We start from the raw sequence: 112,426 nt of genomic DNA on the forward strand, positions 1-112,426 counted from the left end.
GCGCAGATAACGCGGTTGTGCTGTGGATGACACCTTGGGAACCCAGACATTAACGGTTGGCAAAAGGATTGTAGCCCAAGGCGGCGCGCAAGCCCCTGATCCAGCGCAGACAAAACCGGCCGCGGGCATTGCCGCCGCCGCTGGTCTGCGCCAAGATGGAAGCCCGTCGCCCGTTTGCGAGGCCTGACATGACGCTTGAGCAATGGTTGCAAGAGTATGATCTCAGTCACCGCCATCCCGTCAATATCCGCATTCATAAAATCTGCGTGCCCGCCATCGTGTTCGCGCTCTTGGGCCTGCTCTCCAGCGTGCCCTCGCCGCTGAACCTCGCCTGGCTGGCGGCGGCGGCCGGCCTGGCCTTCTATTGGCGGCTGGGCCGCGCGCCCGCGCTGGCGATGGCGGCGATGTGCCTGCCCATGCTCTTGCTTCTGGAGGCGGCGTCCCGCGCCGGCCTGCCGCTGGCGCTGCTCTCTCTGGGGCTGTTCGTCGTCGCCTGGATCGGCCAGTTCGTCGGCCACGCGATCGAGGGCAAAAAGCCCTCCTTTCTGCGCGACCTGCAATTCCTGCTGATCGGCCCGCTGTGGACGCTGCGCCGCTGGCTGTAGCGCGCTATCATCGGTTTTTTGCCCGGAAGCTCCGTATGTCCGTCGCCCTGCCTCCCGCCGCCGCGCTGTCCAGCCGCGCGCCCGGCGTCGATATCCTCGTCATCTCCGCGGCGGATTTTCACGCGGAAATCTCCTTGCTGGGCGGCCAGTTGCTCAGCTTCCGCGCCGCCGGCCAGCAACCCTTGCTGTATTTGTCGCCGCAGGCGCGCTACCAGCCGGGCAAGGCCATACGCGGCGGCGTGCCGCTGTGCTGGCCCTGGTTCGGCCCGCACCCCGACGACGCGAGCCTGCCGGCCCACGGCGTGGCGCGCACGCAAGCCTGGCGCCTGGACGAGGTCCGCGAGGACGCCGGCGCGTTCCACGTGAAACTCTCCGGCCCGGAATGCGACGGCCTGACGGCGGAAATGGAATACCGGCTGGGCGCGGCGGTGGAAGCGGCGCTGACCACCCGCAACCGCGGCGACCGCCCGCAACGCCTCGGCGCCGCGCTGCACAGTTATCTGGCGGTGGGCGACGCGCGCCAAGCCGCCTTGTCCGGCCTGGACGGCGAGCGCTGTCACGACAAGGTGGCCGGCCGCGAAAGCCGCTGGCCGGACGGCGAATTCCGCTTCCGGGCCGAGGTGGACAGCATTGTTTACAGCGAGCGCCCCGCCTTGCTGCGCGACCCGGTCTGGCGGCGTTGCATTCGCGTCACAGCGGAAGGCGCCGGCAGCGTGGTGGTGTGGAATCCGGCGGCGGAGAAAACCGCCTTGCTGGGCGACTTGCCGGACGCCGCCTGGCTTGATTTCGTCTGCGTGGAAACCGCCAACGCCGGCGACGATGTCCGACTGCTCGCCCCCGGCGCCAGCCACCGCCTGGCCTGCCGCTTGACGCTGGAACCCTTCCACGGCGAGGCCGGGGTATAATGAGGGCCGATGCCGCCGCGGCGCACAGCCCGGCGGACCGCGTTTTTCAGTTCCGGAACCCCTAGCGATGGCCAGACCCGACAAGATTTCCCGTTTCCTGCCGATTTCCTTTGCCAACGGCAACAGCGTGCGCCGCTTCGGCAAACACTGCCCCAGCTGCCGCGCGATGGTGGGCTCGGAGCATATGGAAGGCATCGCCAGCAAACAGCAGGACAAGATCTTCCTCGCGGCCCAGGCGCGCTGCCCGTCCTGCGGCGCCGGTTTCCCGGTGCGTTGCGTGATCACGGACGACAAGCGCGTGCACCGCGTGCTGCTGCCGCATTGGGCCTTCCGCATGTGGCTGCACATGGCCACCCGCAACGATCCGCAGCCGCCCGGCGACGAAAACTGGACGCTGGAGGCAAGCCCGTCGGAAACGCCGCAGCAAGGTTTCGTGCTGCCCGACAACGCCTTCGTCACCCGCTCGGAAGAAGTGCTGGGCCGTTTTCAGGGCGAGCCCATCAACGCCTGGATCGAATATCAGGGCCAGCGCTTCGTGTTCGAACGCGCCGCGCCGCCCAGCGGCGACGCCCGGCTGGATTCAAGCGAGCTGCTGTTTGAAGGCCGGCTGATCTACCGCCAGGCCTGAAGTCTATAGCGCCGCTTCGGCTTCTGAGCGAGGACAAAGAAAACGGCAGCCCTTGGGCTGCCGTTGTCATGCGCGGCCTCAGAACGTGTTTACGATCTCGCGAGCTAAGGCGAGCGTCTGAGAAAGCGGAATGTGCACGTGGTACATGAGCATGTTGAGCTTGTACTCACCGTGTAACACTCCGCGACGCGCAGCAGATTATGAACAGCTTCTCAGTGCGCCGCGGCCGGGTAGCGCTCTCTAACCCAAGTCTCGAAACGGCGGCACATTTCCGCCTCCCCGGCCTCGTTGTCGGCGATCAGCTCGGCGCCGTGCACCAGCCGTATCGTCGCGTCCAGCCGCTCCGGGTAATCCCGCGCGTAGTTCCGCTCCGCGGCGGCGGCGATCTGCCGCTCCGCCTCTTGCCAGGCCTCGGCCGCGCTGCGCTTGCAGGCCTCGGCCAGATAAAGGGCGTTGAAATGCTCGCCGGTCAGGCTCAGCAAGGTGGCGTCGTGGCTGAGGCTGTTGCCCGGCGCCCAGTAATGCTCGGCCAGCAGCGGGCCGATCGCCGGGTTGTCGGTCAGATAGCCGTATTCGCGCAAGAAGTGAGCGCGAGTCTGATACACCGCCATATGCGCCAGCAGATAGCCGTGATAGGACGCCGCCGATTCCTGATTCAGCAAATGCGGAATCGCCAGCAGCGGCCGCGGACCGCATTCCACGCCCAGAATCTCGCGCTCGCAACGACGCGCCAGCGCCAGCACCGTCTCCGGCTTCAGTTCCGCCTCCGGCAAGCGGTACAACTCGCGCTCGAAGTAGGCGACCACGGCGATGGAGCGCTCGGAGAAGGCGAAGAAGGGCTGGACCGCTTCGATGCGCGCGCGGATCAAGGCGTCCGGCATCGCCTCCCCCGCGGCGTTGCGCGCGTAGCGCTTCAGCCAGTCGGCGTCGTTCAGCAGGCTGTCGCAGAACATGCTCTGGGTTTCGGCGTAAGCCATCGAAGTGGGCGCGAACTCCTGGGAGAAGCACGGCGCGTTCTGGATCACATTGGCGAAGTGCGCGGCGTGGCCGCCTTCGTGGAACAGGGTGTTGATCGCGCGCGCGCCGCTGCCCACCTGATCCGGCGTGGCGTCGGCGGTGAAATTGATCCGGCCCGGCACCCAGCGGTCGCCGTCGTAAAAGCTGGGCACCGGCCCGTGGCAGAAACCGTTCTGATACTTGCCCTTGCGCTCCACCAGGTCCAGCTGCATCGTGGCTTGCCGGTATTGCACGCCCAGCCGGCGGAAACTCAGCACCCAGCGCTCCACCGCCTTGGAGAACGGCAGATAGGGGTCCATCTGCCGGGTGACGTCGCCGCTCATGTGAAAACGCAGATTGTGCGGCAGCAGCGCGTCCTCGCCCTTGTCGTCGGCCAGACGCCGCAGCGCTTGCTGATTGGCCTCGCGGGTGCGCGCCTCGAAATCGTCGAGAACGGCGAACAGCGCCTCCGGCGTCATCTGCTCGTTCTTGCGCACCTTGTGCTCGAAATAATCGGCGCTGCCCAGGCTGCGCGCCAGCGCGTTGCGCTGTTTGACGATGTCGAGAAAGCCGTTGTCCAACACCCAGCGCTCGAGATCGAGCAAGGCGTCGTGCGAGCTCTTGCGCGCGGCGGCGTCCGGGTTGGTGGTCATATTGATGCTCAACATGGTCAGCGTCGCCTCTTCGCGCTCGCCGCGCTCGTTGACGTGGCTGAGCGCGAGATCGCGGCGCTTGGCGAACAACGCGGCCTCCATCTCGATCAGCCGGCGCATCTGCTCCTGCGCCGCCTCGCTGTCGACGATATTGCTCTCGAACAAGGCCAACCATCCCCGATAACCGTGCAGCAGGGCGTCGCGCTCCGCGCCGGCCGGCTGCGCCTGCAAGCCCTCCAGCGCCGCGCGCACCGCCGTCAACCGCTCCGGGCTGGAGATGAAGGCCTTGTAGGCCGCTTCCGCGCGGGCGAAACCGTCGTGGTCGTCGGAAACCGCCATATAGGTGTCCCAGAACAGGTCTTCCTTGGTCTTATGCACCGCCAGGTAATCGCGGTTGAGCTGGTCGAAGCCCGCGCGCAGTTCGGCAATCGCTGTCATCTTGCTCACTCTCCTTTGCGCTGTCCGTCGGCCGCTTGTGGCGGGCCGGAACAGTCTGTTTATGAAGTTTGCATTAAGTGTGCGCGAGCGTCCTCCGCCGGTCAAGCGCGGGCCGCGCCCAAGCTAGCCGCGCGCTTCCGCCGCCCATTGCAGGACTTCCCGCCGCGGGCCGGCGAAGGGCGGCGGCACCGCGGACAAGAGCAGGCTCAGCCTCGGCTCAGCGCCCAGCGGCTGCACCACGAAACCCAAACGCCGCGCCAATTGCAGCATGGCGATGTTGCCGGGCGCGCAATCGGCCCAGATCCGGTGCCAGCCCAATTGGCGGTAGCCGAAGTCCAGCATCATCCGCGCCGCCTCCAGCGCGTAGCCCTGGCCCCAGGCCGATTCCGCCAGTTCGATGCCGAAGCCGGCTTCACCGCCGCGTCCCAGGCCGCGCAGGCCGACCGAGCCGAGCAGCGCCTTGTCTTCGACGCGCACGATGGCCAGCTGCCAGCCGCGGCGAGGGGCGTCGCGCTGCTGCTCCAGAAAGCGCAGCAATAACTGCCCGCTGCGCGCAGGCGTGAGTTCTTCCGGCGGGTAATGACGGGCGAACTCGCGGCCGCTGCGCGCCATCGCGTAGGCGGCGTGGTCGTCCGGGCGGAAATCGCGCAGCATCAGACGCCGGCTGTAGAGCAAGGGGCTCAGCATAAGCCGCCCTTCTCCAGCCGCAGCCGGTGAATGCGCTGTTCCAGCTCCTGGCGACGGTGTCGCTCTTGTTGATCCTGGTGTTGAGTCTGGCTTCTCAGCCATGCTTTATCGGTCAACGCCGCGTGGTCGTCGCCGAGAATGTCGCGCAGCAAGTGCCGCGACAGGGGAATAAAGAACAATGCCATGATGGCGTAACCTGTAAAGAACGATAAAGATCATGGACGGCTGGCCCGCGGGGAGCGGGAAGGCGTCCGGCATGCGTCGTCCGGCTTGTGGGGCCGAGCGACGCTGCGCAGTCTGCTACCGGGATGGCATGGCGTCAAGCATAATCTGAGCGAAACATACCTATGGCATGGAGGGAGGGAAGCCGTAGCCGCTAAATCCGTTTACGCTACTCGCGAGCGGGAACGAGACAGGCGAACGCCGCCGAGAAAAGCGTAGGAGCGGTACGAAGGGGCGCGCCGCGCCCGGCGGGCATGGCGCAGACGCTCAGCGCCACCAGCCGAGATAACGGGCCAGGCTGGTGGAAATGGCCGCGTCGGTCAGGCCCAATTGCAGGCCCACCATCGCCGCGTAGAGCTGCATGCCGTGTTCGTCCGGCATATAGGGCAGCGCCCAATCGCTCAACATCGGATACAGCAAGCACGCCAGCAACAGGCCTGCCGCCAGCGCCGCGCCCACCCAGGCGCGGGAACGCGCGCGCAGGGCCAAGCGGATCAGAAGATCCGAACCGAAGAAAACCACGCTAACCAGATAGAGCGCCATGACGCGCCTCCTTGCAAAATATTGACCATGTCACTCCGCCGCCGGCGGCACGAGGGCGGCTCGGAGCGAATGCTTGTTTTTGGGGCAATCAGGGGCGGCAATGCATTGCAATGATGCATGGGCGGCGCGGTGCGACCGCGCTCGGTGCTTTTGAACGGCTGGCGCGGGCCGGATTCGGCTCGGCAATGGGCCGACGCCGGAAACACTCGGCGACGGCCCATTGAGTGGTTTATAGCAGACTCTCCTAATGAAAACAGCCCGCGTTTCTTGCGAAACGCGGGCTGCTCCAAACGCGGAAAAACTCAGGTCGCGGCGGCGCGTCGCCCCTGCCACATCTGCAGCAGACCGGCGGCGGAGTACAGCAGCAGCGCCGCCCAGATCAGACCGAAACCCAGCGCGCGGCCGCTGTCGAACGCCTCTCCGAACAAGAGCACGCCCAGCGCCAGCTGGATGCTGGGGCCGATGTACTGGATCACTCCCACCGTCGCCAGCTTGAGCCGGCGCGCGCCGGCGGCGAACAGCAGCAAGGGCACCGCGGTCACCACGCCGGCGCCTATCAGCAAACCGGTCTGCGCGGCGGAGCCATGGCCGAAAGCGCCCTGCCCCTGCCATTCGAACCAGACCAGGGCCAGCGCCGCCAGCGGCGTCATCAGGAAGGTTTCCAAAGCCAGGCCCTCCAGCGAGGCCAAGGGCGCCTTCTTGCGCAGCAGGCCGTACAAGCCGAAGGTGGCCGCCAGCGACAGCGCGATCCACGGCAAGGCGCCGGCGCTGTAAGTGATCCAGGCCACGCCGGCCGCCGCCAGCAGCAAGGCGGCGTTCTGCAGCCCGCTCAAGCGCTCGGACAGAAAGATCCGGCCCAACAACACATTGAACAGCGGATTGATGAAATAGCCCAGGCTGCCCTCCACCACGTGGCCGGCGTTCACCGCCCAGATATAGATCAGCCAGTTCAGCGACAGCAGCAGGGAAGACAGGCCGAAGATGCCCAGTTTGCGCGGCTCGCGCACCGCGGCCGGCAGCCAGCCCCAATGATTGCGCGCGGTCAGCACCGCCGCGACGAACACCGCAGACCAGACAATGCGGTGGCACAGAATTTGCAAAGCCGGGACATCGTGCAGCGGCTTCCAGTACAAAGGAAACAGACCCCAACAGATGAAGGCGGCAACGGTGAAAACGACGCCGCGGCCGCTTTCGGAGGTAGAAGAAACTGAACTCATGGGATTTCACACAGCAAGGGAGGGGGTCAGGATGACAGCTTAACCAAATTGCCTCAGCGGAAAAACCGCTATTCAATCAACAGATTGTTCAATATTTAAAACAATGACTTTCCGGATGGCAAACATGCTGCGCTGGCACAATCGCCGCAGTCGCCGTCCAATTCAGTCAATCTCTTTGACGTTGACGTAAACGTAACTTATAGTCCGATCAAATAGAGAAAAGACTCTAGAAACCAGCCCCGGACCAGGGACCGCGCCGGCATGCAAAACATGCCGGCGATCAAAAAAACACCGGCTGGAAGATGGAGCTCAACCGCTGACAGCAAAGGAGAAGCCGTCGGCGCCGCACAGACCGCACACATGCGGCGGGCGCAGACACACCGGGCCGCCGCCCTTGCATAGAACCTGTTCAATGTCTGCCGCGCTCAACGCGCGAAACTTGAAACAGGCTCTCATAAGGGCGGTGACACCGGGCCAGCGGGTCTAAAACTTAAGGAGAAGGCCGGCCGAACGCGCCCACAAGGCGCAGGCCGGCCCCATCGCCACAAGCGATGGGACGTCCGCCGCGCGGCGGACGCGCCCGAGAATGACAGGAGGAGAAACCATGTCGATCCGCCACGCAGACCTGGAAGAAAAATACACGGCCCCCACCGGCCAGGTGCTGATGACCGGGATTCAGGCGCTGGTGCGCCTGCCCATGCTGCAACAACAACTGGACCGCGCCGCCGGGCTCAATACCGCCGGCTACGTCACCGGCTACCGCGGCTCCCCGCTGGGCAATGTCGACCAGACCATGCAGAAGGCCGGCAAATACCTGAAGGAACACAATGTGGTGTTCCACCCCGGCCTCAACGAGGACCTGGCCGCCACCGCGGTCTGGGGCACCCAGCAGGTGAATATGTTCGACGGCCCCAAATACGACGGCGTCTACGCGCTGTGGTACGGCAAGGGTCCGGGCGTGGACCGCTCCGGCGACGTGCTCAAGCACGGCAACGCCGCCGGCACCAGCCGCCACGGCGGCGTGCTGCTGGTGGCCGGCGACGACCACGCGGCCAAGTCGTCCACCTTCCCGCATCAATCCGACCACATCCTCGCCGCCAGCATGATTCCGGTGCTCAGCCCGTCCGGGGTGCAGGAAATCCTGGACTACGGCCTGCACGGCTGGGCGATGAGCCGCTATTCCGGCTGTTGGGTGTCGATCAAGGCGATCTCCGACACCATCGAAAGCTCCGCCATCGTCGACATCTCCCCGGAACGGCTGCAGTTCAAGATTCCGGAAGACTTCCCCTTGCCCGAGGACGGCCTCAACATCCGCTGGCCGGACGCGCCGCTGGCGCAGGAAAAACGCGTGCTGCACCACCGCCTGTACGCGGCGCTGGCCTATGCCCGCGCAAACAAGCTGAACCACATCACGCTGGACTCCCCCAAGCCGCGGCTGGGCATCATCACCTGTGGCAAAAGCTATCTGGACGTGATGCAGGCGCTGGACGATCTGGGCATAGACGAGGCGCTGGCCGCCGACATCGGCCTGCGCATCTTCAAGGTGGGCATGGTCTGGCCGCTGGAGCCGGAAGGCGTGCGCCAGTTTGCAGAAGGCCTGGAAGAGATCCTGGTGGTGGAGGAAAAACGCCAGATCATCGAATACCAGTTGAAAGAGCAGCTGTACAACTGGCGCGACGACGTGCGCCCGCGCGTGGTGGGCAAGTTCGCCGAAAAAGGCGAATGGGCGCTGCCGCACGGCGACTGGCTGCTGCCGGCCGCCGGCGAGCTGACCCCGGCGATGATCGCCCGCGCCATCGCCGGCCGGCTGGCGCTGATCTTCGACAGCCCCATCATCCACGATAGGCTGAAGTTCTACGACGACAAGGAAGCCCAGCTGGTCAAACCGCGCGAGTCCATCGCCCGCGTGCCCCACTACTGCTCCGGCTGTCCGCACAACACCAGCACCAAGGTGCCGGAAGGCAGCCGTGCCGTCGCCGGCATCGGCTGCCACTATATGGCGCACTGGATTCAGGCCGACAGCACCAAGACCTTCACCCAGATGGGCGGCGAAGGCATCACCTGGGTGGGCCAGGCGCCGTTCACCCACACCAAGCACATCTTCACCAATCTGGGCGACGGCACCTACTTCCACTCCGGCCTGCTGGCCATCCGCGCCGCCGTGGCCGCCAAGGTCAACATCACCTACAAGATCCTGTACAACGACGCGGTGGCGATGACCGGCGGCCAGCACGTGGACGGCTATCTGGACGTGCCCATGATCACCCGCCAGCTGGCGGCCGAGGGCATCAAGCGCATCGTGATCACCAGCGACGATCCGGACAAATACCAGAACGTCCAGGGCCTGGCGGCCGGCGTGGAAGTCTTCCACCGCCGCGAACTGGACCGGCTGCAAAAAGAACTGCGCGAAGTCGAAGGCACCACCATTCTGATCCACGATCAGACCTGCGCCGCAGAGAAGCGCCGCCGCCGCAAACGCGGCGACTACCCCGACCCGGCCAAGCGCGCCTTCATCAACCAGCAGGTCTGCGAAGGCTGCGGCGATTGCGGCCAGAAATCCGGCTGTCTGTCGGTGTTGCCGGTGGAAACCCCGCTGGGCCGCAAACGCAAGATCGACCAGTCCAGCTGCAATAAGGATTACTCCTGCGTAGAGGGCTTCTGCCCCAGCTTCGTCACCGTGGAAGGCGGCCAGCTGAAGAAATCCGCCGGCAGCAGCGCCAGCCTGGGTGCGATGCCGGCGCTGCCGGAGCCGACGATTCCGCAGCTCCACGAACCGTTCAGCATCATGGTCACCGGCGTCGGCGGCACCGGCGTGGTCACCATAGGCCAGGTGCTGGGCATGGCCGCCTATCTGGACCGCAAGGGCGTCACCGTGCTGGACATGGCCGGCCTGGCGCAGAAAGGCGGTTCGGTGTGGTCGCATGTGCGCATCGCCGACAGCCAGGACAAGCTGCACGCGGTGCGCATCGCCGCCGGCGACGCCAACCTGGTGCTGGGCTGCGATCTGGTGGTCACCGCCGCCGAGGAGGCGCTGGCCAAGATGCGCGACGGCTTCAGCCACGCCATCGTCAACAACTACGAATCGCCGACCAGCGCCTTCCTGAAAAACCCGGACGTGCGCTTCCCCAGCAAGGCGATGAAGGACGCCGTCGTCGAATCGGTGGGCGCCGGCCGCTACAGCGAGGTCAACGCCACCCGGCTGGCCACCTCGCTGCTGGGCGACGCCATCGCCAGCAATATGTTCATGCTGGGCTACGCCTGGCAAAAGGGTTTGGTGCCGGTGACGCTGGAAGCCATCATGGAGGCGGTGCGCCTGAACGGCGCCGCGGTCAAGTTCAATCAGGACGCCTTCAGTTGGGGCCGCCACGCCGCCCATGATCCGGCGCGCATCGAAGCGCTGGTCAGCCCGTCGGCGGTGGTGGCCTTCGTTCCACGTGAAACGCCGGACGCGGTGCTGCACCATCGCGCCAGCGCGCTGACCGCCTACCAGAACGCGGCGCTGGCCGAACGCTACAAGGCGCTGGTCGGCCGCGTGCGCCAGGCCGAGGAAGCGCTGAACCCGGCCAGCAGCGCGCTGACGCTGGCGGTGGCCAAGAACTACTACCATGTGCTGGCCTACAAGGACGAATTCGAAGTGGCCCGGCTCTACACCGACGGCGGCTTCCAGCGCGAGCTGGCGCAGCAGTTCGACGGCGATTACCAGCTGCGCTTCCACATCGGCGCCGGCTGGATCACCGGCGGCCAGCCGCGCAAAGTGGCTTTCGGCCCCTGGCTGCTGACCGGCATGAAGTGGCTGGCCAAGCTGCGCTTCCTGCGCGGCACCCTGCTGGACCCGTTCGCTTGGCAGGCCGACCGCAAGCTGGAGCGCCGGCTGATCGGCGAGTTCGAACAACAGGTGGACGCCTTGCTGGGCGGTCTGACGCTGGACGCGCTGCCGCGCGCGGTAGAGCTGGTGAAAACCTGGGAAGGCGTGCGCGGCTTCGGCCACATCAAGGAGCGCAACTACCAGCAGGCTAAGAGCAAGCAAACGCAGCTGCTGAGCGAGCTGAAGCCGGGGGGCAAAAACCGCCAGGTGGCCTAAGTTGAACAGATTGAAGTTGCTGTAAACGTAGTACCCGAGTGTTCCTACAGCTTGCGGGCGTCGACCAAGGTCGACGCCCTTTTTTTACCCATTCTTTCTGCCGGTCGCGCCCTGCTCGCATTGAAAATGCCAAAAGCATTTCCTAGCCTCAAGACTGGCGCACTCTCGCGCCGTCCCATCCCAAGCTTGTCCGCATAGGAGACCCCATATGTCCCTGAACTGTCGCCACTGGCTGCTCGCCTCCGCCTGCGCGCTGCTATTGGGCTGCGCGTCCACGCCCGGCAGCGACCGCTGCGCCGGCCTGACCCAGCCAGCCCTGCCCGGCATGGCCGCGGTGGACAATCCCGATCTGCTGAACAGCGCATTGGGCCAGCCCGGCAAAGGCGGCCTGTGCGCCGGCCAGGTACGGCGCCAGGAGCCGGCGGATCAAACCGTGACGGTCTACCGCGTGTACGACAGCGCCAAGGCCAATTCGCGGCTGGGCCGCTGGTGGTCGTTCAGCCAGCCGCAAGGGCCGGTGGCCGCCTACCGCGCCGCCAACGCCATCTGCCCAAGCTGGAGCCAGCTCAACCGCATGGTGCGCTGCCAATTGAAAGTGGGCGCCCAGGTGGCGGTGGGCCCGGGCCAGAGCGCCGATTGCGCGCCGGACGCCAACTATCCGCCCTCGCCGGTCAACCAGGTCTACATCCCCAACGCCAGCCCAGACAGCCTGCTGGTGGAGCGCTGCGAGGACCTGGGAGATTTCCCGCCGGCCTCTTGAGCGAGACCCCACTCAATTGACGCCAACCTTCTAAGCCATCAGCATGGTCGTTTATTCCAACAAGAGAAACGACCATGCGCCTTAAGCCCCTTCTCGCCGCCGGCCTGTGCGCCGCGCTGTTCCACGCCGGCCCGGCGTTCGCCGCCGAAGACAGCGTCGCCGCCGCCAAAGCCCTGCTGCGGGCGATGCGTTACGACGAGATCATCGCGCAAACGATGCAACAGATGGAAGCCTCCATGCAGCAGCAAATGGAGCAGCAGCTGTGGCAAAACCTGCCAAACTGCGCGGAAACGCCGGACTGCAAAAGCAAGGTCGGCGCTTTTCTGCAGCAGGTGATGAAAACCCAGCAAGCCTATTTCCAATCCCCCGAAACCCGCAAATTGATGAACGAAGTGCAGGTCCAGGCGCTGAGCAAGAATTTCAGCGTCGCCGAGATCCGCGAGATGAGCGCTTTCTATCAGACCCCCACCGGCAGCAAGATGCTGCGGCTGATGCCCAAGATCACGGCGGAAATCGGTCCGGTGCTGATGAAGGACATCGGCCAGCGCTTGATGCCCGAGCTCAAGCAGCAGATGGACGAGTTCGCGCGGCGGAACGACGTCCGCTAAACCGGCCAACACGCAGCAAAACGGGGCCAGCGGCCCCGTTATTGTTGTCCAGCGCCCGCGGCGCTCAGCTCTGACGCACCACCATCGCCTGCTCCGGCGCCGGGAAGCCGCCGGCGGCCAGGGTCTCGCGAATCACGCGGTTGCTGTCGAAATACACCTGCCAGTAATCCTGCGGCTTGCAATAAGGCCGCACCGCCAACACCGGTCCCAAGGGCGTGAACTCCAGCAGGCCGATGTCCGGCGCCGGGCTGGCCAGCACATTGGGCACCTTGGCCACCGTCTCCCGCAGCAAGCTCATCGCCGCGGCGTGATCGGCGCTGGCGGCCAACTGGGCTTTCAAATCCACCCGCCGCTGTTCGTTGACGCTGAAGTTCTGGATGGTGTCGGAGAAGATCTTGTTATTGCCGATCAGGGTCAGCACCCCGTCCGGCGTGTCCACCGCGGTGGCGAACAAGCCGATGTGCTTGACCGTGCCGATCACGCCGGCCACGCCCACCAGATCGCCCACTTTGAACGGCCGCAATACCACCAGGAAGATGCCGGCGGCGAAATTGGCCAGCAGTCCGCTCCAGGCCATGCCCACCGCCACGCCGGCGGCGGCGATCACCGCGGCGAAGGTGGTGGTCTGCACCCCGAAGAAACCGAGGATGCCGATCACCAGCACAATGGTCAGCGTCACGTCCAGGAAGGACTTCACGTACTGGCGGATGGTGTGGTCCAGCGACTTGCTGGCCAGCTTGGCGTCCAGCAGCCGGGTGGCGAAATTGATCAGCCAGCGGCCCACCAGCCACAGCAAGATGGCCGACAAGATATTGAGGCCTATCTTCACCGCCAGATCGGTCCAGTGAGTCCAGTTAATGGCATCCATTTGTAAATTCCCCTTTTGAACGGTTTTGCAACATGTTTAAAGATAGGAGTTTGCCACAGAAATACCAAATGAATTTTAAATGCGAAATCGCCTCGTCGTTTTTTAGCGCCGGTTCAAAGTCCCGCGAGCCGACGCGCGGCGGGCCCTGCGCCGCCTCTCAAGCGTCGGACAAGGCGCGGCAGGTCTCCCCGATGCCGCCCAGAATGCGCAGCTCGAAAGCGTGGTCCATGCGCGTGGGCGTGTAATTGATCAAGGCGGTGGCCACGCCGGCCTGCGCCGCCTCCAGCGGGATCAGATTGACCGGCGACACCTCCAACGACGAGCCCATCACCAGCAGCAGGTCCGCCTGCAAAGCGGCGTCGAAGGCCAGCTCAATCAAGGGCACCGCCTCCCCGTACAGCACCACGTCGGGCTTGAGCACGTCGTGACACAGCCGGCAGACCGGCAGCGGGTGATGCAGCACGTAGTCCAGCGCGTGAGTGGTGTCGCAGCTGGGGCAGCTGGCGGTCAGCAAGCTGCCGTGCAATTCCAACACCTGGCCGCTGCCGGCGCGCGCGTGCAGGCCGTCTATGTTCTGGGTCAGCACTGTCACCCGCTTGCCCTGCTGCTCCAATTCCGCCAGAAACTGGTGGCCGGCGTTGGGCCGGTAATCGCCAATCAACTTGATGCGGAAGATCTCGCGAAACGCCTGCCAGAACGCCTCCGGATCGCGACGGAAATAATCGATGGACACCACTTCGGCCAGGCTCATGCTGCGCGACCACAGGCCGTTGGCGGAGCGGAAATCCGGGATGCCGGATTCGGTGCTCATGCCGGCGCCGGTCAGCGCCACAATGGTTTCCGCCTGCTCCAGCATCTGGCGCAGGCGGTGGATTTGCTCGGACATCTATGCATTCCAGCTATTGATTGAATCCACTATAGAAGCTGGCCGCGTCATGCACTCGCGTACCGTGGCCTCAGCTTAGCCGTTTTCATGCCATACGCTCAGCCGGCCGTTGGCACAGGGTATTTGACGGCGTTCTTGGCCATTTTGTCGCGTACCGCCGCGTCCAGGTCCACTCCCGTCACCATCGCCAGCCGCGTCAGGTAGAGCAGCACATCGGCGATTTCCTCCTGCAGATGGGTGAAGCGCGCCGGATCGTCGCGCAGCGCGGCGGCTTCCTCGTCGCTCAGCCATTGGAAGATTTCCGCCAGTTCGCCCACCTCGCCCACCAGCGCCAGCATCAGGCCGCGCGGCGTGTGGTAGCGGTTCCAATCGCGTTCATCGGCAAAACGCTGCAATGCGGCGGTGAGTTTTTCAGTAGCAATCAGGGCTTCGGTCATCGTTCAATCCGGGTTTCACGTGGAACATCAGGCGCTTGCCGCCCCAGAGCCTGTTCAAAAGCTCGCGAGCGAGACAGGGCGTTGCGGCTGAGAAAGCAGAGTGTACATACGGTACATGAGTATTTCGAAGTTGTACTCAACCGTGCCACGTCTCAGCAGACTTTGAACAGGTTCTTAAACCTTTCTCTTATTCCGCCAATTCCAGGCTCACCGAACCGTCGCCATGCTCCGCCGCCAGGCGGAACTGCGGCTGGCGCGCCAGATAGCGCAACGCGCCGGCGCCGGTGTCGAAGCGCATGGCGACGCCGGCCACCGGCAGGATGCGCCAGGCCGGCTTGGCCGCCGGGTCCACCACCTTGCGCTCGGCCAGATAGGCGGCCACCGCCGCGCGGTTTTCGTCCGGAGAATCCACCACCACGCGGCTGGAGTCTATGCCGGGGAAGTGGCCGCCGCCGGAGGCGCGGTAGTTGTTGGTGGCCACCAGGAAACCGGCGTTCTCGTCTATCGGCTTGCCCTGATAGCTCAGCTTGACGATGCGATGGCTGTCCGGCGCAACCAGCTTGCCGTCGGCGTCGTAGCGCGCCGGCCGGCTGACGTCGATCTCATAGCTGACGCCGGCGATGCTGTCGAAGTTGTAAGAGCGGAATTCCGGGTTCAGCAGCGGCTGGGTCTTGGGGCCCTTGGGATCGATGCGCAGGAACTGCCCGGCCGACATCTCCAGCCACTCGCGCACTTCGCGGCCGCTGACCTTCACCGCCTTCAGCGTATTGGGATAGATGTAGAGATCGGCCAGATTGCGGATCGCCAGCGGACCGGCCGGGATGTCGGTGTAGTAATTCCAGCCCTGGCGGCCGCCGGCCTTGAACGGCGCGGCGGCGGACAATACCGGCAAGCCTTCGTACTCGGTGCCCTTGATCGCGTTCTTCACATACCAGGCCTGGGCCTCGGCCACGATCTGCACCGAGGGATCGTCCGCCGCCTGGGCGAAGTAGCTGTAAATCGGCGCGCGGGTTTCCGCCACCTTGCCGCGCACATAGTCCAGCGTCCGGCGGTGTTCGGCGGCGATCAGCTCGGCCACCTTGGGCTCGGCGGCCGCCAGCGATCGCTTGGCCTGCTTGTCGTAGACGGCGCGCAGACCGGCCTGTTTGCCGCTGACTTTCCAGCCGCCGTCGCCCCGCTCCAGCACCAGGTCCACCACGCCGATATGGTCGCCCCAACGTCCCGGCATCACCGCCGGCACGCCGTTGATGGTGCCGGCGGCCAGGTCCACCTTGGGATAGCCGGCGAAGGCGGAAGACGGGAATTCCGCGTGGGCGTGGCCAAACAAGATGGCGTCGATGCCGGCCACCTCGGCCAGACCGGCCACCGAGTTCTCGGCGAAGCGTGCGCTCTCGCCTTTTTCGAAACCGGAATGCGGCACCGCAATCACGATGTCGGCGCCCTTCTGCTTGAGTTCGGGCAGATAGCGGCGCGCGGTGTCGACGATGTCCCTCACCTCCACCTTGCCCTGCAGATTGGCCTTGTCCCACTGCATGATCTGCGGCGGCACAAAGCCGATCACGCCGATGTTCAGCGTCTGCGGCCGTCCGTCCTCGTCCTTGAACTCCCGCTTGAGCAACACATAGGGCTGGAAATACGGCCGGCCGGTCTTGGCGTCCACCACATTGGCGTTGACGTAGGGAAAGGCCGCCGTCTTCAGCGCCTGACCCAGAAAGGGCAAGCCGTAATTGAACTCGTGGTTGCCGATATTGCCGGCGTCGTAACCCAGCCAGTTGAGCACTTTGTAGGCGGGATGAACCTCGCCGGCGCGCAGCGGCTGAACCTTGGCCACCAGATCGCCCAGCGGATTGCCTTGCAACAGATCGCCGTTGTCTATCAGCAGGCTGTTGCGCACCTCTTGCCGCGCCGCGCGGATCAGCGTCGCCGCGCGCGCCAGGCCGAAGTCCTGCGTCGGCTTGTCCTGGTAGTAATCGTAATCCAGCAGGTTCATGTGCACGTCGGAGGTTTCCAGCACCCGCAGCTTCAGCGGGGCGGCCCAGCCGTTTGCGGCCAGCGCGGCCAACAGGGAGGTGAGGAGGAGAGGCGCAAGTTTCACGGGACAGCCTTTTTCTGGTTTTATCGCGCCCGCATTATACGCCCGCCGTCGGCCGCTCCAGATAGAAAGCGCCCCAGGCGCACATCGCGTCTATCACCGGCCGCAGCGTGTCGCCCAGCTCGGTCAGCCGGTAATCCACCCGCGGCGGCACTTCAGCGTAAACCGTGCGCGCGATCAGGCCGTCGCGCTCCAGTTCGCGCAGTTGCTCGGTCAACACTTTCTGCGACACCCCGCCCAGCAAGCGGCGCAGTTCGCCGGTGCGCCGGCTGTCCTCGGACAAATGGCAGAGGATCGCGCATTTCCATTTGCCGCCCACCAGCCGCATGGTGGCGTCGATGGGAAAATTCAGTTCGCTCATGCGGGCACAGTTACCTTTTGGTGCTTATGAAACAAAAAAGTGCATACTTATCAATAGCTTGATCCATTGCTAGCATGGCGGTTCCCATTTTACAGGAAGCGCCATGAAAACCCTGATCATCGTTGCCCACCCCGATCTGGAACAATCCCGAATCAACCGCCGCTGGATGGCCGCGTTATGCCGGCACCCGGAGCGCTACACCGTGCACTCGCTATACCAGGCTTATCCGGACGGCAATATCGACGTGGCGCGCGAACAGGCGCTGCTGAACCGCCACCAACGCATCGTGCTGCAATTCCCGCTGTACTGGTTCAGTTCGCCGCCTCTGTTGAAAACCTGGCAGGACCAGGTGCTGGACGAGGGCTTCGCCATCGGCGCATGGCCGGAAGACTGGCGCATGCGGGACAAGCGCATCAGCGTGGCGGTGTCCACCGGCATACGCGAGCGGGACTTCGCGCCCGACGGCCGCTATCTGTACCGGATGGAGGAAGTGCTGCGGCCGTTCGAGCTGACCTGCCGCTACCTCCGCGCCGAATGGCTGCCCGGCTTCACGCTGCACGGCGCCGAGCATGATCTGAGCGACGCCGAGATCGAGGCCAGCGCGGACGCGTATCTGCGGCACCTGCAGGCCGAGGCGGTATAAATCCACTCGCCATGAAAAATGCCCGGCTAAAGCCGGGCATGATCTTGTCTGGAACAGCGAACTTACTCCTGTTCCACTTGGAATTATTCCAGCAAGCCTTCCGCCTTCAAGGCCTGCTGCACGAAGGGCAGCGCCGCCACGCGTTTCTGGAAATCGATCAGCGCCGGGAAATCGCCCAGCGAGCGCTGGACGAACTGCGCCCAGTTCAGGCAGGTGAACAGATAGGCGTCGGCCACGCTGAAGCGTTCGCCCAGCAGATAGGGCGTTTTCGCCAGCTGCTGTTCCACCAGTCCCAGGCGGCGGGTCAGCTTGTCCCAGGCCTGCTGCTTGAGCTCGTCGCTATTGGGATAGAACAGCGGCGAGAAGCCCTTGTGCACCTCGGTGGAGATATAGTTCAGCCACTCTTGCAGCCGGTAGCGCTCCAGCGTGCCGTTGGCCGGCGCCAACTGCTTGGCCGGCACCTGATCCGCCAGGTATTGCACGATGGCCACGCCCTCGGCCAGCAGTTCGCCGTTGTCCAGCTGCAAGGCCGGCACATAGCCGCGCGGATTGATGGTGGAGAAGTCCACCCCGCCCTCGGTCAGATGCGGCTGAACCTTGAGATTGACCTTCTCGGTGTCGAAGGGCAGACCGCTGGCGAACAACACGATATGCGGGGACAGCGAGCAGGCGCCGGGGGAAAAATACAGTTTCATCGCTTTTCTCCAGTTCAGAATGTCTCGGGACAAAACGCAGGATTGCGGAAAACCCGGACAGCCTGAGCCAAATCGATGACAGTTGCAACCCTGCCGCCGATAGGGCCGCAGCCTCGGCGGCTCAGCCCAGCAAGGAAACGATCCAGCCTGGATGGATGTTCCAGCCGGCAAAGCCCGCCAGCCAGAAAAACACGCCCAGCGCGCCAAAAGCCCAGGCGCACAAGAGCGGGATGAAATTGGCGGCCAGCGCCGCCACCGCGGCGCAGGCCACGGCGATGGACAGGCCGGCGTCGCTGACGTCGAACAGCTCATGGCGAGCGTTCAACTCCTCGAAGCCCCGCTCCTTGGCCTTGGCTTTCTGCTGCAAAGCCTGCGCCTCCGCCGCGTAGCGGGCGATATCGCCTTGAATCGCCGCTTGCTCCGGCCGCAAGGCCGCCGTCGCCGCCGGATTGGCCAGCGCCAGCAAACGCGCCTGGCGCAGGCTGCTTTCCGCCAGATGCTGTTTGATCTTCTTGGATTGGTATTCGGACCAGCCGTCCACGGCGTCCGCCTTCAAGAGCTGGCGCGCCTGCACGATATTGTCGTCCTTCAGCTTGCCCAGTCCCATGAACACCGACAGCAGCACCACGGTCAGCGCCACCAGGCTGTTCAAGTACTTCTTCTCCGCTTCCACACTGATTTCCAGTTCCATCTCACGCTCCCGGCTGACGATAGGGGGTTCCCATCGCCATAACGCAATACAGCGTCAAACCGTGGACAGGGACAATGGATCGTCAGGACGATTTTTTGGAAAACAGCCGCGGACGGGAGTCCGTTCCGGAACCGGCGGCCGCCTGCGGCCGGGTCTTCAGCGCCACGAACAAGTCTTCCACCTGCTGGCGCGCCCACGGGGTGCGGCGCAAGAAGGCCAGGCTGGATTTGACACTGGGATCGTGATTGAAGCAGCGGATCTGGATGCGCCGGCCCAGCTCCGGCCAGCCGTAGTGGCCGACCAGCTGGTTCAGCATCTGTTCCAGCGTGACGCCGTGGGTGGGGTTCTTGGCTTGCGATGCGTTCATGATCGTGTTTTCTGGCTTGGGCGGGCGCAGTGTACCTTGCGCCCGCCGCGCCGCAAAGCCATCCTCACGCGGCCGGCTTGGGCTTGCGTTGCCGCGGCGCGCGCTGGGGCGCGGGCTTGACGGGCGCCGGGGCCGGGGCGGGAGCGGCGTGCCGCTGCGCCAAGCCCATCGCCAGCGCCAGCCGGCCCAGTCGCTGTTGTTTTTCGCCGCTGATAGGCCCGGCCGCCTGCAACAACAGGATGGCCAATTCCAGCGAGAACTGGCGCTGCTCCTCGGTGGGCAGCAAATGCTCCAGCGTCGCCAGCGCGCGTTTTTCGTCGTTGCGCACCAGCCAGGTTTGCCGCCGCACCGCCTGCTTGAACTGCTCCAGCGTCAAATCCTCGCCCAGGGCGGTTTCCTGCATCACCCGGCGGATGGCGTTGAACGGCCTCACGTCCACCACGCCGTTGCCGATGGCGACATAGATCAGCAGCCGCAAAAAGCCGTCCACCGGCCCGCCCTCGGCGTAATGGGCTTCCAGCTCCTGGCGCTTGAGCCGCAGCATCTCGCTGCGCTCCCAGCTGCCGTCCGCCTTGCGCACTCCGTATTCGCGCTGCGGCTTCAAGCCGGTCAGCGCCGCGCTCCACGGCGATTCGAACAGGCTACGGAAACTCAGTTCCTGCCAGGCGTCGCGGCCGTCGCGCCAGCCGTCCAGCGCCGTCTCCATCAAGCGCGCGTAGCTTTGCTGCCATTGCCAGAAGGGATTGTCCTCCGCCGCCGGCCGCCGCTCGTCGCGCACTTGCTCCGCCCATTGCCTCAGCCCGGCCAGCCAGGGGTTGCGGCTGGAGAACCAGCGCCGCTCCAGGCGCGACGGGTGCATTTCGCGCCACCAGCGCGCGGTGTGCTCATTGCCGTACAAACGCAGCCAGGGCGAGACGAAGGTGTCGTACAACTGCTGGTTGACCTCGCCCACCCGACGCACCACTTCGAAAGCGGCCTCGCCCTGGCGGCCGTCGCCCAAGGCCAGGATGTCGTCGATGTCGCGCGGCTCGAAGCGGATCACATAGCGCCCTTGCAGATATTCCAGCCCGGCCATTTCCGGGTGGGTATCGGTGATGATGGCCTCGTACAGGCCGGGCGGCAGCACGTCGATCAGGTCCAGCGCGCTGGCCAGTTCGCTGTGCTCCTTGTTGGCCACGCCGGCGGACACGAAAATGCCCAGATGGCCCACCTGTTCGTGCAGGCAATAGACGATGGTCTGCTCATTGACGCGGATGTCCTCCACGCTGTGGTACAGATCCGCGATCCAGAACAAGGCCTGCTGCGGCGGCGTGATGTTGTCGCCCCAGGAGGCGAACACCACGATGGGCGAACGGATATTGCGCAAATCCACCGCCTGCCGCCCCTGCTCCAGCGTCACCTCGCCGTGGCTCAGCCGGTTGCCGACGAACAGGTTCTGCACAATCCACTCCATTTCCGCCTTGTTCAGCAGATAGTGGCCGCCCCACCAGCGTTCGAACTCCAGAAAGCGTTCGCGCTCGCTGTCCACCTTGGCGTACAGGGTGTAAGGCTTTTTCCAGTAGGTGTTGGCCGGGTCCAGCTGCTCGAAATTGCTGACCAGGTGGGCGCCGTCGAACTGGCCGTGGCCCAGGTCTCCGGCCAGGGAGGCCATCCAGGTGCCGCCGTAGAGGCCGCCGGAATAACGCATCGGATTCTTGCCGGCCACGCCGGCCCAGTAGGACAAGGGCGAACCGGCCAGCAGGATGGGGCCCACCAGCTCCGGCGCGGTGGCCGCCAGCATCGCCAAGGCCCAGCCGCCCTGGCAATTGCCGATGACAAAGGGCTTGCCGGAACTGTGCGGATGCAGTTGATTGACCTTTTGCAGAAAGATCTTCTCGGCCCGCCACACGCATTCAATCGTCTGCTTGGGCTCCGGCACCGGGAAGAACATCACGAAATAACAAGGATGGCCTTGGCGCAGCGCGATGCCGATCTCGCTGTCCATCTTGAAACCGCCTATGCCGGGACCGTGGCCGGCGCGCGGGTCTATCACCACGAAAGGCCGTTTGGCCGGGTCCGGTTTCGGGCAGCCGTCCGGCGGACGGATGGCCGACAAGGCGTAATTGACCGGCTGTTCCAGCTCGCGGCCGTCGACGATGATGTCGTAGTCGAACACCAGCACCGGCGGGTGGCCGGAGGCGGCGTGCTCCAGATAGGTGTCGCCGCGCTGGCGCAAAATATCGCAATACAGCACGGAACGCTGCCAGGCATCGATCCAATATTCCACCAAGGCGCCGTTCAAACCGCCCGCGCCCAGCGCGGAGAACCAAGGAAATGAAGAGTCAGGCAGGCTCATGCGAAAACGCTCCGGCGACGATAAGGGAATGCCGCAATTCACTCTAGTTCAAATCCCCGCGCCGGTCGGGAAAAAGCCCGTAGGCAAAACGCTTGCGGACGGGCTTTACATTTGGTAACAATTGACCCCGGCCAACTCATACTTAATTGACAGTCGCCATCCAGAATAATGGAGTGATCCTGCCGATGCCGTCCGCCCGCGTCGCAGCCATCAATGGAATGGCCCGCCTATGAAACCGCAGATACCCTTTATACTCGCCAGCCTCGTCGCCGGCGCCGCTCTGGCCGCGCCGCCGGAGCCCGCATGCCCGCCGATGGGCAACTTCGCTGGCCGGTCGTGGAAGATAGACCCGGCCAAGCGCGACGCCTTCATCGCCCAGCACCAGAAAGCGCTGCACGACAAGCTCAAGATACAGCCGACGCAGGAAGCCGCCTGGCTGGCCTTCGCCAGCGCCACCCGCCCCGGCCCGCCGCCGCCTTGCGAAAACGCGTCCACCGCGCCCGAGCGCATGGAGCAGCGCGTGCTGATGGCGCAGCGCCACCTGCTGAACCTGCAAAAGCGGCTGGAAGCGCTCAAATCCTTCTACGGCCAGCTCACGCCCGAGCAGCAAAAAATCATGGACCAGGACAGCCCGCCGCTGATGGGCGGCCGAGGCCAGGGGCCGATGCGCAAACTGCAGGCCGGCCAAGGCAACGAGCCCCACAACTAAGAAGCGGTTCAAAACCTCGCGAGCAAGATCGGGGCAAGACCTTGCGGCTGAAAAAGCGGAAGGCGCCCACAGCAGATGGGCAGGTCGCGTCTCACCAAGCGCAGCAGACTTTGAACAGACTCTAAGCATCGCTTAATCGCCTCGCCGGCAGGACAGAACCTTAAGCAGCCGGCCCCCGACGACATCCCTCCGCGCATTGTTGCAAACTGCTAAGCCGGCCGGCCCGGTTAACACTCGATAACAAGCCCCGCCCTAGCCGCAACACTTGCCAGACATCCGTGGTCAATACTGGCTGCATGATCAACCTCGGTAGGAGTCTTCAATCATGACCAAGCTGTTCAAGCCCATGCTGATCGCCACGCTGCTGGCCGCCGGCGTTGCCGGTTCCGCGCTGGCCGCCGGCGAGGCCCCGACGCAAAGCCCGATGCCGATGATGGAAAAAGGCCGCCACATGGACCCGGCCCAGCGCGAAGCCATGGCCGCGCGCCATCTGCAAGGGCTGCACGATCAACTGAAGCTGCAGGCGAACCAGGAAGCCGCCTGGAAAACCTTCGCCGCCTCGATGAAGCCGGGCGAACGGATGATGCCGCCCAAGCCCCAGGCCGGCGACACCGCGCCGCAGCGCATGGAGCGCATGCTGGACATGATGAAACAACATCAGGACGCGATGCAGAAGCGCCTGGACGCGCTGAAAACCTTCTACGCCCAACTGACGCCGGAGCAACAGAAGGTGATGGACCAATGGCACGGCCAGATGGGCCGCCGCATGAGTCCGATGGCCAAGCCGCAACCCAAGTAAGCGCCGCGCGCCGGCCCAAAAAAACGGCAGCCTCTGGCTGCCGTTTTTAGCATGTTGACTCCGCGCCCATCATTCAAGCGCGTCCAAACCACTTGTCGCCGAAGTTAACCAACAACACCCCGCCCACCACCAGCGCCGCGCCCAGCAGCCGAGGCGCGTTCACCTCGCGCAGCGGCATCGCCAACCAGCCGAAACGGTCGAACATCAGGGATACGCACACTTGGCCGGCGATCACCAGGGACAGCATGGCCGCCACGCCCAGCCGCGGCGCCAGCAAGGTGGTGCCGAACACGAACATCGCCCCCATCGCGCCGCCCAACAACATCCACCACTCTACCCGGCCCAATTGCGCCAGATCCTGCCATTTCTGACCGGTGGCGACGGCCAGGCCGGCCAGACACAGGCTGCCCACGGAGAACGACACCAGCGCCGCCAGCAGCGTGCTATTGCCCAGCACGCCCTTGAGCTGGTTGTTGATGGCGGCCTGCAGCGGCACCACGACGCCGATGAGGAAAGCGAATAAAGGATAAATGGGGTTCATGACAATCCAGTCGAATCAACGGAGGGTTTCACGTGAAACAGCGTTCACGCCGCGGTGTTGCGATGGAAAGCGATCTTCTGCGGATTGCGGGTATACGCGCAAAAGCCCGGCTTGGGGCCCACCTTGGGATGGTTGCGGCAGGTATTGGGCCGCCGCTCGTAGATAGTGCACAAACGGGTCTTCTGATCCAGGTGCATGCAATCGCCGTTGGCGCGCCGCGCCAGCGTGAACAGCTCGCGCTTGAAATTGAAATGCTGGATCAGCCGCTGCTTTTCCAGGCGCTTGGCGATGTTCTTGATCGGTTCTTCCAACTCGAACTCGTCCACCACGCCCATGCGCACCAGATCGGGCAGCCGCACTTCCACCGGCATGGAACAGCAGCTGCCCATGCAGTCCTCGCATAAACCGTTCTTGTATTTGACCCAGGTGTCCAGGCGCTCGATGTCGGCCACGTTTGATTCCCCGTGCTGCCGGCGTGGCCGGCGATCGTTTATTAAAGGATTGTTCCAAATAGGAAAAAAGGAAAGAGGCGCATTTTACGCGCCTCCCCGCCGCCGCAATCGGCGCGCCGGCCGTTTCAGACCGGCAATCCAGCACTCAAGACTGCGGACGCTGCTTGAAGAAGGTCAGGGGCGCGGTGTAGGGCACCTCGCTCGGCGGCGCCGCCTTCAGGATGTGCTTTTTCATCTTGCCCATCACATGCATCTCGCAGGGCCGGCATTCGAACTTCAGCGTATAGGTCTCGTTGCCGGACTTCAGCGTCATCGGATCGGCGCGCACCTGGCCCATCACGCCCTTCACGCCCTTGGCCTGCTTCGGACACAGATTGAAGGAGAAGCGCAGGCAGTGCTTGGTGATCATCAGGCTGACCTCGCCCTCTTCCTCGTGCGCTTCGTAGGCGGCGTCGATGAGCTCCACCCCGTGCTTGCGGTAGAACTGCCAGGCCAGGTTGTTGTAGACATTGGCCAGATAGCTCAGCGTCTTTTCCGGATACGGCGCCGGCGGCTCCAGCGCCGCCTTGCGCGGCTGGCGCGGCCAGGCCTGCAAGCGCGCGGCCTCCAGCCGGGCGATGGCGTCGCGGCGAAGCGCGTTGATCGCCGAGGCCGGCGCGAACCACGGCTGGGACAGTTGCAGCGTCACATCGTGGGCGACGAACATGGTGTTGCCCAGCTTGCCCAGATTGTCGCGCAGGCCGGCCAGCGCCTTGTCGGCGTCCTTGGCCGGCTCCAGCGCCAGCGGGCTACAGGCGGAGGCGCTGACGCCGTCCTCGTCGGTAACGCTCAGTTCCAGGCCTTCGGCGTTTTCGCTCAGCGTCATCCACACGCCCACCTTGCGTTCGGCGGACTTCTTCAGCAGCGCCAGTTCCCAGGCGTGGTCGCGGTTGCGGCTGATGTCCACGCCCGGCTTGAGGCCGGCCAGCACCGAAACGTCGTTGGGAAACACCCGCCACAACAGCTCGCCGTCCGCGGTCTTGCCCACTTGCTGCACGGTGTTGGCCTGCACGCCCACCACTTCGCGCTTCTTCATGAAGTTGATGCCGTCGCCGTTGCTCATGGTTTCGCCGGTGGCGATCTCCAGCCAGTCCGGGCCCACCTTGCTGACCACGCCCAGGCCGACGCCGACGAATTTGGGCGAATCGAAGGCGCCGATGTCGATCTTGCGGCCGGTGGCGAAGTAATCGGTGCCGCCGCGGTGGAAGGTCTTGTCCGGGTCAGGCGCGAAGAAGATCTCGCTGTCGCCGCTGGAGGCGCGCGCCAGCTCCGGCCGCCGCTCGATGATCTCGTCCAGCAGCAGCCGGTAATGGGCGGTGATGTTCTTCACATAGGACACGTCCTTGTAGCGGCCCTCGATCTTCAAGGAACGCACGCCGGCGTCCAGCAAGGCCTCCAGGTTGGCGCTCTGGTTGTTGTCCTTCATCGACAGCAAATGCTTGTCGAAAGCCACCACGCCGCCGTCCTTGTCGGTCAGCGTGTACGGCAGCCTACAGGCTTGCGAACAGTCGCCGCGGTTGGCGCTGCGGCCGTTGTCGGCGTGGCTGATATAGCACTGGCCGGAGAAGGCCACGCACAGCGCGCCGTGGATGAAGTATTCGATGGTGGCGTCGTCGCCCACCGCGTCGGCCGCCTTGCGGATTTGCGGAATGGTCAGCTCGCGGGCCAGCACCACTTGGGAGAAGCCGGCGTCGGACAGGAAACGCGCTTTTTCCGGCGTGCGGATGTCGCATTGGGTGGACGCGTGCAGCTGGATAGGCGGCAGGTCCAGTTCCAGGATGCCCATATCCTGGATGATCAGCGCGTCCACGCCGGCGTCGTACAACTGCCAGATCAGCTTGCGCGCCGGCTCCAGCTCGGCGTCGTGCAAGATGGTGTTGAGCGTGGCGAAGATGCGCGCGTGGTAGCGGTGGGCGAACGCGGTCAGGCCGGCGATGTCCTCCACGCTATTACAGGCGTTGTGGCGCGCGCCGAAGCTGGGCCCGCCGATGTACACCGCGTCGGCGCCGTGCAAGATGGCCTCGCGGCCGATTTCGGCGGTCTTGGCGGGCGATAGCAACTCGATCTGGTGCGACAACAGGCTCATGGCGTTTCCTGACATTTAGTATAGGTGGCCGCGTCGGGCGATGGCGGCCGCAAAGGGGCGGAATTATAACGGAATCATGGAGTTATAGGTAGAATTTTGCAGCAGCGGCTTTTAAGTTAAACCCCCAGGTTCACGGCCTTGCCATGCCGCCGTCACATGCCGCGACTACACCTCCAAATAGTCAAAATCGGTTTTATGCATGTAAAAACCAATTCGGAGAGCGTCATGTTCAACCGCCTGACCATCGCCCAGCGCCTAAGCGCGCTCGTCGCGGCCCTGCTGGCCATCACCATCCTGATCAGCCTGTTTGGCCAACATGCGCAAAAAGGCATACTCGACGACTTCGCCACCACCTACAACGACCGGGTGGTCTGCCTGAAGCAGCTGAAAACCGTGGCCGACAGCTACGCGGTGGGCATTGTGGACGGCGCGCACAAGCTGCATGCCGGCGCCATCGACGCCGCCGGTTTTCTAGGCGGCATCGACGCCGCGCAGGCGGCGCTGAAAAAACAATGGGGCGATTACCGCGCCACCTATCTGACCGCCGAGGAAAAAACCCTGGCCGACCAGGCCGAGGCGGCGATGCGTCAGGCCGACGCCAGCGTGGCGCGGCTCAAAAGCCTGGCCCAGTCCGGGGACCGCGCCACGATGCAGCTCTTCCTGGACAAGGAAATGTACCCGGCCATCGATCCCATCGCCAACCGCATCGCCGCGCTGATCGACTTGCAGCTGCGGGTGGCGGCGGAAGAGTTCGCCAAGGCGCAGGAACGCGCCGCCGCCAGCCGCGCCGTCGCCATCGCGCTCTTGATCTGCGGCGTGGCGCTGGGCGCCGTGCTGTCGCTGATCATCATCCGCTCGCTGATGGCCGAGCTGGGCGGCGAGCCGCGCGACGTGGTGGCGCTGACCGAACGCATCGCCAACGGCGACCTCAGCCAAAGACTGCAGGTCAAGGCGGGCGATCAGCACAGCGTGATCGCCTCCATGGCGCGGATGCAGAGCGGCTTGATCCGCATGGTGCGCGCCATGCAGCAGATCATCAGCCAGCTGAGCGCCAACGCCACCGAGCTGGCGGCGGCGGCGGAGCAGGTGGCCGCCAGCGCGGAGGAACAGACTCGCGCCGCCTCGTCGATGTCGGCGTCGGTGGAACAGTTGTCGGTCAGCATCTGCTCGGTGGACGACAACACCACGGACGTGGCCACCGAATCCGTCTCCACCGGCGAACTGGCCACCCGCGGCGAATCCATCATCGACCAGACCCTGCACACCATAGAATCGGTGGCCGACATGGCGCGCGCCTCGCAAGACCAGGCCGACCTGATGAGCAGCCGCTCGCAGCAGATCGCCAACGTGATCCAGGTGATACGCGACGTGGCGGACCAGACCAATCTGCTGGCGCTGAACGCCGCCATTGAGGCCGCGCGCGCCGGCGAACAGGGCCGCGGCTTCGCCGTGGTGGCCGACGAAGTGCGCAAACTGTCCGAGCGCACCGCCCAATCCACCTCCGAAATCGGCGCCAGCATCCGCGAAATGCTGGATAGCAGCGCCCACGTGGTGCAGAACATCCACCACACCGTGGACCATATGGAAGTGGGGCTGCAACAGGCCAGCGACGCGCGCGCCGCCATCACCGGCATCAACGACAAGGTGGCCAGGGTCAAGCAATCGCTGAGCGCGATCTCGGTGTCCCTGCACGAACAGCAGGCCGCCGGCACCGGCATCGCCGCCAATGTGGAGAAAGTGGCGCAGATGTCCGAGGAAACCAGCGCCGCCGCCAGCCAGACCGCGGACTCCGCCAGCCAGATGGAACAGATGTCGCACGAGCTGCAATCCAGCATCAACTACTTCACCCTGCCTCAAGCCGGTCAAAGCCAGGGCGGCGAAACGCCGCTGCAGACCGGCCATTCGCTGGCGGCCGCCGGCTGAAGCGCCGCTTACCTCCTCTCCGCACTTGGCCTGGCGCTTGCCAGGCTTTTTTTTAGTCTGGCAATGGCCGGTGGCCTATGGGTCAGCCGGAGCCGGACTTGGCCTCAAGGTCATGCTGCATAGCAGCAATGTCGACAAGCGAACATTCTCCGCGCCCACACACGCTATCGCGACTGAAAACGCATAGCCTCCACGGCCAATCATTCGTTGGCGCTCCAAATTTCGTTCGTAAAAACAAAAAGCAGATGCCTTTCATTCGCATTCAGCGTCCATCTGACGTCAAAGAACGGCTACTTCCAGCAAACCCATGTGCATGGCAGCATTGCAACAATATGACGAATTATTTTGCAATACCAATGAGATACCAATTGAGAACCAGTAAAAGACCAGATAGTTTTAGCGCAGGACATCCGCCAGAGGTGTCGCCACGTGATTGGAGTGACTGAAATGCCTAAGCCGACCAAGCTTGCCCTACTGCTGTTGACCGCCTTGCCCTGTGTCGTCATGGCGGCGGAAGACTCGATTCCGACCAACGACACCTCGCCCACCCAGGGCGCGCCGTCCACCTTCGAACCGGTGGACGTCTACGACTTGATCACCAAGTCCGAAACCACCGTCAGCGCCATCTATTACGGCCGCAACCGCCAGGCGGACTGGCCGGCCCCGCCCAACGGCAAGAACCGCGACGACATCACCGTCAACGCGCTCAACCTGGGCCTGAACTTCCGTTCCGGCTACGCCTGGAACAAGCTGGGCTTCGACGCCGCCGCCCACGCCGCCATCCGCCTGGACAGCGGCAAGGGCTGGTCGGAAGTGCTGAATCACGACGTCAACGACAGCTCCCAGCCCGGCGGCGTGGACAAGAGCGCCGTGGTCTTGAGCCAGGCGGCGCTGAAATTCCGCCAGCACGAGGACGGCCAGGGCTTCTCCGCCCGCGCCGGCTACACCCCGATAGGCATCGGCACCCTGGGCACCTCCGGCGGCCTGCAATCCCACGCCTACCGCGGCGTGGAAATGAAATACAAGTTCGGCGACTTCGAAGTGGGCTACGGCTGGGCCGACCAGTTCCGCAACGAATGGGACACCCGCTTCCGCGACATGAGCAACTCCTGGGAACAGGGCCGCAGCAACGGCAGCGCCGCCAAGCGCGTCGACTACGTCAACAGCCTGGGCTTCCGCTACGCGCCCAAGAACGGCTTCGTCGACGTCGGCGTAGGCGAAGGCAAGGACTACCGCCGCAACGCCCAGATCGCCGGCTCCTACTCCTGGCAGCTCAACGGCGACGACAAGCTGACCGCCACCGGCTACTACTTCACCGGCAAGTACCAGACCCAGCTCTCCGGCTTCCAGAACCCCAAGAACGAATACCACGCCAGCGGCAGCGTCAGCTACGCCACCAACGGCTGGACGCTGATGGGCGGCCTGGGCTACACCAAGGCCCCGGACTCCGGCGAACTGAACTTCCGCATGACGCCGTGGGGCAATAGCGACAACCGCAACTTCATCCAGACCTGGGGCCAGCTGGACGACTTCGTCTGGGACGGCACCACCGTCTACAAGCTGGGCGTCAACTACGACCTGGCCAAGGTGGGCGTGCCCGGCCTGACCGTGGGCCTGTCCGGCAACTACGCCACCGGAATGAAAAACCCGGGCAAGGCGGACACCAAGGCGCACGAAGTGGACTTCAGCATCGGCTACAGCGTGCAAAGCGGCATGTTCAAGGGCGCCAGCATCGGCGTCTACCCGGCCTGGCTGCGCACCGACGGCTTCTACGGCAAATCCGACCGCAACGACGTCAAGGTGATCGCTTCCTACAGCAAGACCTTCTGATCCGCGCGGCCGGCCGGGGCCCTTCCTCCCCCGTCCGGCCGCCGGCTCACTGGCATTGAACTGGTCTCGCTTTCATTGACACCACTTCAATGCCACAATGCGGAAAAACGCCAATCAAATGGCATAACAACACAGCAAGTCCGCCGTCAGACTGGCCGCCCGCCAGCGCCGGCCTCCAAGGAGAAACCATCATGAAACTCAACGCCTTCGCTCGCGCCGCCCTGCTCATCGCCGGCTGCGCCGTCGCCCTGCCGGCGCTGGCCGCCGACAAACCGGTGCTGGAAGTGTGGACCATGAGCTTGTCGCCCAAATTCGACGGCTACTTCAAGGATCTGGTCGGCAAATACAACGCCCAGAACCCCAATGTCGAAATCAAATGGACCGACTACCCCTGGGACGTGATCCAGTCCAAGTTCACCGCCGCCGTCGGCGCCGGCAAGCCGCCGGCCCTGGTCAACCTGAACGTGCCCTGGGCTTACGACTACAAGCAAAGCGGCCTGCTGCAGCCGCTGGACGGCGTAATCAACAAGGGCCAGTACGTGGACGGCGCGATCAAGGACGTGACCTTCGACGGCAAGGTCTACGCCTTCCCGCACTACAACGGCGCCAACGTCATCGCCTATAACGCCGAACTGTTCAAGAAAGCCGGCCTCAACCCGGCCAAGCCGCCCAAATCGCTGGACGAGCAGCTGGCTTACGCCAAAACCATCAAGGCCAAGACCGGCGTCGCCGGCTTCGCGCCGGCGCTGGGCCCCACCAAGATCGAAGGCTTTCTGATCCAGAACGGCCTGCCCCTGCTCAAGGACGGCAAACCGGTGTTCAACAGCCCGGCCCACGTGGCCATGCTGAAAAAACTGGGCGACGCCTACAAGTCCGGCGCGCTGCTGAAGGACAATCTGTTCGCCCAGGACAACTTCCAGGTCTCCATCGCCGCCTACAACAGCGGCCGCATGGCCATGCTGGTCACCACCCCGGCCTCGCTGACCCGGGTGCGCGACGAAGCGCCCAAGCTCTACCAGTCCACCCAGGTGGCTCCGGCGCCCATCGGCCCCACCGGCATCGCCGCCGGCGGCTGGATGTTCAACTTCGGCGTGGCGCGCAACGTCAACAAGGCGCTGTTGCCGGAAATAGGCAAGTTCGGCAACTACCTGACCAACGCCGACAACCAGCTCGCCTTCGCCAAACTGGCCGGCACCCTGCCCACCGCGCGCAAGGCGGCGCAGGACCCCTACTTCCAGAAAGTGGCCAATGACGCCGGCGCGGCGGAAAAAGCCGTAGGCGTGGCCGCCGCCAGCCTGGACAAGACCCGCACCATCTACCTGGCCGGCGTCAAGGATCCGGACGTGCTGTCCGCCCGCCTGGCCGCCGCGGTGGAAAAAGCCGTCACCGGCCGCCAGGACCCCAAGGCCGCGCTGGACGAGGCGGCGGCGTTCTGGAGCGGCAAGCTCTGAGAACGTGTTTACGATCTCGCGAGCGAAGACGAGACAAGGCGTTGCGGCTGAGAAAGCGGAATGTACGCGTGCTACATCAGCATTTCGAAGCGGTACTCACCGTGTGACGTCTCACGACGCGCAGCAGATCGTAAACAGGTTCTGATACGCGCTTGAACGCGGCGGCGTCCCAGACCCCGCCGCCCCGCAACCCGCAGGCCGACGCCGCATCCCGGCGCCGGCCTGCCGCTACGTCACAAGGTTCTGCCCATGCGCACCAAGACCACGCTGCAAGCCTATCTGTTCCTGGCCCCGGCGCTGCTGCTGATGCTGGCTTTCTCCTTCTGGCCGGTGGGCTTCGGCAGCTTCATCGCCTTCACCCAGTACAATCTGATCGACAGTCCGCGCTGGGTGGGCCTGGACAATTTCCGCGATTTGTTCGGCGACGAACTGTTCCTGGCCTCGCTGAAAAACTCCGCCGTCTACCTGCTGGTGGTGCCGGTGATCCAGATCGTCGCCATGCTGCTGGCGGTGCTGGTCAACAACCAGCTGCCGGCGATCAAGTGGTTCCGCGCCGCCTACTACCTGCCCGTGGTCACCTCGGTATCGGTGATCGGCATCATCTGGAACTTCATGTACACCGAGGACGGCGTGCTCAACGCCGCGCTGCACTGGCTGCGGGTGATCAACGAACCGGTGGGCTGGCTCAACGACGACCGCATCGCGCTGTTCGCGGTGATGTTCATCACCGTCTGGCGCGGCCTGGGCTGGTATATGGTGCTCTACCTGGCCGGCCTGCAAGCGGTGCCGGCCGACATCTACGAAGCCGCGCAGCTGGACGGCGCCAATGCCTGGCAGCGCTTCTGGCGCATCACCGTGCCGCTGCTGGCGCCCACCATCCTGCTGTGCTCGGTGATGTCGGTGCTGGCCGCGGTCAAAGCCTTCGAAGAGGTGCAGATCATGACCAAGGGCGGACCGATGCAATCCACCTACACCGCGCTGTTCTACGCCTACGAGTTCGGCATCAAATCGCTGAACTTCGGCCGCGCGCTGGCCGCCAGCCTGGTGATGTCGGTGTTCTGCGTGGCGCTGGCCTGGTTGAACTTCCGCTATCTGCAGCCACGCGACGCTTAAGGAAACGCCATGCACAACACCGCCACCCTCGCCGCGCCCGCCGCCCGCCGCCACAGCGCCCGGCTGAGCAAGCTGGCCGGCCGCGGCCTGCACTATCTGGTGCTGAGCCTGATCGCCGTCGTCACCGTCTATCCGTTCTGGTGGACGCTGGTCACCGCGCTGTCCACTGAGGGCGACGTGTTCGCCTTCCCCCCGCCCTTGCTGCCCAGCGCCCCCGGTCTGGACAACTTCAAGGAAGCGGTGTCCAGCATCGATCTGCTGGCCTTCTACAAGAACTCCGTCGTCATCGCGCTGGCCACCGTGGCCGGCACCCTGCTGGTCAGCGCGCTGGCCGCCTACCCGCTGGCGCGGATGCGTTTTCCCGGCCGCAAGCTGGTGTTCGGCGCCATCCTCGCCACCATGATCCTGCCCAGCGAAGTCAATTTCCTGGTCAACTTCATCACCGTGTCCAAGCTGCAGCTCACCGACAGCTACAGCGGCGTGGTGCTGCCCACGCTGGCCGGCGCGGTGGGCATCTTCCTGATGAAGCAGGCCTTCGAAGCCGTGCCGCAGGATCTGATCGACGCCGCCCGCGTCGACGGCGCCGGCGACTGGCAGATCTTCTGGAAAATCATGCTGCCGCTGTCGCGCCCGGCCTTGGCGGCGCTGACCATACTCACCATGGTGTCGGCGTGGAACCAATACATCTGGCCGTCCATTGTGATGTCCAGCCCGGACAAATTCCCGCTGTCGGTGGGCGTGCTCTACCTGTCCGGCGCCTTCAGCTTCAAGACCCGGGTGGTGGCCGCCGGCGCGGTGCTGACCGTGCTGCCCATCCTGCTGGTCTTCCTGTTCACCCAGCGCTACTTCCTGCGCGGATTCGATGGAGCCGTCAAATGAGCGATACCCTGCAACAACTGGCCGGCCAGGCGCTGATGGTGGACGTGGCCGGCCCGCGCCTGGGCGATGAGGAAGCCGCCTTCCTGCAAGAATTGGGCGCGCGCGCCATCTGCCTGTTCCGCCGCAATGTGCCGGACGAGGCCAGCATCCGCCGGCTGATCGCCGATCTGCAATGCGCGCTGGGCGAGGACATCCTGATCGGCATGGATCAGGAAGGCGGCGCGGTGATGCGCACCCTGTTCCTGCCGGCGGCGCCGTCGGCGATGGCGCTGGGCGCGGTGGACGACGCCGAACTGGCCGAGAAAGTGGGCGCCGCGGTGGCGCGCGGCCTGGCCAGCCTGGGCGTGAACTGGAACTTCGCCCCGGTGCTGGACCTCAACAACAACCCGGCCAATCCGGTGATCTCGGAACGCTCCTTCGGCGAGGACCCGCTCAAGGCGACGCGGCTGGCGCGCGCCTGGATCAACGGCCATTTGTCCGAAGGCGTGGCCTGCTGCGTCAAGCACTTCCCCGGCCACGGCGACACCCATACCGACTCCCACCTGGACCTGCCGGTGGTGGACAAGCCCAAGGCCGAGCTGCGCGATTACGAACTGTCGCCGTTCGCCGCGCTGGCCGACCTCGCCCCCGGCATGATGAGCGCCCACATCCGCTTTCCCACGCTGGACGCGGACTGGCCGGCCACGCTGTCGCCGGCCATCTTGCAGCAACTGCTGCGCGAGCAGCTGGGCTACCAGGGCGTGGTGATCACCGACGGCATGAATATGAAGGCCATCCGCGAACGCTGGGGCCAGGCCCAGGGCAGCGCGCAGGCGCTGGCCGCCGGCGCCGACCTCAGCCTGGTGCTGCAATTCCCAGACGAAATGGAGGAGAGCAAGCAGGCCTTGATAGCCGCCGTCTCCGCCGGCCGGCTGAGCGAGGCGCGGCTGCAAGAAGCGGCCGCGCGCGTGGACGCGCTGATCCGGCGCTACCCCAGCCGTCAGCGCGATTACGACGCGGCGCAGCGCGCCGCCGACGCCGACTTGTTCGCCGACGCCTGGCGCCGCGCGCTGACCGCCCACGGCCAGCCGCAACGGCCGCCGGCCGGCGCCACGCTGCGCCTGGTGGTGCAGGACCAGGCGCCGTCCGACGGCGTGTCCGAGGCCGGCCTGTCCGCCGACGCGCTGATCGCTCGGCTGATCGCCCAGCTGTCGCGCCGCTTCAGCCTGGAAGTGATCCGCTACCAGCGGCGCGAGGAACTGGACTGGCGCCGGCTGCCTCAGGACGGCCGCTACACCGTGGTCGCCTCCACCACCCGCGAACGCTACGGCGCGCGCGAGCGCGCCGAATGGCGGCCGGACCTGCACCTGGCCTTGTGGAACCCCTACGCCGCCGCCGATCTCGACGCGCCGGCGCTGATCAGCTACGGTTTTGCCGACGCGGCGCTGGACGCCGTCGCCCAATGGCTGGCCGGCGAGATAGACGCCGCGGGCGCGCTACCGGCGCGCCTGCACTAAAAGGATTCGATATGGCCCACCTCAAGCTCAGCAATATTAAAAAAGTCTACGACGACGGCAACGCGGTCATCCACGGCGTCGACCTCGCCGTCCGCGACGGCGAATTCATGGTCTTCGTCGGCCCGTCCGGCTGCGGCAAATCCACGATGATGCGCATGATCGCCGGCCTGGAAGACATCAGCGCCGGCGAACTGTGGATAGGCGGCCAGCTCGCCAACGACATCCAGCCGTCCAAACGCGGCGTGGCCATGGTGTTCCAGAGCTACGCGCTCTATCCGCACATGACGGTGCGGGAAAACATGGCCTTCGGCCTCAAGCTGGCCGGCAAAAGCAAGCAGGAAATCGCCGCCGCCGTGCACCGCGCGGCGCTGACCCTGCAGATCGAACACCTGCTGGACCGCAAACCCAAGGCCCTGTCCGGCGGCCAGCGCCAGCGCGTGGCCATCGGCCGCGCCATCGTGCGCAAGCCGGAGGTGTTCCTGTTCGACGAGCCGCTGTCCAATCTGGACGCCGCGCTCAGGGTGCAGATGCGCATCGAACTGGCGCGTCTGCACAAGGAACTGGGCAGCACCATGATTTACGTCACCCACGACCAGGTGGAAGCGATGACCATGGGCGACCGCATCGCCGTGTTCAACGCCGGCCGCATCGAACAAGTGGGCACGCCGCTGGAGCTCTACCAGCGCCCGGCCAACCGCTTCGTCGCCGGCTTCATCGGCTCGCCCAAGATGAACTTCCTGCCGGCGGCCATCGCCGCGGACGGCCCGGCCGGCCTGGCGCTGGAACTGCCCGGCGGCCACCGGCTGAGCCTGCCCTTCCAGGGACGCGCCGGCGACGCCGCCACCCTGGGCGTGCGCGCCGAACACCTGCGCTTCGCCGACGCCGGCGTGCCGGCGACGGTGCAGTTGGTCGAACACCTGGGCGATGTGCAGATCGTCTACGTCCAGGCCGACGGCGTGGCCGAGCCCATCGCGGTCAAGCTGGGCGGCCAGGACGCCGCCCCGCCGGCCGGCAGCGCCTGCCGCCTGGCGCTGGACGCCGAGCACTGTCATCTGTTCGACGCTCGGGACCAGGCCTTGCCCCGGCTGACGACTCAAGCGCAGGCCCAGACCGAGACGGTCTGAACAACGGCAGCGCATACGCAAAAAGGACGCGATCGCGTCCTTTTTCATTTATCCACAGAAAACCTTATCCTGCCGTTTTATCCACAAGCCGCCATCGCCGCGCGACGATGCTCGGCTAAAAACAGGCCTGCGCCACTTACCCACAAGCCGGCGTCTTCACGCCGCTTTATCCACAGCGGCCAGTTCAAAGCTCGCCCGCGCCGCGTCCAGTTCGAAACGCAGCAGCCTTCCGGCATGCGGCCGCAGTTGCTCGGCCAGCCAATCCATGCCCGCCGCGCCGGAAGGAAACCCCTGATCCGGGCGCTCGCTGACGAAAACCACGTCGCGGCTGCCGGCATCCAGCTTGAACAGGTCTGACTCCAACCAGTTCAGACAGCGACACACCACCCGCCGCTCGCCGTTCAGCCACACCGCCTCGCCCGGCTGCGGCGTTTCCGCCTGATCCCGTCCCAACGGCAGGAAGGACTCGTCGCCCACCGCCAGATCCAATTGCAATACGCCGCCCAGCTTGGCGATATCCTCGCCGCCAAACGGGCTCAGGCTCGACAAGGACGCCTGATTGTACAAGTCCACCAGCGGCAGAATGCTGCGCAGCTTGTCCTTTTGCGCCGCCTTGACCAGGTATTCCAGCGAACAGCGCGCCTTCTTGTCGCCGGGCAAGTCCTTGTACAACTGCTTCCAGGCTTGCAGCAACGCATCCAGATCGCGCTCCGGCTCCGGCAGCGTCGGCAAGCGCGCGGGCAAGGCGGCAGCGTCTATCTCCAGCGCGATCAGGCCGCTGACCTGGATCTGCGGCAGACGGGACAATAAGGCGGGGCTCAGGGCAATCTGCATCTCGGACTTTCCACGGTTGAATCCGCCTCAGCATAGGCCCGCCGCGGACAAAGGGGAAACGCGTTTTTTTGCTGGGGTATTAGTGAAACTGAATCCATTATGATTTCTGGCTACCCATTCAATAAAAACCATTACTGCCAATAAATAACCCATCATTAAAAATAAGCAAAGCATCAATCATTTTTAATGTATTTATTTTTTTATATAAACGCAATGGAATGCAAATAGAAATACTAGTCTTTAAGCCAGTTGCCGGCACCTACTATTAAATAAATCATCATTATTTTTAAATAATCAGAGGTGCAATCATGGGAACTTGGCATCAAGTTGCACTGGATGGGAGTGTGAGCCAAAAAGGCGGAGTATTGAAAGCCACCAGCAAAATCGCCTGCGACAATATAAAAGTGGGTCAGACCGGCGATATTGTCGAATATCCGGACGGCAGCACCGCCATCGTCAGCGCTGGCTGCGGCTACGCTTTCTATAACAGGGAAACCGGTAAATCGCTGGCGCTGATAGGCAGCCCGCTCAGCAACGGCGACAAGATCCGTTCGGGCCCGCCCAATGGCTTGCGCTTCCTTGATGAATACGAAGGGAAACCCATCCCCGGCTTCTTGGACCCTGACTGGAGCCCGGACCTTGTCAAAGAGATATAACTGCTGCCTTGGAGCAAGCACCACCGCCGGCGGCGTCATCGTAGCCGCCAGCGGGCAAGGACGCATCGAGGGCAGGGAACTGGCCGTTGAAGGCGACCCCATTCATTGTCCGGCCTGCAACCGCCTAGGCCGCATCCTCTGCGTGCCGCCGCGGACATCGGAAATCTGGCATGGCAAACAAGCCGCGCTGGAAGGCGATCTGTGCATCTGCCAGTGCGAACCGCCGCCCAAACTGATCGCCAATCAACAACTGAAAAGCAATTCAACCAGCGAAGACGAGCTGCCACCACTCGTTCCGTCGCCGTTGAGTGCGATGATAGCAGGCATAGAGAAGAGCTTGTTCAATGAACGGTTCCAATTACACGATGATAGCGGTGCAGCTGCTGTCGGCGCAAATTATATGATCGAACGAGCATCTGGTGAGATTGAAAAAGGTGTAACCGATGCCAAAGGTTTTACTCATATACTTTCTAGTACCAATACAGCAGAGAGTATAAAAATATATTTTCTAGGTTACGATTATGACTAGACTCACCACCACACTCATCCGTCATAAAATTCTTGTTGCCGAGATAAAGACGACACCAACAACAAATAGTGATCCAAAGAGAATTAAGGTTTTGTCGCGTCAAGAAATAAGGAAAATAGAAAATGAAGAATATTTAAAACACCAAAATGTTAAGGCATTTCTAGACACTATCTCTGAAACAGAAGGCGGTGATTATGATCTAATGTATGGAGGAGTTAAAGGTAAGAAAAATGACAAGTGGAGAATAAAAGACTACTCCACTCACCCAGGTCCAGGCATTGATGGCAAGACATCAGCATCTGGGCGATATCAAATAAATAGAGCCAACTGGCTAGAAAATGGTATCAAAAAAATGGGGCTGACCGACTTTTCTCCTCACACTCAAGATTTAATTGCAGTGGAGGGGTTACGACAGTCAAAGGCGATTGAGGCCGTCGTAGCCGGGGACATGTCTGTTGCCATTGGTAATGCTGCACGTACTTGGAATTCGCTTCCCTTGGGTAAAGGCATGAAAAATAGGGTTCAAGGCCAACCATACAAAAGCTACGAGCACGTAATAAACATGTACCGAAAAAATGGCGGGGCTATAACTAAAGAGTAAATAACATGCAAAAAAGAATGACCCTATTGATTTCTGTACTTATTCCAAGCATTTCTCTCGCTGAGACAAATAAAAATTTTTACTCTGCAACAGAGGACAGTACTGAAAAATGGTCAAGTGTCAGTAACAACTTGGCACATAAAATAGTTACTTTAGAGAATATGACTAAGCAAATAGACGAGGAGATTAAAGAAAAAGCGCTATCCAAAGATTACAAGCAATTTTTTGCCAGTAAGCAAATTAATTTATCACTCAAAGCACATAATTATTTATTTGTCAGACCTAAATCGACACCATACTTCAATTCATTTTATGGAGCACATACCTTCATGCATTGGATAGCACAAGGTGATAAGGTGATCTATTCAGGTAACTCAGATTACTTTAAGGTGCTATCGACTATCGAAAAAGGCATGTATGACATTGAAGAAGCGCAATGCCGAGTTAATAAGTGCTATTTGACAAGGCTTTCTTATAATGGTCGCCGCTACTCTCCATCATCATGTCAAACACATGACCTGGAAACTGGTAAATTTACACAAGGCTGTAAATAATGAGCACATTTACCAAATGATCCGACCGCTAAATCAAAAGACATATTTAATAAAAAAACAAGAATATTAAAAATAATTTGGGTTTTAATCAAAAATTTAATTATATGTTAGCGACGCTGTGGATTTTATTTTATTTACCTACATGAAAAAACCAATCGCAATTTTGGCAATACTCTCCAGCAATCTATATGCCGGCAACCTCAACAATAAGGACGTAAAAATCTTCATAGATAATGCTGAAACCTGTGAACATCTAGCAGGAGAGATAACAGGCATGGGTGACGCGAGACAACGCGAAGTCACCAAGGAGGTGAATAAGTATTGTGAGCGTGCTAAACGACAACAAAAACGCCTGCTGATAAAATACAACGCAAACCCTGAAGTCGTAGCTGAATTGAAGAAATGGAATGAAGTATTCGGTATTGTGGAATGAACCGAGTGATGGATGCCCACCGCTAGACATGCGGGCTTGGATGCTGTGGATAAGAACAGCCCGCAGCTAAGCGGCGTCAGCTTCTAAAGCAGCATGCAGCAAACCAAGCAAGCCGGGCACAAATAGCAAGCCCGGCGCCATGGCCGGGCAGAAACCGCAATGGCGCGAGCTCAGTGGATAGAGCCACCCGTCTTGCCATCCGCGTCCAGGAGTTCAACCGCGTTGAGCACCGCCTCTTCTATCAGCGAAAAAAAGCCGGCCCAATATTCGCCTTCCAACCCTTCCGCAGTGAAATCGGCGTGCTCCGCCATGCGCGCCAACAGCGAATCTTCCGCATAGCAGGGGTGCTCCGCCACGTAGGCCATGTAATGGCCGGCAAACGCGCGGCCCATCCGGTAAGCCTCTTGATTGCTTGCCGTGGCTGGTACCAACTGGCAGTACAAACGCAAACGCGCCGGCAGACACACGGCGAAAGAGGGCTCCTGCAAGGACTCCGTCTGGGCGACGGAATGCTCATCATGACGAAATGGACGTTTTACGGACATAAAGCCTCCCATTGGTCGTAGAACCTGTTCAATGCCTGCGCTGCGCGAAGCTTTGCGCGGCGAACGCCGCTTCAGAACGCCCACTACCGTATTCTTCAGCCGCGGCGCCTTGCCTCGCTCAAATAGATCAGGCTCCCACTGCATGCCTGGCTTCAGGCTAGGAAAGCAAAGAGTAGCAGCTTTGGCGCGGCAAGGCCCGCGCATGCCGTCCCGGCCCCGCCGAGGGCGGGCGGCGAACGGGCAAGCCGGCCGCTCGCCTGCGCTGTGGATGAATCCGGGTTTCAGGCTTGCCTGTGGATACATCCGCTAAAGTCCGCATCGCGCCGCCCGCCAAAGAACCGGCAAAGAAAAAGCCCGGCGCAAGGCCGGGCTGTTTTGGCTTGAAACCGCCTTGAATCAGGCGGTCAGCCGCTGCTCACGCACGGCGGCCTGGTCCAACAACCAGGCGTCGATCACCTGGGCGGCGTGCGCCGGCAGGTGCAGCTTGAGCTTGGAACGGCGCCACAGGATATCCTCGCTGCGCGTCGCCCATTCCTCGTCCACCAGATAACGCAACTCGGCTTCGTACAAGCCGGGCAGGAGTTCCGCGCCCAATTGCTCCAGGCCGGCGGCCTCGCCTATCAATCTAGCCGCGCGGGTGCCGTAGGCGCGCGCCCAGCGTCGCGCCAACGCTTCCGGCAGCCACGGATATTGCTGGCGCAGGCTTTGCAAGAAGCGCTCGAAATCCGCGCCCGGCATGTCGCCGCCCGGCAGCGGCGCGTCGGCGGTCCAGGTGGTCTTGTTGTTGCCCAGCAACGGCGCCAGCTTGTCCACCGCCTCTTCCGCCAGTTTGCGGAAGGTGGTGATCTTGCCGCCGAACACCGACAGCAGCGGCGCGCCGTCCAGATCCATTTCCAGCGAGTAATCGCGGGTGACGCTGGCAGCGTTGCTGGCTTCGTCGTCCAGCAGCGGGCGCACGCCGGAATAAGTGGACAGCACGTCGGCCGGGCTGATCTGGGTCTGGAAGTAGCGGTTGCTCATCTGGCACAGATACGCCACTTCCTGATCGTCTATCGCCACTTTGGCCGGGTCGCCGCGGTATTCCACGTCGGTGGTGCCGATCAGGGTGAAATCCTGCTCGTAGGGAATCGCGAAAATGATGCGTTTGTCCGGGTTCTGGAAGATATAGGCGTAAGGGTGGTCGAACAGCTTCTTGACCACGATGTGGCTGCCCTTGACCAGACGGATGGACTTGCCGGACGGCAAGGCCAGCGTGTCCTTGATCAGGCTTTCCACCCACGGGCCGGCGGCGTTGACCAGCGCGCGGGCGCGCGCCTGGCTGCGGCTGCCGTCTTCGGCCTGCAGTTCGCACAGCCAGTGTTCGCCGTCGCGGCGGGCGCCGACGCAGGCGGTGCGGGTCTGCACGCGCGCGCCGCGCTCGGCGGCGTCCTTGGCGTTGAGCACCACCAGGCGCGCGTCCTGCACCCAGCCGTCGGAGTAGACGAAGCCGCGCTTGAACGCCGGCTTGATCGGCTGGCCGGCCGGGTGGCTGGCGAAGCTGACGGTTTCGGAGCCGGGCAGCACTTCGCGGCGCGCCAGGTGATCGTAGAGGAACAGGCCGCAGCGTATCATCCATTCCGGACGCTGGTTCTTGTCGTGCGGCATCACGAAGCGCAGCGGCCAGATGATGTGCGGCGCGGCCTTGAGCAGCACTTCGCGCTCTTGCAGCGCTTTGCGCACCAGGCCGAATTCATAGTATTCGAGATAGCGCAGGCCGCCGTGAATCAGCTTGGTGCTGGCGGAGGAGGTGTGCGCGGCCAGATCGTCCTTTTCGCACAGCATCACCGACAAGCCGCGTCCGGCCGCGTCGCGCGCGATGCCGGCGCCGTTGATGCCGCCGCCGATCACCATCAGGTCGTAAATCTCCACTGCCATCTTCCCTACCTCTTTCTTTCCAGGGGCCTGCTTAGAGGCTGTTCAAAGTCTGCTGCGCGTCGTGGAGCGTCACACGGCGAGTACAGCTTGTACCACGTGTGCATTCCGCTTTCTCAGCCGCAAGGCCTTGTCTCGCTCTTGCTCGCGAGACTTTGAACAGCTTCTTTAGCGCCGTTATTCCCTCGCCGGCGCGCGTCAGCGCCCCAGCAATGCCATCCTACCCAGAATAATTATAAACGAACAAAAATACAACATCTTGCTTTCGTTTATACGTTGTTAGCACGCGGTTTTGTCTTTTTAACCGGCTAAACGCGGAAATACGCAAAAAAACAGGCGGCAACCTGAGTCACCGCCTCGTAAAGCGCCCGGCAGCGCCGGGCCCTGCGGGATCTACACCCGGTTCAAGGCGGCGTCCTGATCGCGCCCATGCCAGGTGGTCAAAGCCAACAGCACGATGGCGGCGACGCAAGAGCCCACCATCAGCATGAAGCCGCCGTCCCAGCCAAAGTGGTCGACGGTGTAGCCGACCACCGCGTTGGCGGCCACCGAGCCGCCCAGATAGCCGAACAGACCGGTGAAGCCGGCGGCGGTGCCGGCGGCTTTCTTCGGCGCCAACTCCAGCGCGTGCAGGCCCACCAGCATCACCGGGCCGTAAATCAGGAAGCCGATGGCGATCAGCGCCAGCATGTCCACGGTGGGATTGCCAGCCGGGTTCAGCCAGTACACCACGGTGGCCACGGTCACCAGGGCCATGAACAGCATGCCGGTGGCGCCGCGGTTGCCCTTGAACAGCTTGTCGGACATCCAGCCGCACAGCAGGGTGCCGGGAATGCCGGCCCATTCGTACAAGAAGTAGGCCCACGACGATTTGTCCACCGAGAAGTGCTTGACCTCTTTCAGATAGGTGGGCGCCCAGTCCAGCACGCCGTAGCGCAGCAGGTAGATGAACACGTTGGCGAAGGCGATGTACCACAACAATTTGTTGGGCAGGATGTATTTCTTGAAGATGTCGCGCGCGCTCAGCTCTTGCTCGTGGCTGGCGTCGTAGTCTTCCGGGTAGTCGTTCTTATAGGCTTCCACCGGCGGCAGGCCGCAAGACTGCGGGGTGTCGCGCATGGTCAGATAGGCGAAGATGGCCACGCCGATGGCGGCGGCGGCCGGCACGTAGAAGGCGGCGCGCCAGTCGTTGAACCAGCCCATGCCCAGGATGAACAGCGGGCCGATCAGGCCGCCGCCCACGTTATGCGCGCAGTTCCAGATCGACACGATGCCGCCGCGCTCCTTCTGCGACCACCAGTGCACCATGGTGCGGCCGCTGGCCGGCCAACCCATGCCCTGGAACCAGCCGTTGAGGAAGAGCAGCACGAACATGATGCCCACGCTGGACGTGGCCCAGGGGGCGAAGCCCATCAGCAGGAAGATGGCGGCGGACAAAATCAGGCCGACGCTGAGGAAGACGCGAGGGTTGGAGCGGTCGGACACCGCGCCCATCAGGAATTTGGAAATGCCGTAGGCGATGGCGACGCCGGACATGGCGAAGCCCAGGTCGCCGCGCGAATAGCCTTGCTCCACCAGGTAGGGCATGGCTAGCGAGAAATTCTTGCGCACCAGGTAATAACCGGCGTAGCCGATGAAGATGCCGAGGAAGATCTGCCAGCGCAGTCTCCGGTACAAGCTGTCTTGCTCAGAGGAGGGCAATAGCGGCTGATGCGCCGCCGGACGGAACATGCTGATCATGGGAACACCTCATTTTTTAGTGTGGCAACTACGGTCCGATCTGCGCCGGCTCCGGATTACAAGCGCGGCGGCTAAAACGCCGCCGCGCGAAAACTGCGGCCGGTTCCAAGGAACCGGCCAGGCATCACAGGGTATAGGCCAAGGCCGCCAGCGCGCCGCCGATCAGGGAGCCGACCACCGGCACCCAGGCATAGCCCCAGTCGCTGTCGCGCTTGCCGGGAATCGGCAGGATGGCGTGCATGATGCGCGGCGCCAGATCGCGGGCCGGGCTCATCGCATAGCCGGTGGTGCCGCCCAGCGACACCCCGATGCCCAACACCAGCAGCGCCACCGGCAGCGCGTCGATGGCGCCCAGCGACATCTTGGGCGCCACCATGCTGAGGATGGCGAACACCAGCACGAAGGTGGCGACGATTTCGGACACCAGATTGCCCGGCAGGCTGCGGATGGCCGGGCCGGTGCAGAAGGTGGCCAGCTTGGTGTCGGCGCAATCGGTGCTGTCAAAATGCTTGCGGTAGATCAGCCACATCAGGCCGGCGCCGCTCATGCCGCCCAGCATCTGCGCCAGCACGTAGCCGGGCACCTTGGCCCAGGCAAACTTGCCGGCCACCGCCAGCGCCACGGACACCGCCGGGTTCAGGTGGGCGCCGCTGATCGCCGCCACGCTGAACACGCCGACGAAGACCGCCATCGCCCAGCCGAAGGCGATGACGATGAGGCCGCTATTGTGGCCCTTGGTGTTTTTCAACAGCACATTGGCCACCACGCCGTTGCCCAGCAACACCAGCAAGGCGGTGCCGATGAATTCGCCCATTAAAGGATTCATGATTGTTTCTTCCGGATAAGGAGTGCGTCCGCCCGCCGCTCTGAGGCAGCGGGCTTGTCCAGTCAGCGCGTGAAACCGTCGCCGCTTACGCTTGTTCGTCGTCGGCCCAGACCTTGGCGGCGTTCACCGCGCGCCGCCAGCCCTTGACCTTGCCGGCCACGTGCGCGGCTTCCAGCCGCGGCTTGAAGCGGTGGTCCAGCTGCCATTGGCCCTGAACATCGTCGACGTTCTTCCAGTAGCCGACGGCGAGGCCGGCCAGATAGGCGGCGCCCAGCGCGGTGGTTTCGGTGATCTTGGGACGCACCACGTCCACGCTCAGGATGTCGGACTGGAACTGCATCAGCAGTTCGTTGACGGTGGCGCCGCCGTCCACGCGCAATTCGGCGATGTCGAAGCCGGCGTCGGCCTCCATCGCCTTGAGCACGTCCATGGTCTGATAGGCGATGCTGTCCAGCGCCGCGCGGGCGATGTGGGCGGCCTTGGTGCCCAGGGTGGCGCCGACGATGGTGCCGCGCGCGTTCGGATTCCAATGCGGCGCGCCCAGGCCGGCGAAGGCCGGCACCAGGTAGACGCCGTCGCTGTCGGCCACTTCCTGGGCCAGCGGGCCCACGTCGGCGGAATGGCGGATGATGCCCAGGCCGTCGCGCAGCCACTTGACCACCGCGCCGCCGATGAAGATGGAGCCTTCCAGCGCGTACTGCACCTTGCCGTCCACCTTCCAGGCGATGGTGGTCAGCAGATTGTTCTTGGATTCGATCGGCGCGTCGCCGGTGTTCAGCATCATGAAGCAGCCGGTGCCGTAGGTGTTCTTCACCATGCCGGGGCGGGTGCATTGCTGGCCGAACAAGGCCGCCTGCTGGTCGCCGGCCACGCCGGCGATGGGGATGGCCACGCCAAGATGGGCGGCGTGGGTGTGGCCGTAGACTTCGCTGGAGCTTTTCACCTCCGGCAGCATGCTGGCCGGAATGCCCATGATGTCCAGCAGCTCGGCGTCCCATTCCAGGGTATGGATGTTGTACAGCATGGTGCGCGAGGCGTTGGACACGTCGGTGACGTGCACCTTGCCGTGGGTGAAATTCCAGATCAGCCAGCTGTCCACGGTGCCGAAGGCCAGCTTGCCGTCGCGGGCGCGTTCGCGCGCGCCCGGCACATTGTCCAGAATCCACTTGATCTTGCTGCCGGAGAAATAGGCGTCCACCAGCAGGCCGGTCTTGGAGCGGATCAACTCGCCCAGGCCGCGCCCCTTCAGCTCATCGCAGAATTCCGCGGTGCGGCGGTCCTGCCATACGATGGCGTTGTAGACCGGGTGACCGGTTTCGCGGTCCCATACAATCGTGGTTTCACGCTGATTGGTGATGCCGATGGCGGCGATGCTGCGACCGTCGATGCCGGCCTTGGCCACGGCCTCGGCCGCCACGCCCACCTGGCCGCCCCAGATTTCCTGCGGATCGTGCTCCACCCAGCCCGGCTGCGGGTAGATCTGACGGAATTCCTTTTGCGCTAGCGACACGATGTCGCCGCTGCGATTAAACAAAATGGCGCGAGAACTGGTGGTGCCTTGATCCAAGGCCAACACGAATTGATCCTGCATAGGGTTTCTCCTGTTCAGCCGGTGGGCGGCCTGGTGTCTGTTCGTTCGTTGCATGCGGCGGCGGATGCCGGTTGCGGACCGTGCTCCATCGCTCAAGTTATTGATAATGTTTCTTTTTGTACTTATGACGTTCGTTTTATTTTCGAGCCATTCTAGGCCCCGGCCAAAGCTTGTCAATCGTTCTTCGTAAAAAAATCTTAATATCGCGACTTTCCGCGCCGATCCAATTCATGCTGCAAAGCAATAACAGCAAGGGTTTGCTCCCTGTAGCGCTCCACTACAAAGGGTGCCGTTTCAGCAAGTTATCGAGTAAAAGCCCTATGTTGCAGCGCATTGGCCGCCATGATTCTCCACTGACTCTGTGTTGCAACAAAGTTTTTGTCTTTATCTGGAGATAAAATAACCCTGCTCTGGTCCCAAGATCCCCCTAGGGCCAGCTTTTCGGCGGCTTCTCTCGCTTGCCGCTGAAAAGGGTAAAACGCGCAAAAAACGAACATTCACCCTGATCCAGTGGCGGGATTCGCACACAGGCCCCGCGTTTTCCGGCCTTAAACGCCGCCGGCCTTACGTAGTCAAGCCGCTACAGTCCGACTGTGGCAGCATGACAGACAGTTCCATCAAACGCGGCGCAGCCTAGATGGAAAGACGCACGGATGTGATTGGCAAAACAACACCGCCCACGCCAGGCCGCGCAACGCCTCGCGGCCGGACCGGGCATAAAGGACTGTCATGCTTCGCAATACCAAAATCCTAGCCACGCTGGGCCCGGCTTCCAGCACGCCCGAAATCATCCTGGAACTGGCGCGCTCCGGCGTGAACGTGTTCCGCCTCAATATGAGCCACGGCAGCCATGACGATCATCGCGCGCGCCTGGCCTCCATCCGCGCCGCCGAAGCCGCGCTCGGCCGCCCGCTGGGCGTGCTGGTGGACCTGCAAGGACCCAAGCTGCGCATCGGCCAGTTCGCCGTGCCGACGATGGTGAACACCGGCGACGCCTTCGACTTCGTGCTGGACGAGGTGGACGGCGACGCGCAACGCGCCAGCCTGCCGCATCCGGAAGCCTTCGCCGCGCTCAAGCCCGGCCATCGCATCCTGGTCAACGACGGCAAGCTGGCGTTTCACGTGGAACAAGTGGAAGAACGCCGCATCGCCACCCGGGTGGAGGTGGGCGGCGAATTGTCCAGCCGCAAAGGCTTCAATCTGCCGCAAACCATATTGCCGCTCTCCGCCATCACCGACAAAGACCGGCTGGACGCCGAATTCGCGCTGAAGGAAGGCGCGGACTGGCTGGCGCTGTCCTTCGTGCAAACCGCCAACGACGTGCGCGAGCTGCGCGAGCTGGTGGGACAGAAGCTGGGCATCATGGTCAAGATCGAAAAACCGTCGGCGGTGGACGAGCTGGACGCCATCACCGAACTGGCCGACGCGGTGATGGTGGCGCGCGGCGATCTGGGCGTGGAGCTGCCGCCGGAAGACGTGCCGGTGGTGCAACGCCGCATCGTCCATCAGTGCCGTCATCTGGGCCGCCCGGTCATCGTCGCCACCCAGATGCTGGAATCGATGATCACCGCGCCCACGCCCACCCGCGCCGAGGCCAACGACGTGGCCACCGCGGTTTACGAAGGCGCCGACGCGGTGATGCTGTCGGCGGAAACCGCCGCCGGCCAGTTCCCACTGGAAGCGGTGCGCATCATGGACCGGGTGATCCGCCGCGTGGAAAGCGCGCCGGACTACCGCCGGGTGATGGCGCTGGATTACAGCGCCGCCGACGCGCCGGACCGCGCCGACGCCATTGCCGCCTGTGTGCGCAAAGTGGGTTCGCTGCTGCCGGTCACCGTGTCCGCCGCCTTCACCACCAGCGGTTCCACCTGCCTGCGGCTCGCGCGCGAGCGCCCGCACACCCCCATACTCGGCATCTCGCCGCGGCTGAACACCGCGCGCCGGCTGACCCTGGTCTGGGGCGTGGTGGCCTATAACGGCCCGGACGCGGAAAACCTGGAAGACATGGTGGTGAAAACCACCTTCGCCGCCACCAAACTGGGCCTGGCGGAACAAGGCAAGCCCATGGTGATCATCGCCGGGGTGCCCTTCGGCACGCCGGGCACCACCAATTTGCTGCGCATCGTCTACCCTTGAACGCCGGCTGAGCGTCACAGCAAACGGAACCTTAGGGTTCCGTTTTCGTTTGCCCGTCGTCGGCCGCGGCAGCGGCTATGCTTAGCTGATCAGCACGTTCCGGATTCCTCTCGATGATCGCTAGCATCCGCCGCCTCGGCCTGACCCTGCTGCTGCTCGGCGCCTGTCTGACCGCGCCCTGCCGCGGGCAAGACGCGGACATCCTGACCGTGGCGGTGGACGCCAACGCGCCGCCCTTCATGTACGAGGAGAACGAACGGGTCGGCGGCCTCTACCCGCGCCTGGTCAGCGCCGTCTGCGATAAAGCCGGCATTCCCCATGCGTTTCGGGCCCTGACGTGGCGCCGCGCGATCTTCGAACTGGACCGCAGCGCCATGGCGGCGGCCGGCATCTACAAAACCGTCAACCGCGAACAGCGTTACGACTTCAGCCTGCCGCTGTATCAGGAACGCATCGTGGTGGTCTACCTCCGCCAACGCCCCATCGATTTTCGCAGCCTGGCGGATCTGGACAATAAGCGCGTCGGCGTGATGGCGGGCTGGAGCTACGGCGACGAATTCGACCGCGCCCGCGCCGACAAGCGTTTCAGCGCCTACGACGGCGACTCCGACCGCCAGAACCTGCAACTCCTGCAGCGCGGCAATCTGGACGCGGTGCTGGCGATACAGGAGGCGATGGACGCCAGAATGCAAAACGGCGCCTACGCCAATCTCGCGGTGGCGCCGGCCATCCTGGCCAGCAAAGCCACTTATCTGGCCATCAACAAAACCTCGCCGCAGCTGCCGCTGTTGCAGCGCTTCAACCAGGCGCTGGAGAAAATGCGCCAGGACGGCAGTTATCAACAATTGGTGAAGCAGTTCTTCTCCGGTCGCCCCCCCTCCAAACCCTAGGCCGGACTTAGCGCCCCCCTGAGCAAAACGGTTTTTGCTATAGTCATCCACTTGTCCTACCGATGACCATGCCATGTCCATTTTGCACCTGTCGCCGCAGCAAGCCCGTCATCTGCAACTGGCCGCCCAGGGCCTGCTGAGCCCGCCGCGTCGCAAAGCCGGCAAGGCCGACGTGCTGGCCGCCATCCGCCGCATGGCCTTATTGCAGATCGACACCATACACGTGGTGGCGCGCAGCCCCTATCTGGTGCTGCACAGCCGGCTGGGATCCTACGATCCGGCCTGGCTGGACCAATTGCTGGCCGAAGGCCGGCTGTTCGAATACTGGGCGCACGAAGCCTGTTTCGTTCCCGCCGAGGACTACGGCCTGCTGCGCCATCGCATGCTCAAACCCGAGGCGATGGGCTGGAAATTCTCGCTGCGCTGGCTGGAGCAGCACCGCGCCGACATCGACGCGCTGATAGACGGCATCCGCGTCAACGGCCCGGCGCGTTCGGCGGACTTCGAACGCAAGGACGGCAAGGGCAACGGCTGGTGGGACTGGAAGCCGGAGAAACGACATCTGGAAGTGTTGTTCACGCTGGGCCGGCTGATGGTCAGGGAAAGACGCAATTTCCAGCGCGTCTACGATCTGGCGGAACGGGTGAAGCCCGGCTGGGACGACGCGCGCGACCTGCCCACCGAAGAACAGGCGCAATGGCGTATGCTGCGCAACAGCTGCCGCGCGCTGGGCGTGGTCAAGGCCGGCTGGGTGGCCGATTACTACCGGCTCAAGCGCGGCCGCTACGACGCCATGCTGCACCAGATGGCCGATGCCGGCGAACTGATCCCGGCCCGCATCGACGGCTGGCAGCACGACGTCTTCGTCGACGCGGATCTGGCGGAACGCCTGCCCCAAGCCGTCTCCGGCGAGCTCAAGGCCACCGCCACCGCCATCCTGTCGCCGTTCGACCCGCTGGTCTGGGACCGCAAGCGCGCGTCGGAACTGTTCGACTTCGACTACCGCATCGAATGCTATACCCCGGCGCCCAAACGCCAGTACGGCTATTTCGTGCTGCCCATACTCAACCGCGGCAAGCTGGTGGGCCGGCTGGACGCCAAGGCCCATCGCGCCCAAGGCGTGTTCGAGGTCAAGGCGCTCTACCTGGAGCCCGGCGTTCGCCACAGCGCGCGGCTGAGCGCCGATCTCAAGACCGCGCTGCAAAAGCTGGCCGACTGGCACGGCGCGCCGCGGCTGCACGTGGAGCGCGCGCCGGGGACGCTGGCCCAGGCATTGAACAGTTGATTCAGCCCTGGGAGGCTTCCAGCGGCTTAACCCCGTATCGCTTGAAAGCCGCCTCCCGTTGTGAAGCTTCCGTAGTCCCGGCGATCAAGCGGTAACTGGGCGCCACAATATCGCTGACGCCTTCCACGGCAATGGAGATCAATCTCCTAATAGGAAACTGGCCCTGTCCCATGGCGAGCAACGGAGCGGCCAGCGCCAAAAACTCGGGCTGGCCCTGCTCTATGATGCTGGCCGTGCCGCGCAATTTGCAGCCTCTTTGCGCGAATATATCCAGCAGGGCCACGCATACCTGGGGATTGACGCGAATATTCGCCACCGACCGGGGAGAAGCGATGTCCGCGATCAGCAGATGAGAGTCGTCCACCGCCATGAACATTTCCTTGGGCGAAACATTCGGCAGGCCATTTCCGTCGCTCGTAGCGAGCCAGCACAATACCGAACGTTCGGCCCAGTATTCCACTCTATGCGTTGACATGGTTGCTCCTGATCGCCCGTGACGGCTATAGGGTCTTCCGGTACTGGATATAACCCAGGTTCTCCGCCAATTGATCGTAAAGCCGCCGCGCGGTGGCGTTGGTCTCATGGGTCAGCCAATACACCCGCGAACACTCGCGCTCGCGCGCCCACCGGTACACCCATTCGATCAGTTGCCGCCCGGCGCCCAGGCCGCGGCAATCCTCGGCCACGAACAAATCCTGCAAATAGCAATAATCGCCCAAGGTCCAGCTGCTGGGGTGCAATACGATGTGCACCAGCCCCACCGCCCGCTCGCCGTCCCAGGCCAGCCAGCCGCGCATCGCGTGATCCGGCAGCAGATAGCGCCGCCAGGTTCCCATGACCGTGGCCTCGTCCATCGTCACTTGGTAAAAACGCTGATAACCGCGCCATAGCGGCAACCAGGCCTCGTAGTCTTCGGCCCGCAACGGGCGGATGGAAAGCGTATCGCTCATGCCGATCTCCAGTGGCGGCGCAAACGCGCCCAATCCGCGCATTGTGGCCCAAGCAAGACGGAGTCATAAGAACCACTTGGCCTTGCAGCCAGGAGCCACCCCGGAACTTCGGCCTTCGCCGGCGCTCAATACAGCATTTTCCCCAACGAGGACGTTTACATGCGCGCCACGCTTTTGATCGCCGCCGCTTCCGCCCTGGCTCTGGCCGCTTGCAGCGAGAAGCAAACCAACCAATTGCAAGAGTCCGCCTCCAGCGCCATCGGCACGGTGCACAACACGCTGCAGGACAGCAGCGCGCCGCTGGGCCAGCTCAAGGAACAGGCCAGCGCCGCCATCGGCGTCGCCAAACAGGCAGGCGCCGCGGCCGCCGCGCTGAGCCCGGAACTGAAAGAGCAGGTGAACAAGCTGAAAGAACAGGCTTCCGCCGTGAAGGGCGCGCTGCAGGCCCAGGAGAAAAAGGCCGAGCAGCCGCAATCCGAGCAAAAATAAGCCCGGCCGCGTTGGCGGCATTTTTATGCCGCCGCGCGTTTTCTTTAGCGGATCTTTAGCCCCTGCTGACTAGGATGAGGTCGCACCCCTAGCCAAAGGAGAAATCCGCCATGCTGACCCTGCCCGACCTCTGCGGCCCGCAAGACATCCTGCTCAATCAAACCCTGGCCGACAAGGCCGCGCTGCTGGAACACGCCGCCTCCCAGCTGGCCCAGCGCCACGCCCTGCACCGCCCGACGCTGGCCGCCGCGCTGCATGAGCGCGAACAGGCCGGCAGCACCGCGCTCGGCCACGGCCTCGCGTTGCCGCACGCCCGCATCGAGGGCCTGACGGAAGCCCGCGCGCTGCTGCTGCGGTTGCAAACCCCCATCGCCTTCGACGCCCCGGACCAACAAGCGGTGCATACCGCGCTGGTGCTGCTCCTGCCGCGGCAAAGCCGCGAGGCTCATCTGCATATTTTGGCCAGCTGCGCGCGCATGTTCGCGGAACGGCCGTTCCGTCAGGCGCTGGAACGCTGCCACAGCGCGCAGGCGCTCTATCACCTGCTATGCGACTGGGCCGATCCGGAAGAACTGAACGACCCGCACTTCCTGCTGGACAGCAACCGTTACTTCATGGACAGCGAAGCCAGCCTGCGGCCGGATTACACGGTGAAGCGCAAGATGGTGGCCCGCTTCTGATCACAGCTTGCCGATGGACACGCCGCCGTCGACGAACAAGGTGGTCCCGGTGACGAAGCTGGACGCGTCCGACGCCAGGAACAAGGCCGCCCGCGCGATCTCCTCCGGCGCGGCCATGCGCTTGAGCGCGTGCAGGCCGGCCACCGCCTCGCGCTGCTCCGGCGTCGCCGCCGCGGCGCGGCCCATCTCGGTGTCGGTGCCGCCCGGCAACAAGGCGTTGACGCGCAGGCCCCGGGCGCCGTATTCCGCCGCCAGCGTGCGCGCCAGCCCCACCAGCCCCGCCTTGCTGGCCGCGTAAGCGGCCATGCCGGGGAAACCGATGGCGTGGCCGACAAAGGACGAGGTGAAGATCATTGATCCGCCGCCGCCGCGCAACAAGGCCGGCAGTTGGTGCTTGGCGCACAGAAAGGCGCTGCTCAGATTGCTGTCCAGCGTCTCGCGCCAGCCGTCCAGCGACACCTGGTCCAGGCTGCCCAGCGCGCCCAGGCTGCCGGCGTTGTTGAAGGCGACGTCCAGGCCGCCGAATCTATCCAGCGCCAGCTCCACCGCCTCCCGCGCGCAATCCTCCGAGGTCAGATCGCCGGCCAGAGCCGCCGCCTGACCGCCGCCGGCCACGATTTCCGACACCAGCCGATCCAGCTTGGCCGCGCGCCGCGCCACCAACACCACGCGCGCGCCTTCGCTCGCGAACAGCCTGGCCGCCGCCATGCCGATGCCGGAACTGGCGCCGGTGACGATGGCGGTTTTATTGATCAATGCGCCCATTGAGTTTCCTCCTGAAAGTGAATGAGGCCCGCGCCGGTCTTCGGCGCGGCGACAGCTTCAGTTTCAGGCCGATCAACCCGTTTGGCATTCCGATTCTTGCTGACTTGATGCGCGGTTTCGACGCGAAAACCGTTTATCATGGCGCGATTCCATTTCCATCCGGATTTTCGTCATGAAAGCATTCAAGGTTCAGTTAGTTGGCGCGCTGCTGGCGCTGAGCGCCGCCGTCCACGCCGCCCCCGTTCTGGACGCGGCGCCGCGCACCGCCGTGGTTTCGGCTTTCGGTCCGGAGGAAACCCTGCTGCTGAACCAGGCCGTCGATAAACGCGAATACCGCGTCAACGGCGTGCGTTTCACCACCGCGCAACTGGAAGGCCGGCCGGTGCTGCTGTTCATGAGCGGAGTCAGCATGAGCAATGCGGCGATGAACGCCCAGCTGGCGCTGGACCGCTTCAATGTGAGCCGCATCGTGTTCAGCGGCATCGCCGGCGGCGTGGACGACCGCTTGCGCATCGGCGACGTGGCGGTGCCGCGGCGCTGGGGCAATTACGCCGAAGCCATCTACGCGCGAGAAACCGCGCCCGGCCGCTACGCGCCGCCGCCGTACGCGGACCCGGCCGCGCGCGCCCACTACGGCATGATCCACCCGCGAGACGTCAAGCTGGCCACCGCCGACGGCGGCAGCGAAACCCGCTTCTGGTTCGAGGTGGACCCGGAACTACTGCGGCTGGCCAAGAACTTGCCGGCGGACACCCTGCGCGGCTGCGACGCCGCCCAGCGCTGCCTGTCCGCGCCGCCGCGCATCGTCGCCGGCGGCAACGGCCTGTCCGGCCCCATCTTCATGGACAACGCCGGCTACCGCGATTACCTGGCCAAGACTTACCAGGCCCAGGTGGTGGATATGGAAACCGCGGCGGTGGCCCAGGTGGCGCACGCCAACCGCGTGCCCTTCATCGCCTTCCGCAGCCTGTCCGATCTGGCCGGCGGCAGCGAACACGCCAATGAAATGGACACCTTCATGCAAATCGCCGCCGACAATGCCGCCAATACGGTGCGGGGGCTGCTGCGCGCGTTGAAACCCTAGCCCAGCTGCAACAACACCGCCAGCTCATCCACCTCCTCGCTCCAGTCCGCGTCCTCGGCCAAGGCCTGGCGCAGAAAATCCGCCTGCGCCGGCGTCCAGAACGGCGCGTCGGCCAGCACCGCGTTCCGCGGCAAGGGATGGCTGGCGATGAAGGCGCGGATGGCGGCGGGCTCGTCCGCCAGGCCCAACTGGCGGAACAGCCCGGACAGGGAATGCTCGCTGGTGTCCATGACGCTTCTCCTATGAGGGGATGTCTGATGATAGACCCGAATCGCCGCCGCCGCCGCCGGCCCTTGCGCCATGAAAAACGGCGGCCGCGGCCGCCGTTTTCTCCTGACTCCGGGCTCACACCTTGTCGTAAAGCTTGGAGCCGCCCTTCAGAAACTCCACCGACTTGACCTCCATCCCCCGCGCCAGCGCGTCCTGATCGCTGATGCCCTGCTTGGCCGCGTATTCGCGCACGTCCTGGGTGATCTTCATGCTGCAGAAATGCGGACCGCACATGCTGCAGAAATGCGCGACCTTGGCGCTGTCCTTGGGCAAGGTCTCGTCGTGGAAGGCGCGCGCCTTGTCCGGATCCAGGCCCAGGTTGAACTGGTCTTCCCAGCGGAATTCGAAACGCGCCTTGGACAGCGCGTTGTCGCGGATCTGCGCGCCGGAGTGGCCCTTGGCCAGGTCGGCCGCGTGCGCGGCCAGCTTGTAGGTGATGATGCCTTCCTTGACGTCGTTCTTGTCCGGCAGGCCCAGGTGTTCCTTCTGGGTGACGTAGCACAGCATCGCGGTGCCGTACCAGCCTATCTGCGCCGCGCCTATCGCCGAGGTGATGTGGTCGTAGCCGGGCGCGATGTCGGTGGTCAGCGGCCCCAGGGTGTAGAACGGCGCCTCGTGACACCACTCCAGCTCCTTGTCCATATTCTCCTTGATCAGCTGCATGGGCACGTGGCCGGGGCCCTCTATCATCACCTGCACATCGTGTTTCCAGGCGATGGCGGTCAGCTCGCCCAGAGTCTTCAATTCCGACAGCTGCGCCTCGTCGTTGGCGTCCCAGACGCTGCCCGGCCGCAGGCCGTCGCCCAGGCTGAAGGCCACGTCGTAGGCCTTCATGATTTCGCAGATGTCCTCGAAATGGGTGTAGAGGAAGTTTTCGCGGTGATGGGCCAGACACCATTTGGCCATGATGGAGCCGCCGCGCGACACGATGCCGGTCATGCGGCCGGCGGTCATCGGCACATAGCGCAGCAATACGCCGGCGTGGATGGTGAAGTAATCGACGCCCTGCTCGGCCTGTTCGATCAGCGTATCGCGGAAGATTTCCCAGTTCAGGTCCTCGGCCTTGCCGCCCACTTTTTCCAGCGCCTGATAAATGGGCACGGTGCCGATGGGCACCGGCGAATTGCGGATGATCCATTCGCGGGTTTCATGGATGTTCTTGCCGGTGGACAAGTCCATGATGGTGTCCGCGCCCCAGCGTATGCCCCAAGTCATCTTGTCGACTTCTTCGCTGATCGAAGACGTTACCGCGCTATTGCCGATATTGCCGTTGATTTTGACCAGGAAATTGCGGCCAATAATCATGGGCTCGGATTCGGGGTGATTGATATTGGCCGGCAGGATGGCGCGGCCGGCGGCGATCTCGGCGCGCACGAATTCCGGCGTGATCTCCTCCGGCAGCGCCGCGCCGTAAGCCTGGCCGGGATGCTGGCGCGTCATCAGTTCCGCCAGCCGGCTGTTCTTGCCGCCGGCTTCGCGCAGCGCGTCCAGGTATTCGCGGCGACGCAGGTTCTCGCGGATGGCGACGAACTCCATTTCCGGCGTGACGACGCCGCGGCGCGCGTAATGCATCTGGCTGACATTGCGGCCCGGCAGCGCGCGCCGCGGCTGGCGCGTCAGGTTGAAACGCAGCTCGGCCAGCTTGGGGTCGGCCTCGCGGGCGCGGCCGTATTCGCTGGACAGGCCGGCCAGCTGCTCACAGTCGCCGCGCTCGGCGATCCAGCCGGCGCGCAGCGGCGGCAGGCCGCTCTGGATGTCGATGCGGGCGTCCGGGTCGGTATACGGGCCGCTGGTGTCGTAAACGGTGATGGGCGGATTGGCCTCGCCGCCGAACTGGGTGGGCGTGTCGCTTTGGCTGATCTCGCGCATGGGCACGCGGATGTCCGGCCGGCTGCCGACGACGTGGATCTTGCGGGAATTGGGCAAGGGCTGGATGGCGGCGGTGTCCACCACCATGGCTTGATTGGGTGTTGCGGGCGCGTTCATCGGGCGATTCTCCTGGTCGATGAATGGCGCAAGGAGCGGACCGCCGCTTGGGCGGGCTGCGGGCCGATCCGACAAGACAATGCCGGGCCGAAGGCAGCTGACGCTTCCCTACGCCGGTATTATCCGGGTCAGGTTCCAAGGGTGTTTCTCACCCGCGCAACAATCTTTAACGATTATCCTATCCTTTCAAGGATATGGATCATCTTGCCGACCGTCGCGCAGGACCCCTAGCGATGCTGTGAAGGTACGGCAAATGTGGGATAATCGCAAGTTATCGTCATGACACGCCGCCGCTTTTTTCACTCGGCGGCAAGCCCCTCCGGAGTGAGCTGATGGATTTTGAGAATGCCCGTTTCAACATGGTCGAGCAGCAGATTCGTCCGTGGGACGTACTTGACACGAACGTGCTGGACCTGCTGTTTCACGTGAAACGCGAGCAGTTCGTCGCCGCCGACAAACGCAGCCTGGCCTTTGTCGACACCGAACTGCCGCTGCCCAACGGCAGCTTCATGCTGCAGCCCAAAATGGAAGCGCGCCTGGTTCAGGACGCCGCCATCCAAGCCAAGGACAAGATCCTGGAAATCGGCACCGGCAGCGGCTACCTGACCGCGCTGCTGGCCAAGCAGGGCCAACATGTCTACAGCGTGGAAATCGACCCCGCCCAGCGCGAAGCCGCGGCCGCCAACCTGAAACAGGCCGGCATCGCCAACGTGACCCTGGTGGAAGGCGACGGCGTGCTGGGCCTGCCGCAACAAGCGCCCTTCGACGTGATCGTGGTCGGCGGCTCGCTGCCGGTGGTGCCGCAGGAACTGAAAGACCAGCTGGCCGTGGGCGGCCGTCTGATCATGGTGGCGGGCGATCTGCCGGTGATGACCTGCAAACTGATCAAGCGCGAAACCGAAGCCAGCTTCAGCGAAACCGGCCTGTTCGAAACCTGTATCGCCCGCCTGGCCAAGGCGGAAGCGGTAGAGCCGGAACGCTTCGCGTTTTGATGGTTCAGGAAATCCGCGCCCGCGATCTGGCGGCGGCGCTGGCCGACACCACCGCGGAGCCGCCGGTGCTGCTGGACGTGCGCGAAGCGTGGGAAGTGCAGCTGTGCATGATTCCCGGCTCGCGGCACATCCCGATGAATCTGATTCCGCTGCGCATGAGCGAGCTGCCGGACGCGCCCATCGTGGTGATCTGCCACCACGGCGTGCGCAGCGCGCACGTGGCGCGTTTCCTGCTGGACGCCGGCTTCGAACAGGTGCTGAGCCTGGCCGGCGGCGTGGAAGCCTGGGCCGCGGAAGTGGACCCGCAAATGGCGCGCTACTGACTTAGCCGCCGCGCGCCGTCGCCGCCAGCCGTTCCCGTGGGAACGGCTTTTTCATGGAACGAAACCGGTCTGCCGGATTCCAATCCCCCACACGATAGCAAGAGCCGTAATTTTCCATGCAAGCATTGTCTTACCTGTCTCCCGCCCTGGCCCGCGTTCATCCCGACTGGGAGAAAGTGCTGTCAACGCCGGTCATTCAACAGCAATTGGCCGGCATAGACCGGGAACTGCAAACTCAGCAAGCGCAGGGCAAAATCCTCTTTCCCCCCGCGCCGCTGACTTTCAACGCGCTGACCTTCACCGCGCCGGCCGATGTGCGCGTGGTGATCCTGGGGCAAGACCCCTACCACGGCGACGGCGAGGCGATGGGCTTGTCGTTTTCCGTGCCGCCCGGCGTGCGGGTGCCGCCCAGCCTGCGCAATCTGTACAAGGAGCTGGCTGCGGATCTGGGCTGCGGCGTGCCCAATAGCGGCGACCTGACCCACTGGGCGCAACAAGGCGTGCTGCTGCTCAACAGCGTGTTCACCGTGGAGCGGGACAAGGCCGGCAGCCACGCCAAGCTGGGCTGGCAAATGGTCAGCGACGCGCTGATCGACGCCGTCAACGCGCAAAGCGCCGGCTGCGTGTTTCTGCTGTGGGGCAATTGGGCCAAGACCAAGGCCGAACGCATCGACGCCAGCCGCCACCTGGTGCTGGACGCCGCCCATCCCTCGCCGCTGTCCGCCAGCCGCGGCTTCCACGGCTGCCGCCATTTTTCGCAGGTCAATGCCTGGCTGCTGTCGCGCGGCCGCGGCGCCGTCCAGTGGGGCGCGCCGGCGCCGCAGAACAGCCTGTTCTGAGCAGGATGGCGGGCAGGCCTCCCCTGCCCGCCCTTCTTGTCTCGCTCTTGCTCGCCAGACTTTGGACTGGCTCTTAGACTCTTTTCCAGCGCGCCGTCATGGCCTAAGCTAGGGCTCCCTCTCCTCAGCCCCAGTCCTCGCCGTGGAAATTCTCGTTCTGCTGTTCCTGATTCTGCTCAATGGCCTGTTCGCCATGGCGGAAATCGCCATCGTCTCTTCCCGCAAAGTCCGCCTGCTGCAACGCGCGGACGACGGCCAACGCGGCGCGCAAGCCGCGCTGAAACTGGCCAACGACCCCAGCCGCTTCCTGTCCACGGTGCAGATAGGCATCACCTCGATCAGCATCCTGTCCGGCGTTTACGGCGAGGCCGCGCTGTCAGAACAACTGCGCCGGGCGATGCAGGACTATCCCTTGCTGGAGCCCTACAGCAAGCCGCTGTCGGTGGCGCTGATGGTGTTCATCATCACCTTGCTGTCGCTGATCTTCGGCGAGCTGGTGCCCAAGCGGCTGGCGTTGCTCAACCCTGAGGCGGTGGCCACCGCGCTGGCGCGGCCTATGCTGCTGCTGTCGCGGCTCAGCGCGCCGCTGGTCCAGGCCCTGAGCCGCTGCACCGACGGCCTGTTGCGGCTCTTGGGCGCCAAGAAGAGCAGCGATCCGTCCATCACCGAGGAGGAAATCCGGGTGCTGATGGAACAAGGCGCGGACGAGGGGGTGTTCGACCGCGCCGAACAGGAGCTGGTGACCAATATCTTCCGGCTGGACAACCGCAAGGTGGCCGCGGCGATGACGCCGCGCAAGGACATCGTGGCGCTGGATCTGGACGACGCGCCCGAACTGAACCACCGCCTGCTGCAAAACCACCATTTCAACCATTTCCCGGTCTGCCGCGGCAGCATCGAGCAGATCGTCGGCGTGCTGCACGCCAAACGCGTGCTGGACCGCATGCTGGCCGGGCAACAAGCCGACGTCGCCGCCGAACTGTCCCAGCCGCTCTACGTGCCCGCCAAGATCACCTTGATGCAGCTGCTGGAGCAGTTCAAGCAGACCCGCCATCACATGGCGCTGGTGGTGGACGAGTACGGCGAGCTGGAAGGCCTGGTGACGATGAACGACGTGCTGGAAGCCATCGTCGGCGACATGCCCGCCATCAGCGCCGAAAACGACGATATCGCCCAGCGCGAGGACGGCAGCTGGCTGATAGACGGCATGCTGTCGCTGGACCGCTTCAAGGAGTTTTTCGACATAGACGAGGCGCTGCCGGGCGAAGCCGGCGGCAATATCCACACCCTGGGCGGCATGGTGATGTTCCAGCTGGGCCGGGTGCCCAGCGTCACCGACCGTTTCGACTGGAACGGCTTCGGCTTCGAAGTGGTGGACATGGACAAGACCCGGGTAGACAAGATTCTGCTCACCCGACTGCCGACGCCGCCGGCGGCGCTGCCGGCCGACGACGGCATTTAGAACCTGTTTACGATCTCGCGAGCCGGAGCGAGACAAGACGAATAGCGCTGAGAAAGCGGAATGCACAGGCGGTAGGCGAGCATTCTTAAGCGGTTTTCAACGCTTCCTGCTTAAAGTCCCGCCGCAGCGCCGCAGACCGTCAACGGGTTCTTAAGCGCTCAGCCCAGCATGCGTCCGCACACCGTGCTGCGACGGCTGCCGCCGGCGCGGCGTTCCCAATCGTCGAAGCTGGCCAGTTCGACGAAACCCGCCTTGCGCATCATGCCGCCGGACGCGGCGTTTTCCTCGTGGCGGTCCGCCGTCACCCAGCGCGCGCCGCGCGCGGCCAGATCCTCGCAAGCCTGCCGCAACAACAAGCTGCCCAGGCCCTGTCCGGCCTGATCGCGCCGCACCACCGCCTCCATGATGTAGCCGGCGGCGTCCGCCGCCACCTCGGTCGGCCGGTGTTGGGGAAAAGCATCGTGCAGCCGATACAGGATGGCGGCCCCCAGCAGGCCGTCTCGCTCGAACAAGACCGCCCAGGCTTCGCCGGCAGCCACCTGGCGCAAACTCCGCTCCACCCCGTCCGCCGGCAGCCAGTTCCACGGATTGGGTCCGTGCTCCGTGATCAGCGTCCGCAACGCGTCCACATCCCCCGCCCCGGCCAAACGATATTGCCAACTCATGCGCATCCTTTCGCAAAACGCAGCGTAGCCTGGCCCGCGTCCCCTTCCAGTTCGGCCCAGGCGCCGTTCATCAATGTCCATTGCGGCGGCACATGGCCGATATCGGCGTCCACCGCCACCGGATACGGCAGTCCGTCCAAAGCCGTTTCCACGGCCTGGCTGTAGCTCAAGGCGTTCGCGTCCGCGGCGTCCGGTCCGCCGCTGCGGCCCAACACCAGCCCGCTCAAGCCGTCCAGCGCGCCGGACAGGCGCAGGCCCAGCAGCGCGCGCAGCAACTCGCAAGGCCTCAGCTCGCAGTTTTCCAGGTAAAGCAGCGCGGGTTCCCGTTTGAACGCGCGCAAATCGAAATAAGGGCTGCCCTGCAGCCGGCTCAGCGTATCCAGGCAGCCACCTATCAGCCGGCCGGCCATGCGGGCCCTTTGCGCGCCCAACACGCGCAGCGTGGACGGATAAGACTCTCCCGGAGCGTCCCAGCGCCAAAACGCCTTGTAATGGCCTTGCTGAGGCGGCAAACCGTAGCGCAAGGCGTGCAGCAGCGCCGAATTCTCTTCCATCCGCTGCGGATTGCCCAGATCGAAGAGGTTCGGCCCGTGCAAGGTCGCCCACCCCGCCAACAGGGTCAGCGGCGTCAGCACGGTGGAAATATCGGAAAACCCGGCCAGCCATTTGGGCGGCAAACGCGCCAAGGCGGCGAAATCGATGCCGGCCAGCAATTCCATCGCCCTTTCGCCGCCCCAGGGCGGCAGGATGGCGCGAATCTCCGGATCGAAAAGAAAATGGTTGAGCTCCGCCAGACGTTGGGCGGCCGGCGCGCTGGCGTCCTGGGATTCGCCGCGCAGGCAAGCGCCCTCCACCACTTGCCAGCCCTGATCGCGCAGACATTGCAGCGCGCGATCCAGTTGTCCGTGCAAGACCGGAGGCACGCCGGAGGAAAAAGCGGTGACGGCGATGCGGTCGCCTGGCTTCAAGGGCGCGGGAAAAGCCGTCATCGGCGATTGCTCCTGTGGATAAACATCAAGGCAGTCGATCATTGCCCGTCAGTCAGATCCAAGACGAAGCCGTGGCTGGTTTTTTGTTGTACATAACCAAGATGACGATAGAAAGCGTGAGCAGCGTCCCGATGGACGCCGGAACGAAGTCGCATTCGTGGATAGCCCAGCCGTCGTGCCCAGTCTTCGCAAGCACGTAACAACTGCTTGCCCAGACCTCGTCCTTGGTGGGATGGCGATACGATCAGCCCACCAATTTCCATTGCCGGGGAGGCTTCCAACAGGTGAACACCATGCCCATGGATCCAACCAACCACGGCGCCTTCCCATAACGCCACCCAAACCTGGTTGTCCGGCAGTGTCGTCAACCTGGCGAAACGCTCGCTGATGTCCGCTTCCGTCGCTTCATAGCCCAGATCCAGGCATAGCCGCGCCGCGGCGGCGGCGTCCGCCGCCCGCATTGTCCTGATCTCCACCATCTGTTCGCCTAGTTGCTCAAGGAAATGACATTGTCAGCATAAGGAGGGATAGCCGGCAAGCCGGTTATTTGTTCTTCAGCCGTCGCAGTTCGATCAATTTGGCGTATTTGATGTAGCTGTTGAAGCAACCGATGCTGATGTGGACCAAACCGGGGACGCCGTCGAGAAAACCGCGGCGAAAAAAATAGAACTTCACGAAGCGCAGCAGCGGGCTGAGGATAAGTTTGGCAATACCCACACGTTTTCCCCTTTGCAACAGTTGTTCCGCCTGCAAGTTGGTATAGCGGTTCTGCTTGCTCAGATACAGCGCGATGTCTTCGCCGGATTCGTGCATCAGCTCGTGACGCAGCTTATGCACAGGGCCGTCGGCGATCACATACTCGTGAACCAGATCGTCGGACCAACGCGCGTGAGCGCGATGGAACAAGCGCAAAGACCAGTCCGGATAGCCTTCTCCGTGTTTCAGAAAACGACCCATGAAACGGTTGCAACGCGGGAACTGGAAGGCCGTGGCCTGTGGATTGTCCAGCAGTTCTTTGATTTCATTGACTAAATTTTCCGACAACCACTCGTCGGCATCCAGGCACAGCACCCAGTCGTGGCTGGCCGCCCTTACCGCCAATTGTTTCTGAGGACCGAATCCCAGCCAGTCTTGGTGGATAACTTTTGCCTTATAGGCGGAAGCTATCGCCAATGTCCTGTCGGTGCTGCCTGAATCCACAAGCACGATTTCATCGGCGAAGCCCACGCTGTCCAGACATTTTTCCAGCGAGGTTTCCGCATTCTTGGTGATTAGCACCACGCTAATTCGCGCACGCATCTTGTTATATGTTTTCCCATATGTAATTTGAAGAAACTGGTAGAAGGCGTCCCATTTCTGTGGATAACCCTGTTTTTTCCATTGTTTTCATCATGTTGTACAAGTTGGAATCTTGTTGTTCACCCTGCGTTTTGCAGACGGAAGACTTGTGGATAAATCTGAGAGAAGCGTGAAGTCCCTGTTTGTCCACAGCTCCGATCCCCTTTGTTCCCACCTGCTTGTGCATGGCGTGAATTTGCCTGCCTAGCTGCTACAGCCACCGATAACTCTTTAACGCAATTTTATATTGATGAAACTGATATAGTCGGCCATTGCTGTGGATAAGCGACAAAAACTTCAAAGGGTTCAGCTACTTGTCCTGTTGATGGGCTTTGGATAGTTTAGGTGCGCTGCGGCATTGCAAATTGTGGATAAATTCGCGCTCAGTTGTCCACAGCGCTTTATCCACAATTGAACTGCAGGGATTTTACTTGGTTAACCACAGCCATGCTCGGGTACAATGCGCGCCATGATGAATGTGCTGATTGTGCGCACCTCGTCGATGGGCGACCTTATCCACACCTGGCCCGCCATTTCCGAGTTGAAAGCGCATTACCCGAATTTCCGCATCAGTTGGCTGGCCGAAGAGGCTTTCGCCGACATTGCCCGTTTGCATCCGGCGGTGGACAGGGTGATCGCCTTGAATGGGCGGCGCTGGCGCAAACGCTGGTGGCTGCCCTCCACCTGGCGCGAGATCCGGGCTTTGCGCAAAGAACTGCGCGACACGCCCTGGGAATTGGTGGTGGACAGCCAGGGCCTGTTGAAAAGCGCCTTGCCGGCCCGCTGGGCCAAGGCGCCGCTGACCGGTTACGACTGGGGCAGCGCGCGCGAGTCTCTGGCCAGCTGTTTTTACGATAAGCGCCACAAGGTGGACTGGAGCTTGTCGGCGATAGAACGCAACAGGCTCTTGTTCGCGCGGGTGTTCGGTTATCAGCCGCAGGGCGAGCCCCGTTTCGGGGTGCCGGCCGGCGAACGGCCCGCCTGGGTGCTGTCCGGCCGCTACGCGGTATTGCTGCACGCCACCAGCAAGGCGTCCAAGGAGTGGCCGGAAGGCCATTGGGTGGAACTGGGCAAACGCCTGTCCATGCAGCATGATCTGGTGATGGTGCTGCCCTGGGGCAATGAACGCGAACGCGAGCGCGCCGAAAGGCTGGCCGCGCGGATGCCGGCCGCGGTGGTGGCGCCCAAGATGGGCCTGATCGAGGCCGCCGGCCTGCTGGGCCACGCCAACGCGGTGGTGGGCGTAGACACTGGGCTGACTCATCTGGCCAATGCCTTGAACGTGCCCTTGGCGGCGATTTACACCGATACCGATCCGGCCGCCACCGGCGTGGTGGAAACGCCGTGGGCCACCAATTTGGGCGGCATAGGGCTGTGCCCGTCGGTGGACGAGGCGCTGCAAGCCTTGTTCGCGCGCAAGGACTGGACATGAACTGGCAACGCAGACTGTATTCCTGGGCCTGGCTGCTGGCCACGCCGCTGGTGCGGCACTATCTGAAGAAGCGGGCGCGCAAGGCGCCGGCTTATCTGGAACACTGGGACGAGCGTTTCGGCAGTCAATTGCAGCCGCGCGCAGAGGGCGCGATCTGGATCCACGCGGTGTCGGTGGGCGAAACCCGCGCCGCTCAGCCCTTGGTGGCGGCGCTGCGCGAAGCCTGGCCGGACGCGCCGCTGCTGATGACGCAGATGACGCCCACCGGGCGGGCCACCGCCTTGCAGCTGTATCCCGACGCAGAAGTGCGTTATCTGCCTTACGATTATCCGCAAGCCGCGCAAGCTTTTCTCGCCGCCTACCGGCCGCGGCTGGGCGTGTTGATGGAAACCGAGCTGTGGCCCAATCTGATTCACGCCGCGGCCGAGCAGCAGGTGCCCTTGTTCCTGGCCAATGCGCGCTTGTCTGAAAAATCGCTGAACGGCTATCTGAAAATCAGCGGTCTGATTTCGCCCGCGGTGGCGGCTTTGAGGGCCGTTGCCGCGCAAACGCCGGAAGATGGCGAACGTTTGCGTCAATTGGGCGCTAAATCCATCGAAATCTGCGGCAACACCAAGTACGACATTCAGCCGCCGCCGGCGCAGCTGGCGCTGGCGGAAGCATTCAAGTCCAGGATAGGCCGACGCCGGGTCCTGGTCTGCGCCAGCACCCGCGACGGCGAAGAGGCTTTGATTCTGGACGCCTGGCGGGCCGCGGCCCAAGCGCTGGGCGACGCGCTGCTGGTGTTGGTGCCGCGTCATCCGGAACGGTTCGCCGAAGCGGCCGCGCTGGCCGAGAGCCGCGGCATGAAAGTGCAGCGCCGCAGCGACGGCGCGCCGGTGGACGCCGCCACCCAGGTTTGGCTGGGCGACAGCATGGGCGAGGCCTTCGCTTATTTCGCCTGCGGCGACCTAGCCTTCGTCGGCGGCAGCCTGCTGCCCTTGGGCTGTCATAATCTGATCGAACCGGCCAGCGTGGGCGTGCCGGTGCTGTTCGGCCCGTCCATCTTCAATTTCAAGCAGGCGGCGGCGCTGGCGCTGGCCGCCGGCGCGGCGCGCCAGGTGGCCAATGCGGCGGACTTGATCGGCGCCGTCGTGGAACTGCTGGGCGATGAGCGCCGCCGTCAGGCGATGCGCGAGTCGGCGCTGGCCTTCAGCGGCGCCCATCGCGGCGCCAGCCAGCGCATGAGCGCCCTGTTTCGCCGCAAGCTGAGGGCCGAACGGGACGAATGACGGACCCGCGGCCGCGTTTGCGAAAAAATTAATCATTCGCCGGCTGATCTGCGCCGCGCCTTCTTCTACTCTTCAAACAAGAGCCGCGTCGCCGACGCGGTTCTCCCGAGGCCGCCGGCCCGGGAAGGACGTGCAAAATCCAGTCATGCCCCAGGCCGGTCCACGCCGTCGGAGAACTTCCGAGCGGACAGATCGAATATGACGGGCGCAAAGCGCCGCCGCATCGACTCCGCTGTCTAAGAAGACAAGGAGCTACCATGTTAGCCAACTACAGCGTGTTGCCCACGATGAGCCTGCCGTCCACCACCGATCTGGTGCGCCTGGATCAGCGCCCGCACCCGCCTATCACCCTGAACAGCCCGGCCTTGGACGTGATGACCGATTTGCGGCTGATCAATCCGGTGGGCATTCATCAGAACGCCAGCTTGCGCGAAGCGCACGACCGAATGATCAGCCACGGCATCCGGCTGCTGTTCGTCCACGATGGCGACGGACAGTTCGCCGGCCTGATCACCGCCACCGATCTGCTGGGCGAGCGGCCCATCCAGTGCATGAAGGAACACGGCAAGCACTATGCGGACATCGGCGTGGGCGATGTGATGACGCCGCGCAAGCAGCTGGAAGCCTTGAACCTGGGCGATATCGAGCACGCCAGCGTGGGCCATATGGTGGCGACGATGAAGCAGATGGGACGCCAGCACGCGCTGGTGGCGGAGTTCAACCCCGGCAGCGGCCATCACGAATTGTGCGGCCTGTTCTCCACCTCCCACATGGCCAGGCTGCTGGGCATGCCGCTTTCCTTCATCCGCGTGCCGCAGGCCCTGTCGGAAATTCAATATTCCTTGCTGCACGCGATATGAGGGGCGCGGCGCGCAAGTGGGCAAGAATCGGGTCGCCGCGGCGGCCCGATCTGCTTATGCTGGGGCTGTGATCGAATGGAGAGCAGACCATGCACGGCGAAATTCTCGAGGAAGACCGCGACTACGGCCGCATTCGCGACGCCATCCGCTATCTGGTGGCCAACGCCGAGCGCCAGCCGGAGCTGGCCGAGCTGGCCGGCGCGCTGCACCTGTCGGAATCGCGCTTGCAGCGCTTGTTCACCCGCTGGGCCGGCGTCAGCCCCAAGCGCTTTTTGCAGCATCTGACCTGCGAGGCCGCCAAGGTCAGGCTGGGCGGACAGGCCTTGTTGCCGCTATCGCATGAACTGGGTTTGTCCGGCGGCGGGCGCTTGCACGATCTGTTCGTGACGCTGGAAGCGATGACCCCGGGCGAATACCGCAACGGCGGCGCCGGATTGGCGATCGAATGGAGCGTGGAAGCCAGCCGTTTCGGCCCGGTGCTGGTGGCGCGGACCGCGCGTGGGGTGTGCGCGGCGCAATTCGTCGCGGACGAGAAAGAGGCCGTGGCCTGGCTGAGCCGGCGCTGGCCCAAGGCCGCGTTGAGCCATGTTCCCGGCGGCGGCGCCGAGGTGGCCGCGGCCATGTTCGAGCCGTTGCGCGCCGAAGGCCAGGCGCCGCTGGCGCTGCGGGTGCAGGGCAGCAATTTCCAGATCCAGGTCTGGCGCGCGCTGCTGTCCATTCCCTACGGCGGCTTCGCCAGTTACGGCCAGATCGCCGCCGCGGTGGGGCGGCCGCGCGCCGCGCGGGCGGTGGGCAGCGCGGTGGGCGCCAATCCGGTGGCCTGGCTGATTCCCTGCCACCGGGTGATACGCGCCGAGGGCGCTTTGGGCGAATACCGCTGGGGCGCGGAACGCAAGGTGGAGTTGATAGGCTGGGAAGGCGCGGTGATGGCGGGTTTGCAGCCGGCCTAGACCGCGAACTGGCCCAGCGCGCGGAAGAACAGCCGGGACAGCAATTCCAGCCCGTCGTCGTCGCGCTGGCGGTAGAGCGCCAGCGGCACCGCCGGCAGCGGCGGCAGGCTGTGTTCCGGCAAGGGCCGCAGCTGCGCGGAGACGGCGTCGGGAAACAGGACGCCCACGCCCAGGCCCGCTTCCAAGGCCGCTTGCACCGCCAGCTGACTGGTGCTTTCGAAGACGATGCGATAAGGCTGGTCAAGCTGGTGCAAGGCGCGCAGCATCGCGTCGCGCCAGCTGCAGGGCGCGGAGAACATCACCAAGGGCAGGACCTCCGCTTCCGGTTTCACGCCGTCGCGCGCCAACCATTGCAATGGGTATTCCAGCACCCAGCTCGGCGTCCGCTCCAGTCCGCACTGACGCGGGTTGGCGATCAACAGATCCAGTTCTCCCTGGCGAAAAGCCGGGCTGAGTTCCCGTTCCAGGGCCACCCTCACTTCGAGCTGCCACTGCGGCTGGGTGGCGGCGAAGTCGGCCAGCACCTGCGGCAGATGACGGCTGATCACATCCTCGATCAGGCCCACCCGGCAACGCCGGGCGGCGGCGGGCGCGGCCGTCGGCTGCATCTGTTCGGTCAGGCTGACGATGCGTTCGGCGTAGGGCAGCAATTGCAGCCCCGCCGCGGTGAGGCTGACGCCGCGCGGAGAGCGTCGCAACAGGGTCTGGCCGCAGTGCTGTTCCAGTTTGCGCAGTTGCAGGCTCAAGGCCGGCTGCGTGCGCCCCAAGTCCGCCGCCGCGCGGTTGATGCTGCCGTGGCGCGCCACCATGATGAGTGCGCGCAGCAAGCCGGTGTCCAAATCTCCAGTCATGATTTTTTCTTATAACAATGCCCTGATTTTTCAGTCTACCTATAAGCGGCGAGAAAGTTTAGCCTAGGGACGGATATTTCTCATGAGGCGTTCAAACATGTTCATCGCGGCTTTATTGCTGGCGGTCGCCGGCTCCGTCGTCTATCACCTGTCGATCAAGCAGGTGCCGGAGGCGGCAAATCCTTTCTTTTCATTGGCGGTCAGTTACGGCGTGGCCATGCTGGTGTGCGTGCTGGGGATGTGGTGGCTGCCCGGCGGCGGCCAGCGCGGGCTGGCCGCGCTGAACTGGAGCAGCCTGGGCGTGGCGGCGGGCATTGTCGGCATCGAACTGGGCTTTTTGCTGGCCTATCGCGCCGGCTGGCATGTCGGCTACGCGGCGCTCAGTTCCAATGTGCTGACCGCGCTGGTGTTGCTGCCGTTGGGCTATCTGCTGTTTCGCGAACAGCCGTCGCTGGGCAAGCTGGGCGGCATGGCCTTGAGCATGGGCGGGCTGTGGATGATGCTGCGCTTCCGCTGAGCGCCGCCCGGTAGACGGGCGACGCTCGGACCGCGTTATCAAGCGACGTTCAGCGGCAGATGCACGGCCAGCTTGAAGCCGTCCGCCTGATCGCAGAACTCCAGCCGGCCGCGGTGTTGCTTGACCACGCGGCTGACGATGGCGAGGCCGAGGCCGCTGCCGCCGTCGGTGCCGCGGTGTTCGGCCAGCCGTTCGAACGGCGCCAGCGCGGTTTCGCGCAGCTCGGCCGGAATGCCCTTGCCGTGGTCCAGCACGCTGAGCACGGCGAAGCCGTTGTCTTGTTCGACGCAGACCTCCACCGGCGGCGCGCCGTAGCGGCGCGCGTTTTCCAGCAGATTGGACAATAAGCGCTCCAGCGCCAGCCCGTCGCCTTGCAGCTCCGGCTCGGCCAGCCGCTTCAGGCGCACGTCCATGCCCTCGCGGGCGAAGCGCGACACCACGCTGGCGGCGAGGTCGGCCAGCGCCACCGGCTCCAGCCGGGTGGTTTCCTCGGCGCGGGCGAAGTCGATGAACTGGCGGACGATCTGCGACAGCTCGTCGATGTCGGCCAGCATATCGTGCTGATCCGGGCTGTCCTGCTGCAGTTCCAGCGAGAGCTTGAGCCGGGTCAGCGGCGTGCGCAGATCGTGGGACAGGCCGGCCAGCATCAGCCGGCGCTCGCGCGCGGCGCTGTCCAGCGCTTGCGCCATCAGGTTGAAATTATGCGCCAGCACCTTCACCTCGCGCGGGCCGTCCTCCGGCACCGCGGCCGGCATGGTGCCGGCGGCCAGTTCCCGGCTGGCCAGCACCACGCGGCTGATCGGCCGCGTCACCCGCCAGGCGACGACGAAGGCCAGCAGGCTGGCGACGATGGAGGCCAGCAGCGCCGCCTGCATGATGGTGTTGATCGGGCGGTCGCTGTAGCGGCCGAAGGGCAGCACCAGCCAGTAGGCCTGGTCCAGCACGTGCACATTGACCCAGAGCTCGCTGCGATCGTCGATCTGGGCGTGGCGCACTTCTATCGGCTCGTTGAGGCCGTGCGACAGCCGCTGCGCCAGGGTCTCGCCCAGGCGCGGCACGTAGTCGGTGAAATTGACGCCTTGATCGGCGTTGATCGGCAGCAGGCGCGGCAGGCCGGGCCGGTTGTAGCCGGCCAGGAATTCGGCGCGCTCGGTGTTGGTCATCGCCTCCATCGTGCCTTCCAGGAAGGCCAGGGTGTCCACCGTCTGCGAATACAGCTGCTTGTCCAGCAGTTTGTGGCGTTCGCCGGCGGCCATCCACAGGGTGACGAACTGGGTGGTCAGCACCACCAGCACCACCAGCACCGCCAGCCGGAAAAACAGCGAGCCGGTCAGCTTGCGCACCGCTTACTCCCGCGGCGTGCCGTCCGGCACGAACACATAGCCGTAGCCCCATACCGTCTGGATGAAGCGCAGCTGGCTGTCCCCGCTTTCCAGCGCCTTGCGCAACCGGGAGATATGCACGTCTATGCTGCGGTCCAGCGATTCGCCGTTGCCCTTGCCCAGCGCCATTTCCATCAATTGCTCGCGGGTCAGCGGCCGGCGCGGATGGCTGACCAGCACCGACAGCACCGCGAATTCCGCGCTGGTCAGCGTCACCGGCTGGCCGGCCTTGCGCAGTTCCCGCTGGCCCAGATTGAGCACGAATTCGCCGAAGCTCACTTCCTCGTCGGCGTCGTGGCGCGCGCCCAGCGCCGGCGTGGCGTGATGACGGCGCAGCACCGACTGGATGCGGGCGGTGAGCTCGCGCGGATTGAACGGTTTGGGCAGGTAGTCGTCGGCGCCCATTTCCAGGCCGAGGATGCGGTCGATGTCCTCGCCGCGCGCGGTGAGCATGATCACCGGAATGGTTTCGCCCTGGGCGCGCAGCCGGCGCACCACGGCCAGCCCGTCCTCGCCCGGCATCATCACGTCCAGCACCATCAGGTCCGGACGATTGCGCGCCAGCTTGCGGTCCAGGTCCTTGGAGTCCGGCAGGGCCTCCACCGCGTAGCCTTGCTGGCTCAGATAGCGGGTGAGCAGCTCGCGCAGCTTGGCGTCGTCGTCGACGACCAGTATCTTATTGTGTTCCATGCGATTTTTCCTCGGAGCGGTGTGTCAGCTTAGCGGCTGGCCCCGGGCTGCGGCAGCGCGCCTGATGAAGATATGTTAAGCCGGTTCCCGCGATCACACACCTTAACAAATCAGCGATTGTCGCTCATGTCTGCCTCATGCCGCGAGTCTAGGCTGCCTAATGAGGCGTTCCGGCGGTTTGGCCGCGGGGAGATGCCTTTGGCATCGGCGGCGCATGGTGTATGCTGTCCGCCCTCGCCGGCCCGGATCTTGGGATCCGGAGGCCTTTACCAGCCCCTTCGACAGGATAAAACAGCTTTCATGACGCGGTTGCCGATTCTTCTCATCTTTGCCTTGCTGCAAGCGCTCGCCAGCGCGCCGGCCCTGGCGCGAGGGAAGGAGCGCGGCCCCATGCCGCCGGACCTGGAGCCGGCGCCTAGCCGCCGCTGCCAGGCGCGGCCGGATCCGGACTGCAAGGAATTGCGCCGCCTGCGCAATTTGCGTCTGCGTGAAGCGGTGCAGGACGGCGATTTGCCGCCGGAGCTGATGCATCGCGCGCCGCCGCCGTACTGGCGGATGAACCCGGACGGCGCCGCGCCGCCGCCGCCGGATCGCGTCAAGCCTCATTTCTGGCGCGACCGCCGCAAACGTGGCTCGGAGTGAGTCTCCGACGCGTCAAGCCCGGCTGGCGAAGCGGGATTTCTATTGATAAGCTTTGAATAGAGTACGCCAGCCTTTTCATTCCAATTCCAATTCTCATTGCCGGAACGGTTTGCGGAGCAAAACGATTTCGCCGGCATGAGCCTGGCTGGCCGTCCGCCGCGCCGTTAGCGCGCAGCGTCGTTTTCGCCCAATAAAAGCGGTTCACGCTCTCGCGAGCGATAAGGCGTTGCGGCTGAGAAAGCGAACAGTACACGCGGCGCATCAGCATTTCGACATTGAGCGGATCGTCAACAGCGGTGCTTAGGCGGGCGTGGAGATAAGTGGTCATGCGCAAGGGGCATGCCTTGAAAAACAATAGGGGATACGGCGCGTTGCGGCGCGCCTGGGGATGGGGGCTGGTCTTGTGCTGGCTGGCGGACGCGGCGGCGGCGCAATGGGATTGCAGCCGCGCCACAGCGCCACAGCGCTGCGAGCTGCACCGTCAGGGCACGATGGCCTGCAATGATTTGCCGGTCAACGGGCGGCACGCCTGCCTGGAATTTTACACGCCGGCCTTGAGCTGCCTGCGCGAGCGCGACGCCAAGCGTTGCGAAGCCTTGCGGGCGGCGCACAGCTCTTGCGACGGGCTGGAAGGCAAGGCGCGCCGCGTCTGCATCAACGAGCGGCTGCCGCCGCCGGATTGCGCGCGTTCGGCCAATCCCGCGCGCTGCCGCGCCCGCGCCGAGGCCGAACTCAAATGCGCCGACCGCGAAATAGCCCAGCGGCTGTGCGTGCGCCAGGCCTTGCAAGCGGAGTGAGCGCGTTTATTTAGCCGTGGTCGGATCGAACCACAGGCCGCGGTCGGCGAAGGGCGTGCTGGGCGGCAGGAAGGGGTTGTCGATGCGGATCAGCCGCCGGTGCTTCAGGTCCAGCCGCTGGATCAGCCCGGCGTGGTATTTCTGGAACAGCCGCTGGTATTCGCCGTTGCGCAGCATCAGCCGCATGCCCTGTTCCACGCGTTGCGCCAGCTTCTGCCCTTCCGCGTCGCGGCCGAACCAGAAATAGGTGGGCAGCGGGTAGTACAGCAATAAAGACCGCTCCAGCGCGATATGCTTGTATTGCGGCTGGTAAACGCGGATCTCCTCCTCCACTTCCGCCACGCCGCGCGAGAACGCGTCGCCCAGACCGCGTTCCAGCATGCGGAACAGGCCTTCGTAATTGGGGTCGGTCACCACGGTCAGTCCGGCTTGCTTGAGGATGGCGTTGTCGCCCCAGCCGTCCCCCTGAATGACGCTGAAACGGCGCAAGTCGGCCAGACCCGTCACCGCGTCGAAATCCGCTTGCCGCGCGTCGCGGATCAGCAGCACGCGATAGCCGAGCAGGCCGCGGTCTATCGGAATCCGCACTGGCAGATAGCGGCGTTCGTAGTCGCGGTTGGTTTCGCGGATCACCACATTGAGCCGGCCGCGCGGGTGGCCCAATTCCTGCAGCTGGCGGGCTTCGTTCATCCGCGGGGCGAAGCGCAGGCTGTAATCTCCCCAACGCGGGCGGGTGGCGTCCAGCGCCGCGCGCAGAATCGCCCAGTGATAGTCGTAGCGCTCGTCGGCGGGGGTTTCCGGCGCGTGGCCGACGTAGATCATTCCGGCCGCCTGAACGGACGGGGACATGCCGCCGGCCAAGGCGATGAGGACGGCCAGCCAGCAGCCGGCCAGCCGGCGAAGGAATAGGGATTGCCGCATCGGAATAACCTCGAGATGGCGCGCGGAAGCTGCGCGCCGCCCCTTCATGATGGATAGCCGCGCCGCGCCGCGCAAGGGCCGCTCGCCGTTGCCGGGTTTGCGCGCAGTCAAGCGCTTATGCAAAACCAGGACTAGCAGTGAATATTCATATCGACATGAATATATCTGCCTCCTATCATCTCCCGGATGCCGGAACGGCCTTGTCGGCAAGCGGCATTCACACTCGGGGGACGATTTATGCAATTCAAGAAAACACTGCTGGCCTTGTCGCTGGGCCTGGCCCTGGCGCCCGCGCTGACCATGGCGGCGCCGCCGTTGACCGCGGCCAACAGCGGCTCCACCGCGGAAGCGGCGCGCGGCAACGCCTGGCTGGAAATCGACAAGGCGGCGCTGGATCACAATCTGGCCGAACTCAAGCGCCTGGTGGGCGCCGACACCAAGGTGTGCGCCATTTTGAAGGCGGACGCCTACGGCCACGGCATCGCCAACGTGATGCCGTCCATCATCGCCCAGGGCATTCCCTGCGTGGGCATTGCCAGCAATGAAGAGGCCCGCGTGGCCCGCGCCAGCGGCTATAAGGGCGTGGTGGCGCGCGTGCGCAGCGCCACGCAGGAAGAGATAGCGGACGGCCTGCAATACGATATGCAAGAGCTGGTGGGCAATCTGGAACTGGCGCGCCAGGCGTCCGCGCTGGCCAAGCGCCAGGGCAAGACGCTGCAAATCCATCTGGCCATCAATTCCGCCGGCATCAGCCGCAACGGCGTGGAGCTGGCCAGCAAGCAAGGCCGCCGCGACGCGCTGGCCATGCTCAAGCTGCCCAATCTGCAAGTGGTGGGCATCATGACCCACTTCCCGGTGGAGGATAAGGCCGACGTGGAAAAAGGCCTGGCGGCCTTCAAGCAGGAAAGCGCCTGGCTGATCAAGGCGGGCGGCCTGGACCGCAGCAAGATCACCCTGCACTGCGCCAACAGCTTCGCCACGCTGGAAGTGCCGGAAGCGCGGCTGGACATGGTGCGTCCGGGCGGCGCCATCTTCGGCGACACCGTGCCCAGCCATACCGAATATCTGCGCGTGATGGCCTTCAAATCGCGCGTGGCGGCGGTGAACCGCTATCCGGCCGGCAACACCGTCGGCTACGACCGCACTTACACCCTGAAGCGCGAGTCCTTGCTGGCCAATATCCCGGTCGGCTATTCCGACGGCTATCGCCGCGCCTTCACCAATAAGGCGCATGTGCTGATCAACGGCCAGCGCGCGCCGGTGGTGGGCAAGGTGTCGATGAATACGCTGATGGTGGACGTGACCGAGATTCCGGGCGCCAAGATCGGCGACGAGGTGGTGTTGTTCGGCAAGCAGGGCAAGGGCGAAATCGGCGCCGCCGAGCTGGAGGACATCAACGGCGCCTTGCTGGCCGACCTGTACACGGTGTGGGGCAATTCCAACCCCAAATTGCTGGTGAACCGCTAGCGCCGGTTCAAGGCCGCGCGCGTTTTGAATAGGCGCTGAGCCTGGCCGCGCCGCCGCCGTTCGCGGCGGCGGCGTGTGAGTCTTCACAGTCTGCTGGCGAATTGCCCTGGTTTGGACTTAGATGAATCATGTTCACGCATCAGGAGTGCGCCATGCAGTTCGACGAAGTTCGCCCAGAGCATTTCACCACGCTGTCCCGCAACCCGTTTCCGCATATTCTGATCGACCGGGCCTTGCAGCAGATCGCCGGCGGCAGCGCCGATGGCTCGCAGTTCCGCAAGGACGTGCTGGCCGCGGCGGGCTGGAGCCATGGCGGGCTGACGCCGTTCGGCAAGTATCCGGCCGACGCCTGCGTGGCGTTCAACCGCATCCGCAAGGTTTTGGAAGTGACCCAGGAGCCTGGCGCGATTCTGGCGGAGCTGGAGAAGGACGCGCCCACGGTCTGAAGCCCGGCGCGCATCATGCAAAAGCCCGCCTGTCGGCGGGCTTTGTTCTTGCGCGCAGACGCCGGATCTAGCCGGCGGCCTTTCTCAGGATGATGTACAACTCATCCTTCAGCCGCAGTTTTTCCTTTTTCAGGGTTTCGATTTCGAAGTCGACGGAAGGCTCGATGCGCGCTTCCATATTCTTGATCTTCTGGTCCAGGTCGTTGTGTTTGTTGAACAGGCGGGTGAAGTGCTCGTCTTCGGTTTTCAGCTTGCTGATCAGTTCGCGGTATTCGGGAAACATGAGCGACTCCTTGGGCGGGTGGATACATGGAGCGGCTGACGACGCGGACCCGGGCGAAGCCTAAGGGCAAAGACAGCGGCCGTCAGCGATCAGATACTGCCAAACCATGCTAACACCGCGCGGCGGCGAAGGTTATTGATCCAGAGCAGACACCCACCCTTAGGCCAGCCGGGCGCGGCAAGGCGCGCTCAGAGTCTGTTCAACGCCGTATCGCCGAAGCGCGGCAGATTTTGAACGGGTTCTCAGGGCTTGAACCAGGGACGTCCGCGCTGGGTGGGCAGCTGGTAGCGTTCCGCCAGTTTCTCGTAGCCGCCGGCGGCGGCGAAGCGGCGCAGGCCCTGGTTGAAACGGTCGCGGTCGCGGACGTCGCGGAAGGTCAGCCGGTAATGGGTGGGGGTGAACAGCGCGTACGGGCAGAGCTTGGCGCCGACGTCGATTTCCCGGCGCAGCTCGTGGCTTAACTGCTGGAAGATGTTGACGTCGGAAATCGCCACGTCGGCGCGCTCGCTGTACAGCAGGCGGTTGAGGGTGACCTGCGGCGATTCTTCCCGGTAAGACGTAATCTGCGGCGCCAGCGCGGCGAAGTCGGGGCCCAGGTAGAGGTGGGCGCCCTGGAAGGCGGCCACCCGGAAACGGGCCAGGTCGTCCAGCCGGCGCAGGCGGATGCGGCGTTTGCACAGCGTGATCGCCATGTTCTGGTAGACGATGTAGGGCTCGGAAACATGGCCGCCGCTATTGGCGATGGCGGCGTCCACCTGGCCGTTGGCCAGCCAGTTGTGCGCGCGCAGATTGGGGCCGAAGCGGATCTGGGGCTGATAGCCGGCCTGGATCAGGGCCTGGTGGACGATATCGTATTCCACGCCTTTGGCGCGCTCTGCATCGATATAGGGCTGTTTGGTTTCGCCCAGCGCCACCCGGATCGACGGCAGCGCGGCTATCGGGGCGCTGAGCGCGCCGAACAGCAGGGCCGGCAAGGCGCGGCGGGCGAGGTGGAGCGGCGAGAAAGCCATGGGGCGGTAGCGGATATCGATGTCTTGCAATGGCGCGCGCGCTTGGGCGGGGCCGCCGAATAGATTATTTATAGCCGCTGGTCCGGGTCCGGTCTTGTCTGATGCGCGGACGCGGGCCGCGGCTGCCGCATTGTAGCGATTGCGCGGCCGGGCTTCCCGGCTTTCCGGCAAGGGGCCGGCAAAAAGCGAGAATATGGCTTATCCACAGGATTTGGCGCAATGCCGTGCTTATCCACAGCGTGCTTAGCGCAGAGCCTGCTGCGCGTCGGCGATGCCGTGTTGAAAACCCTTCTTATTTGATGCCCAGCCTTTCCATCCGATAACGCATGGAGCGGAAGGTCACGCCCAGCTGCTTGGCGGCCTGGGTGCGGTTGAAGCGGGTGCTTTCCAGCGCCTTGAGTATGGCCTCGCGCTCCACCCGGTCCAGAAAGTCCTGCAGCGCTTCGCCGTCGGCGCATGTCGGCGCTTCGCCGTCGCCGTGGCCGCCGTGATCGCCAGGCAGCAGTTGCAGGTCCGGCAATTCGATGCGGGCGTCGTTGGCCAGCGCCACCGCGCGCTCCAGGATGTTTTCCAGTTCGCGGAAATTGCCCGGGTAATTGTATTCCAGCAAGGCCTTGAGCGCCGCCGGCGCCAGCCGCGGTTTTTCATCGGGGGAAAAGCGTTCCAGCAGGCCGGCGATGTAGCGCGGCAGATCCTCGCGCAGTTCGCGCAGCGGCGGCATGCGCAGCGGCAGCACGTTCAGCCGGTAATACAGGTCCTGGCGGAAGCTGCCGGCGTCCACCCGCGCCGCCAGGTCTTTGTGGGTGGCGCAGATGATGCGCACGTCCACCGCTTCTTCCTGGGCGTTGCCGAGGCGGCGCACTTTCTTTTCCTGAATCGCGCGCAGCAGCTTGACCTGCATCGCCAGCGGCAGATCGGCCACTTCGTCCAGAAACAGCGTGCCGCCGTTGGCTTGCTGAAAGAAGCCGTCGCGGTCGTTGTCGGCGCCGGTGAACGCGCCTTTGCGGTAGCCGAAGAATTCGCTTTCCATCAGCGTTTCCGGGATGGCGCCGCAGTTGACCGGAATGAACGGCCGTTCGGCGCGCGCGCTGTGCTCGTGTATCATCCGCGCCGCCTGTTCCTTGCCGGTGCCGGACTCGCCGCTGAGGTAGACCGCGGCCTGGCTGCGCGCCAGCTTGCCGACCAGGCGCAAGGCTTCCTGGATCGCCGGGGATTCGCCGTCCAGCCGCACCGCGGCGCCGGGCTTGCCGTTGTCCACGCGCAGCACGGACTTCACCAGGCTGCGCAATTGCGCCAGGCTGACCGGTTTTTGCAGGTAGTCGAAGGCGCCGGCCTTCATCGCCAGCACCGCGTTGTCGGTGTTGCCGTAGGCGGTGATCACCGCGATGGGCACGTCCAGCCCCTGCTCGGCGATATGGCGCACCACCTCGATGCCCTCGCCGTCCGGCAGGCGCATATCGGTCAGCGCCAGGTCGAAGGGCTGGCTGTTCAGGCTGAGTTTGGCGGCGCCGACGCTGGCGGCGGTGGCCACGTCCAGCCCCATCTTGATCAGGGTCAGTTCCAGCAGTTCGCGGATGTCCGGTTCGTCGTCGATCACCAGCACGCGCAGGGAGGATTTAGCCATAAGCCTTGTGACAGATCAGACGGAACACGCCGCCGGGCGGGCAGTAGTCCAGCCGCGCGTCGTTGGCTTCCGCCAGCTCGCGCGCAATGTACAGGCCCAGTCCGGTGCCGGCGCTTTCCGTGGTGAAAAAGGGTTCGAACAAGCGGGCCTGGGCATCTTCGCTCATGCCCGGCCCATCGTCCATGACCTTGATGGTCAGGTGGTTTTCCACTTCGCCCACTTCGATGCGCACCGCGCCCGGCTGTTTGCTGGAGTAGCGCCAGGCGTTGGCCAGCAGATTATTGAGAATCTGGCCGAAATGGCCGCGGTCGAACTGGACCGCGGCGGCCTGCGCCTGGTAGACGCAGCAGATCGCGCCGGCGGCGGCGGCCTCCACCACGCCGAAGTGGTCCAGCAGTTCGTCCAGAAAAGGCTGCAGCCGGATGGGCTCGGGCTTGATCCGGTCGCGGCGGTTCAAGGCCAGCACTTCCTGCACCATGTGGTTGATGCGCTTGCTATTGCCTTGCACGATGCGGATCAGCCGCTGGCGCGCGGGATCGGTTTCGTCTTCGGCCAGCAGATCCGCCGCGTGGTTGATCGCCGACAGCGGGTTGCGGATTTCATGGGCGATATTGGCGGTGAGCCGTCCCAGCGCCGCCAGCTTCACGCGTTTGCCCTCTTCCGCCATGTCGGCCATATCGCGCATGAACAGCAAGAGCGCGTGGTCGACGCCCATCAGCACCGGCACCATGCGGCCCACCAATTGGCGGCCGCGGATATTGCGGTCTATGAAGCTGGGATTGGGCGGGCAGCCGTTGTGCCGCCAGCGCTCCACCAGCGGCAGCAGTTCCGGGACGACGTGGCCGCGGCGCATGGCGCCGAAGTAGCGCGCCGCCTGGTTGTTGAACTGGCGCAGCAGGCCGGAGGGGTCCAGCACCACCACCGCGTCGCGCTGGCTTTGCAGCACCAGTTCGTTCAGGCGGTTGAGGTTGGCGATTTCGCCGCCGCGGCGGGTGGCCAAGGCCTCGGAGTCGCGCGCCACCCGGCCCAGCTTCCAGGTGACGATGGAGGTGATGAAGCCGGCGGTGGCCAGCAGCGCGGAGTAGTAGAAGTCGGAACCGCGGCCTATGCCCAGGTATTGCTCGACGCCGACGAAGGACAGCAGGATCAGGGTGGCGATGGAGGCGTAGAACAGCGCGTAGCGGCCGGAGGACAGCAGGCCGGCCACCGCCAGATAGGGCAGGAGCAGGATGCCGTAGCCGCTGCGCACGCCGTCGTTGATGCCCATCAGCAGCACGATCATCGCGATGTCGGCGGCGATGGCCAGGGTCAGCTGCAGGGTGTGGGCCAGCCGGCCGTTGCGCAGCAGGAACCAGGCGCCGATCAGCGCGGCGTAGACGCCGCTCCACAGATAGAAGGCCTTGCCGCCGGCCACCAGCGATTCGCCTTCGCGGTTGGCGAACAGCGACATCGCCAGCAGCACCAGCAGCAGCGCCGCCCGGAAGCTGTTGATGAAGACCAGCCCGCTGCGCGGGGTCAACGGCGTGGGCGGGCGGTCCCGGTTCATGTCGTCGGCAGCTCGCTGATGGCGCCGACGCTCCATTTCTTGGGCATCAGCTTGCCCTTCTTGCCGCGCTTGCCGGCGAACTCCGCCAGCGCCAGTTTTTCATCGGAGGCCTTGCCGCGCACCGACAGCGTGGACAGCAGCGCCTTGTCGCCGTTGACGAGGCCGACGGCGGTGAGGGCTTCGCCGTTGTCCAGCGCCATCAGCATCAGGCCGCGGCCCTTGGCCAGCTCCTTGAGCTCGGCGGCCGGGAAGGCCAGCAGCCGGCCGTTGTCGGCGGCGGCCACCAACTGGGTGGCTTCGACTATGCCGGCCGCCGGCAGCGGCGCCGGGGTCAGCACGCTTTCTTCCGGGTTCAGCGTCAGGAAGGCCTTGCCGGCCTTGACCCGGCCGGCCATGTCGCCCAGCTTGGCGATGAAGCCGTAACCGCCGGAACCGGCGACGACGAAGCGGGCTTCGTCCTTGCCGGACAGCATCTGCGCCGGCTTGGCGCCGTCCTGCAGGTCCACCAGCGAGGCCACCGGCACGCCGTCGCCGCGGCCGGTGGGCACGTCGGCCGGATCCACGGTGTAGGCGCGGCCCTTGGAGTCCAGCACGATCACCGACCACACGGTGCGGGTTTCCACCACGGTGTGCAGCGCGTCGCCGTCCTTGAAGGCCAGCGCGGCGAGGTCGACGTTGTGGCCGACGCGGGCGCGGATCCAGCCCTTTTGCGACAGGATGATGGTGACCGGCTCGTCGGCTATGGTCTGGGTCAGCACCGCACGCTCGGCGGTCTTGATCTCGCTGCGGCGCTTGTCGCCGTATTTGGCGGCGTCGGCCTGGATTTCCTCGCGCATCATGGTGCGCAGCGCGTCCGGGGTGTCCAGCACGTGGCGCAGGCCTTCGCGCTCCTCGCGCAGGTCGGACAGCTCTTTCTCCAGCTTGAAGCCTTCCAGCCTCGCCAGTTGGCGCAGGCGGATTTCCAGGATGTCCTCGGCCTGGATTTCGGTCAGGCCGAAGGCCTTGATCAGGTCCGGCTTGGGCTCGTCGGATTCGCGGATCACGCGTATCACTTCATCGATGTGGATGAAGGCGATCATCCGCCCTTCCAGGATGTGGATGCGCTTTTCCACTTGGGCCAGCCGGTGCTGCAGGCGGCGGGTGACGGTGGTGCGGCGGAAGTCCAGCCATTCGCTGAGGATGGGCTTGAGGCCTTTCTGACCCGGCCGGCCGTCCAGGCCTATCATCACCAGGTTCATCGAGGCGTTGCCTTCCAGGCTGGTCTGCGCCAGCAAGGTGTTGATGAACTCGTCCGGGTCCTGGCGGCTGGATTTGGGTTCGAACACCAGGCGCACCGGGCACTCGCTGTCGGATTCGTCGCGCACGCGGTCCAGCAGCGACAACATCAGGCTCTTCAGGTTTTGCTGGTCCTGGGTCAGCGCCTTCTTGCCGGTCTTGACCTTGGGATTGGTGGCTTCTTCGATCTCCGCCAGCACTTTCTGCGCGCTGGAGCCGGGCGGCAGTTCGGACACGATCACGCGCCACTGGCCGCGCGCCAGTTTTTCCACTTCCCATTTGGCGCGCACGCGCACGCTGCCGCGGCCGCTCTCATAGGCGGCGAGGATGTCTTCGGCCGGGGTGATGATCTGGCCGCCGCCGGGGAAGTCCGGGCCAGGCACGTATTGCATCAGCGCCGCAGTGTCCAGTTCCGGATCGTCCAGCAGCGCGACGCAGGCTTGGGCCACTTCGGTCAGATTGTGCGGCGGGATTTCGGTGGCGAGACCCACGGCGATGCCGGAGGCGCCGTTGAGCAGCACCATGGGCAGGCGCGCCGGCAGCAAGCGCGGCTCTTCGAAGGCGCCGTCGTAATTGGGCACGAAGTCCACGGTGCCCATGTCGATTTCCGACAGCAGCAGATCGGCGATCGGCGTCAGCCGCGCCTCGGTGTAACGCATCGCCGCTGCGCCGTCGCCGTCGCGGCTGCCGAAGTTGCCCTGGCCGTCGATCAAGGGGTAGCGCAGCGTGAAGTCCTGCGCCATGCGCACCAGCGCCTCGTAGGCGGAGCTGTCGCCGTGAGGATGGTATTTACCCAGGATCTCGCCGACCACGCGCGCGGATTTCACCGGCTTGGCGCCGTGGGCCAGGCCCATGTCGCGCATCGCGTACAGGATGCGGCGCTGCACGGGTTTCTGGCCGTCGGCCACTTCCGGCAGCGCGCGGCCCTTGACCACGCTCATCGCGTATTCCAGGTAGGCGCGCTCGGCGTAAAGGTCCAGCGGAATCCACTCGCCGTCGTCGGCGTCTGCCGCGGGCGGAGTGGGCGGCGGCGGGGTCAGGGCGGCAGCGCCGTCCGGCGTAATCTCGGCAAACAGATCGGTATCGTTCATATGGGCAAGGCAGGAGTTGAATCGGTTAGCGTTCATCGGCCGGCGTTTGCGCCACGGCAAAGCCTGTCCTCACGGTTATAGCTGGCAAACACGCCTTGTCGTAAGCTTGGCCCGGGCGCGCCGCTAAGCCGGCCGATGATAATGAATCAGTTCAGGGGAATTCTACTATGGCAAACCGAGTTGCGTGGCACTGCCACCGTTTCGATGGTTTTACGCCGCTGGCGCTGTATCGGGCCTTGCAGTTGCGCGACCGGGTGTTCGTGGTGGAGCAGCAGTCGATTTACGGCGACGTGGACGGCGTGGATCTGCACTGTCTGCACCTGTCCGGCCACGACGACGGCGGCCGGCTGCTGGCTTACGCGCGCCTGATCGCGCCGGGGGAGAAATACCCGGACGCGGCGGCGATAGGCCGGGTGGTGGTGGCGCCGGAGGCGCGCGGCCAGGGCCTGGGCAAGGCGCTGCTGGCGCAGGCGGTGGCGCAGTGCCGCGCGCATTTCCCGCAGGCGGCCGTCATGTTGTCGGCGCAGACCGACGCGCAGGCCTTGTACGAAAGTTTCGGCTTCTGCGTGGTGTCCGAGGCTTACGACGACGGCGGCATTCCGCATGTGGACATGCGGCGAGAGGCCGGCGTCTGAGAACCTGTTTACGATCTGCTGCGCGTCGGCGGAATAGTTAGACAAGGGCGTTGAAAACGCTTTCAGAATGCTCATGTACCACCTGTGCATTCCGCTTCTTCAACCGTTTTCGCCTTGTCTCGCCTTCGCTCGCGAGATCGTAAACACGTTCTGAGCGCTCGCGGCATGGCCCACAATGAAAAACCCACCCCCGGGAGGGGGTGGGCGCATTGGACTGCGCTTGGGGTCAGCGCTTGACCGCCGGGCCGTCGCTGCCCAATTCCACCGCGTAGGCCAGCGCCAGTTGCGAGAACTTCAGCGCGTGGCGAGCCTGGTTGCCGGCGCTGGCGAGGGTGTCGCGCACGGTGTGGATATTGGGGTTGGACTGGTTGAAGGCGGACTCGAACGGGAAGGACGCCGGGTAGCCGTTCTTGTGCCAGGAGGCGTGGTCCGAGCACGCGTAGCCGCACGAGCTGTAGCCCACTTTCAGATTGGGCAGATAGACCTTGGCCAGGTTGGCGAGGAAGGTGTTCTGCGACGCGTTGGTGTAGTCGGTGAACAGGAAGATGTCCTCCGCGCTGCCCTGGTAGTTGGTCATGTCCAGCTGCAAGGCGCCCACCACGTTGACCTTCTGCTGCTTGTAGCGGTTGGCGATGTCGGAGGAGCCGCGCAGGCCCACTTCTTCCGCCGCGTAGGCCATGAACTTGATGGTGCGGCGCGGCTGGTAGTTGTTGGCCATCAGCACGCGGATCACCTCGGTCAGGCTGGCGATGCCGGAGGCGTCGTCGTCGGCGCCCGGCGCGCGGCTGGTTTCGCCGGTGCCGTTGCCCACGGTGGAGTCCAGATGTCCGCCCAGCACCAGGGTTTCGGCGGCGTTGTCCTTGCCCTTGATGGTGAGGATCACCGATTTCTGCGGCCAGGCGCTGTGGGCGAACTGCTCCACGCTCACGTCGCCGCGGCCGGCGGCCAGCTGCCGCCATTGGCTGGCGATCCAGTTGGAGGCGTTGACGCCGTGGCTGGTGGTGTAGAAGCGGTTCTGGTAGTTGGACAGGGACTGGATGGTGCCGAGGATGTTGCTGTCCTGCAGCTGCGGCAACAGCTTGTTGACGGCGGCCTGGTCGTTGATCTGGTAGCTGGGCAGCAGCGCGCTGGCCACCGGGGCTTTCAGCGCGGTGCGCGCGTCCTGCAGATCCTTGTGCACGATGAAGCCGCCGCAATGGCGCAGGCTGTGGTGGATGGCGTCCGACAATTGCGGCAGCACGCTGTCGTCCACTTGCACCAGGTGGACCTTCTCGGTGGCCACGCCCTTGGCGGACACGCCGGCCGGCAGCGCGCTCACCGCCAGCTGGCGGCTTTCCTGACTGCGGCTTTTCGGGCTGACCTGTTGCAATAGCTGGTAGGCGTCGTCGCCGATGGAAATCCACACCGGGGCGGCCTGGGCGGCGCCGGCCAGGCTGGTGGCGGCCAAGAGCGCGACGAGACTCGGTTTGAGAGTGAGCATTCCGGAATTCCTGAGCGATGCCGGCCATGGACGGGCCATGGCCGGCGGATGGGAGAAACGGCGCGGGCCGTCATGGCCGCGCCGTCAGGCGGTCATCAGCTGCCGCAAGCCACGCCCACGGCGGTGAAGGCCTTGGTCACGTCGGCCTTGCTGTAGCCGCGCGCTTCGGCCGCTTTTTCAACGCCGCAAGCGGCGCTGTTGTAAGTGGCGTTGGAGGTCCAGTACAGGCGGTTGGCGTCCACGAACACTTCAAAGGCCTTGCGGGTGTTCCAGCCGGCGCTGGTGGCGATCAGGTAGAAGGCCTTGTTGTACACGCCGCTGGAGTAGTGCACGTCCAGGCCGCTGGTGTAGTCCTTGGCGTGGCCGATGGAGCGGCCGTCCTTGGTCGGATCGGCGAAGTAGCGCAGCGCGCCGGTCTGCTTGAAGATTTCCGCGCCCACCAGGAAGTCGTTCTTGCCCTTCATGTAGTACTCGGCGGCTTCGCCGGCCATGTCGGAGAACGCTTCGTTGATGCCGCCGGACTGGCCGCTGTAGACCAGGCCGGAGTTCTGCTCGGTGAAGCCGTGGCTGACTTCGTGAGCGGACACGTCCAGCGACACCAGCGGATAGAAGCGGGTGGCGCCGTCGCCGAAGGTCATCGCGCTGCCGTCCCAGAACGCGTTTTCATAGTTGCGGCTGTAATGCACCTTCATCAGCAGCTTCTGGTTGATCGGACGCAGGTTGAACCAGTCCTTGTACAGATTGAACACCACGTTGCCGAAGTAGTGGGCGTCGTTCAGCGGCGAGTAGGCGCCGTTGATCTGCTTGTAGGTGTTGGTGGGGCAAGCGAACTTGTACGGGGTGGTGCCGCTGGTGCCGCCGTTCAGGTTGATGGTGGCCACGTTGCCGCTGTCCATCTTGCAATCGCTGGTGACGATCAGCGGGCCGTAGTTGGTGCCGTACAGGTATTTGCCGGTCTTGGCGTTGCCGCCGGGGCCGTTGGCTTCGGCGTGGTTCAGGCCTTCCCACTGCTTCAGCACCTGGCCGCTGTTGGCGTCGATGATGAGGTGCGGGCGGCTGGGCTCCTTGCCGCCTTCCACCAGGAAGGACACCAGGTAAACCAGCTGGGCGGTGTTGTTGTCCAGACGGACCACCAGTTCCGTCTTCTCATTGCGGGTTTCGTAGCCGTTGGCCTTCAGCGCCTTGGCGCTGGCCAGCACCTGGGAGGCGCTGAGCGCCGGCTTGACCGAAGCCAGGTCGGAGCCGATGCCGCGCACATAGTAGCCGGACAGCTTGCTGGCCGCGGCGGTGGACGAGCCTTTGGCGAACTGTTTTTCCTCCACCACGGCCTCGCCCCACACCGGCACGCCCTGATAGAACTGCTGGTAGCGGGTGACGACTTTGCCGTTGGGGAACTGGGCGCTGCGCTGCGCTTTCAGTTCGCCCTGGTTGATGCCGGCGGCGCTGAACACGCTGGCGCCGTCGACGAGTTTGCTGGATTTGGCCAGCGCTTCCAGGTTGACGCGCTCGGCGGCGTGGGCGGAACCGTAAGCCAGGGCGAGAGCGGACAGCACCAGTACGCGAACCATCGCAGTTTGGGTTTTCATCACGACTTTTTCTCCAATGTAGATCAGCAGGACACGGTAATGCCCCGCGTCAAGCCGGCGGGTCTTGCATAAAGGCCGCCGGCGCCAGACAGGCTTGCGCCTGCCCTTTCGGACGCTTGGAAACCATTCCCTCAAGATGGCTGCCGCCATCGGGCGGGGAGGTTTTCGCCGCGTCCCTTATGCATTCCCGACATGGGACGTCGCTCTGAGCATGGGAAAGGAATTGCTGAAACCAGAGGACGTTGGCTTGGTTTGTTCTGACGACCACTTGCCAAATGCATAAATTATGTATTGGTTTTTCCGACTTGATATGCATCTGTTCTAAGTGCCAGTTGCCTGGGCATGGCCGGCGGCGGGCATGACCGAAATCAAAGCGGGGCGTCGAATCCTTGGTAGACAAGGAGAAGAGAGGGAAACATCAAGAAAATGAAAAGCCGCATCATCCCGATGCGGCTTGTTGTGATGCGGCAACATCCAAATCGCTATAAAAGCGGACAAACTGTCTAATTTGAGATGGTTGCAGTTTTTTGAATATGCGTAAAACTCATTATTTCAATGAGTTGTCCTCACTGGAGACCGGTTCACGGCGCCAGCCGCGCGATCTTCCAGCCGCCGTCTTCCCGCAAGGCGTACTGCACCCGGTCATGCAGCCGGCTGGGTCGGCCCTGCCAGAATTCCAGCCGGTCCGGCGTCACCGCGTAGCCGCCCCAATGCGGCGGCCGCGGCACGTTCAGCGGGTGTTTGACCCCGAACATCGCCGCGCGCGACACCAGCACGCCCTTGGAGCCGATCTCGCTGCTCTGCTCGCTGGCCCAGGCGCCTACGCGGCTGGTGTAGGGCCGGCTGGCGAAATAGGCGTCGGATATTTCCGGCGCCACCTGGGCGGCGCGGCCCTCGATGCGGATCTGCCGTTCCAGCTCCGGCCAGAAGAAGGTCAGCGCCACATAGGGGTTGTCGCTCAGCTGGCGGCCCTTGCGGCTCAGATAATTGGTGTAGAACAGCAGCTGGCCGTCTTCCACGCCCTTGAGCAACACGATGCGCGATGTGGGGCGTCCGTCCGCGCCGGCCGTGGCCAGGTTCATCGCCGTGGGTTCCGGCACCTGCGCGGCGATGGCCTGGTCCAGCCAGCTCTCCAGCTGGGCCAGCGGGTCCGGCAGGCACTCCTCCGGCGACAATTCTTTCTTGGAAAAATCCTTGCGGATGTCTGCGAGGTTCAGCGACATTTCGTCCTCCTTGATGGGGCTTATCTTATGCCAGCTTCGCTTGGCCCATATAGGGGTTTGCGCAAGAAGAACGCGTTATTTGGGACGCGCGCGGCGCCGGATTCTGCTATGTCGTATAAGGCGCCGGCGACGGGCCGGCGCGGCTTGCCGCCGCGGCGCAGGACTTGCGGTTCAAGTTAGGCTAAAATACCCCATTTCTTTCCGCGGCTTATCCGCCCATGCATCTGTTCGCCCTTGGTTTGAACCACCATACCGCACCGCTCTCCATCCGGGAAAAGCTGGCTTTTCCTGCGGAGGTGTTGCCCAAGGCGCTGGACAGCCTGGTCAGCTCGCATGCGGCGCGCGAGGCGGCCATCGTCTCCACCTGTAATCGCACCGAAATCTATTGCACCGGCGGCGATCCGCAGGCGGCGCTCAGCTGGCTGGCGCAATATCACGGCCTGGCGCTGGCGGAAATGCAGCCCTATCTGTATCAGCTGGACGAGGCCAACGCCGCGCGCCACGCTTTTCGCGTCGCCTCCGGCCTGGACTCCATGGTGCTGGGCGAAACCCAGATCCTGGGCCAGCTGAAGGACGCGGTGCGCAGCGCCGAACACGCCGGCACCATGGGCACCCTGCTCAACGGCCTGTTCCAGCGCACCTTCGCCGTGGCCAAGGAAGTGCGTTCCAACACTGCGGTGGGCGCCAGTTCGGTGTCGATGTCGGCGGCGGCGGTCAAGCTGGCAGAGCAGATCTTCCCCACCATTGGCGAACTGAACATTCTGTTTGTCGGCGCCGGGGAAATGATAGAGCTGGTGGCCACTCACTTCGCCGCGCGCAATCCCTCCTGTATCACCGTGGCCAACCGCACGCTGGAGCGCGGCCAGCGGCTGGCGGAGCAGTTCGGCGGCAACGCCGTCACCCTCGCCGAGCTGCCGGACATCCTGCCGCGCTACGATGTGTTGGTCACCTCCACCGCCAGCCAGCTGCCCATCATAGGCAAGGGCATGGTGGAGCGCGCGATCAAGGCGCGCCGTCACCGCCCCATCTTCATGTTGGACCTGGCGGTGCCGCGCGACATCGAAGTGGAAGTGGGCAAGCTGGCCGATGTGTTCCTGTACAGCGTGGACGACATCGCCAGCGTGGTGGAAGTGGGCAAGGAAGCGCGTCAGAGCGCGGCCGCGGAAGCCGAAACCATCATCCAGGCCCGGGTTTGCGAGTTCAGCGACTGGCTGAAGAAGCGCGAAACCGTGCCCTTGATCCGCGCGCTGCGCGACGACGCGGACCGGCTGCGCCGCGCCGCGCTGGACGCCGCGCTCAAGCAGCTGGCGCGCGGCGAAGCGCCGGAGCGGGTGTTGGAAACCCTGTCGGTGCAACTGACCAATAAATTGATGCATCCCCCCACCCGGGCCTTGTCGTCCGGGCGCGGCGCGGAGCACGACGCGCAGGTGGAAGCCGTGGCGCGTCTTTATCGTTTACACCCGGAGTCGTAATGAAAGCGTCAATTGCGGCCAAACTGGCGCAACTGGCCGATCGTCTGGAAGAGGTGACCCACCTCCTGGCCAGCGAGGCGGCCACTCAAAATATGGATGCGTTCCGCAAGCTCACCCGCGAGCACGCCGAACTCAGCCCGGTGGTGGAAACCTACCAAGGCTACCGCCAGTGCGAAAGCGACATCGCCGCGGCGGAAGACATGTTGTCGGACCCGGAAATGAAGGAGTTCGCCCAGGCGGAAATCGCCGAGGGCAAGGATAAGCTGGCGGTCTTGGAGCTGGAGTTGCAGAAGTTGCTGCTGCCCAAGGACCCCAACGACGAGAAAAACATCTTCCTGGAAATCCGCGCCGGCACCGGCGGCGACGAGGCCGCGCTGTTCGCCGGCGACCTCCTGCGCATGTATACCCGCTACGCCGAACGCAATCGCTGGCAGGCGGAGATCGTCTCCGCCAGCGAATCCGACCTGGGCGGTTATAAAGAGGTCATCGTGCGGCTGATCGGCTTCGGCGCCTATTCCCGGCTCAAGTTCGAATCCGGCGGCCACCGCGTGCAGAGGGTGCCGGTGACCGAGACCCAGGGCCGCATCCACACCTCGGCCTGCACCGTGGCGGTGATGGCCGAGGCCGACGAACTGGCCGACGTGGTGCTGAACCCGTCTGATCTGCGCATCGACACCTTCAGGGCCAGCGGCGCCGGCGGCCAGCACATCAACAAGACGGATTCCGCGGTGCGCATCACCCATATTCCGACGGGGATTGTGGCGGAGTGTCAGGACGGCCGTTCCCAGCACGCCAACAAGGCCAGCGCCATGCAAGTGCTGGCGGCGCGCATCATGGACATCCAGCGCCGAGAACAGCAGCAGAAGGAAGCGGCCGAGCGCAAGAGCCTGATCGGTTCCGGCGACCGTTCCGAGCGCATCCGCACCTATAACTTCCCGCAGGGCCGCATCACCGACCACAGGATCAATCTGACCTTGTACAAGCTGGATTACGTGATGGACGGCGATCTGAGCGAACTGACCGGCGCCTTGATCGCCGAGCAGCAGGCGGAACTGCTGGCGGAATTGGGCGAGTGAAAGCCGGGCGGTACTAGCCAGGATTATTGCGTTGCCGCTGTCGGCGCAACGCGCTACACTCGCAAACTCAAGAACGGGCGGTTCGCCGCCCGCGCCCAAGCGACGTTCGCGCCGCCTGGGCTTATTCTCCGAACTTTGGGCCACTCGCGTGGCCTTTTTTCTTGTCCGCTCGCCGGAGCGCGGGCAAAAAAAAGCCGGGCCCTGTCTGAACCCGGCAATGCCCAACGTGGATTGGCAGTTAATCTGGCGACGCCGCCGCAGTTTCGGCGACACGCGATAAGCGGTGGAAAATTCTCCGTTGCAAGCGGATGTCATCCTGTAATATTTATAATCCGTTACTATTTCAGTACGGATAAAGCCTTAGGCTCGGGAATGACGGTTCCGTTTCCGGGAAAGCCAAGGCCGGGCTTGGTTTTGGCTGCGGGCGCCGCGCTGGAAATCGGGGAGCGCGGCAGGGACGGTTCGATCAACGCGGAGCGGCGGTCTTCATGCTATTGACGCATGGCGGCGGCTTGCATGCCGCGGTCCGCCGTTCCAAGCCCAGCCGTGCCCGGCATGCCTAGCATACGATGTTGCGCCTGGCATGACAAAGCAGTTAATTTCATGATAACCATGATAAAAAGGCATGTAAGATGAAGCTGCCACCGCTGAATGCATTACGCGTATTTGTCGTCGCCGCCGAGCATTTGTCCTTCACCCGCGCCGCCGCCGCGCTCAGCCTGACCCAAGGGGCGGTCAGCCGCCACGTGCAAACGCTGGAGGAATACTACGGCGCCACTCTGTTCACCCGGCAGGCGCGCGGCCTGTCGCTGACCGCCGAGGGCGAGGCGCTGATCAAGCCGGCGCGCGAGGCCTTCCAATTGCTGAACGAGGCCAGCGAAGCGCTGCGGCTGCGGCAGAGCGATCTGCGCGTGCGCATGCCGCCCACCCCGGCAATGCGCTGGGTGTTGCCCAATCTGCCGGACTTCCAGACCCGCTATCCGGAATACACGCTGCACCTGGTGACTCAGCTGATTCACGACAAGCCGTTCAACCGAGCGGAGTACGATCTGGCGGTGGTGGGCATGGCGCGCGCCGAAGTGGCGCCGGACCTGCGCACCGAATGCATCTGCCGCGAAAAACTGATCCCGGTCTGCTCCCCGGCCCTGCTCAACGGCAAGCACCCGCTGAACACCCCGGACGATTTGCGCCATCACACCCTGCTCCACCCCTGGCGCGATCAGGACACCTGGAAGCGCTGGCTGAAACTAGCCGGCGTCAACGGCGTGAATCCGGAAAGCGGCGTCACCTTCGACGCCTCCGAATACGCGCTGCACGCCGCCGTCGCCGGCATGGGCGTGACCCTGGCCCAGGTGTCCATGGTGACCCAGGACCTGGATTCCGGCCGGCTGGTGATGCCTTTCGACACCGTGCTGGAGACCGAGTGGAGCTACTACCTGGTTTATCCGCACGAGCTGGCGGAACTGCCCAAGGTCAAAGTGTTCCGGGACTGGCTGGTGGCCATTCTGGCCAAGAGCGAGGCCAGCAGCTGGCTGGCCCGGCGCGGTTACTGAAGCGCGCGGCGGCGCGGACGCGCCGCCGCCTAAGAATCCGTTCTAAGTTTGCGGCGCTTTGGTCGGATAGTTTAGACAAGGGCGTTAAGAACGCTTTCAGAATGCACAGGTACCCGCGGTACATTCCGCTTCTTCAATCGTTTTCGCCTTGCCCCGCTCTTGCTCGCGCGCCTTAAACAGGCTCTAAGAGCCCCTGCTTTGTAAATCTTTGTGTCCGCCACTGGATTCCTGGCCTTTCTCGGCGCAAAATAGTTGACTAGTCAATTATTGATGGATCAACAAAAATGAACACCTTAGCCGCAACCGCTGGAGCGGCCGGCGCGCTGGATTTCCGCCAGAAAGTGCTGGCCATGCTCGGCTTGTGCTTCGTGCTGCTGATGGTGGCGCTGGACCAGACCGTGGTCGGCACCGCCATGCCCACCGTGGTGGCGGAGCTGCACGGTTTCGATCTGTACGCCTGGGTGGGCACCGCCTACCTGCTCACCTCGGTCATCACCGTGCCCATCTTCGGCAAGCTGGGCGACGATCACGGCCGCAAGCCCTTCGTGCTGACCGCCATCATCCTGTTCACCGTCGCCTCCATGCTGTGCGGCCTGGCCCAGAACATGCTGGAACTGGTGCTGGCGCGCGCGCTGCAAGGCGTGGGCGGCGGCATGCTGGTGGCCACCACCTTCGCCTGCGTGCCGGACATGTTTCCGGAAACCGCGCAGCGTCTGCGCTGGCAAGTGATGCTGACCGCGGCCTTCGGCCTGGCCAACGCGGTGGGCCCGACCCTGGGCGGCTTTCTCACCGAATACCTGGGCTGGCGCTGGGTCTTCTTCGTCAATCTGCCGGTGGGTATGGCCAGCCTATGGTTCGTCTGGCGCTATCTGCCGGCGATGCGCCGCGCCGGCGCCGCGTCCAAGCTGGACTGGCAGGGCGGACTGCTGATCGCCGCGCTGCTGGGTTCGATGCAATTGCTGGTGGAATGGCTGCCGCTGCACAAGCCGCTGTGGCTGATGGCCGGCCTGGGCCTGAGCGGCCTGGCCGCGCTGGCCGGCCTGCTGTGGTGGGAGCGGCGCTGCCCCAACCCGCTGCTGCCCTTGGACATGCTGAGCCACCGCAGCCTGGCGCCCTTGTTCGGCCTGTCGCTGTTGCTGGGCGGCGGCATGTTCGCGGTGATGTACTATGCGCCGCTGATGTTCCAGGGCGGCTTCGGCCTGTCGCCCAACCAGGCCGGCCTGCTGGTGACGCCGCTGGTGGTGTGCATCACCCTGGGCAGCATCCTGAACGGCCGCATCGTCACCCGGCTGCGCCGCCCCACCTTGCTGCTGGGCCTGGGCTTGCTGCTGTTCGCCTTCACCGCCGGCGCGCTGGCCTGGGTGGACGCCGGCACCGCGCACTGGCTGGTGGCCGCGCTGATGGCGGTGGGCGGCTTGGGCCTGGGCCTGTTGCTGCCCAATCTGACCATCTTCGTGCAGCAGAGCGCGCCGCGAGAGCAACTGGGCGTGGCCACCGCCATGATCCAGTCCACGCGGATGATAGGCGGCATGTTGGGCACCGCGCTGGTGGGCGTCTTCGTCACCCACCGCTACGTCGCCGGCGTCAACGCCTTGCCGGCCGCGCCGCAGTGGCAGGCCTGGCTGCGCGATCCGCAAATCCTGCTCAGCCCGGACACCGCCGCCCGTTTCGAACAACTGACGACGGCGGCCCGGATCAACGGCGGCGCCTTGCTGGATGCCTCGCGGCTGGCGCTGGTGGACGCCATTCACCTCAGCCAGTGGCTGGTGGCGGCGCTGGCGGTGCTTGGCTTATTGCTTGTGCGGCGAGTCCCGCATGTAGAATTGCGCGATGTCAAAACCAAGACGGCGGTAATCCATGACTGAACGCGCTCCCAATCTGCTGCAGCAAATCGGCCGCACCGGCCGCGCCATGTACGCGGCGTTTGAACAGCAGGTGGGCTATCCCTTGCCGCGCTGGCGCATACTCGCCGCGCTGACCGATCTGGAGCAGGCGACGCAGAAACAGCTGGCCACCCGGCTGATGATGGATCCGGGCGCGCTGACGCGGCAGTTGAAGGGCATGGAGGAGGAGGCACTGGTGCGGCGCATCACCGATCCGGCCGACAACCGCCAGACCCTGGTGACGCTGGCGCCGGCCGGACAGGCGCTGATAGAGGAGGTGCAGCCCAAGCGCGAGGCGTTTTTCCGGCATGCGCTGGCGGATATTCCCGCCGAGCAGATGGAAACCGCGCTGGAGGTGATGCACCGGCTGGAGCAGCGCTTCCGCGGCCAGGATTAGAGCCGGCGCCGCCGGCCGGCGGCGCTCATTCCTGCGGCTGCCACTGATAGGTTTTCAACACCGCCTTGATGCGGCCGCTTTTCTGCAGACGGTCTATCGCCTGGTTCAGCTGCGCCACCTTGATGTCGGAATGCGGCGCCACCGCGCACATGGTGGGCATGAAGGTGACCACCAGCGGGTGCAGCTTGAACTGCGCCGCGTCCTGCGGCCAGTTGCGCGCCCAGGCGGCGAACTCCAGTTCCGAGACGATGGCGGCGTCGCTCAGCCGCTTTTGCACCGATTTGATCAGCAGCTCCATCCGCGCCTCCTCGTTGTGGGAGGCCGGGTTGCCGCGCCAGAAACGCTCCAGCGTCGGGTAGTTGTAGCCGCGTATGGTGACGATGCGCTTGCCGGCGAGGTCGTTCACCTGGCGCACCTCGGTGGCTTGCTTGAGCGTTAGCGGACGCTCCAGCTGCGGATAGATCTCATGGGTCCAGCCCAGCCGCGCGGCGTTGCCGAACCAGTCCGGATTGGCGTTGCAGACGATGTCCACCCGGCCCGATTCGATGGAGGCCTCCACCCGCTTGCGGGCGATCAGAATGAATTCCGGACGCAGGCTCAGCTCGGCCGCCAGCATCTCGCCGATATCCTTGGACAGGCCGCCGCGCAGGTGCTCGCCGTCCGGCGACAGCATCACCACCGGCGCCGCGTCGGTATCCGCCACGCCTATCCGTAAACTGCCCGCCGCCCACGCCTCCCCGCACCATGCCGCCGCCAGCCCCGCGAGCAGCCACAGCTTATTCGTAATGGCCATATGGATGTTCTCTCTTTATTCTTAAGCAAGCGCCCGGACAGTTGATTGCGAGTGTTAAGATGAGCTTTTGAGTCCGTTGCGCTTGTTATCGTTGTAGACAAAAAAAGTTCAGCCGCCATGACAAAAACATCCTCGCATCCCCTCCGGCAACACCTATCCCAACGCATTCTGATCCTGGACGGCGGCATGGGCACCATGATCCAGCGCCATCAGTTGGAGGAGGCCGATTATCGGGGCGAGCGCTTTGCCGACTGGCCCAGCGACGTCAAGGGCAACAACGATTTGCTGGCGCTGACGCGGCCGGACGTGATCGGCGGCATTCACCAGGCCTATCTGGACGCCGGCGCGGACATCATCGAAACCAACACCTTCAACGCCACCTCCATCGCCATGGCGGATTACGCGATGGAAAGCCTGGTGTGGGAAATCAATCATGCCGCGGCCAGGCTGGTCAAGGAACTGTGCGAAAAGGCCAGCGCCGCCAATCCGGCCAAGCCGCGCTATTGCGCCGGCGTGCTCGGTCCCACCAACCGCACCTGTAGCATCAGTCCGGACGTCAACGACCCGGGCTACCGCAACGTCAGCTTCGACGAACTGGTGACGTCCTACACCGAGGCGATAGACGGCCTGGTGCAAGGCGGCGCGGACCTGCTGCTGGTGGAAACCATCTTCGACACCCTGAACGCCAAGGCGGCGGTGTTCGCCATCCACAAATACTTCGACGAGCGGCCGGACACGCCGCGGCTGCCCATCATGATCTCGGGCACCATCACCGACCAATCCGGCCGCACCCTGACCGGTCAGACCACCGAGGCCTTCTACAACTCGCTGTCCCACGCCGACGCGGTCAGCTACGGTCTCAACTGCGCGCTGGGCCCGGACCTGCTGCGGCCCTATGTCGAGGAGATGGCGCGGGTGTCCGCCGGCTATGTGTCGGTGCACGCCAACGCCGGCCTGCCCAACGCCTTCGGCGGCTACGATCTGGAGCCGGAGGCGATGGGCGTGTACGTCCGAGAATGGGCGGAGTCCGGCCTGATCAACATCGTGGGCGGCTGTTGCGGCACCACGCCGGAACACATCGCCGCCATCGCCCGCGCGGTGGACGGCGTCGCGCCGCGTCCGCTGCCGGCGATAGAGGCCAAGTGCCGGCTATCCGGCCTGGAGCCGTTCAACATCGGCGACGGGGATCTGTTCGTCAACGTCGGCGAGCGCACCAACGTCACCGGCAGCCGCGCCTTCGCCAAGCTCATCCTCAACGGCGACTACGCCACCGCGCTGGACGTGGCGCGCCAGCAAGTGGAGAACGGCGCCCAGGTCATCGACATCAATATGGACGAGGGCATGCTGGACGCCCACGCCGCCATGGTGCGCTTCCTCAACCTGATCGCTTCCGAGCCGGACATCGCCCGCGTGCCCATCATGATCGACTCCTCCAAGTGGGACGTGATCGAGGCCGGCCTCAAGTGCATACAGGGCAAGGGCATCGTCAACTCGATCTCCATGAAGGAAGGCCGGGACAAGTTTGTCGAACAGGCGCGCTTGATCCGCCGCTACGGCGCCGCGGTGATCGTCATGGCCTTCGACGAAGCCGGCCAGGCCGACACCTACGCCCGCAAGATAGAAATCTGCGAGAACAGCTACCGCATCCTGGTGGACGAAGTGGGCTTCCCGCCGGAAGACATCATCTTCGACCCCAATATCTTCGCCGTGGCCACCGGCATCGAGGAGCACGCGCGCTACGGCCTGGACTTCATCGAAGCCACCGGCTGGATCAAGCAACAGCTGCCGCACGCCAAGATTTCCGGCGGCGTGTCCAACGTCTCCTTCTCCTTCCGCGGCAACAACAAAGTGCGCGAGGCCATCCACGCCGTCTTCCTCTACCACGCCATCCAGCGCGGCATGACCATGGGCATCGTCAACGCCGGCGCGCTGGAAGTCTACGACGAGGTGGACCCGGAACTGCGCGAACGGATCGAGGACGTGGTGCTGATGCGCGCGCCCAAGGACGGCGGCGACGCCACCGAACACCTGATCGCGCTGGCGGAAAAATACAAGGGCGAAGCCGCCGGCGAGAAAAAGGGCGAAGACCTGGCCTGGCGCGCGCTGCCGGTGGAAAAGCGGCTGGAGCACGCGCTGGTCAAGGGCATCACCACCTTCATCGTCGAAGACACCGAGGAAGTGCGGCAGAAAGCCGCGCGCCCCATTCATGTGATCGAAGGTCCGCTGATGGACGGCATGAACGTGGTGGGCGATCTGTTTGGCGCCGGCAAGATGTTCCTGCCGCAGGTGGTCAAGTCCGCGCGGGTGATGAAGGCCGCCGTCGCCCACCTGGAGCCCTTCATTGAAGAGGAAAAGATCCGTCTGGGCCTGGCCGACGCGCCGGCCAAGGGCGTGATCATCATGGCCACGGTCAAGGGCGACGTCCACGATATCGGCAAGAATATCGTCGGCGTGGTGCTGCGCTGCAATAACTACCAGGTGATCGATCTGGGCGTGATGGTGCCTTGCCAGAAAATCCTGGACGCCGCCATCGAACACAAGGCCGACATCATCGGCCTGTCCGGCCTGATCACCCCCAGCCTGGAAGAAATGAGCCATGTGGCCAAGGAAATGCAGCGCCAGGGCTTCAGCGTCCCGCTGCTGATCGGCGGCGCGACCACATCCAAGGTCCACACCGCGGTCAAGATCGCCCCGCACTACCAGCACCCGGTGATCTACGTGCCGGACGCCAGCCGCGCCGTCGGCGTGTGCTCCAACCTGCTGTCCGACACCCTGCGCGACGGCTTCGTCGCGGAAAACCAGGCCGAGCAGGACCGCGCGCGCGAAGGCCACGCCAATAAGGCGAGCCGCAAGGTGGTGAGCCTGGAACAGGCGCGCGCCAACAAGGAGGCGATAGACTGGGCCGCCTACCAGCCGCCCACGCCGCAATGGCTGGGCGTGCGCCGTTTCGAGCGCTATCCGCTGGCCGAGATCGCCGCCTACATCGACTGGACGCCGTTCTTCCAGAGCTGGGAGCTGGCCGGCCGCTTCCCGCGCATCCTGAACGACGAGATCGTCGGCGAATCCGCGCGCGCCTTGTACGAGGACGCGCAAGTGATGCTCAAGCAGATCATTGCCGAGAACTGGCTGGGGGCTAACGCGGTGATCGGCCTGTTCCCGGCCGCCAGCGTCAACCACGACGATATTGAAATCCGCGATCCGGACAAGCGCGCCAGCCTGATGAGCTGGGTGGGCCTGCGCCAGCAACTGCCCAAGATGGACGGCAAGGCCAACTGGGCGCTGGCCGACTACATCGCGCCGCGGGACAGCGGCGTGCAGGACTATATCGGCGCCTTCGCCGTCACCGCCGGCATCGGCATCGAGCCGCACGTCAAACGCTTCGAGGACGCCGGCGACGACTACTCCTCCATCCTGCTCAAGGCGCTGGCGGACCGGCTGGCCGAAGCCTTCGCCGAACTGATGCACGCCCGCGTGCGCCGCGAGTTCTGGGGCTATGCCGCCGCCGAGCAGCTGGACAATGAAGCGCTGATTGACGAAAAGTACCAGGGCATCCGCCCCGCGCCCGGCTACCCGGCCTGCCCGGACCACACCGTCAAGACCGCGCTGTTCGAGCTCTTGGACGCGCCGGCCATCGGCATGACGCTGACCGAAGGCTATGCGATGCTGCCCACCGCCGCCGTGTCCGGCTTCTACCTCAGCCATCCGGCCTCGCGCTATTTCGGCGTGGGCAAGATCGAGCGCGACCAAGTGGCCAGCTACGCCCAACGCCGCGGCGTCAGCGTGGAACAGGCGGAACGCGACCTCGCCCCCAATCTGGGCTATGACGCCTGAGGCGGGCAAGCCCTGGCCCAGGCTGCTGCTGGGCAGCCTGATCTTCGGCGTCGGCGCCTGGCTGCTGTTCAGCTTCCGCGACCGCTACGTGGTGCTGTTGCTGGCCGGCGCGCTGCTGGCCTGGCAAGCGTTGCCGGCCGGCTTTAAAACCCGCGCGCTGTTGTTGAGCGCGGCCGCCTGTCTGCTGGACTTCGCCGTCTCCGGGCTGGGTCTGTACCGCCTCGTCGGCGTCGGCGGCCTGCCCTTGTGGCGGGTCGTCTTGTGGCTGAGCTTCAGCTGCTGGTGGTTGCGGTTGCTGGCGGTCTGGCGGCCGTCGCCGCGTCTGCTGGCGCTGGTCGGCGCGCTGGCGGGGCCGCTGCTCTGCTGGTGCGGCCTGCAACTGCGCGCCCTGCAAGCCGGCGCGCCGCTGTGGCTGATGTTGCTGGCCTTGGCGCCGTTATGGGCGGCCTTGCTGGCCTGGACGCCGCGCTTGCTGCCGATGGACCAAGGATCGGCGGCGCAGGCGTGATTGTGGATAAGAAGGCGGTTCTTGCCGATCTGTGGATAAACTAACGCGTTGTCGCGTTCATGCCTTGAGCGCATTTGGCATCCCCCTGAATAAAAACCGCATCGTTTACGATGCGGTTTTTATTTATTTAATCCGAAAAATCATAATTCAATCCAAAGTTAATTAAATATGGATTATTAAAACTGTTGGAAAAGCGGTGAAAATTAACAAAGCGGCTATTTCAGTTTCAGCACAATCGTATCGCGGCGCGCCACAGGCGGGTTAGCCGCGTGCGCAGTAAGAAGTTTTAATAAAAACTTATGACTTTGTTATTTTAACGGCGGCCGGGCATGGAAAATTCACACATGAAAATCATTTCGAAAATCACATAATCATTGCAACCGGACGGCAGGCTCGCAACGAGGAATTGGCAGATTCCGAGCGAATCAAGGCGGCCTCGTCCGGTATTTTTGGATGATGAAAACCGCAATAACGATTTTGAAAAGGATATTCCGTGAATAAACTCATTGTCGCCGCATGCCTGTTGGCCAGCGCGCAATTGACCGCCGCCGCGCCGTTCTCTCCCACCGAAACCCATTACGTCAAATTGGATTTCCGCGGCTCGTCCGGCGGCAATATCTGCGGCGGCTCGCTGGTGGGGCCGGACCTGGTGCTGACCGCCTCGCACTGCATTCTGGACAACTGGAACAGCGTGACCGCTCATTACGGCCGTCACTTCGCCCAGCGCGTGGAAACCGCGCGCAACAACGCCAAGCCCAACTGGATCAAGTTCGACCACAACGGCGTAGCGGTGGACCTGGCCCTGCTGAAACTATCCCGCCCCATCGCCGGCCTTGACGGCGCCAGAACGGTGCCGGTGGTGGCGCAGGAGGACTGCAACGGCGCGATAGGCGCGATGCAAGCCAATCTGCGCATGGCGGAGACCGGCGGCCAGCTGGCGGCCAGTCTGATGGACGTCCGCGTCGCCAATATACAGCGGCTGGGGCCGTCGCCCTTGGCCAACGGCGTGTCCCTGCTGGCCAACGGCACGGTGGGCCGCGGCGGGGACTCCGGCAGCCCGTTGCTGTCGCCCAAGGGCGTGCAAGTGGGCGTATACAACGGCAACGCCGGCAATGTCTCCGCCTACGCCGCATTGTGCAAATACGCGGGCAGCATCAAGGCCTGGTCCGATGTGCTGAGCCCGTCCGGCAGCCAGACCCCGCCGCCCGGCGACTGGGTGTGGCCGGACGCCGCGCGACGCTGAAACCGCGCGTCCAATACGAAAGCAGCCCTTGGGCTGCTTTTTTTGTGTTGGAGTCGTTGAACAGCTTCTTCGCCGTTTAGAACCGCTCGATATCGGTCAGATGATAGCGGCCGGTGCGGCTTTCCTGGCAGAACACCTTGGCGCGCACGGTGATGCGTTGGCCCTTATCGCGCTCCATATCGCCCTGGTTCAAGGCCAGGCTGCGTCGTTCCTGCTCGCCGCAGGGGCCGCCGTCGTCAAAGCGCTGCGCTTGCGCCAGCTTCAAATGAAAGGCCTTGAAAAACGTGCCGTCGGCCTTGCTGCCGGACTGCACCGGCCCTACCACGATACCGCTGAGCCCAATGCTGGTTTCATCGTCTTCACCTATCTCCACCGGCTTGGCGGCCCAGGCAGCGTGCTGGAGCGCGAACATCTCGATGGCCGGTAGGCAGGCCTGTTTCAAGCGTTTCATAAGACTCCTCGTTCATCACAAAAAGCTGTCCCGGCGAGCTCGGCCGGGAGCCGACATTCTATGCAATAGAATCAAGATGTCCCGATTTTTCTAAAATATAGGGATCAATCGACTTGTGATTCAGTCAAGGCGGGGCTGGCAGTCACGATGAATGCGCGATGCAGCGTAGCCACCTTTATTGATCGGCAGCACGGCTGCTGAACAGCCCGGCGCGACTCTTGCTTGCCTATCTTCGACATGCTTCTTGTGCGAACATATCCATATATGCATAATCCAGCACTCAAAAAATGACTTTCAACTATAAAAATGCACTTGCGTCTTGTTATCTTCCTCATCCTGGCGGGCAGCTTGGCAGTGGCCGCCTGTTCCAGCGGCCCCGCCGCTCTGCCGGTCCGTACCGGCGTCTTCGTCGATAGCCCGGTAGCGGGCCTGGACTACGACAGCGGCAGCCATGCAGGGAAAACCACCGCCAACGGCGAATTCCGCTATCTGGACGGCGAAACCGTCGTCTTCCGCATCGGTCAGTTGGAGCTGGGCCGCAGCTTGGGCGCCCCCCAGCTTACCCCGCTGCAACTGGCTGGCAGCCAGAATCCGATGGATCCCAAAGTGCTGCGCCAAGTGCAGTTGCTGCTGACGCTGGACGAAGACGGCAACCCCAACAATGGCATCCAGATCAGCGCCGATGCCGCTGCTCGCTTCACGCGCAGCCAAAGCCTGGAACAGGCGGGAGAGCTGCAAACCTTGCTCAGGCAGTCCGGCATTGTCCGCCGTCTGGTCAGTGTTGATCACGCGGCAGGGCATTTCCAGCTTAGCCTAGCCGCGCTGGGTGAACAGCCGCCCACCCCGCGCTTCATCCCCTTGGCGGAGAGCGATGGCACACCGCTAGTCGGTTTCGCACAACGTGCAGGCTGTGTACAGGACAAACAAACTGGCCTCACTTGGGAAGTGAAGGCTGAGCACGGCCTACGCGGCCAGTCCTACCGGTACTACGCCAGCGCCAGCGCCCATCAGCAACAAGCAGCCCAATGTGGACCGAAGCAGACAGATTGTTTGGTCGCCACCTATGTCCAGGCGGTCAGACAGCAGAAGCTTTGCGGTTTTGATGATAGAACGGCGGGGGGTGATCGTGGTTGGAGGCTGCCCACTGAGAGAGAGTTGAAGACATTGCTGGACTGGAGCCAGTGGGACAGAACCCTTGGCCTACCGGCTTTGGATCGCTACGCGTTTCCTGATGCGGCGGCCACCTTCTATTGGACTGGCACCAGCTACTCCGAAGAGAGCACAGCGGTGGTTGCCTTCGATGATACTCACCGCAGCTTGGCCAATCTCAGTCTGGGCCAGGGGCAGACAGCCAGAGTACGCTTGGTGCGAGGTCCCAAGCTGGCGGACGAACCGCTGCCGCATGGCATGGCCAACTCCTCATTGGCCTATGGTTCACTTCGTTCCGATAGCCCATCTGTCCTCCGTGCCTCGGGCCGTCCGCTCTGATTACTGGCTGTTCGCAATCCCTTTAATGCCGCGTCGCGAAAGACGCGGCATTCAGTCTCTCCTGATCTAGAACCGCAAGCCACCCTTGTGACCGCGAGTGAGCAAGGCGCGACCCCGGCTTGCCTATCCTCGACATGCTTCTTGTACGAACAACTCTACAAACGCATAATCTGCCGTTTTGAAAATAGTTCTCAATTACAAAAATGCACTCGCGCCTTGCACTATCCCTCATTCTGGCGGGCAGCCTGGCCGTGGCCGCTTGCTCCGGCGGCCCCGCCGCCCAGCCGGTCCGCACCGGCGTCTTTGTCGATAGCCCGGTAGCGGGCCTGGACTACGACAGCGGCAGCCATGCCGGCAAGACCACCGCCAACGGCGAATTCCGCTATCTGGACGGCGAAACCGTCGTCTTCCGCATCGGCCAGCTGGAACTGGGCCGCAGCCTGGGCGCGCCCCAGCTGACTCCGCTGCAACTGGCCGGCAGCCAGAACCCGGCGGATCCCAAAGTGCTGCGCCAAGTGCAGCTGCTGCTGACGCTGGACGAAGACGACAATCCCAACAACGGCATCCAGATCAGCGCCGACACCGCCGCCCGCTTCCGGCGCAGCATGCGCTTGGAACAGGCCGGCGATCTGCAAATCCTGCTGGACAGCGCCGGCATCGCCCGCAGCGTGGTGGCCGCGGACTACGCGGCCAGCCACTTCCGCCTGAGCCTGGCCGCGCTGCGCGAACAGCCGCCCGGCCCGCGCTTCACCGCACTGGCCGAAGCGGACGGCGCACCGCTGACCGACGCCGGCGAACGCGCCGGCTGCGTGAAAGACAAGCAGACCGGCCTGATCTGGGAAGTGAAATCCGTGCAAGGCCTGCGCAGCCAATTCCACAGCTATTACGCCAGCGCCAGCCGCAATCCGGAACGCCCGGCCCAATGCGAACCCGGTCAGGAAGACTGCCTGGCCGTCACCTACACCGAGGCCGTGAGCAAGCAAAAACTCTGCGGCTTCGAAGACAGCGAAGAAGACATCGCCGCGGAACGCGGCTGGCGGCTGCCCACCGAGCGCGAACTGAAAACCCTGCTGGACTGGAGCCAGTACGACCGCTCGCGCGGCCTGCCGGCCATGGACCGCCACGTCTTCCCGGACGCCGAAGCCGCCTTCTACTGGACCGCCACCAGCCGCCGCGGCGAAGGTTCGCTGGCGGTGGCCTTCGACGACACCCACCGCACCCTGCCCAGCGTCAGCCTCAGCCTGGGCCAGCCGGCGCGGCTGCGCCTGGTGCGCGGCCCCAAACTGGCCGACGATCCCAATCCGGAACAAAATCAGACGAAGCCGCCGGCCTACATCCCGGTCAGCGCCGACGGCCAACTGGCCGCACCGGCCCAGGCCGCCTGCGTCGACGACAACCAGCATCCGGACGGCTGGCGCGACGTCATCCTGTGGCAGGCCCGGCCGCAGCCGGCCGGCGCGGCCAGCCTCAACCCGGCGCTGGCCGCATTGCAACAGCAGCGGCTGTGCCAGCAGGACAACTGGCGGCTGCCCACGGTGGCCGAGGCCATCCGCTGGCTGCAACTGCAACAGGACCCGGACTATCCCGCCGCCAATGCCGCCGCGCGGGTATGGGCGCGCGACGCCGGCGGCGAACTCTACGGCCTGGACCGCGACGGCGGGAAACAGAGCGCCGCCCGGCTCGCTGCTGAGGCCGAGCAGCCGCTGCTGGTCGCGCTCTCCATCCGTCCGGCCAAACCGCCGCTGCCGGACAGCGACGGCAAGGCGCCGGACGCCGCCCAGCTGGCGCAATGGCGGACCAGTTACAGCCAATACCAGCCCGGCGCGGAGCGCCAGGCGGCTTGGCCTGCGCCCACGCTGGACGCGGCGGCGCAAGCCGGCTTCCGCGATCTGGGCCTGCTGCCCGCGGCGCCGTTTCCGGCCGACAACCCCTATAGCGCCGCAAAAGTGGTGCTGGGCGACAAACTGTTCCGCGATCCCCGGCTGTCCCGCAACAACCGCATCGCCTGTATCAGCTGCCACGCGCCGGAACACGGCTGGAGCGATCCGCGTCCGGTGTCCCAAGGCCACATCGGCCAATTGGGCGGCCGCAACGCCATGACCCTGCTCAACACCGCCTACGTCGGCGCGCTGTTCTGGGACGGCCGCGCCGCCAGCCTGGAAGAGCAAGCCAAGGGCCCGGTGGTCAACCCGCTGGAAATGCATCAGCCGCTGGGCCAGGCCGTGGCCAAGATCGCCGCCGCGCCGGAATATGCGCCGCTATTCGCCGCCGCCTACGGCGACAGCCGGGTGGATCTGGACCGCATGGCCAAGGCCATCGCCACCTTCGAGCGAACCCTGATCAGCCAGGACAGCGCCTTTGACCGCTTCCTCAAGGGCGAGCGCGCCGCGCTGGACGACCAGGCGCTGTGGGGCCTGCATCTGTTCCGCACCAAGGCGCGCTGCATCAACTGCCACAACAGCCCGCTGCTGTCCGACAACCAGTTCCACAACACCGGTCTCAACTACATCGGCCGCAATAAGGAAGACCTGGGCCGCGGCGGCGTCACCGGCTTGCGCGCCGATCTGGGCAAATTCCGCACCCCCACCCTGCGCGATCTGCTCTACACCGGCGACTACATGCACACCGGCGACATGCCGCTGGATGAAGACGGCGCCGGCGTGATCGAGTTCTACAACAGCGGCGGCAATCTGGTGGAAGTGGTGGGCGTGGAAAAATACACCCTGCCCAAGCCCTCGCCGCTGCTTAAGCCGCTGGGCCTCAGCGCCGCGGAAAAGCAGGCGCTGCACGCCTTCCTGCAAGCGTTGTCCGGCCCGCTGCGGCTGCAGCCGGCGAGCGAAGCTGAGCTGTTCCGGCGCTGAGAACCTGTTTACGATCTGCTGACGCGTCGTCAGCATGGCATTGAATCTCCATGGCCCGGCCTCGCCGCCGGGCCGCGTTCGCGCTGGAATCCACTGGCGCAAACGCCGTTTACGGTTTATTTCAAAATATCGCGGCATGACATGCGCGTGTTTTACAAGCGGAAACCGTGAACAACAAGGGGAGATGCGATGGCGTGGTCTTTGCAAAGAGCTTTCAATAACGCCGGGAACGGCGCCAACGCCGCCGGGGTGTGCGAGGCCGCGGTCTGCCTGTGGCTCAAGCACATCCAGGACCGCGTGGGCAAACGCAACTGGGGCAGCAGCGCCGGCGACTACCTGCCCACCACCCAACAGGCGGACGCGCTTTACCAGCAGTTCGACAACGGCGCCTATCTGTTCCGCTTCGCCTCCTACCTGGAGCAGCGGGTCTATCCCTCGGTGGCCGCCCACAATCGGGTGGGAGACGCCAATCACGCTGAAACCTTCGGCCTCACCTTCTGCCACTACTGCAACAACGCCCACGGCGCCAGCGCCCAAGCCTGGCAAGACATCCTGGAAAATCGGATGGTGCGCGGCGACGCGCTGTTCCTCAACCTGATGCATAACGGCGGCGCTTCCGGCCACGCCGTCGGCGTCTATAAGGGCAGCGACTACATCTGGGTGTTCGATCCCAATAGCGGGCTCTACCGCGGCAATGTCAGCGCCGGCTGCTGCAGCGCGGCGGACTTGTTCCGCGCGGCGCAATACCTGGCCGGGCTGACTACCGGCTACTGGAACGAGACGGTTTACTACGGGCTGCATATGCGGGCCTGAGCCGAGCGCCGCGTAAGGCCGCGGCGCGCGGGCGGGTGAGCGAAATTTGATAGCAGGGAAACAGGGGTTTACTCACTATCGAAACCATTCGCTTCATCATCCCGCTCGTTTCAGCCCATGACCACACTCAATCTCAATACTTTCGTCCAGGCGGCTAGGCTTGGCGGCAGAGTCGTCGTCAATGAAAAGACGCCTGAACCCACGGTGACCGTCGCCAGCCAAGGCTTCAAGGGTCGGCTCTATGCCTGCCTGTCCCAACTACCGCTGCTGAAAAACCTGGAAGCCGTCAAAAGCTATAGCCAGCGCGTACAGGCTGAAAACCAAACCGCTCTGGGCGTCTTCATCAACACGCTGTCCCGGCGTTATGGCCAGGAAAGCGCCCAAGCGGCGCTGGACAGCATGGGCCGGCTCCAGGGCGCGCCGCTCAAGCAGCGGGTGGTGGAGCAACTGATTGCCGTGGCCGAACGCTTTCATGGCCAGGGCGACGCCAAGCCCTTGGCGCGGCAAGTCGTATTCCGCTCTTGGGAATGCAAGGGCATGGATCATCCCGGCCACGCCTCCGTCACCATCAAGAACAAAATCGATGTGAACGCCAATAAGCATGTGCAGGAGCACATCAGCTGGTGGCCGTTTAGCGACGCCCAGGGCGGGCAAATCGGCCGTCTGTTTGGCCAGCGGCAGGGAGGTTCCCTGGGCAGCTATCGGGAGGACAAGCAAGAAGAGGTTTCCAGCCGAACCGCGCAGAAACTCAGCGACGGCGAAGACGCGCGTCAGCAACTGGGTACCGCGGGCTATAAAGCCGCCAGCCAGGACCTGATGGCCAAAGCCCAGTACTACCCCCGCGCGGAACAAAAACGCACGCGGGACGGCGGCTGGGGCGTCAGCGCCCGCAAAGTCTATCTGCCGATGATGGGACGCAATAAGGAAGTGGCCGCCAGCGGCAAAACCGCCAAATTCGTATTGTTCGGCCTCAATGAAAAAGCCATCCTCCACGAGGCTCGTCACGTCAAGCAAGAAGCCGCCGAAGGCCGGATTGGCTATACCCTGGCCAGCACTGAGGAAAACTGCGCCTCCATGGCGCTGCGCATGCTACGCGCCGGCGGCGCGGAAAACTTCGTGCCGTTCAGCGCCAGCTGGGTCACCGAAGACCCCAACAAGGCCCATGCCTATGCCGAGCGCCTGCAAGCCAGGATGGACAGCCTCAACCGCCAGGTCGCCGACATCGGCGAGCGTTGCAGCGGCATGCTGCAACAGCCCGGCGTCAAAACGGAATGGGACGGTTTCCTCAATCAGGGCCGCATGGGCGAACTCAAGAGAGAAATCAGCCAGCTCAAGCAGCAAATCAACAAGGAAAGAAGACCGGAAGCCCAAGCCGTGCAACGCCAAGCGTTGAAGGAGCGCAATGCTCAGCAAGTCTTTCGCATCGGCGCCCACTTCGAACAATTGGCCGTCGGCAGAGCTGACGCCCTGGGGCTGGTCAAGGCCATGCGTGAAGGCGCCCCCAATATCGACGACGACGCGGCCGCCCTCACCCGTAAAACCGCCGGTCTGGTGGAGGCGTTGCACCACTATCTGGAGAGTCATCCCCAAGGCGCGGAGCAACTGAACCTGGCCGCCCACGCCATGATCAAACGCAGCGAAGAGCTGATAGGCCTCGCCATTCAATGAGCGCCGCGAACCGTTGCCGGTCCGCTCACAAGGTATCTCCATGGACAAAAACGCAGAACTTCTAGACAGCCTGGGCCGCGCCATCGGCATGGAACTTACGCTGGACTCGCACGGGCAATGTTTTCTGTTGCTGGACCAGCGGTTGATGCTCTCTATTCGCAGCCTGCCCGACAGTCTCATCCTGTACGGCATGCTGGGTGAATTCAGCGCCAACGGCAGTGCCGGGTTCTGGCAACAAGCGCTGGCCCTTAATCTGACGCTGGCCGAGGCCGGCGAGGGCAGCTTGGCGTTTGACGACAGCACCGGAGCCGTCATGCTGGTCAAACACTTGCCCAGCGATACGCTATCGTCCCATGACTTCATCGAAGCCGTGGACCGATTCGCCGCTCGCTTGGAACAACTGATCGCCTCGTTGGGAGAGATGGAAAGCTTCGATGCGCCCACCGGCTTGCGTTGCTGATTGAGGACGCCTACACCCGGGCTACTTCCCGTGGTTTCAAGCCTGCTCGGCCGCATTGCCCGCAACATCGCCAACGCGCAGCAGCGCGGCGTGTGGCTGGTCTTCTTCAACCTGCTGGACCGGGTGCTGACGCTGGGCCTTTGCAGCCTGGACGTGCTCGCCCATATCGATGGCCAGTACGACTGCCTCCGGGCGCTGGAAGCGAAAAGCAAGGTGGGGAAGGTTTAAGTCAGTCTGAGAAGTAAAAAGCCCGGCGTTGCCGGGCTTTTTCAATGAGGCGTTGGTTAAGCCACGCCGATGCTTCCATGCGTCACAAACCCCGGCCGTTGAATCAGCCGCTGATAATAGGCGTGCGCATGCGGCAGTTCCGGCTTGTCGAAAGGCGTCAGCTGCCAGCGGTGGATGGACAGGCCGAGCACGATGTCGGCCAGGGTGAAATCGTCGCCGCAGATGTAGGGTGTATCCTGCGCAGCCAGTTGCCGGTCCAGAATGGCCATATAGTGGCCCCATTGCTGGATGCTGGCCTGGATCCGCGCCGGGTCCTGGTGTTCCGGGCTGTGGCGGCTGAGGCCGTGGAAGGCGTAGCCCCAGGAGCCGTTCAGCTCGGTGGCCTGCCAGTCCATCCATTTTTCCACCTGGGCGCGGCTGCGCGGATCGGCGGGCAGCAAGTGGCTGGCCCGGCGCGAGTCGGCCAGGTAGCGGCAGATGGTGTTGGATTCCCACAGCACCAGGCCGTCGTCCACCACTGTCGGAATCAGCGCATTGGGGTTGAGCGCCAGGAATTCCGGGCTGCTGGCGGACTGGAAGCCGCGGCCCCAGTCTTCGCGTTGGTAGTCGATGCCGATTTCATGACAGGTCCACAGCACTTTGCGGACGTTGATGGAACTGGTGCGGCCCAGGATGCGCAGCATGGAAATCTCCGGCGATGAGGTGGAAATAAGCCGGATCAGTGTAGTCCCGCCGGGGGCGGGCATGCCATTGAAATGGCGAATTGTGGCGGGGATGCGCCAGCTTGGCCGGAAGCCGCGGGATCGGGCTTGGCAAGCGCAAGGCCCTTGTCATATCATGGCTGTCGATTTGGGCCGATAGCTCAGCTGGGAGAGCGCTGCGTTCGCAATGCAGAGGTCGGGAGTTCGATCCTCCTTCGGTCCACCATCCCCCTTCGCTGTTTTCATCAGAGACCGGAAACGTAGAGCGGCCAAACGGCCTGCTGATACTTCCGGTTTCGTGTTTCTGGCTGTCCTCCCTTCCAAAGCCATTCCCTTTTCTTCTTCCTCCTCCGCTGAAAGCCTTGCCCAGTCAATTCTCTTGCGTTTGAAACGCGGTCTCATGGGATAAGCGTCCAAGCGCATGGGAAGCGTGGACGGTCAGGGATGACCCGGTTTCAGGGATAGGTGATCATGAAAATGGCCTTGGCATTGGCGTGGCCGGCGGTGACATTGCCGGTGCGCACATAGTTGGCGTACAGCGACATGCTGACCATCCCGTCCACGGGCGATCCCATGTCAAATGCGCCGGTTTCCGATCCGAAAGTGATTCCCGCGCCGCCCTCACTCCGGCTCAATTGCAGCCCCAGGCCTTTGGCCGCGCTGACTCCCCCTTCGGTATTGGCGTCGATGCTGAGCAGTTGGGTGTTGTTACTGGGCTGGTTGGCGTCGCTGAATTGAATCTTGGGCTGGGCTTGGGCCGCGCATTTGCTGAGCAGCAGCGAGAATTTATGGGGCGTCCGGGTGGATGGCTGGTTCAAGGCGGGGAAGTCCGCCGGGGAGTATTGTCCCATCGGCACAATCACATTGGCGGTTTGCAACTCGCAGGTGTTGGCCACGGGCACGCCGATGTCCAACAATTTGCCAAACGAGCCCTGCTGGTAACAAACGCTTCCGGTCACGCTGCCGTTGCGGGTGGCGTCGATGTAGAAGGCGGCGTCGGCGCCGGGCACGTTCACCACGGTGCCGCCCGAAGTGGGGCCTGTCAGGATCAGTTCTTGGTAGAGCTGCAGGGTCAGGGTGTCGAATGCGCCACCGCTGGTGCGTTCGGCGGGTTTCGAATTCAGCACGCCGCCCACGCTGGGGTCGTAGGGCAAGGTGGGTTCGCCATTGTCGGTGCGGTAGCTCCAGCGTAAACCGATGCCGGCGATATTGGTGGGAATGGTTTCATAGGAGCCAAGCTGGCCGCCGTTGCCGCTGGTCCAGGCGCCGCGGATGCGCACGATGTCCGGCCCGCCGATCTGACCCTGGTATTCACCGCGCAGAGCAAGGCCGCGCTTAGCCAGCACGGAGCCCAGTGGCTTATCGGCGGTAATGGTGATGGTGCTGCCGTCGTTCTGGTTTTTCCAGGGGCCGGGCACGGTGTTGGTGAGCGTGCAGTTGCGCGCCGCCGCCGCCGCGTGGGCCGCGGCGCCATGGGTCAGCAAGAGAGCAGCCAGGCTGGCCGCGCATGCGCGCCAGGCAAGCCGCGCCAGCGGTTTGGAGCCAGTTGCGAGGGCCATGTTTTCTTCCTTCATTGGGGGATGACGGTCCGCGCCGCCCGCTTGGGGGCGTGGACCCGGTTAAGGTGCGGATACCCGGCCGCCGGACAGGCCGGCGGCCGGGTGGGCGAGGCGTGCTTAGAAGGAGTAGTAAGTGGAAATGGTGCCCTGGTTGACGCCGTACAGCGGCACCAGCAGCGCATTGCCCATCACTTCATTGGCGCGCATCAGGCCGTAGTTCCAGCCCACCAGGCCGCCATAGGTCTGGCGCCTGCCGTTGACGAAGTTGACCTTGCTGGTGGCGGTGGAGTAGTCGACGGTGCCGGCGTTTTCGTTCATGCCCACCAGGCCGCCCAGAATGCTTTCCACGCCGCCGCTGACCGCGCCGCTGGCCACGGAGCTCTGGATTTCGCTCTGGTTGAGGCCTACCAGGCCGCCGACAATGCTGCGGTAGTCGCCGTACACATTGCCGGTGGCCTGGGCGGTGGTGATGCGGCCGGCGTTTTCGCTATTGCTGTTGACGCCGACCAGGCCGCCGACGCGGCTGGTGTTGCCGCCGGAAACGTCGCCGGAGGCGTCCACGGATTCCAGATTGCCGCCGTTGTAGCCCACCAGGCCGCCCACTTGGCTATTGACCCAGCCGCTGACCTTGCCGCTGGCGCGGGCATAGCTGACATTGCCGCTGTTATTGCTGCCGATCAGGCCGCCCGCGCGGCTGTTATGGCCGCCGCTTACTGTGCCTTTCGCTTCCGCGGTGCGGATGTCGCCGCCGTTGTTGGTGCCGACGAGTCCGCCCAGGCTGGTGCCGGAGGTGTCGTAGACGGCGCCGTTGGCGCTGACATCCGTCAGTTCTCCGCGTTGGTTGAGGCCCACCAGGCCGCCGATGGCGGCGCTGCCCACGCCGGTGACCTTGCCGTGGGCGCTGGATTTTTCGATCTGGCCGCCTTCGTTGTAGCCCACCAGACCGCCGATGCGGCTGTCGTAGGTGGCGTATACGCTGTTGCTGGCTTGGGAGCCGCTGATCAGGCCGCCTTTGGCGTAGCCCACCAGGCCGCCGACATTGAGGCCGGCGCGGGCGTCGATGAGGCCGGCCGCGGAGGAGGCGGTGATCTCGCCGCCGTTGTTGAGGCCCACCAGGCCGCCCACGCCGCCGCTGCCGATTTCATTGCGCGGCATGTGATAGGCGTACACGCGCGCATCGGTCCGGGAGGCATTGATGTTGCCACGGTTTTCGCCCACCAGGCCGCCCAGCACCTGGGTATAGCTATTGCCGTAGACCGCGCCGGTATAGGCGGAGTTGAGCACCTCGCCGGTGTTGGCGCCGATCAAGCCGCCGACGATGTTCATCGGGCTGCCGTAGGCGTTGACGGTGGCGTTGCTGGTGGCGTTGTGAACGGTGCCGGTATTGCGGCCCACCAGGCTGCCGATCTCGACGCGGCCGGAGTAATTGGCGTAACCGGTAACGGAGCTGTTGAGCAGGTTGACGTTGCCGATGACGCCGGCGTTGTTGGCGAACATGCCCAGCGCCGGCCCGGCGTTCTGGATGTTCAGACGGCTGATGTTGTTGCCCAGACCGTCGAACACCCCGGAGAAGGCCGCGCCGCCGTTGCCGCCGATGGAGTTGAACACGCGGTTATAGCCGTCGATGGCGTTGCCCAGCACATAGAGGCCGTTCAGATTGGTGTTGACGGCTTGCAGCTGGGCCACGTCCTGGATCACGGTGTAACGCTTGCCGTTGGATTCGAAGCCGGCGCCCTTGCCGGACAGAGTGACGCGGTTGCCTGCTTTAATCACGCGCCCTTGGCCGGTAGCGTCTTCGTGGTTGAGCGCCAGGGCCGCGCCGGTGCCGCTCAGGTTGAGGTTGGCGTTGAGCATGAGCTGGTTCTTGGCTGTCAGCTCCACCGCGGCGCCGGCGCCGCTGGCGTTGAGGTCGGCGTTCAGATTGACGTTTTGCCGCTCG

Annotated in this window: 106 protein-coding genes, 1 tRNA gene and 1 riboswitch (2 of these 108 running past the window's edge); of the genes, 56 read left to right on the forward strand and 51 right to left on the reverse strand. The window is 64.1% G+C overall.

The genetic code is table 11. From position 1 onward, the window contains the following. On the reverse strand, window positions 1-33 hold the beginning of the coding sequence (gene hutC / locus ACODSD_RS02850) for a histidine utilization transcriptional repressor HutC (protein ID WP_199225959.1). The gene continues 684 nt to the left of window position 1, outside the view; only the first 33 of its 717 coding nucleotides appear in the window; its start codon is at window positions 31-33; the stop codon falls past the left edge of the window. Between the two features lie 155 nt (window positions 34-188). Here hutC and ACODSD_RS02855 point away from each other — a divergent pair, with 155 nt between their 5' ends. From ACODSD_RS02855 to ACODSD_RS02865, 3 genes are all read left to right on the forward strand, one after another. Continuing rightward, window positions 189-605 (forward strand): Mpo1 family 2-hydroxy fatty acid dioxygenase, encoded by a 417-nt coding sequence (locus ACODSD_RS02855; protein ID WP_107801302.1) that lies wholly within the window; start codon window positions 189-191, stop codon window positions 603-605. A 35-nt stretch (window positions 606-640) separates the two neighbouring features. Continuing rightward, a complete protein-coding gene (locus ACODSD_RS02860; RefSeq protein WP_486636172.1) occupies window positions 641-1,510 on the forward strand; it encodes a D-hexose-6-phosphate mutarotase in 870 nt (289 codons plus the stop codon). Between the two features lie 67 nt (window positions 1,511-1,577). Next, a complete protein-coding gene (locus ACODSD_RS02865; protein ID WP_227105857.1) occupies window positions 1,578-2,138 on the forward strand; it encodes a hypothetical protein in 561 nt (186 codons plus the stop codon). A gap of 212 nt (window positions 2,139-2,350) precedes the next feature. On the opposite strand, the gene ACODSD_RS02870 is transcribed toward ACODSD_RS02865, so the two are convergent. The 5 genes from ACODSD_RS02870 to rarD form a co-directional block, all read right to left on the reverse strand. Beyond that, a complete protein-coding gene (locus ACODSD_RS02870; protein ID WP_488876742.1) occupies window positions 2,351-4,225 on the reverse strand; it encodes a M3 family metallopeptidase in 1,875 nt (624 codons plus the stop codon). A 123-nt stretch (window positions 4,226-4,348) separates the two neighbouring features. Continuing rightward, window positions 4,349-4,912, reverse strand: a complete 564-nt coding sequence (locus ACODSD_RS02875; RefSeq protein WP_158274391.1) for a GNAT family N-acetyltransferase — start codon at window positions 4,910-4,912, stop codon at window positions 4,349-4,351. After that, window positions 4,906-5,097, reverse strand: a complete 192-nt coding sequence (locus ACODSD_RS02880) for a hypothetical protein (RefSeq protein ID WP_158274392.1) — start codon at window positions 5,095-5,097, stop codon at window positions 4,906-4,908. The genes ACODSD_RS02875 and ACODSD_RS02880 overlap by 7 nt, the downstream gene beginning before the upstream one ends. A gap of 304 nt (window positions 5,098-5,401) precedes the next feature. After that, the gene (locus ACODSD_RS02885; RefSeq protein ID WP_081547485.1) at window positions 5,402-5,677 is read right to left on the reverse strand and encodes a hypothetical protein; all 276 of its coding nucleotides are present in this window, start codon (window positions 5,675-5,677) and stop codon (window positions 5,402-5,404) included. A gap of 302 nt (window positions 5,678-5,979) precedes the next feature. Then, window positions 5,980-6,894, reverse strand: coding sequence for an EamA family transporter RarD (gene rarD / locus ACODSD_RS02890; RefSeq protein ID WP_227105863.1), 915 nt, complete (start codon window positions 6,892-6,894; stop codon window positions 5,980-5,982). Window positions 6,895-7,498: 604 nt separating this feature from the next. On the opposite strand from rarD, the gene ACODSD_RS02895 reads away from it, so the two are divergent. The 3 genes from ACODSD_RS02895 to ACODSD_RS02905 all read left to right on the forward strand — a co-directional run bounded on the left by ACODSD_RS02895 (window position 7,499) and on the right by ACODSD_RS02905 (window position 12,343). Then, window positions 7,499-10,975 carry an indolepyruvate ferredoxin oxidoreductase family protein gene (locus tag ACODSD_RS02895; protein ID WP_107801308.1) on the forward strand — a complete coding sequence of 1,159 codons (3,477 nt, stop codon included), beginning with the start codon at window positions 7,499-7,501 and terminating at the stop codon, window positions 10,973-10,975. Between the two features lie 208 nt (window positions 10,976-11,183). Continuing rightward, window positions 11,184-11,735, forward strand: coding sequence for a hypothetical protein (locus ACODSD_RS02900; RefSeq protein ID WP_107801309.1), 552 nt, complete (start codon window positions 11,184-11,186; stop codon window positions 11,733-11,735). Between the two features lie 74 nt (window positions 11,736-11,809). Continuing rightward, window positions 11,810-12,343: a DUF2059 domain-containing protein gene (locus tag ACODSD_RS02905; protein ID WP_227105869.1), complete on the forward strand. Its 534-nt coding sequence runs from the start codon at window positions 11,810-11,812 to the stop codon at window positions 12,341-12,343. Window positions 12,344-12,407: 64 nt separating this feature from the next. On the opposite strand, the gene ACODSD_RS02910 is transcribed toward ACODSD_RS02905, so the two are convergent. The 5 genes from ACODSD_RS02910 to ACODSD_RS02930 all read right to left on the reverse strand — a co-directional run bounded on the left by ACODSD_RS02910 (window position 12,408) and on the right by ACODSD_RS02930 (window position 16,987). After that, entirely contained in the window at window positions 12,408-13,211 is an 804-nt protein-coding gene (locus tag ACODSD_RS02910) for a mechanosensitive ion channel family protein (protein ID WP_107801311.1), read from the reverse strand. Window positions 13,212-13,368: 157 nt separating this feature from the next. Next, window positions 13,369-14,097: an NAD-dependent protein deacylase gene (locus ACODSD_RS02915; protein ID WP_488876743.1), complete on the reverse strand. Its 729-nt coding sequence runs from the start codon at window positions 14,095-14,097 to the stop codon at window positions 13,369-13,371. Window positions 14,098-14,195: 98 nt separating this feature from the next. Beyond that, complete coding sequence (locus ACODSD_RS02920) at window positions 14,196-14,534, reverse strand: nucleotide pyrophosphohydrolase (RefSeq protein WP_107801313.1); 339 nt, start codon at window positions 14,532-14,534, stop codon at window positions 14,196-14,198. 187 nt (window positions 14,535-14,721) lie between these two features. After that, window positions 14,722-16,629, reverse strand: coding sequence for a bifunctional 2',3'-cyclic-nucleotide 2'-phosphodiesterase/3'-nucleotidase (locus ACODSD_RS02925; RefSeq protein ID WP_488876744.1), 1,908 nt, complete (start codon window positions 16,627-16,629; stop codon window positions 14,722-14,724). Window positions 16,630-16,663: 34 nt separating this feature from the next. Then, window positions 16,664-16,987 (reverse strand): winged helix-turn-helix transcriptional regulator, encoded by a 324-nt coding sequence (locus ACODSD_RS02930; RefSeq protein ID WP_048412875.1) that lies wholly within the window; start codon window positions 16,985-16,987, stop codon window positions 16,664-16,666. 103 nt (window positions 16,988-17,090) lie between these two features. Between ACODSD_RS02930 and ACODSD_RS02935 the strand changes: the two genes are divergently transcribed. Continuing rightward, window positions 17,091-17,630: an NAD(P)H-dependent oxidoreductase gene (locus tag ACODSD_RS02935; protein ID WP_253314748.1), complete on the forward strand. Its 540-nt coding sequence runs from the start codon at window positions 17,091-17,093 to the stop codon at window positions 17,628-17,630. Window positions 17,631-17,713: 83 nt separating this feature from the next. Here the strand turns inward: ACODSD_RS02935 and gstA are convergent, their stop codons facing one another. The 4 genes from gstA to ACODSD_RS02955 all read right to left on the reverse strand — a co-directional run bounded on the left by gstA (window position 17,714) and on the right by ACODSD_RS02955 (window position 21,718). Next, complete coding sequence (gene gstA / locus ACODSD_RS02940; RefSeq protein WP_227105874.1) at window positions 17,714-18,325, reverse strand: glutathione transferase GstA; 612 nt, start codon at window positions 18,323-18,325, stop codon at window positions 17,714-17,716. A 121-nt stretch (window positions 18,326-18,446) separates the two neighbouring features. Beyond that, window positions 18,447-19,016 carry a DUF4337 domain-containing protein gene (locus ACODSD_RS02945; protein WP_488876745.1) on the reverse strand — a complete coding sequence of 190 codons (570 nt, stop codon included), beginning with the start codon at window positions 19,014-19,016 and terminating at the stop codon, window positions 18,447-18,449. 82 nt (window positions 19,017-19,098) lie between these two features. Then, entirely contained in the window at window positions 19,099-19,383 is a 285-nt protein-coding gene (locus ACODSD_RS02950) for a VF530 family protein (RefSeq protein ID WP_107801319.1), read from the reverse strand. A 64-nt stretch (window positions 19,384-19,447) separates the two neighbouring features. Further along, entirely contained in the window at window positions 19,448-21,718 is a 2,271-nt protein-coding gene (locus ACODSD_RS02955; protein WP_107801320.1) for a TerB family tellurite resistance protein, read from the reverse strand. 229 nt (window positions 21,719-21,947) lie between these two features. Between ACODSD_RS02955 and ACODSD_RS02960 the strand changes: the two genes are divergently transcribed. Next, window positions 21,948-22,427 carry a Spy/CpxP family protein refolding chaperone gene (locus ACODSD_RS02960; RefSeq protein ID WP_488876746.1) on the forward strand — a complete coding sequence of 160 codons (480 nt, stop codon included), beginning with the start codon at window positions 21,948-21,950 and terminating at the stop codon, window positions 22,425-22,427. 325 nt (window positions 22,428-22,752) lie between these two features. Then, window positions 22,753-23,226: a Spy/CpxP family protein refolding chaperone gene (locus tag ACODSD_RS02965; RefSeq protein ID WP_052051842.1), complete on the forward strand. Its 474-nt coding sequence runs from the start codon at window positions 22,753-22,755 to the stop codon at window positions 23,224-23,226. 73 nt (window positions 23,227-23,299) lie between these two features. Here the strand turns inward: ACODSD_RS02965 and ACODSD_RS02970 are convergent, their stop codons facing one another. From ACODSD_RS02970 to ACODSD_RS02980, 3 genes are all read right to left on the reverse strand, one after another. Continuing rightward, window positions 23,300-23,767 carry a DMT family transporter gene (locus ACODSD_RS02970; RefSeq protein ID WP_107801322.1) on the reverse strand — a complete coding sequence of 156 codons (468 nt, stop codon included), beginning with the start codon at window positions 23,765-23,767 and terminating at the stop codon, window positions 23,300-23,302. 44 nt (window positions 23,768-23,811) lie between these two features. Continuing rightward, window positions 23,812-24,219 carry a YkgJ family cysteine cluster protein gene (locus ACODSD_RS02975; protein WP_235085579.1) on the reverse strand — a complete coding sequence of 136 codons (408 nt, stop codon included), beginning with the start codon at window positions 24,217-24,219 and terminating at the stop codon, window positions 23,812-23,814. 145 nt (window positions 24,220-24,364) lie between these two features. Then, on the reverse strand, window positions 24,365-26,344 hold the full coding sequence (locus tag ACODSD_RS02980; RefSeq protein WP_474455093.1) for a peptidase U32 family protein: 1,980 nt from the start codon (window positions 26,342-26,344) through the stop codon (window positions 24,365-24,367). Between the two features lie 225 nt (window positions 26,345-26,569). On the opposite strand from ACODSD_RS02980, the gene ACODSD_RS02985 reads away from it, so the two are divergent. The 7 genes from ACODSD_RS02985 (at window position 26,570) to ACODSD_RS03015 (ending at window position 36,160) form a co-directional block, all read left to right on the forward strand. Continuing rightward, window positions 26,570-28,267: a methyl-accepting chemotaxis protein gene (locus ACODSD_RS02985; RefSeq protein ID WP_488876747.1), complete on the forward strand. Its 1,698-nt coding sequence runs from the start codon at window positions 26,570-26,572 to the stop codon at window positions 28,265-28,267. 447 nt (window positions 28,268-28,714) lie between these two features. Further along, window positions 28,715-30,097 carry an OprD family outer membrane porin gene (locus ACODSD_RS02990; RefSeq protein WP_488876748.1) on the forward strand — a complete coding sequence of 461 codons (1,383 nt, stop codon included), beginning with the start codon at window positions 28,715-28,717 and terminating at the stop codon, window positions 30,095-30,097. A 191-nt stretch (window positions 30,098-30,288) separates the two neighbouring features. Further along, a complete protein-coding gene (locus tag ACODSD_RS02995; RefSeq protein WP_227105885.1) occupies window positions 30,289-31,548 on the forward strand; it encodes an ABC transporter substrate-binding protein in 1,260 nt (419 codons plus the stop codon). Window positions 31,549-31,797: 249 nt separating this feature from the next. Beyond that, window positions 31,798-32,661 carry a carbohydrate ABC transporter permease gene (locus ACODSD_RS03000; protein WP_107801328.1) on the forward strand — a complete coding sequence of 288 codons (864 nt, stop codon included), beginning with the start codon at window positions 31,798-31,800 and terminating at the stop codon, window positions 32,659-32,661. Between the two features lie 9 nt (window positions 32,662-32,670). Then, the gene (locus ACODSD_RS03005) at window positions 32,671-33,540 is read left to right on the forward strand and encodes a carbohydrate ABC transporter permease (RefSeq protein ID WP_107801329.1); all 870 of its coding nucleotides are present in this window, start codon (window positions 32,671-32,673) and stop codon (window positions 33,538-33,540) included. Then, a complete protein-coding gene (nagZ, locus tag ACODSD_RS03010) occupies window positions 33,537-35,036 on the forward strand; it encodes a beta-N-acetylhexosaminidase (protein WP_235085571.1) in 1,500 nt (499 codons plus the stop codon). Before ACODSD_RS03005 ends, nagZ begins: the two co-directional genes overlap by 4 nt. 11 nt (window positions 35,037-35,047) lie before the next feature. Then, entirely contained in the window at window positions 35,048-36,160 is a 1,113-nt protein-coding gene (locus ACODSD_RS03015; RefSeq protein WP_488876749.1) for an ABC transporter ATP-binding protein, read from the forward strand. 156 nt (window positions 36,161-36,316) lie between these two features. Here ACODSD_RS03015 and ACODSD_RS03020 read toward each other — a convergent pair whose 3' ends face one another. Beyond that, window positions 36,317-36,994, reverse strand: coding sequence for a B3/B4 domain-containing protein (locus ACODSD_RS03020; protein WP_488876750.1), 678 nt, complete (start codon window positions 36,992-36,994; stop codon window positions 36,317-36,319). 308 nt (window positions 36,995-37,302) lie between these two features. Here ACODSD_RS03020 and ACODSD_RS03025 point away from each other — a divergent pair, with 308 nt between their 5' ends. The 5 genes from ACODSD_RS03025 to ACODSD_RS03045 all read left to right on the forward strand — a co-directional run bounded on the left by ACODSD_RS03025 (window position 37,303) and on the right by ACODSD_RS03045 (window position 39,767). Continuing rightward, window positions 37,303-37,650 carry a hypothetical protein gene (locus tag ACODSD_RS03025; protein ID WP_488876751.1) on the forward strand — a complete coding sequence of 116 codons (348 nt, stop codon included), beginning with the start codon at window positions 37,303-37,305 and terminating at the stop codon, window positions 37,648-37,650. Then, on the forward strand, window positions 37,634-38,179 hold the full coding sequence (locus ACODSD_RS03030) for a PAAR domain-containing protein (RefSeq protein WP_488876752.1): 546 nt from the start codon (window positions 37,634-37,636) through the stop codon (window positions 38,177-38,179). The genes ACODSD_RS03025 and ACODSD_RS03030 overlap by 17 nt, the downstream gene beginning before the upstream one ends. Then, on the forward strand, window positions 38,172-38,780 hold the full coding sequence (locus ACODSD_RS03035; RefSeq protein ID WP_488876753.1) for a lysozyme family protein: 609 nt from the start codon (window positions 38,172-38,174) through the stop codon (window positions 38,778-38,780). Before ACODSD_RS03030 ends, ACODSD_RS03035 begins: the two co-directional genes overlap by 8 nt. Before the next feature lie 5 nt (window positions 38,781-38,785). Continuing rightward, window positions 38,786-39,334, forward strand: coding sequence for a hypothetical protein (locus tag ACODSD_RS03040; protein WP_488876754.1), 549 nt, complete (start codon window positions 38,786-38,788; stop codon window positions 39,332-39,334). A gap of 142 nt (window positions 39,335-39,476) precedes the next feature. Further along, the gene (locus ACODSD_RS03045) at window positions 39,477-39,767 is read left to right on the forward strand and encodes a hypothetical protein (RefSeq protein WP_488876755.1); all 291 of its coding nucleotides are present in this window, start codon (window positions 39,477-39,479) and stop codon (window positions 39,765-39,767) included. Between the two features lie 170 nt (window positions 39,768-39,937). Here ACODSD_RS03045 and ACODSD_RS03050 read toward each other — a convergent pair whose 3' ends face one another. The 5 genes from ACODSD_RS03050 to glpK form a co-directional block, all read right to left on the reverse strand. Continuing rightward, window positions 39,938-40,456 carry a hypothetical protein gene (locus tag ACODSD_RS03050; RefSeq protein ID WP_488876756.1) on the reverse strand — a complete coding sequence of 173 codons (519 nt, stop codon included), beginning with the start codon at window positions 40,454-40,456 and terminating at the stop codon, window positions 39,938-39,940. A gap of 252 nt (window positions 40,457-40,708) precedes the next feature. After that, entirely contained in the window at window positions 40,709-42,226 is a 1,518-nt protein-coding gene (gene glpD / locus ACODSD_RS03055; RefSeq protein WP_488876757.1) for a glycerol-3-phosphate dehydrogenase, read from the reverse strand. A gap of 390 nt (window positions 42,227-42,616) precedes the next feature. Continuing rightward, on the reverse strand, window positions 42,617-43,963 hold the full coding sequence (gene glpT, locus ACODSD_RS03060; protein ID WP_227105909.1) for a glycerol-3-phosphate transporter: 1,347 nt from the start codon (window positions 43,961-43,963) through the stop codon (window positions 42,617-42,619). A gap of 124 nt (window positions 43,964-44,087) precedes the next feature. After that, window positions 44,088-44,789 carry an MIP/aquaporin family protein gene (locus ACODSD_RS03065; protein ID WP_107801339.1) on the reverse strand — a complete coding sequence of 234 codons (702 nt, stop codon included), beginning with the start codon at window positions 44,787-44,789 and terminating at the stop codon, window positions 44,088-44,090. Between the two features lie 85 nt (window positions 44,790-44,874). Continuing rightward, entirely contained in the window at window positions 44,875-46,380 is a 1,506-nt protein-coding gene (gene glpK / locus ACODSD_RS03070; RefSeq protein WP_107801340.1) for a glycerol kinase GlpK, read from the reverse strand. A 729-nt stretch (window positions 46,381-47,109) separates the two neighbouring features. Between glpK and pyk the strand changes: the two genes are divergently transcribed. The 3 genes from pyk (at window position 47,110) to ACODSD_RS03085 (ending at window position 50,691) form a co-directional block, all read left to right on the forward strand. Next, window positions 47,110-48,516 (forward strand): pyruvate kinase, encoded by a 1,407-nt coding sequence (gene pyk, locus ACODSD_RS03075; protein ID WP_253314763.1) that lies wholly within the window; start codon window positions 47,110-47,112, stop codon window positions 48,514-48,516. Window positions 48,517-48,629: 113 nt separating this feature from the next. Continuing rightward, the gene (locus tag ACODSD_RS03080; protein ID WP_107801342.1) at window positions 48,630-49,406 is read left to right on the forward strand and encodes a substrate-binding periplasmic protein; all 777 of its coding nucleotides are present in this window, start codon (window positions 48,630-48,632) and stop codon (window positions 49,404-49,406) included. Between the two features lie 73 nt (window positions 49,407-49,479). Further along, the gene (locus tag ACODSD_RS03085; RefSeq protein WP_107801343.1) at window positions 49,480-50,691 is read left to right on the forward strand and encodes a winged helix-turn-helix domain-containing protein; all 1,212 of its coding nucleotides are present in this window, start codon (window positions 49,480-49,482) and stop codon (window positions 50,689-50,691) included. Window position 50,692: 1 nt separating this feature from the next. On the opposite strand, the gene ACODSD_RS03090 is transcribed toward ACODSD_RS03085, so the two are convergent. Continuing rightward, window positions 50,693-51,166 (reverse strand): pyridoxamine 5'-phosphate oxidase family protein, encoded by a 474-nt coding sequence (locus tag ACODSD_RS03090; protein WP_488876758.1) that lies wholly within the window; start codon window positions 51,164-51,166, stop codon window positions 50,693-50,695. A 25-nt stretch (window positions 51,167-51,191) separates the two neighbouring features. Further along, window positions 51,192-51,641 (reverse strand): GNAT family N-acetyltransferase, encoded by a 450-nt coding sequence (locus tag ACODSD_RS03095; RefSeq protein WP_107801345.1) that lies wholly within the window; start codon window positions 51,639-51,641, stop codon window positions 51,192-51,194. 159 nt (window positions 51,642-51,800) lie between these two features. Between ACODSD_RS03095 and ACODSD_RS03100 the strand changes: the two genes are divergently transcribed. Continuing rightward, complete coding sequence (locus ACODSD_RS03100; RefSeq protein WP_227105915.1) at window positions 51,801-52,130, forward strand: hypothetical protein; 330 nt, start codon at window positions 51,801-51,803, stop codon at window positions 52,128-52,130. Window positions 52,131-52,240: 110 nt separating this feature from the next. Beyond that, on the forward strand, window positions 52,241-52,810 hold the full coding sequence (locus ACODSD_RS03105; protein ID WP_107801347.1) for a PTS sugar transporter subunit IIA: 570 nt from the start codon (window positions 52,241-52,243) through the stop codon (window positions 52,808-52,810). On the opposite strand, the gene ACODSD_RS03110 is transcribed toward ACODSD_RS03105, so the two are convergent. Together ACODSD_RS03110 and ACODSD_RS03115 are read right to left on the reverse strand one after the other, a co-directional pair. Then, window positions 52,811-53,575 carry an SDR family oxidoreductase gene (locus ACODSD_RS03110; protein WP_488876759.1) on the reverse strand — a complete coding sequence of 255 codons (765 nt, stop codon included), beginning with the start codon at window positions 53,573-53,575 and terminating at the stop codon, window positions 52,811-52,813. Beyond that, window positions 53,563-53,715 (reverse strand): hypothetical protein, encoded by a 153-nt coding sequence (locus ACODSD_RS03115; protein WP_488876760.1) that lies wholly within the window; start codon window positions 53,713-53,715, stop codon window positions 53,563-53,565. The genes ACODSD_RS03110 and ACODSD_RS03115 overlap by 13 nt, the downstream gene beginning before the upstream one ends. 32 nt (window positions 53,716-53,747) lie before the next feature. Here ACODSD_RS03115 and ACODSD_RS03120 point away from each other — a divergent pair, with 32 nt between their 5' ends. Further along, window positions 53,748-54,659 carry a 5'-methylthioadenosine/S-adenosylhomocysteine nucleosidase gene (locus ACODSD_RS03120; protein WP_235085542.1) on the forward strand — a complete coding sequence of 304 codons (912 nt, stop codon included), beginning with the start codon at window positions 53,748-53,750 and terminating at the stop codon, window positions 54,657-54,659. Here the strand turns inward: ACODSD_RS03120 and ACODSD_RS03125 are convergent. Together ACODSD_RS03125 and thiC are read right to left on the reverse strand one after the other, a co-directional pair. Further along, window positions 54,656-54,889, reverse strand: coding sequence for a DUF2789 domain-containing protein (locus tag ACODSD_RS03125; RefSeq protein WP_107801350.1), 234 nt, complete (start codon window positions 54,887-54,889; stop codon window positions 54,656-54,658). The two genes, ACODSD_RS03120 and ACODSD_RS03125, sit on opposite strands and share 4 nt — an antisense overlap. Before the next feature lie 115 nt (window positions 54,890-55,004). Then, window positions 55,005-56,885, reverse strand: coding sequence for a phosphomethylpyrimidine synthase ThiC (gene thiC, locus ACODSD_RS03130; protein ID WP_488876801.1), 1,881 nt, complete (start codon window positions 56,883-56,885; stop codon window positions 55,005-55,007). A 118-nt stretch (window positions 56,886-57,003) separates the two neighbouring features. Next, window positions 57,004-57,154, reverse strand: a riboswitch (TPP riboswitch). Between the two features lie 93 nt (window positions 57,155-57,247). Here thiC and ACODSD_RS03135 point away from each other — a divergent pair. The 4 genes from ACODSD_RS03135 to ACODSD_RS03150 all read left to right on the forward strand — a co-directional run bounded on the left by ACODSD_RS03135 (window position 57,248) and on the right by ACODSD_RS03150 (window position 60,531). Then, window positions 57,248-57,907 carry a protein-L-isoaspartate O-methyltransferase family protein gene (locus tag ACODSD_RS03135; protein WP_107801352.1) on the forward strand — a complete coding sequence of 220 codons (660 nt, stop codon included), beginning with the start codon at window positions 57,248-57,250 and terminating at the stop codon, window positions 57,905-57,907. Continuing rightward, window positions 57,907-58,230, forward strand: coding sequence for a rhodanese-like domain-containing protein (locus tag ACODSD_RS03140; RefSeq protein ID WP_227105922.1), 324 nt, complete (start codon window positions 57,907-57,909; stop codon window positions 58,228-58,230). Before ACODSD_RS03135 ends, ACODSD_RS03140 begins: the two co-directional genes overlap by 1 nt. 116 nt (window positions 58,231-58,346) lie before the next feature. Continuing rightward, the gene (locus ACODSD_RS03145) at window positions 58,347-59,069 is read left to right on the forward strand and encodes a uracil-DNA glycosylase (protein WP_227105924.1); all 723 of its coding nucleotides are present in this window, start codon (window positions 58,347-58,349) and stop codon (window positions 59,067-59,069) included. Between the two features lie 142 nt (window positions 59,070-59,211). Further along, the gene (locus ACODSD_RS03150) at window positions 59,212-60,531 is read left to right on the forward strand and encodes a hemolysin family protein (RefSeq protein ID WP_107801355.1); all 1,320 of its coding nucleotides are present in this window, start codon (window positions 59,212-59,214) and stop codon (window positions 60,529-60,531) included. Window positions 60,532-60,689: 158 nt separating this feature from the next. Here ACODSD_RS03150 and ACODSD_RS03155 read toward each other — a convergent pair whose 3' ends face one another. The 4 genes from ACODSD_RS03155 to ACODSD_RS03170 form a co-directional block, all read right to left on the reverse strand. Beyond that, the gene (locus tag ACODSD_RS03155; protein ID WP_488876761.1) at window positions 60,690-61,196 is read right to left on the reverse strand and encodes a GNAT family N-acetyltransferase; all 507 of its coding nucleotides are present in this window, start codon (window positions 61,194-61,196) and stop codon (window positions 60,690-60,692) included. Then, complete coding sequence (locus ACODSD_RS03160) at window positions 61,193-62,185, reverse strand: S66 family peptidase (RefSeq protein WP_488876762.1); 993 nt, start codon at window positions 62,183-62,185, stop codon at window positions 61,193-61,195. Before ACODSD_RS03160 ends, ACODSD_RS03155 begins: the two co-directional genes overlap by 4 nt. 38 nt (window positions 62,186-62,223) lie before the next feature. Continuing rightward, entirely contained in the window at window positions 62,224-62,664 is a 441-nt protein-coding gene (locus ACODSD_RS03165; RefSeq protein ID WP_488876763.1) for a GNAT family N-acetyltransferase, read from the reverse strand. Window positions 62,665-62,728: 64 nt separating this feature from the next. Then, complete coding sequence (locus ACODSD_RS03170; protein ID WP_488876764.1) at window positions 62,729-63,466, reverse strand: glycosyltransferase family 2 protein; 738 nt, start codon at window positions 63,464-63,466, stop codon at window positions 62,729-62,731. A 529-nt stretch (window positions 63,467-63,995) separates the two neighbouring features. Here ACODSD_RS03170 and waaC point away from each other — a divergent pair. The 4 genes from waaC to ACODSD_RS03190 all read left to right on the forward strand — a co-directional run bounded on the left by waaC (window position 63,996) and on the right by ACODSD_RS03190 (window position 68,036). After that, window positions 63,996-64,955 (forward strand): lipopolysaccharide heptosyltransferase I, encoded by a 960-nt coding sequence (gene waaC / locus ACODSD_RS03175; protein WP_107802083.1) that lies wholly within the window; start codon window positions 63,996-63,998, stop codon window positions 64,953-64,955. Continuing rightward, complete coding sequence (waaA, locus tag ACODSD_RS03180) at window positions 64,952-66,226, forward strand: lipid IV(A) 3-deoxy-D-manno-octulosonic acid transferase (RefSeq protein WP_488876765.1); 1,275 nt, start codon at window positions 64,952-64,954, stop codon at window positions 66,224-66,226. The genes waaC and waaA overlap by 4 nt, the downstream gene beginning before the upstream one ends. Window positions 66,227-66,483: 257 nt before the next feature. Beyond that, entirely contained in the window at window positions 66,484-67,086 is a 603-nt protein-coding gene (locus ACODSD_RS03185) for a CBS domain-containing protein (RefSeq protein ID WP_107801360.1), read from the forward strand. A gap of 89 nt (window positions 67,087-67,175) precedes the next feature. After that, window positions 67,176-68,036, forward strand: a complete 861-nt coding sequence (locus ACODSD_RS03190; RefSeq protein ID WP_488876766.1) for a methylated-DNA--[protein]-cysteine S-methyltransferase — start codon at window positions 67,176-67,178, stop codon at window positions 68,034-68,036. Here ACODSD_RS03190 and ACODSD_RS03195 read toward each other — a convergent pair. Beyond that, window positions 68,033-68,887, reverse strand: coding sequence for a LysR family transcriptional regulator (locus tag ACODSD_RS03195; protein WP_488876767.1), 855 nt, complete (start codon window positions 68,885-68,887; stop codon window positions 68,033-68,035). The genes ACODSD_RS03190 and ACODSD_RS03195 overlap by 4 nt on opposite strands. A gap of 82 nt (window positions 68,888-68,969) precedes the next feature. Here ACODSD_RS03195 and ACODSD_RS03200 point away from each other — a divergent pair, with 82 nt between their 5' ends. After that, window positions 68,970-69,404 carry an EamA family transporter gene (locus tag ACODSD_RS03200; RefSeq protein WP_227105935.1) on the forward strand — a complete coding sequence of 145 codons (435 nt, stop codon included), beginning with the start codon at window positions 68,970-68,972 and terminating at the stop codon, window positions 69,402-69,404. A gap of 38 nt (window positions 69,405-69,442) precedes the next feature. Here the strand turns inward: ACODSD_RS03200 and ACODSD_RS03205 are convergent, their stop codons facing one another. Together ACODSD_RS03205 and ompR are read right to left on the reverse strand one after the other, a co-directional pair. Then, on the reverse strand, window positions 69,443-70,747 hold the full coding sequence (locus ACODSD_RS03205) for an ATP-binding protein (RefSeq protein ID WP_486636199.1): 1,305 nt from the start codon (window positions 70,745-70,747) through the stop codon (window positions 69,443-69,445). A 3-nt stretch (window positions 70,748-70,750) separates the two neighbouring features. Further along, the gene (ompR, locus tag ACODSD_RS03210; RefSeq protein WP_043636475.1) at window positions 70,751-71,476 is read right to left on the reverse strand and encodes an osmolarity response regulator transcription factor OmpR; all 726 of its coding nucleotides are present in this window, start codon (window positions 71,474-71,476) and stop codon (window positions 70,751-70,753) included. A 300-nt stretch (window positions 71,477-71,776) separates the two neighbouring features. Between ompR and ACODSD_RS03215 the strand changes: the two genes are divergently transcribed. After that, the gene (locus tag ACODSD_RS03215) at window positions 71,777-72,118 is read left to right on the forward strand and encodes a hypothetical protein (RefSeq protein ID WP_227105936.1); all 342 of its coding nucleotides are present in this window, start codon (window positions 71,777-71,779) and stop codon (window positions 72,116-72,118) included. Window positions 72,119-72,444: 326 nt separating this feature from the next. Further along, a complete protein-coding gene (locus tag ACODSD_RS03220; protein ID WP_146176767.1) occupies window positions 72,445-72,915 on the forward strand; it encodes a hypothetical protein in 471 nt (156 codons plus the stop codon). Window positions 72,916-72,921: 6 nt separating this feature from the next. On the opposite strand, the gene ACODSD_RS03225 is transcribed toward ACODSD_RS03220, so the two are convergent. Next, window positions 72,922-73,947, reverse strand: a complete 1,026-nt coding sequence (locus ACODSD_RS03225; protein WP_227105937.1) for a transporter substrate-binding domain-containing protein — start codon at window positions 73,945-73,947, stop codon at window positions 72,922-72,924. A 126-nt stretch (window positions 73,948-74,073) separates the two neighbouring features. On the opposite strand from ACODSD_RS03225, the gene alr reads away from it, so the two are divergent. Continuing rightward, window positions 74,074-75,303: an alanine racemase gene (alr, locus tag ACODSD_RS03230; protein ID WP_107801368.1), complete on the forward strand. Its 1,230-nt coding sequence runs from the start codon at window positions 74,074-74,076 to the stop codon at window positions 75,301-75,303. Window positions 75,304-75,455: 152 nt separating this feature from the next. Then, window positions 75,456-75,749 carry a hypothetical protein gene (locus ACODSD_RS03235; protein WP_107802085.1) on the forward strand — a complete coding sequence of 98 codons (294 nt, stop codon included), beginning with the start codon at window positions 75,456-75,458 and terminating at the stop codon, window positions 75,747-75,749. Between the two features lie 67 nt (window positions 75,750-75,816). Here ACODSD_RS03235 and ACODSD_RS03240 read toward each other — a convergent pair whose 3' ends face one another. The 5 genes from ACODSD_RS03240 to parC all read right to left on the reverse strand — a co-directional run bounded on the left by ACODSD_RS03240 (window position 75,817) and on the right by parC (window position 82,578). Continuing rightward, window positions 75,817-76,032, reverse strand: coding sequence for an HP1242/YdcH family protein (locus tag ACODSD_RS03240; RefSeq protein WP_107801369.1), 216 nt, complete (start codon window positions 76,030-76,032; stop codon window positions 75,817-75,819). A 242-nt stretch (window positions 76,033-76,274) separates the two neighbouring features. After that, a complete protein-coding gene (locus ACODSD_RS03245) occupies window positions 76,275-77,072 on the reverse strand; it encodes a transporter substrate-binding domain-containing protein (protein ID WP_233246762.1) in 798 nt (265 codons plus the stop codon). Window positions 77,073-77,334: 262 nt separating this feature from the next. Next, a complete protein-coding gene (locus ACODSD_RS03250; protein ID WP_227105942.1) occupies window positions 77,335-78,666 on the reverse strand; it encodes a sigma-54-dependent transcriptional regulator in 1,332 nt (443 codons plus the stop codon). Beyond that, on the reverse strand, window positions 78,659-80,212 hold the full coding sequence (locus ACODSD_RS03255; RefSeq protein ID WP_488876768.1) for a sensor histidine kinase: 1,554 nt from the start codon (window positions 80,210-80,212) through the stop codon (window positions 78,659-78,661). The genes ACODSD_RS03250 and ACODSD_RS03255 overlap by 8 nt, the downstream gene beginning before the upstream one ends. Further along, a complete protein-coding gene (gene parC, locus ACODSD_RS03260) occupies window positions 80,209-82,578 on the reverse strand; it encodes a DNA topoisomerase IV subunit A (protein WP_488876802.1) in 2,370 nt (789 codons plus the stop codon). The genes ACODSD_RS03255 and parC overlap by 4 nt, the downstream gene beginning before the upstream one ends. A 167-nt stretch (window positions 82,579-82,745) precedes the next feature. Between parC and ACODSD_RS03265 the strand changes: the two genes are divergently transcribed. Then, window positions 82,746-83,213: a GNAT family N-acetyltransferase gene (locus tag ACODSD_RS03265; protein ID WP_486636201.1), complete on the forward strand. Its 468-nt coding sequence runs from the start codon at window positions 82,746-82,748 to the stop codon at window positions 83,211-83,213. A 226-nt stretch (window positions 83,214-83,439) separates the two neighbouring features. Here the strand turns inward: ACODSD_RS03265 and ACODSD_RS03270 are convergent, their stop codons facing one another. The 3 genes from ACODSD_RS03270 to pdxH form a co-directional block, all read right to left on the reverse strand. Continuing rightward, window positions 83,440-84,693, reverse strand: coding sequence for a M28 family metallopeptidase (locus ACODSD_RS03270; RefSeq protein ID WP_107801375.1), 1,254 nt, complete (start codon window positions 84,691-84,693; stop codon window positions 83,440-83,442). Between the two features lie 95 nt (window positions 84,694-84,788). Further along, on the reverse strand, window positions 84,789-86,279 hold the full coding sequence (locus tag ACODSD_RS03275) for a M4 family metallopeptidase (RefSeq protein WP_107801376.1): 1,491 nt from the start codon (window positions 86,277-86,279) through the stop codon (window positions 84,789-84,791). A 581-nt stretch (window positions 86,280-86,860) separates the two neighbouring features. Further along, a complete protein-coding gene (pdxH, locus tag ACODSD_RS03280) occupies window positions 86,861-87,502 on the reverse strand; it encodes a pyridoxamine 5'-phosphate oxidase (protein ID WP_488876769.1) in 642 nt (213 codons plus the stop codon). A gap of 218 nt (window positions 87,503-87,720) precedes the next feature. On the opposite strand from pdxH, the gene hemA reads away from it, so the two are divergent. The 5 genes from hemA (at window position 87,721) to ACODSD_RS03305 (ending at window position 93,883) form a co-directional block, all read left to right on the forward strand. Beyond that, the gene (gene hemA / locus ACODSD_RS03285) at window positions 87,721-88,974 is read left to right on the forward strand and encodes a glutamyl-tRNA reductase (RefSeq protein ID WP_107801378.1); all 1,254 of its coding nucleotides are present in this window, start codon (window positions 87,721-87,723) and stop codon (window positions 88,972-88,974) included. Next, the gene (gene prfA, locus ACODSD_RS03290; protein ID WP_107801379.1) at window positions 88,974-90,050 is read left to right on the forward strand and encodes a peptide chain release factor 1; all 1,077 of its coding nucleotides are present in this window, start codon (window positions 88,974-88,976) and stop codon (window positions 90,048-90,050) included. The genes hemA and prfA overlap by 1 nt, the downstream gene beginning before the upstream one ends. Before the next feature lie 632 nt (window positions 90,051-90,682). Beyond that, window positions 90,683-91,603, forward strand: coding sequence for a transcriptional regulator GcvA (gene gcvA, locus ACODSD_RS03295; RefSeq protein WP_019102440.1), 921 nt, complete (start codon window positions 90,683-90,685; stop codon window positions 91,601-91,603). 284 nt (window positions 91,604-91,887) lie between these two features. Beyond that, on the forward strand, window positions 91,888-93,468 hold the full coding sequence (locus ACODSD_RS03300; RefSeq protein ID WP_488876770.1) for an MDR family MFS transporter: 1,581 nt from the start codon (window positions 91,888-91,890) through the stop codon (window positions 93,466-93,468). Continuing rightward, entirely contained in the window at window positions 93,461-93,883 is a 423-nt protein-coding gene (locus tag ACODSD_RS03305) for a MarR family winged helix-turn-helix transcriptional regulator (RefSeq protein WP_107801381.1), read from the forward strand. The genes ACODSD_RS03300 and ACODSD_RS03305 overlap by 8 nt, the downstream gene beginning before the upstream one ends. Window positions 93,884-93,908: 25 nt before the next feature. On the opposite strand, the gene ACODSD_RS03310 is transcribed toward ACODSD_RS03305, so the two are convergent. Beyond that, window positions 93,909-94,676, reverse strand: coding sequence for a substrate-binding periplasmic protein (locus ACODSD_RS03310; protein ID WP_107801382.1), 768 nt, complete (start codon window positions 94,674-94,676; stop codon window positions 93,909-93,911). A 117-nt stretch (window positions 94,677-94,793) separates the two neighbouring features. Between ACODSD_RS03310 and metH the strand changes: the two genes are divergently transcribed. From metH to ACODSD_RS03325, 3 genes are all read left to right on the forward strand, one after another. Next, window positions 94,794-98,507, forward strand: a complete 3,714-nt coding sequence (metH, locus tag ACODSD_RS03315; protein ID WP_107801383.1) for a methionine synthase — start codon at window positions 94,794-94,796, stop codon at window positions 98,505-98,507. After that, the gene (locus ACODSD_RS03320) at window positions 98,497-99,015 is read left to right on the forward strand and encodes a DUF2878 family protein (protein ID WP_488876771.1); all 519 of its coding nucleotides are present in this window, start codon (window positions 98,497-98,499) and stop codon (window positions 99,013-99,015) included. Before metH ends, ACODSD_RS03320 begins: the two co-directional genes overlap by 11 nt. A 493-nt stretch (window positions 99,016-99,508) precedes the next feature. After that, a complete protein-coding gene (locus ACODSD_RS03325; protein WP_107801385.1) occupies window positions 99,509-100,258 on the forward strand; it encodes a trypsin-like serine protease in 750 nt (249 codons plus the stop codon). A gap of 76 nt (window positions 100,259-100,334) precedes the next feature. On the opposite strand, the gene ACODSD_RS03330 is transcribed toward ACODSD_RS03325, so the two are convergent. Next, complete coding sequence (locus ACODSD_RS03330; protein ID WP_488876772.1) at window positions 100,335-100,709, reverse strand: hypothetical protein; 375 nt, start codon at window positions 100,707-100,709, stop codon at window positions 100,335-100,337. A gap of 312 nt (window positions 100,710-101,021) precedes the next feature. Here ACODSD_RS03330 and ACODSD_RS03335 point away from each other — a divergent pair, with 312 nt between their 5' ends. From ACODSD_RS03335 to ACODSD_RS03360, 6 genes are all read left to right on the forward strand, one after another. Continuing rightward, entirely contained in the window at window positions 101,022-102,197 is a 1,176-nt protein-coding gene (locus ACODSD_RS03335; protein WP_488876773.1) for an Lcl C-terminal domain-containing protein, read from the forward strand. Between the two features lie 203 nt (window positions 102,198-102,400). Continuing rightward, complete coding sequence (locus ACODSD_RS03340) at window positions 102,401-105,058, forward strand: cytochrome c peroxidase (protein WP_488876774.1); 2,658 nt, start codon at window positions 102,401-102,403, stop codon at window positions 105,056-105,058. 189 nt (window positions 105,059-105,247) lie between these two features. Continuing rightward, complete coding sequence (locus ACODSD_RS03345; protein ID WP_488876775.1) at window positions 105,248-105,871, forward strand: hypothetical protein; 624 nt, start codon at window positions 105,248-105,250, stop codon at window positions 105,869-105,871. A gap of 117 nt (window positions 105,872-105,988) precedes the next feature. Continuing rightward, on the forward strand, window positions 105,989-107,539 hold the full coding sequence (locus ACODSD_RS03350) for a type III secretion system effector BopA family protein (protein WP_488876776.1): 1,551 nt from the start codon (window positions 105,989-105,991) through the stop codon (window positions 107,537-107,539). A 40-nt stretch (window positions 107,540-107,579) separates the two neighbouring features. Further along, on the forward strand, window positions 107,580-107,999 hold the full coding sequence (gene sicP / locus ACODSD_RS03355; RefSeq protein WP_235085500.1) for a chaperone SicP: 420 nt from the start codon (window positions 107,580-107,582) through the stop codon (window positions 107,997-107,999). A gap of 30 nt (window positions 108,000-108,029) precedes the next feature. Further along, window positions 108,030-108,227, forward strand: coding sequence for a hypothetical protein (locus tag ACODSD_RS03360; protein ID WP_488876777.1), 198 nt, complete (start codon window positions 108,030-108,032; stop codon window positions 108,225-108,227). 56 nt (window positions 108,228-108,283) lie between these two features. Here ACODSD_RS03360 and ACODSD_RS03365 read toward each other — a convergent pair whose 3' ends face one another. Beyond that, window positions 108,284-108,910: a glutathione S-transferase family protein gene (locus ACODSD_RS03365; RefSeq protein ID WP_227105974.1), complete on the reverse strand. Its 627-nt coding sequence runs from the start codon at window positions 108,908-108,910 to the stop codon at window positions 108,284-108,286. 168 nt (window positions 108,911-109,078) lie between these two features. Between ACODSD_RS03365 and ACODSD_RS03370 the strand changes: the two genes are divergently transcribed. After that, window positions 109,079-109,154: transfer RNA gene (locus ACODSD_RS03370), tRNA-Ala, on the forward strand. A gap of 229 nt (window positions 109,155-109,383) precedes the next feature. Here the strand turns inward: ACODSD_RS03370 and ACODSD_RS03375 are convergent. Further along, the gene (locus tag ACODSD_RS03375) at window positions 109,384-110,487 is read right to left on the reverse strand and encodes a fimbrial protein (protein WP_488876778.1); all 1,104 of its coding nucleotides are present in this window, start codon (window positions 110,485-110,487) and stop codon (window positions 109,384-109,386) included. 117 nt (window positions 110,488-110,604) lie between these two features. Then, a protein-coding gene (locus tag ACODSD_RS03380) for a two-partner secretion domain-containing protein (protein ID WP_488876779.1) crosses the window boundary here: on the reverse strand, window positions 110,605-112,426 show its 3' portion. It continues 1,241 nt past the right edge of the window; the window shows 1,822 of its 3,063 coding nt (coding positions 1,242-3,063); the start codon falls outside the window, past its right edge; the stop codon is at window positions 110,605-110,607.

This window comes from Chromobacterium sp. FG22, assembly GCF_057809415.1.

Coding starts and splice junctions, on each gene's coding strand:
- ACODSD_RS02855 (WP_107801302.1), top strand. CDS start 189: ATGACGCTTGAGCAATGGTTGCAAGAGTATGATCTCAGTCACCGCCAT.
- ACODSD_RS02860 (WP_486636172.1), top strand. CDS start 641: ATGTCCGTCGCCCTGCCTCCCGCCGCCGCGCTGTCCAGCCGCGCGCCC.
- ACODSD_RS02865 (WP_227105857.1), top strand. CDS start 1,578: ATGGCCAGACCCGACAAGATTTCCCGTTTCCTGCCGATTTCCTTTGCC.
- ACODSD_RS02870 (WP_488876742.1), bottom strand. CDS start 4,225: ATGACAGCGATTGCCGAACTGCGCGCGGGCTTCGACCAGCTCAACCGC.
- ACODSD_RS02875 (WP_158274391.1), bottom strand. CDS start 4,912: ATGCTGAGCCCCTTGCTCTACAGCCGGCGTCTGATGCTGCGCGATTTC.
- ACODSD_RS02880 (WP_158274392.1), bottom strand. CDS start 5,097: ATGGCATTGTTCTTTATTCCCCTGTCGCGGCACTTGCTGCGCGACATT.
- ACODSD_RS02885 (WP_081547485.1), bottom strand. CDS start 5,677: ATGGCGCTCTATCTGGTTAGCGTGGTTTTCTTCGGTTCGGATCTTCTG.
- rarD (WP_227105863.1), bottom strand. CDS start 6,894: ATGAGTTCAGTTTCTTCTACCTCCGAAAGCGGCCGCGGCGTCGTTTTC.
- ACODSD_RS02895 (WP_107801308.1), top strand. CDS start 7,499: ATGTCGATCCGCCACGCAGACCTGGAAGAAAAATACACGGCCCCCACC.
- ACODSD_RS02900 (WP_107801309.1), top strand. CDS start 11,184: ATGTCCCTGAACTGTCGCCACTGGCTGCTCGCCTCCGCCTGCGCGCTG.
- ACODSD_RS02905 (WP_227105869.1), top strand. CDS start 11,810: ATGCGCCTTAAGCCCCTTCTCGCCGCCGGCCTGTGCGCCGCGCTGTTC.
- ACODSD_RS02910 (WP_107801311.1), bottom strand. CDS start 13,211: ATGGATGCCATTAACTGGACTCACTGGACCGATCTGGCGGTGAAGATA.
- ACODSD_RS02915 (WP_488876743.1), bottom strand. CDS start 14,097: ATGTCCGAGCAAATCCACCGCCTGCGCCAGATGCTGGAGCAGGCGGAA.
- ACODSD_RS02920 (WP_107801313.1), bottom strand. CDS start 14,534: ATGACCGAAGCCCTGATTGCTACTGAAAAACTCACCGCCGCATTGCAG.
- ACODSD_RS02930 (WP_048412875.1), bottom strand. CDS start 16,987: ATGAGCGAACTGAATTTTCCCATCGACGCCACCATGCGGCTGGTGGGC.
- ACODSD_RS02935 (WP_253314748.1), top strand. CDS start 17,091: ATGAAAACCCTGATCATCGTTGCCCACCCCGATCTGGAACAATCCCGA.
- gstA (WP_227105874.1), bottom strand. CDS start 18,325: ATGAAACTGTATTTTTCCCCCGGCGCCTGCTCGCTGTCCCCGCATATC.
- ACODSD_RS02945 (WP_488876745.1), bottom strand. CDS start 19,016: ATGGAACTGGAAATCAGTGTGGAAGCGGAGAAGAAGTACTTGAACAGC.
- ACODSD_RS02950 (WP_107801319.1), bottom strand. CDS start 19,383: ATGAACGCATCGCAAGCCAAGAACCCCACCCACGGCGTCACGCTGGAA.
- ACODSD_RS02955 (WP_107801320.1), bottom strand. CDS start 21,718: ATGAGCCTGCCTGACTCTTCATTTCCTTGGTTCTCCGCGCTGGGCGCG.
- ACODSD_RS02960 (WP_488876746.1), top strand. CDS start 21,948: ATGAAACCGCAGATACCCTTTATACTCGCCAGCCTCGTCGCCGGCGCC.
- ACODSD_RS02965 (WP_052051842.1), top strand. CDS start 22,753: ATGACCAAGCTGTTCAAGCCCATGCTGATCGCCACGCTGCTGGCCGCC.
- ACODSD_RS02970 (WP_107801322.1), bottom strand. CDS start 23,767: ATGAACCCCATTTATCCTTTATTCGCTTTCCTCATCGGCGTCGTGGTG.
- ACODSD_RS02980 (WP_474455093.1), bottom strand. CDS start 26,344: ATGAGCCTGTTGTCGCACCAGATCGAGTTGCTATCGCCCGCCAAGACC.
- ACODSD_RS02985 (WP_488876747.1), top strand. CDS start 26,570: ATGTTCAACCGCCTGACCATCGCCCAGCGCCTAAGCGCGCTCGTCGCG.
- ACODSD_RS02990 (WP_488876748.1), top strand. CDS start 28,715: ATGCCTAAGCCGACCAAGCTTGCCCTACTGCTGTTGACCGCCTTGCCC.
- ACODSD_RS02995 (WP_227105885.1), top strand. CDS start 30,289: ATGAAACTCAACGCCTTCGCTCGCGCCGCCCTGCTCATCGCCGGCTGC.
- ACODSD_RS03000 (WP_107801328.1), top strand. CDS start 31,798: ATGCGCACCAAGACCACGCTGCAAGCCTATCTGTTCCTGGCCCCGGCG.
- ACODSD_RS03005 (WP_107801329.1), top strand. CDS start 32,671: ATGCACAACACCGCCACCCTCGCCGCGCCCGCCGCCCGCCGCCACAGC.
- nagZ (WP_235085571.1), top strand. CDS start 33,537: ATGAGCGATACCCTGCAACAACTGGCCGGCCAGGCGCTGATGGTGGAC.
- ACODSD_RS03015 (WP_488876749.1), top strand. CDS start 35,048: ATGGCCCACCTCAAGCTCAGCAATATTAAAAAAGTCTACGACGACGGC.
- ACODSD_RS03020 (WP_488876750.1), bottom strand. CDS start 36,994: ATGCAGATTGCCCTGAGCCCCGCCTTATTGTCCCGTCTGCCGCAGATC.
- ACODSD_RS03025 (WP_488876751.1), top strand. CDS start 37,303: ATGGGAACTTGGCATCAAGTTGCACTGGATGGGAGTGTGAGCCAAAAA.
- ACODSD_RS03035 (WP_488876753.1), top strand. CDS start 38,172: ATGACTAGACTCACCACCACACTCATCCGTCATAAAATTCTTGTTGCC.
- ACODSD_RS03040 (WP_488876754.1), top strand. CDS start 38,786: ATGCAAAAAAGAATGACCCTATTGATTTCTGTACTTATTCCAAGCATT.
- ACODSD_RS03045 (WP_488876755.1), top strand. CDS start 39,477: ATGAAAAAACCAATCGCAATTTTGGCAATACTCTCCAGCAATCTATAT.
- ACODSD_RS03050 (WP_488876756.1), bottom strand. CDS start 40,456: ATGCAGTGGGAGCCTGATCTATTTGAGCGAGGCAAGGCGCCGCGGCTG.
- glpD (WP_488876757.1), bottom strand. CDS start 42,226: ATGGCAGTGGAGATTTACGACCTGATGGTGATCGGCGGCGGCATCAAC.
- glpT (WP_227105909.1), bottom strand. CDS start 43,963: ATGATCAGCATGTTCCGTCCGGCGGCGCATCAGCCGCTATTGCCCTCC.
- ACODSD_RS03065 (WP_107801339.1), bottom strand. CDS start 44,789: ATGAATCCTTTAATGGGCGAATTCATCGGCACCGCCTTGCTGGTGTTG.
- glpK (WP_107801340.1), bottom strand. CDS start 46,380: ATGCAGGATCAATTCGTGTTGGCCTTGGATCAAGGCACCACCAGTTCT.
- pyk (WP_253314763.1), top strand. CDS start 47,110: ATGCTTCGCAATACCAAAATCCTAGCCACGCTGGGCCCGGCTTCCAGC.
- ACODSD_RS03080 (WP_107801342.1), top strand. CDS start 48,630: ATGATCGCTAGCATCCGCCGCCTCGGCCTGACCCTGCTGCTGCTCGGC.
- ACODSD_RS03085 (WP_107801343.1), top strand. CDS start 49,480: ATGTCCATTTTGCACCTGTCGCCGCAGCAAGCCCGTCATCTGCAACTG.
- ACODSD_RS03090 (WP_488876758.1), bottom strand. CDS start 51,166: ATGTCAACGCATAGAGTGGAATACTGGGCCGAACGTTCGGTATTGTGC.
- ACODSD_RS03095 (WP_107801345.1), bottom strand. CDS start 51,641: ATGAGCGATACGCTTTCCATCCGCCCGTTGCGGGCCGAAGACTACGAG.
- ACODSD_RS03100 (WP_227105915.1), top strand. CDS start 51,801: ATGCGCGCCACGCTTTTGATCGCCGCCGCTTCCGCCCTGGCTCTGGCC.
- ACODSD_RS03105 (WP_107801347.1), top strand. CDS start 52,241: ATGCTGACCCTGCCCGACCTCTGCGGCCCGCAAGACATCCTGCTCAAT.
- ACODSD_RS03110 (WP_488876759.1), bottom strand. CDS start 53,575: ATGGGCGCATTGATCAATAAAACCGCCATCGTCACCGGCGCCAGTTCC.
- ACODSD_RS03115 (WP_488876760.1), bottom strand. CDS start 53,715: ATGATAAACGGTTTTCGCGTCGAAACCGCGCATCAAGTCAGCAAGAAT.
- ACODSD_RS03120 (WP_235085542.1), top strand. CDS start 53,748: ATGAAAGCATTCAAGGTTCAGTTAGTTGGCGCGCTGCTGGCGCTGAGC.
- ACODSD_RS03125 (WP_107801350.1), bottom strand. CDS start 54,889: ATGGACACCAGCGAGCATTCCCTGTCCGGGCTGTTCCGCCAGTTGGGC.
- thiC (WP_488876801.1), bottom strand. CDS start 56,885: ATGGTGGTGGACACCGCCGCCATCCAGCCCTTGCCCAATTCCCGCAAG.
- ACODSD_RS03135 (WP_107801352.1), top strand. CDS start 57,248: ATGGATTTTGAGAATGCCCGTTTCAACATGGTCGAGCAGCAGATTCGT.
- ACODSD_RS03140 (WP_227105922.1), top strand. CDS start 57,907: ATGGTTCAGGAAATCCGCGCCCGCGATCTGGCGGCGGCGCTGGCCGAC.
- ACODSD_RS03145 (WP_227105924.1), top strand. CDS start 58,347: ATGCAAGCATTGTCTTACCTGTCTCCCGCCCTGGCCCGCGTTCATCCC.
- ACODSD_RS03155 (WP_488876761.1), bottom strand. CDS start 61,196: ATGAGTTGGCAATATCGTTTGGCCGGGGCGGGGGATGTGGACGCGTTG.
- ACODSD_RS03160 (WP_488876762.1), bottom strand. CDS start 62,185: ATGACGGCTTTTCCCGCGCCCTTGAAGCCAGGCGACCGCATCGCCGTC.
- ACODSD_RS03165 (WP_488876763.1), bottom strand. CDS start 62,664: ATGGTGGAGATCAGGACAATGCGGGCGGCGGACGCCGCCGCCGCGGCG.
- waaC (WP_107802083.1), top strand. CDS start 63,996: ATGAATGTGCTGATTGTGCGCACCTCGTCGATGGGCGACCTTATCCAC.
- waaA (WP_488876765.1), top strand. CDS start 64,952: ATGAACTGGCAACGCAGACTGTATTCCTGGGCCTGGCTGCTGGCCACG.
- ACODSD_RS03185 (WP_107801360.1), top strand. CDS start 66,484: ATGTTAGCCAACTACAGCGTGTTGCCCACGATGAGCCTGCCGTCCACC.
- ACODSD_RS03190 (WP_488876766.1), top strand. CDS start 67,176: ATGCACGGCGAAATTCTCGAGGAAGACCGCGACTACGGCCGCATTCGC.
- ACODSD_RS03195 (WP_488876767.1), bottom strand. CDS start 68,887: ATGACTGGAGATTTGGACACCGGCTTGCTGCGCGCACTCATCATGGTG.
- ACODSD_RS03200 (WP_227105935.1), top strand. CDS start 68,970: ATGAGGCGTTCAAACATGTTCATCGCGGCTTTATTGCTGGCGGTCGCC.
- ompR (WP_043636475.1), bottom strand. CDS start 71,476: ATGGAACACAATAAGATACTGGTCGTCGACGACGACGCCAAGCTGCGC.
- ACODSD_RS03215 (WP_227105936.1), top strand. CDS start 71,777: ATGACGCGGTTGCCGATTCTTCTCATCTTTGCCTTGCTGCAAGCGCTC.
- ACODSD_RS03220 (WP_146176767.1), top strand. CDS start 72,445: ATGCGCAAGGGGCATGCCTTGAAAAACAATAGGGGATACGGCGCGTTG.
- alr (WP_107801368.1), top strand. CDS start 74,074: ATGCAATTCAAGAAAACACTGCTGGCCTTGTCGCTGGGCCTGGCCCTG.
- ACODSD_RS03235 (WP_107802085.1), top strand. CDS start 75,456: ATGCAGTTCGACGAAGTTCGCCCAGAGCATTTCACCACGCTGTCCCGC.
- ACODSD_RS03240 (WP_107801369.1), bottom strand. CDS start 76,032: ATGTTTCCCGAATACCGCGAACTGATCAGCAAGCTGAAAACCGAAGAC.
- ACODSD_RS03250 (WP_227105942.1), bottom strand. CDS start 78,666: ATGGCTAAATCCTCCCTGCGCGTGCTGGTGATCGACGACGAACCGGAC.
- ACODSD_RS03255 (WP_488876768.1), bottom strand. CDS start 80,212: ATGAACCGGGACCGCCCGCCCACGCCGTTGACCCCGCGCAGCGGGCTG.
- parC (WP_488876802.1), bottom strand. CDS start 82,578: ATGAACGATACCGATCTGTTTGCCGAGATTACGCCGGACGGCGCTGCC.
- ACODSD_RS03265 (WP_486636201.1), top strand. CDS start 82,746: ATGGCAAACCGAGTTGCGTGGCACTGCCACCGTTTCGATGGTTTTACG.
- ACODSD_RS03270 (WP_107801375.1), bottom strand. CDS start 84,693: ATGCTCACTCTCAAACCGAGTCTCGTCGCGCTCTTGGCCGCCACCAGC.
- ACODSD_RS03275 (WP_107801376.1), bottom strand. CDS start 86,279: ATGAAAACCCAAACTGCGATGGTTCGCGTACTGGTGCTGTCCGCTCTC.
- pdxH (WP_488876769.1), bottom strand. CDS start 87,502: ATGTCGCTGAACCTCGCAGACATCCGCAAGGATTTTTCCAAGAAAGAA.
- hemA (WP_107801378.1), top strand. CDS start 87,721: ATGCATCTGTTCGCCCTTGGTTTGAACCACCATACCGCACCGCTCTCC.
- prfA (WP_107801379.1), top strand. CDS start 88,974: ATGAAAGCGTCAATTGCGGCCAAACTGGCGCAACTGGCCGATCGTCTG.
- gcvA (WP_019102440.1), top strand. CDS start 90,683: ATGAAGCTGCCACCGCTGAATGCATTACGCGTATTTGTCGTCGCCGCC.
- ACODSD_RS03300 (WP_488876770.1), top strand. CDS start 91,888: ATGAACACCTTAGCCGCAACCGCTGGAGCGGCCGGCGCGCTGGATTTC.
- ACODSD_RS03305 (WP_107801381.1), top strand. CDS start 93,461: ATGACTGAACGCGCTCCCAATCTGCTGCAGCAAATCGGCCGCACCGGC.
- ACODSD_RS03310 (WP_107801382.1), bottom strand. CDS start 94,676: ATGGCCATTACGAATAAGCTGTGGCTGCTCGCGGGGCTGGCGGCGGCA.
- metH (WP_107801383.1), top strand. CDS start 94,794: ATGACAAAAACATCCTCGCATCCCCTCCGGCAACACCTATCCCAACGC.
- ACODSD_RS03320 (WP_488876771.1), top strand. CDS start 98,497: ATGACGCCTGAGGCGGGCAAGCCCTGGCCCAGGCTGCTGCTGGGCAGC.
- ACODSD_RS03330 (WP_488876772.1), bottom strand. CDS start 100,709: ATGAAACGCTTGAAACAGGCCTGCCTACCGGCCATCGAGATGTTCGCG.
- ACODSD_RS03340 (WP_488876774.1), top strand. CDS start 102,401: ATGCACTCGCGCCTTGCACTATCCCTCATTCTGGCGGGCAGCCTGGCC.
- ACODSD_RS03345 (WP_488876775.1), top strand. CDS start 105,248: ATGGCGTGGTCTTTGCAAAGAGCTTTCAATAACGCCGGGAACGGCGCC.
- ACODSD_RS03350 (WP_488876776.1), top strand. CDS start 105,989: ATGACCACACTCAATCTCAATACTTTCGTCCAGGCGGCTAGGCTTGGC.
- sicP (WP_235085500.1), top strand. CDS start 107,580: ATGGACAAAAACGCAGAACTTCTAGACAGCCTGGGCCGCGCCATCGGC.
- ACODSD_RS03365 (WP_227105974.1), bottom strand. CDS start 108,910: ATGCTGCGCATCCTGGGCCGCACCAGTTCCATCAACGTCCGCAAAGTG.
- ACODSD_RS03375 (WP_488876778.1), bottom strand. CDS start 110,487: ATGGCCCTCGCAACTGGCTCCAAACCGCTGGCGCGGCTTGCCTGGCGC.